103 protein-coding genes and 1 pseudogene (1 of these 104 running past the window's edge) are annotated in these 115,343 nt (G+C 67.7%); 69 read left to right on the top strand and 35 right to left on the bottom strand.

What is annotated here, in order from left to right; genetic code table 11:
• Nucleotides 1–143: 143 nt before the first annotated feature.
• The 5 genes from E3T61_RS07840 to E3T61_RS07860 all read right to left on the bottom strand — a co-directional run bounded on the left by E3T61_RS07840 (nt 144) and on the right by E3T61_RS07860 (nt 5,489).
• Nucleotides 144–1,223: a glycoside hydrolase family 130 protein gene (locus E3T61_RS07840; protein ID WP_134640313.1), complete on the bottom strand. Its 1,080-nt coding sequence runs from the start codon at nt 1,221–1,223 to the stop codon at nt 144–146.
• A gap of 2 nt (nt 1,224–1,225) precedes the next feature.
• Nucleotides 1,226–2,101: a carbohydrate ABC transporter permease gene (locus E3T61_RS07845; RefSeq protein WP_134640314.1), complete on the bottom strand. Its 876-nt coding sequence runs from the start codon at nt 2,099–2,101 to the stop codon at nt 1,226–1,228.
• Complete coding sequence (locus E3T61_RS07850) at nt 2,098–2,967, bottom strand: carbohydrate ABC transporter permease (RefSeq protein ID WP_134640315.1); 870 nt, start codon at nt 2,965–2,967, stop codon at nt 2,098–2,100. Before E3T61_RS07850 ends, E3T61_RS07845 begins: the two co-directional genes overlap by 4 nt.
• Before the next feature lie 70 nt (nt 2,968–3,037).
• Nucleotides 3,038–4,357: an ABC transporter substrate-binding protein gene (locus tag E3T61_RS07855; protein WP_134640316.1), complete on the bottom strand. Its 1,320-nt coding sequence runs from the start codon at nt 4,355–4,357 to the stop codon at nt 3,038–3,040.
• A 94-nt stretch (nt 4,358–4,451) separates the two neighbouring features.
• A complete protein-coding gene (locus E3T61_RS07860; RefSeq protein ID WP_134640317.1) occupies nt 4,452–5,489 on the bottom strand; it encodes a LacI family DNA-binding transcriptional regulator in 1,038 nt (345 codons plus the stop codon).
• A 190-nt stretch (nt 5,490–5,679) separates the two neighbouring features.
• Here E3T61_RS07860 and E3T61_RS07865 point away from each other — a divergent pair, with 190 nt between their 5' ends.
• Nucleotides 5,680–7,137 carry a lipase maturation factor family protein gene (locus E3T61_RS07865; protein ID WP_134640318.1) on the top strand — a complete coding sequence of 486 codons (1,458 nt, stop codon included), beginning with the start codon at nt 5,680–5,682 and terminating at the stop codon, nt 7,135–7,137.
• A 47-nt stretch (nt 7,138–7,184) separates the two neighbouring features.
• Here E3T61_RS07865 and E3T61_RS07870 read toward each other — a convergent pair whose 3' ends face one another.
• The 8 genes from E3T61_RS07870 to idi are packed head-to-tail and all read right to left on the bottom strand — an operon-like array spanning nt 7,185 to nt 13,395.
• A complete protein-coding gene (locus E3T61_RS07870) occupies nt 7,185–7,553 on the bottom strand; it encodes an RNA-binding S4 domain-containing protein (RefSeq protein ID WP_134640319.1) in 369 nt (122 codons plus the stop codon).
• A 47-nt stretch (nt 7,554–7,600) separates the two neighbouring features.
• Nucleotides 7,601–8,509 (bottom strand): prenyltransferase, encoded by a 909-nt coding sequence (locus tag E3T61_RS07875; protein ID WP_134640320.1) that lies wholly within the window; start codon nt 8,507–8,509, stop codon nt 7,601–7,603.
• Entirely contained in the window at nt 8,506–8,880 is a 375-nt protein-coding gene (locus tag E3T61_RS07880; RefSeq protein ID WP_134640321.1) for a lycopene cyclase domain-containing protein, read from the bottom strand. Before E3T61_RS07880 ends, E3T61_RS07875 begins: the two co-directional genes overlap by 4 nt.
• Entirely contained in the window at nt 8,877–9,203 is a 327-nt protein-coding gene (locus E3T61_RS07885) for a lycopene cyclase domain-containing protein (protein ID WP_420898474.1), read from the bottom strand. Before E3T61_RS07885 ends, E3T61_RS07880 begins: the two co-directional genes overlap by 4 nt.
• Before the next feature lie 38 nt (nt 9,204–9,241).
• Nucleotides 9,242–10,828, bottom strand: coding sequence for a phytoene desaturase family protein (gene crtI, locus E3T61_RS07890; RefSeq protein WP_134640322.1), 1,587 nt, complete (start codon nt 10,826–10,828; stop codon nt 9,242–9,244).
• A gap of 35 nt (nt 10,829–10,863) precedes the next feature.
• On the bottom strand, nt 10,864–11,772 hold the full coding sequence (locus E3T61_RS07895; RefSeq protein ID WP_134640323.1) for a phytoene/squalene synthase family protein: 909 nt from the start codon (nt 11,770–11,772) through the stop codon (nt 10,864–10,866).
• Complete coding sequence (locus E3T61_RS07900; RefSeq protein ID WP_166793183.1) at nt 11,769–12,815, bottom strand: polyprenyl synthetase family protein; 1,047 nt, start codon at nt 12,813–12,815, stop codon at nt 11,769–11,771. Before E3T61_RS07900 ends, E3T61_RS07895 begins: the two co-directional genes overlap by 4 nt.
• Entirely contained in the window at nt 12,808–13,395 is a 588-nt protein-coding gene (gene idi, locus E3T61_RS07905; RefSeq protein ID WP_241992451.1) for an isopentenyl-diphosphate Delta-isomerase, read from the bottom strand. The genes E3T61_RS07900 and idi overlap by 8 nt, the downstream gene beginning before the upstream one ends.
• 247 nt (nt 13,396–13,642) lie before the next feature.
• Here idi and E3T61_RS21880 point away from each other — a divergent pair, with 247 nt between their 5' ends.
• Both E3T61_RS21880 and E3T61_RS07915 read left to right on the top strand, forming a co-directional pair.
• Nucleotides 13,643–14,119, top strand: a complete 477-nt coding sequence (locus E3T61_RS21880) for a MarR family winged helix-turn-helix transcriptional regulator (protein WP_166793184.1) — start codon at nt 13,643–13,645, stop codon at nt 14,117–14,119.
• Nucleotides 14,120–14,173: 54 nt separating this feature from the next.
• A complete protein-coding gene (locus E3T61_RS07915) occupies nt 14,174–14,701 on the top strand; it encodes an adenine phosphoribosyltransferase (protein ID WP_134640327.1) in 528 nt (175 codons plus the stop codon).
• A gap of 113 nt (nt 14,702–14,814) precedes the next feature.
• On the opposite strand, the gene deoC is transcribed toward E3T61_RS07915, so the two are convergent.
• Complete coding sequence (gene deoC / locus E3T61_RS07920) at nt 14,815–15,528, bottom strand: deoxyribose-phosphate aldolase (protein ID WP_134640328.1); 714 nt, start codon at nt 15,526–15,528, stop codon at nt 14,815–14,817.
• Nucleotides 15,529–15,731: 203 nt separating this feature from the next.
• On the opposite strand from deoC, the gene E3T61_RS07925 reads away from it, so the two are divergent.
• Nucleotides 15,732–16,193, top strand: a complete 462-nt coding sequence (locus E3T61_RS07925) for an NUDIX domain-containing protein (protein ID WP_338145519.1) — start codon at nt 15,732–15,734, stop codon at nt 16,191–16,193.
• Here E3T61_RS07925 and E3T61_RS07930 read toward each other — a convergent pair.
• Nucleotides 16,174–17,049 (bottom strand): DUF1295 domain-containing protein, encoded by an 876-nt coding sequence (locus E3T61_RS07930; RefSeq protein WP_134640330.1) that lies wholly within the window; start codon nt 17,047–17,049, stop codon nt 16,174–16,176. The two genes, E3T61_RS07925 and E3T61_RS07930, sit on opposite strands and share 20 nt — an antisense overlap.
• Nucleotides 17,046–19,610, bottom strand: coding sequence for an ATP-dependent DNA ligase (locus E3T61_RS07935; protein ID WP_134640331.1), 2,565 nt, complete (start codon nt 19,608–19,610; stop codon nt 17,046–17,048). The genes E3T61_RS07930 and E3T61_RS07935 overlap by 4 nt, the downstream gene beginning before the upstream one ends.
• 82 nt (nt 19,611–19,692) lie before the next feature.
• On the opposite strand from E3T61_RS07935, the gene ku reads away from it, so the two are divergent.
• From ku to E3T61_RS07960, 5 genes are all read left to right on the top strand, one after another.
• The gene (ku, locus tag E3T61_RS07940) at nt 19,693–20,622 is read left to right on the top strand and encodes a non-homologous end joining protein Ku (RefSeq protein ID WP_134640332.1); all 930 of its coding nucleotides are present in this window, start codon (nt 19,693–19,695) and stop codon (nt 20,620–20,622) included.
• Between the two features lie 34 nt (nt 20,623–20,656).
• Nucleotides 20,657–21,241: a CDP-alcohol phosphatidyltransferase family protein gene (locus tag E3T61_RS07945; RefSeq protein WP_241992452.1), complete on the top strand. Its 585-nt coding sequence runs from the start codon at nt 20,657–20,659 to the stop codon at nt 21,239–21,241.
• Between the two features lie 121 nt (nt 21,242–21,362).
• Entirely contained in the window at nt 21,363–21,776 is a 414-nt protein-coding gene (locus E3T61_RS07950) for an FHA domain-containing protein (protein WP_134640454.1), read from the top strand.
• Nucleotides 21,776–22,474: a transcriptional regulator FtsR gene (gene ftsR, locus E3T61_RS07955; protein ID WP_134640333.1), complete on the top strand. Its 699-nt coding sequence runs from the start codon at nt 21,776–21,778 to the stop codon at nt 22,472–22,474. Before E3T61_RS07950 ends, ftsR begins: the two co-directional genes overlap by 1 nt.
• A 147-nt stretch (nt 22,475–22,621) precedes the next feature.
• Nucleotides 22,622–23,173: a MerR family transcriptional regulator gene (locus tag E3T61_RS07960; protein WP_104164635.1), complete on the top strand. Its 552-nt coding sequence runs from the start codon at nt 22,622–22,624 to the stop codon at nt 23,171–23,173.
• A 116-nt stretch (nt 23,174–23,289) separates the two neighbouring features.
• On the opposite strand, the gene E3T61_RS07965 is transcribed toward E3T61_RS07960, so the two are convergent.
• The gene (locus E3T61_RS07965; protein WP_134640334.1) at nt 23,290–24,102 is read right to left on the bottom strand and encodes a ParA family protein; all 813 of its coding nucleotides are present in this window, start codon (nt 24,100–24,102) and stop codon (nt 23,290–23,292) included.
• Between the two features lie 77 nt (nt 24,103–24,179).
• Here E3T61_RS07965 and E3T61_RS07970 point away from each other — a divergent pair, with 77 nt between their 5' ends.
• The 3 genes from E3T61_RS07970 (at nt 24,180) to E3T61_RS07980 (ending at nt 29,623) form a co-directional block, all read left to right on the top strand.
• Nucleotides 24,180–27,584 (top strand): pyruvate carboxylase, encoded by a 3,405-nt coding sequence (locus E3T61_RS07970; RefSeq protein ID WP_134640335.1) that lies wholly within the window; start codon nt 24,180–24,182, stop codon nt 27,582–27,584.
• Between the two features lie 56 nt (nt 27,585–27,640).
• Nucleotides 27,641–29,044: a MinD/ParA family ATP-binding protein gene (locus E3T61_RS07975; RefSeq protein ID WP_241992453.1), complete on the top strand. Its 1,404-nt coding sequence runs from the start codon at nt 27,641–27,643 to the stop codon at nt 29,042–29,044.
• Nucleotides 29,045–29,131: 87 nt separating this feature from the next.
• Nucleotides 29,132–29,623 carry a peptide deformylase gene (locus E3T61_RS07980; protein WP_134640336.1) on the top strand — a complete coding sequence of 164 codons (492 nt, stop codon included), beginning with the start codon at nt 29,132–29,134 and terminating at the stop codon, nt 29,621–29,623.
• A 77-nt stretch (nt 29,624–29,700) separates the two neighbouring features.
• Here E3T61_RS07980 and E3T61_RS07985 read toward each other — a convergent pair whose 3' ends face one another.
• Nucleotides 29,701–31,545, bottom strand: a complete 1,845-nt coding sequence (locus E3T61_RS07985; RefSeq protein WP_134640337.1) for an AMP-dependent synthetase/ligase — start codon at nt 31,543–31,545, stop codon at nt 29,701–29,703.
• Between the two features lie 202 nt (nt 31,546–31,747).
• Here E3T61_RS07985 and E3T61_RS07990 point away from each other — a divergent pair, with 202 nt between their 5' ends.
• The 3 genes from E3T61_RS07990 (at nt 31,748) to E3T61_RS08000 (ending at nt 34,890) form a co-directional block, all read left to right on the top strand.
• Nucleotides 31,748–32,695 (top strand): ROK family glucokinase, encoded by a 948-nt coding sequence (locus E3T61_RS07990; RefSeq protein WP_134640338.1) that lies wholly within the window; start codon nt 31,748–31,750, stop codon nt 32,693–32,695.
• A gap of 66 nt (nt 32,696–32,761) precedes the next feature.
• Nucleotides 32,762–33,451 (top strand): lysophospholipid acyltransferase family protein, encoded by a 690-nt coding sequence (locus E3T61_RS07995; protein ID WP_130179244.1) that lies wholly within the window; start codon nt 32,762–32,764, stop codon nt 33,449–33,451.
• Nucleotides 33,452–33,546: 95 nt separating this feature from the next.
• Nucleotides 33,547–34,890, top strand: a complete 1,344-nt coding sequence (locus E3T61_RS08000; protein WP_134640339.1) for a class II 3-deoxy-7-phosphoheptulonate synthase — start codon at nt 33,547–33,549, stop codon at nt 34,888–34,890.
• 107 nt (nt 34,891–34,997) lie between these two features.
• Here E3T61_RS08000 and pknB read toward each other — a convergent pair whose 3' ends face one another.
• Together pknB and E3T61_RS08010 are read right to left on the bottom strand one after the other, a co-directional pair.
• Nucleotides 34,998–36,944: a Stk1 family PASTA domain-containing Ser/Thr kinase gene (pknB, locus tag E3T61_RS08005; RefSeq protein ID WP_134640340.1), complete on the bottom strand. Its 1,947-nt coding sequence runs from the start codon at nt 36,942–36,944 to the stop codon at nt 34,998–35,000.
• 91 nt (nt 36,945–37,035) lie between these two features.
• Nucleotides 37,036–38,289, bottom strand: coding sequence for a LysM peptidoglycan-binding domain-containing protein (locus tag E3T61_RS08010; RefSeq protein ID WP_134640456.1), 1,254 nt, complete (start codon nt 38,287–38,289; stop codon nt 37,036–37,038).
• On the opposite strand from E3T61_RS08010, the gene E3T61_RS21885 reads away from it, so the two are divergent.
• Entirely contained in the window at nt 38,237–38,497 is a 261-nt protein-coding gene (locus E3T61_RS21885) for a hypothetical protein (RefSeq protein ID WP_166793182.1), read from the top strand. The genes E3T61_RS08010 and E3T61_RS21885 overlap by 53 nt on opposite strands.
• Before the next feature lie 184 nt (nt 38,498–38,681).
• Complete coding sequence (locus tag E3T61_RS08015) at nt 38,682–39,050, top strand: Rv2175c family DNA-binding protein (RefSeq protein WP_166793185.1); 369 nt, start codon at nt 38,682–38,684, stop codon at nt 39,048–39,050.
• A gap of 52 nt (nt 39,051–39,102) precedes the next feature.
• Here E3T61_RS08015 and E3T61_RS08020 read toward each other — a convergent pair whose 3' ends face one another.
• Nucleotides 39,103–40,248: a polyprenyl synthetase family protein gene (locus tag E3T61_RS08020; RefSeq protein ID WP_134640341.1), complete on the bottom strand. Its 1,146-nt coding sequence runs from the start codon at nt 40,246–40,248 to the stop codon at nt 39,103–39,105.
• Between the two features lie 73 nt (nt 40,249–40,321).
• On the opposite strand from E3T61_RS08020, the gene E3T61_RS08025 reads away from it, so the two are divergent.
• The 21 genes from E3T61_RS08025 (at nt 40,322) to dnaE (ending at nt 64,729) form a co-directional block, all read left to right on the top strand.
• A complete protein-coding gene (locus E3T61_RS08025) occupies nt 40,322–40,702 on the top strand; it encodes a DUF3040 domain-containing protein (RefSeq protein ID WP_134640342.1) in 381 nt (126 codons plus the stop codon).
• A gap of 412 nt (nt 40,703–41,114) precedes the next feature.
• Entirely contained in the window at nt 41,115–41,546 is a 432-nt protein-coding gene (mraZ, locus tag E3T61_RS08030; protein ID WP_134453347.1) for a division/cell wall cluster transcriptional repressor MraZ, read from the top strand.
• Nucleotides 41,547–41,694: 148 nt separating this feature from the next.
• The gene (gene rsmH, locus E3T61_RS08035; RefSeq protein WP_134640458.1) at nt 41,695–42,687 is read left to right on the top strand and encodes a 16S rRNA (cytosine(1402)-N(4))-methyltransferase RsmH; all 993 of its coding nucleotides are present in this window, start codon (nt 41,695–41,697) and stop codon (nt 42,685–42,687) included.
• On the top strand, nt 42,684–43,271 hold the full coding sequence (ftsL, locus tag E3T61_RS08040; protein ID WP_134640343.1) for a cell division protein FtsL: 588 nt from the start codon (nt 42,684–42,686) through the stop codon (nt 43,269–43,271). The genes rsmH and ftsL overlap by 4 nt, the downstream gene beginning before the upstream one ends.
• A 49-nt stretch (nt 43,272–43,320) precedes the next feature.
• Entirely contained in the window at nt 43,321–45,084 is a 1,764-nt protein-coding gene (locus E3T61_RS08045) for a peptidoglycan D,D-transpeptidase FtsI family protein (RefSeq protein WP_134640344.1), read from the top strand.
• Nucleotides 45,085–45,097: 13 nt separating this feature from the next.
• On the top strand, nt 45,098–46,672 hold the full coding sequence (locus tag E3T61_RS08050) for a Mur ligase family protein (protein WP_134640345.1): 1,575 nt from the start codon (nt 45,098–45,100) through the stop codon (nt 46,670–46,672).
• Complete coding sequence (locus tag E3T61_RS08055; RefSeq protein ID WP_134640459.1) at nt 46,672–48,111, top strand: UDP-N-acetylmuramoyl-tripeptide--D-alanyl-D-alanine ligase; 1,440 nt, start codon at nt 46,672–46,674, stop codon at nt 48,109–48,111. The genes E3T61_RS08050 and E3T61_RS08055 overlap by 1 nt, the downstream gene beginning before the upstream one ends.
• Nucleotides 48,108–49,202: a phospho-N-acetylmuramoyl-pentapeptide-transferase gene (gene mraY / locus E3T61_RS08060; RefSeq protein ID WP_134640346.1), complete on the top strand. Its 1,095-nt coding sequence runs from the start codon at nt 48,108–48,110 to the stop codon at nt 49,200–49,202. The genes E3T61_RS08055 and mraY overlap by 4 nt, the downstream gene beginning before the upstream one ends.
• A complete protein-coding gene (murD, locus tag E3T61_RS08065; RefSeq protein WP_134640347.1) occupies nt 49,202–50,758 on the top strand; it encodes a UDP-N-acetylmuramoyl-L-alanine--D-glutamate ligase in 1,557 nt (518 codons plus the stop codon). The genes mraY and murD overlap by 1 nt, the downstream gene beginning before the upstream one ends.
• A complete protein-coding gene (gene ftsW, locus E3T61_RS08070) occupies nt 50,727–52,049 on the top strand; it encodes a putative lipid II flippase FtsW (RefSeq protein WP_134640348.1) in 1,323 nt (440 codons plus the stop codon). Before murD ends, ftsW begins: the two co-directional genes overlap by 32 nt.
• The gene (locus tag E3T61_RS08075) at nt 52,046–53,137 is read left to right on the top strand and encodes a UDP-N-acetylglucosamine--N-acetylmuramyl-(pentapeptide) pyrophosphoryl-undecaprenol N-acetylglucosamine transferase (RefSeq protein ID WP_134640349.1); all 1,092 of its coding nucleotides are present in this window, start codon (nt 52,046–52,048) and stop codon (nt 53,135–53,137) included. Before ftsW ends, E3T61_RS08075 begins: the two co-directional genes overlap by 4 nt.
• Nucleotides 53,138–53,226: 89 nt before the next feature.
• A complete protein-coding gene (gene murC, locus E3T61_RS08080) occupies nt 53,227–54,639 on the top strand; it encodes a UDP-N-acetylmuramate--L-alanine ligase (protein ID WP_134640350.1) in 1,413 nt (470 codons plus the stop codon).
• Between the two features lie 22 nt (nt 54,640–54,661).
• A complete protein-coding gene (locus E3T61_RS08085; RefSeq protein ID WP_134640351.1) occupies nt 54,662–55,858 on the top strand; it encodes a cell division protein FtsQ/DivIB in 1,197 nt (398 codons plus the stop codon).
• A 140-nt stretch (nt 55,859–55,998) separates the two neighbouring features.
• Complete coding sequence (ftsZ, locus tag E3T61_RS08090; protein ID WP_134640352.1) at nt 55,999–57,186, top strand: cell division protein FtsZ; 1,188 nt, start codon at nt 55,999–56,001, stop codon at nt 57,184–57,186.
• Nucleotides 57,186–57,932 carry a YggS family pyridoxal phosphate-dependent enzyme gene (locus tag E3T61_RS08095; protein ID WP_134640353.1) on the top strand — a complete coding sequence of 249 codons (747 nt, stop codon included), beginning with the start codon at nt 57,186–57,188 and terminating at the stop codon, nt 57,930–57,932. The genes ftsZ and E3T61_RS08095 overlap by 1 nt, the downstream gene beginning before the upstream one ends.
• A 19-nt stretch (nt 57,933–57,951) precedes the next feature.
• Nucleotides 57,952–58,458, top strand: a complete 507-nt coding sequence (locus E3T61_RS08100) for a cell division protein SepF (RefSeq protein WP_130176606.1) — start codon at nt 57,952–57,954, stop codon at nt 58,456–58,458.
• A gap of 6 nt (nt 58,459–58,464) precedes the next feature.
• Complete coding sequence (locus E3T61_RS08105) at nt 58,465–58,761, top strand: YggT family protein (protein ID WP_134640354.1); 297 nt, start codon at nt 58,465–58,467, stop codon at nt 58,759–58,761.
• 148 nt (nt 58,762–58,909) lie between these two features.
• Entirely contained in the window at nt 58,910–59,596 is a 687-nt protein-coding gene (locus tag E3T61_RS08110) for a DivIVA domain-containing protein (RefSeq protein WP_134640355.1), read from the top strand.
• Nucleotides 59,586–60,179, top strand: a complete 594-nt coding sequence (gene lspA, locus E3T61_RS08115) for a signal peptidase II (protein ID WP_134640356.1) — start codon at nt 59,586–59,588, stop codon at nt 60,177–60,179. The genes E3T61_RS08110 and lspA overlap by 11 nt, the downstream gene beginning before the upstream one ends.
• A gap of 8 nt (nt 60,180–60,187) precedes the next feature.
• Nucleotides 60,188–61,108, top strand: a complete 921-nt coding sequence (locus tag E3T61_RS08120) for an RluA family pseudouridine synthase (RefSeq protein WP_134640357.1) — start codon at nt 60,188–60,190, stop codon at nt 61,106–61,108.
• A 153-nt stretch (nt 61,109–61,261) separates the two neighbouring features.
• Nucleotides 61,262–64,729 carry a DNA polymerase III subunit alpha gene (gene dnaE / locus E3T61_RS08125; protein ID WP_134640460.1) on the top strand — a complete coding sequence of 1,156 codons (3,468 nt, stop codon included), beginning with the start codon at nt 61,262–61,264 and terminating at the stop codon, nt 64,727–64,729.
• A gap of 148 nt (nt 64,730–64,877) precedes the next feature.
• On the opposite strand, the gene E3T61_RS08130 is transcribed toward dnaE, so the two are convergent.
• Both E3T61_RS08130 and E3T61_RS08135 read right to left on the bottom strand, forming a co-directional pair.
• Nucleotides 64,878–66,674 carry a hypothetical protein gene (locus tag E3T61_RS08130; protein ID WP_134640358.1) on the bottom strand — a complete coding sequence of 599 codons (1,797 nt, stop codon included), beginning with the start codon at nt 66,672–66,674 and terminating at the stop codon, nt 64,878–64,880.
• A gap of 144 nt (nt 66,675–66,818) precedes the next feature.
• Entirely contained in the window at nt 66,819–67,364 is a 546-nt protein-coding gene (locus E3T61_RS08135; protein ID WP_134640359.1) for a hypothetical protein, read from the bottom strand.
• A 119-nt stretch (nt 67,365–67,483) separates the two neighbouring features.
• Here E3T61_RS08135 and E3T61_RS08140 point away from each other — a divergent pair, with 119 nt between their 5' ends.
• Complete coding sequence (locus E3T61_RS08140) at nt 67,484–68,269, top strand: lysophospholipid acyltransferase family protein (RefSeq protein ID WP_134640360.1); 786 nt, start codon at nt 67,484–67,486, stop codon at nt 68,267–68,269.
• Between the two features lie 47 nt (nt 68,270–68,316).
• Here the strand turns inward: E3T61_RS08140 and E3T61_RS08145 are convergent, their stop codons facing one another.
• Nucleotides 68,317–68,868, bottom strand: coding sequence for a flavin reductase family protein (locus E3T61_RS08145; protein WP_134640361.1), 552 nt, complete (start codon nt 68,866–68,868; stop codon nt 68,317–68,319).
• Between the two features lie 71 nt (nt 68,869–68,939).
• Here E3T61_RS08145 and hisD point away from each other — a divergent pair, with 71 nt between their 5' ends.
• Genes hisD through E3T61_RS08160 form a run of 3 tightly spaced genes read left to right on the top strand, consistent with a single transcriptional unit; the run spans nt 68,940 to nt 71,816 of the window.
• The gene (hisD, locus tag E3T61_RS08150; protein WP_134640362.1) at nt 68,940–70,259 is read left to right on the top strand and encodes a histidinol dehydrogenase; all 1,320 of its coding nucleotides are present in this window, start codon (nt 68,940–68,942) and stop codon (nt 70,257–70,259) included.
• A gap of 13 nt (nt 70,260–70,272) precedes the next feature.
• Entirely contained in the window at nt 70,273–70,758 is a 486-nt protein-coding gene (nrdR, locus tag E3T61_RS08155; RefSeq protein WP_134640363.1) for a transcriptional regulator NrdR, read from the top strand.
• A 2-nt stretch (nt 70,759–70,760) separates the two neighbouring features.
• Complete coding sequence (locus E3T61_RS08160; protein WP_134640364.1) at nt 70,761–71,816, top strand: quinone-dependent dihydroorotate dehydrogenase; 1,056 nt, start codon at nt 70,761–70,763, stop codon at nt 71,814–71,816.
• Nucleotides 71,817–71,896: 80 nt separating this feature from the next.
• Here E3T61_RS08160 and E3T61_RS08165 read toward each other — a convergent pair whose 3' ends face one another.
• Nucleotides 71,897–72,970: an App1 family protein gene (locus E3T61_RS08165; protein WP_241992468.1), complete on the bottom strand. Its 1,074-nt coding sequence runs from the start codon at nt 72,968–72,970 to the stop codon at nt 71,897–71,899.
• A gap of 206 nt (nt 72,971–73,176) precedes the next feature.
• Here E3T61_RS08165 and E3T61_RS08170 point away from each other — a divergent pair, with 206 nt between their 5' ends.
• From E3T61_RS08170 to E3T61_RS08190, 5 genes are all read left to right on the top strand, one after another.
• Nucleotides 73,177–73,833 carry a TetR/AcrR family transcriptional regulator gene (locus E3T61_RS08170; RefSeq protein ID WP_241992456.1) on the top strand — a complete coding sequence of 219 codons (657 nt, stop codon included), beginning with the start codon at nt 73,177–73,179 and terminating at the stop codon, nt 73,831–73,833.
• A gap of 160 nt (nt 73,834–73,993) precedes the next feature.
• Nucleotides 73,994–74,818: an ABC transporter ATP-binding protein gene (locus E3T61_RS08175; RefSeq protein ID WP_134640366.1), complete on the top strand. Its 825-nt coding sequence runs from the start codon at nt 73,994–73,996 to the stop codon at nt 74,816–74,818.
• Nucleotides 74,815–75,492 carry an ABC transporter permease gene (locus E3T61_RS08180; RefSeq protein WP_134640367.1) on the top strand — a complete coding sequence of 226 codons (678 nt, stop codon included), beginning with the start codon at nt 74,815–74,817 and terminating at the stop codon, nt 75,490–75,492. The genes E3T61_RS08175 and E3T61_RS08180 overlap by 4 nt, the downstream gene beginning before the upstream one ends.
• On the top strand, nt 75,489–76,202 hold the full coding sequence (locus E3T61_RS08185) for an ABC transporter permease (protein ID WP_134640368.1): 714 nt from the start codon (nt 75,489–75,491) through the stop codon (nt 76,200–76,202). The genes E3T61_RS08180 and E3T61_RS08185 overlap by 4 nt, the downstream gene beginning before the upstream one ends.
• Nucleotides 76,203–76,243: 41 nt before the next feature.
• Complete coding sequence (locus tag E3T61_RS08190; protein ID WP_134640369.1) at nt 76,244–77,167, top strand: ABC transporter substrate-binding protein; 924 nt, start codon at nt 76,244–76,246, stop codon at nt 77,165–77,167.
• Between the two features lie 91 nt (nt 77,168–77,258).
• Here the strand turns inward: E3T61_RS08190 and E3T61_RS08195 are convergent, their stop codons facing one another.
• Nucleotides 77,259–79,592: a hypothetical protein gene (locus E3T61_RS08195; protein ID WP_134640370.1), complete on the bottom strand. Its 2,334-nt coding sequence runs from the start codon at nt 79,590–79,592 to the stop codon at nt 77,259–77,261.
• 446 nt (nt 79,593–80,038) lie between these two features.
• On the opposite strand from E3T61_RS08195, the pseudogene E3T61_RS22575 reads away from it, so the two are divergent.
• The 4 genes and pseudogenes from E3T61_RS22575 to E3T61_RS08215 form a co-directional block, all read left to right on the top strand.
• Nucleotides 80,039–80,383, top strand: a pseudogene (locus tag E3T61_RS22575) (glycosyltransferase family 2 protein); the annotation flags it as partial.
• A 594-nt stretch (nt 80,384–80,977) separates the two neighbouring features.
• Nucleotides 80,978–81,706, top strand: a complete 729-nt coding sequence (locus E3T61_RS08205) for a glycosyltransferase family 2 protein (RefSeq protein ID WP_134640462.1) — start codon at nt 80,978–80,980, stop codon at nt 81,704–81,706.
• A 5-nt stretch (nt 81,707–81,711) separates the two neighbouring features.
• A complete protein-coding gene (locus E3T61_RS08210) occupies nt 81,712–82,146 on the top strand; it encodes a DUF2304 domain-containing protein (protein ID WP_134640371.1) in 435 nt (144 codons plus the stop codon).
• A 149-nt stretch (nt 82,147–82,295) separates the two neighbouring features.
• Entirely contained in the window at nt 82,296–83,870 is a 1,575-nt protein-coding gene (locus E3T61_RS08215; protein ID WP_134640372.1) for a DUF2142 domain-containing protein, read from the top strand.
• A gap of 34 nt (nt 83,871–83,904) precedes the next feature.
• On the opposite strand, the gene E3T61_RS08220 is transcribed toward E3T61_RS08215, so the two are convergent.
• Nucleotides 83,905–84,858, bottom strand: coding sequence for a M56 family metallopeptidase (locus E3T61_RS08220; protein ID WP_241992457.1), 954 nt, complete (start codon nt 84,856–84,858; stop codon nt 83,905–83,907).
• A gap of 64 nt (nt 84,859–84,922) precedes the next feature.
• Nucleotides 84,923–85,303: a BlaI/MecI/CopY family transcriptional regulator gene (locus E3T61_RS08225; RefSeq protein ID WP_134640373.1), complete on the bottom strand. Its 381-nt coding sequence runs from the start codon at nt 85,301–85,303 to the stop codon at nt 84,923–84,925.
• 93 nt (nt 85,304–85,396) lie between these two features.
• On the opposite strand from E3T61_RS08225, the gene E3T61_RS08230 reads away from it, so the two are divergent.
• From E3T61_RS08230 to cydC, 4 genes are read left to right on the top strand one after another with little or no spacing between them, the layout of a single operon-like run.
• The gene (locus E3T61_RS08230) at nt 85,397–86,806 is read left to right on the top strand and encodes a cytochrome ubiquinol oxidase subunit I (protein WP_134640374.1); all 1,410 of its coding nucleotides are present in this window, start codon (nt 85,397–85,399) and stop codon (nt 86,804–86,806) included.
• A 9-nt stretch (nt 86,807–86,815) separates the two neighbouring features.
• Entirely contained in the window at nt 86,816–87,820 is a 1,005-nt protein-coding gene (cydB, locus tag E3T61_RS08235; protein WP_134640375.1) for a cytochrome d ubiquinol oxidase subunit II, read from the top strand.
• 20 nt (nt 87,821–87,840) lie between these two features.
• Nucleotides 87,841–89,496 carry a thiol reductant ABC exporter subunit CydD gene (gene cydD / locus E3T61_RS08240; RefSeq protein ID WP_134640376.1) on the top strand — a complete coding sequence of 552 codons (1,656 nt, stop codon included), beginning with the start codon at nt 87,841–87,843 and terminating at the stop codon, nt 89,494–89,496.
• Nucleotides 89,489–91,240: a thiol reductant ABC exporter subunit CydC gene (gene cydC, locus E3T61_RS08245; RefSeq protein ID WP_134640377.1), complete on the top strand. Its 1,752-nt coding sequence runs from the start codon at nt 89,489–89,491 to the stop codon at nt 91,238–91,240. Before cydD ends, cydC begins: the two co-directional genes overlap by 8 nt.
• Here the strand turns inward: cydC and E3T61_RS08250 are convergent.
• A complete protein-coding gene (locus E3T61_RS08250) occupies nt 91,212–91,865 on the bottom strand; it encodes a DedA family protein (protein WP_134640378.1) in 654 nt (217 codons plus the stop codon). The genes cydC and E3T61_RS08250 overlap by 29 nt on opposite strands.
• A 109-nt stretch (nt 91,866–91,974) precedes the next feature.
• Between E3T61_RS08250 and E3T61_RS08255 the strand changes: the two genes are divergently transcribed.
• The 4 genes from E3T61_RS08255 to E3T61_RS08270 all read left to right on the top strand — a co-directional run bounded on the left by E3T61_RS08255 (nt 91,975) and on the right by E3T61_RS08270 (nt 97,566).
• Nucleotides 91,975–92,346 (top strand): hypothetical protein, encoded by a 372-nt coding sequence (locus tag E3T61_RS08255; protein WP_134640379.1) that lies wholly within the window; start codon nt 91,975–91,977, stop codon nt 92,344–92,346.
• 47 nt (nt 92,347–92,393) lie between these two features.
• Nucleotides 92,394–93,959, top strand: a complete 1,566-nt coding sequence (locus tag E3T61_RS08260; protein WP_241992458.1) for an anthranilate synthase component I family protein — start codon at nt 92,394–92,396, stop codon at nt 93,957–93,959.
• Nucleotides 93,960–94,052: 93 nt separating this feature from the next.
• The gene (gene leuS / locus E3T61_RS08265) at nt 94,053–96,623 is read left to right on the top strand and encodes a leucine--tRNA ligase (protein WP_134640465.1); all 2,571 of its coding nucleotides are present in this window, start codon (nt 94,053–94,055) and stop codon (nt 96,621–96,623) included.
• Nucleotides 96,624–96,753: 130 nt separating this feature from the next.
• Complete coding sequence (locus tag E3T61_RS08270) at nt 96,754–97,566, top strand: ComEA family DNA-binding protein (RefSeq protein WP_241992459.1); 813 nt, start codon at nt 96,754–96,756, stop codon at nt 97,564–97,566.
• A 16-nt stretch (nt 97,567–97,582) separates the two neighbouring features.
• On the opposite strand, the gene E3T61_RS08275 is transcribed toward E3T61_RS08270, so the two are convergent.
• Entirely contained in the window at nt 97,583–98,527 is a 945-nt protein-coding gene (locus tag E3T61_RS08275; RefSeq protein WP_134640380.1) for a helix-turn-helix domain-containing protein, read from the bottom strand.
• A 91-nt stretch (nt 98,528–98,618) separates the two neighbouring features.
• Here E3T61_RS08275 and melA point away from each other — a divergent pair, with 91 nt between their 5' ends.
• The 7 genes from melA to holA all read left to right on the top strand — a co-directional run bounded on the left by melA (nt 98,619) and on the right by holA (nt 108,625).
• Entirely contained in the window at nt 98,619–100,028 is a 1,410-nt protein-coding gene (gene melA / locus E3T61_RS08280) for an alpha-galactosidase (RefSeq protein ID WP_134640381.1), read from the top strand.
• A 112-nt stretch (nt 100,029–100,140) separates the two neighbouring features.
• Nucleotides 100,141–101,076 (top strand): carbohydrate ABC transporter permease, encoded by a 936-nt coding sequence (locus E3T61_RS08285; RefSeq protein WP_166793186.1) that lies wholly within the window; start codon nt 100,141–100,143, stop codon nt 101,074–101,076.
• 74 nt (nt 101,077–101,150) lie between these two features.
• Nucleotides 101,151–102,068 carry a carbohydrate ABC transporter permease gene (locus tag E3T61_RS08290; protein ID WP_241992469.1) on the top strand — a complete coding sequence of 306 codons (918 nt, stop codon included), beginning with the start codon at nt 101,151–101,153 and terminating at the stop codon, nt 102,066–102,068.
• 11 nt (nt 102,069–102,079) lie between these two features.
• Nucleotides 102,080–103,462, top strand: coding sequence for an ABC transporter substrate-binding protein (locus E3T61_RS08295; RefSeq protein WP_134640382.1), 1,383 nt, complete (start codon nt 102,080–102,082; stop codon nt 103,460–103,462).
• Between the two features lie 59 nt (nt 103,463–103,521).
• Nucleotides 103,522–104,763 carry a Gfo/Idh/MocA family protein gene (locus E3T61_RS08300; RefSeq protein ID WP_134640383.1) on the top strand — a complete coding sequence of 414 codons (1,242 nt, stop codon included), beginning with the start codon at nt 103,522–103,524 and terminating at the stop codon, nt 104,761–104,763.
• Between the two features lie 293 nt (nt 104,764–105,056).
• Nucleotides 105,057–107,555, top strand: coding sequence for a ComEC/Rec2 family competence protein (locus E3T61_RS08305; protein ID WP_134640384.1), 2,499 nt, complete (start codon nt 105,057–105,059; stop codon nt 107,553–107,555).
• A 26-nt stretch (nt 107,556–107,581) separates the two neighbouring features.
• A complete protein-coding gene (holA, locus tag E3T61_RS08310) occupies nt 107,582–108,625 on the top strand; it encodes a DNA polymerase III subunit delta (protein WP_134640385.1) in 1,044 nt (347 codons plus the stop codon).
• A gap of 48 nt (nt 108,626–108,673) precedes the next feature.
• Here holA and E3T61_RS08315 read toward each other — a convergent pair whose 3' ends face one another.
• The 5 genes from E3T61_RS08315 to E3T61_RS08335 form a co-directional block, all read right to left on the bottom strand.
• Nucleotides 108,674–109,420, bottom strand: coding sequence for a hypothetical protein (locus tag E3T61_RS08315; protein ID WP_134640386.1), 747 nt, complete (start codon nt 109,418–109,420; stop codon nt 108,674–108,676).
• A gap of 170 nt (nt 109,421–109,590) precedes the next feature.
• Nucleotides 109,591–109,851, bottom strand: coding sequence for a 30S ribosomal protein S20 (rpsT, locus tag E3T61_RS08320; protein ID WP_130179349.1), 261 nt, complete (start codon nt 109,849–109,851; stop codon nt 109,591–109,593).
• Between the two features lie 119 nt (nt 109,852–109,970).
• Nucleotides 109,971–110,738 carry an alpha/beta fold hydrolase gene (locus E3T61_RS08325; protein ID WP_134640387.1) on the bottom strand — a complete coding sequence of 256 codons (768 nt, stop codon included), beginning with the start codon at nt 110,736–110,738 and terminating at the stop codon, nt 109,971–109,973.
• Nucleotides 110,738–111,379, bottom strand: a complete 642-nt coding sequence (locus E3T61_RS08330; RefSeq protein ID WP_134640388.1) for a response regulator — start codon at nt 111,377–111,379, stop codon at nt 110,738–110,740. Before E3T61_RS08330 ends, E3T61_RS08325 begins: the two co-directional genes overlap by 1 nt.
• Complete coding sequence (locus E3T61_RS08335; RefSeq protein WP_338145520.1) at nt 111,376–112,653, bottom strand: sensor histidine kinase; 1,278 nt, start codon at nt 112,651–112,653, stop codon at nt 111,376–111,378. Before E3T61_RS08335 ends, E3T61_RS08330 begins: the two co-directional genes overlap by 4 nt.
• A gap of 114 nt (nt 112,654–112,767) precedes the next feature.
• Between E3T61_RS08335 and lepA the strand changes: the two genes are divergently transcribed.
• The 3 genes in view from lepA to hemW are tightly spaced (at most 5 nt apart) and all read left to right on the top strand, a layout consistent with a single transcriptional unit that may run on beyond the window.
• Nucleotides 112,768–114,621: a translation elongation factor 4 gene (gene lepA, locus E3T61_RS08340; protein WP_134640389.1), complete on the top strand. Its 1,854-nt coding sequence runs from the start codon at nt 112,768–112,770 to the stop codon at nt 114,619–114,621.
• A gap of 5 nt (nt 114,622–114,626) precedes the next feature.
• Nucleotides 114,627–115,274 carry a DUF1990 family protein gene (locus E3T61_RS08345; protein ID WP_134640390.1) on the top strand — a complete coding sequence of 216 codons (648 nt, stop codon included), beginning with the start codon at nt 114,627–114,629 and terminating at the stop codon, nt 115,272–115,274.
• A protein-coding gene (gene hemW, locus E3T61_RS08350; protein ID WP_134640391.1) for a radical SAM family heme chaperone HemW crosses the window boundary here: on the top strand, nt 115,274–115,343 show its beginning. Its footprint extends 1,157 nt past the window's final position; 70 of the gene's 1,227 nt are visible here — the first part of the coding sequence; the start codon lies at nt 115,274–115,276; the stop codon falls past the right edge of the window. Before E3T61_RS08345 ends, hemW begins: the two co-directional genes overlap by 1 nt.

Here is a 115,343-nt window from a genome sequence, read left to right on the forward strand (position 1 = left end):
ACCCAAGCCCCCGGCCCTACCGGGCCGGGCCTGCATCAACGACCCCCGCAAGAAACCCAAACCCAACCTGTCTCAAACAGGTTGACAAATACCGCGTACCGGGCGCAAATGTCCGAACGGGCAACAGTTGCGGCCCGTGGTGCCTACTCGGCGACGCGGCGATCGAGCCGGGCCACGCCGATCTTCGAGTCGGCCATGCCGTAGAACACGTAGAGCTGGCCCTCGATCTCCTCGATGGCGGTGGGGAACACCACGTTCGGCACGATGCCGCTGGTCTCATCGGCGGTCTCGGCCTTCAGCAGCGGCTCGCTGGTGCGGCTGAGCACGATCGTGGGGTCGTCGGCGTCCAGGATCATGCCGCCCGCGGCGTAGTTCACCTTCTGCTGCTGGTCGAATGCGCGGGCGAGGATGCCCGTCACGCCGTGGTGCAGCAGCAGCCAGCCCTCCGGAACGCGCAGCGGTGCCGGGCCGCCGCCGATCTTGAGTTCCTCGAACGCGAACTCGGGGCCGGCCAGAAACCGGTGCCCGCGCCAGAAGGTGAGCGCGGAGACATCCGCCAGCGCGTCGGCGACCGGCACGTAGCTGATCCAGATGCTCTGACGCTGGTCGGTGACCCCGGCCGGCACCCGGATGCCTTCGCCGGGCTTGGTCTCCTCCAGATCCCACATCGGCCGGTGCAGCACCGCGAAGCTCTCCACCCCGTCCGGTGCGGTGACCGGCTCGGGGAAGAACACGGTGTCCTTGTTGTGGAACAGGTTGAGGTCCATGTCCAGGGACTCGTCGTAGGCGAACAGGGCCGGCCCCAGCCGACGCCACTCGCGCAGGTCATCGGAGACCGCCACGGCGGTGCGGGGGCCGAGCGGCCCGTAGGCGACATAGGTCATCACGTGCAGCCCGAGACGCGGGATGAAGGTCACCCGCGGGTCCTCGACGCCGGCGTTGTTCGCGCCGCGCTCCCAGCCCCGGTCCGGTGCGAGAACCACGCCCTCACGCTCGACGCCGGTGGGCACCCCGTCCTCGATGATCACCCGGGCCAGCCCCACCCTGGAGACGTTGCCGGTGGCGACAAGGCGGGGGAGCAGGTACAGGGTGCCGTCCGGCGTGTGCCCGGTGCCCGGGTTGAGCACGCCCTCGGCTTCGAGGGCGTTGCCGTCCTCCGGCGACATGATGACGCCCATCCTGGTGAGGGTGTACGGGAATGTGGTGGTGGTGGTGGAACTCATGACTAACCTTTCACGCCCGAGCCGATGTCGCTCGAGACGAAGTGCCGTTGGAACAGGATGAAGAGCACGACCGCGGGGGCGGCCAGCACGCAGGCGCCGGCCAGGATCGCGCCGAACGGATTCGCCGCGGTGGCCGCGACGTTGGTGAGGTAATTCGCCAGCGAGACCGCGAGCGGTTGCAGCGAGGCCTCCTTGGTGATCAGGAACGGCCAGAGGAACTCGTTCCACGGGCCGATGAAGGTGAGCAGCACAACTGTCAGCAGGGCCGGCCGCACGAGCGGTAACGCGATGCTCCAGAGGATCTTGAGCTCGCCGGCGCCGTCGATCCTGGCCGCGTCGAAGAGTGCCCGGGGAACCTGCAGGAAGTACTGCCGGAAGATGAGCACCGCCGTCGAGTTGATCGCGAACGGCAGGATCATGCCCAGGTAGTTGTCGGCCAGGCCGTAGTCCCTGGCGATCATCACGTAGAGCGGGATCATCAGCAGCTGGAACGGCACCACCTGCACGAGCAGCACGAGAGCGAAGGTGATGCCGCGGCCGCGCCACTGCAGCTGCGCCAGGGCGTAGCCCACCAGCACACCGAACACGACGGTGCAGAGGATGACACCGCCGGCGAAGATGCCGGAATTCGCCAGGCCCTGCAACAGGTCGATGCGGCTGTTGATGGCGGCGTAGTTCTCGCCGGTGATGTTCGCCGGGTTCGGGAAGGCCCCGGCCACCGTCGAGTCCGGTTCGGTCTGCAGCGAACCGATCACCATGTAGTAGAACGGGAACAGGAACACCAGGGCGCCCGCGAACAGCACGACGTAGCGCAGGATGTTCTGGCCACGGCTCAAGCCGTCGACCTTGCGGGTCCTGGAGCGTGCGACGGTACTCATGATTCGTCCCCTCCGGCCAGCTTGCGTTGAATGAACGCCAGGATGAGCACACCGATCACGAGGATGACCCCGATCGCGGCGGCGATGTCTGGCGCGCCCTGTTCGATGCCGCGCTGATACATCAGCAGCACGGGCGACGACGAGGCGCCGTTCGGGCCGCCACCGCCGGTGAGTAGGTACGGCTCGGTGAACAGGTTCGCGCCGGTCACGGTGGCCAGCAGGAGCACCAGCACTGTCGCGGGCCGCACGCCGGGCACGGTGATCGAGAAGAACATGCGGATCTTGCCGGCACCGTCGGTCGCCGCGGCCTCGTAGAGCTCCTCGGAGACGTTCTGCAGGGCGGCCAGGTAGAGCAGGATGAAGAAGCCCATGCCCTTCCAGGTGACGAAGATGGCGATGGTGGGCATCGCCCACTGCTCGTTGATCAGCCAGGCCGGGTCGGGGGCCAGTGGGCCGAGGATCTGATTGACCAGGCCGTTGCCGCTGAACAGGAAGATCCAGACTCCGACCACGGCCACGCTGGCCGTGACGTACGGCACGTAGAAGGCCACCCGCAGGAAGGTGCGGGCATGGACGACCTTGTTCAGGGCCGTCGCGAGCACGAGCGAGAGCACCACAGTGAGCGGCACGTTGATCAGCAGGAAGATGCCGACGTTGCCGAACGACCGGATGATCGCGGGATCGGAGAGCACCTCCTGGAAGTTCGCCAGTCCCACGAACGGTCGGTCCACCACGGCGCCGGGGGCGGCGAAGAAGTAGTCGTGGAACGACATGTAGAACGCGAAGACCAAGGGATACGCGAAGACCAGCAGCACGAAGACCAGGTATGGAGCGCTGAGCACGAGCCCGAGCGGGTTCTTGCCCAGCCACTGGCGTCTGCGGCCCCGGCGGGGTTCGGGGTGACGCTCTCGGGTGAGACTGTCGTGGACATGAGCGTTACGGCTGCGCGATCAGTTCGTTGACCTTGTCGGCGGCAGCGTCGAAGGCGTCGGCGACGTCGCCCTCGCCGGTGATGACGTGCTTCGTCCACGCGTCCCTGAATGCCTGCCAGGCGGCGACGGAGTTGGCTACCTGGGGTACCTCGACCGTGCGCGACGCCTGGTCACCGAACTGCTCGTAGGCCGGGTTGGCCGCGAAGTACTCGGGGTAGGCGCTGGTGAGGTCGGCCCGCAGCGGCATCTGGCCGGTCAGCTCGAGGAGCTGTCCGTCCTGCTCCTCGCTGGTGGCGAACTTCAGCACGTCCCAGGCCGTGGCCTGGTTCTCGCAGGCCGTGAACATTCCCACGTTCTTCGCATCGCTGAAGGTGTACGCCTCCTCGGCCGGGGTGCCGGCGCTGGTGGGGAAGGTCACCGCTCCCCAGTTCACCGCATCCTTGTAGACCGAAACGGCCCAGGGGCCTGCGCTCGACATGGCGGCCTTGCCGTCGGCGAACGAGTCGCCCTGGTACTGCTCCTTGCCCGCAAGACCCTCGGCGTACAGGGTCTTCCAGAACTCGCCGACCGCGACGCCCTCGTCCGAGTTGAAGGTGGATTCGCCGTCCTCAATGAGGAGGCTGCCATCGGTCTCGGCCGCGTAGGTCGGGTAGAAGTCGAACCAGCTCTGGAAGAACTGGCTCGTGGGCGAGGGGTAGATCGCGTACTCCGCCGCGCCGCTGGAGACCAGGGTGCGTGCGGTGGCGGTGAACTCCTCGTAGGTGCCCAGCGCGGGGTTCTCCGGGTCGAGCCCTGCCGCGGCGAAGAGGTCCTTGTTGTAGAACAGCATCACCGGGTTGGATTTCCACGGCATCTGGTAGAACTTGCCGTCGTCGCTCTGGTACTGGTCGGCGAGGTCGCCGGTGCGCTCTTCGATGTAGGCGTCGCCGTCCTCAAAACTGCTGAGGTCCACCAGCCCGCCCTGCTTCTGGAACTGCGGCACCGCTACCGGGGCGGTGTTGAAGACCAGGCAGGGGGCGTTGCCGGCGGTGATGGCGGCGCCGATGACTTCTTCGCTGCTCTTGCCGGCCGGGATCTCCTGGGCCTTGACCTGCTCGTCGGGGTGGTCGGCGTTCCAGGCCTCGACCATCTGCTTGCCCCAGAGCACCTCGTTCTCGTTGTTCGAATACCAGATGGTGATGTCACCCCTGGAGTCGGCGCCACCCGAACTGCCGCCGCTGGAGCAGGCGCCGAGGGCGACGACCATGGCTGCGGACGTGACGGCGGCGGCCACGAGTCGCCTGCCGTTTCGGGGAGTGGTGTGCGGGCGGATGTTGTGGTGCATGTCGTTCTCCATTCATGATTCCGCAGCAGCTCTGCTGCGGCATGTTTTGTGCCGGCGGTACGTGTGAGTGAGGCGGGTCTCGGCGGGACCCGAATCAGTGGGATGTCGGCGCTGCCGCCGAACCTCGGATGATGAGGCGGGCGGCGGGAAGCTCGATGTCGTCGGCGGACCCGGTTCGGATGAGCCCAAGCAGGGTGGTCGCGGCCGCCCGGCCCCAGACCATCGGGGTCGCGCCCACCGTGGTGAGCGCGGGGTAGACGTACCGGGCGAATTCGATGTCGTCGAACCCGGTGATCGAGAGGTCGTCAGGTACGCTCACCCCGAGTTCCTGGGCGACGCCGATGCCGGCGATGGCCATCGGGTCGTTGGCGAAGACGATGGCAGTGGGCGGCTGGTCCTGACGGAGCAGCCGGCGCGTGGCATCCGCCCCTGCCGAGATCGAGAAGTCGGTCTCGACGACCTGCCCGTCGCCCAATCCGGCGTCGCGCATGGCGGCGGTGAAGGCGGCCCTGCGCCGGTTGCCGTGCAGCATCGCGGGGCTGCCGGCCACATGGGCGATCCGCCGGTGCCCGAGAGCGGCCAGGTGCCGCACCGATTCTCTGATCCCATTGGTGTCGTCGATCGACACCGACGGGAACGGGCTGAGCTGGTCGGGGCGACCGAGGGTCACGGCCGGCAGTCCGAGTTCGGACAGGTACGGGATGCGCACGTCGTCCTGCCGCAGGTCGCTGAGAAAAACGCCGTCGACCCTGCCGTCGGTCACGAGGGTCCGATAGGTGGCCAGTTCGGTCGACGCGTCCGGAACCACGCTGAGCACCAGGGCGAGGCCCTCCGGCGCGAGGACGGTCTCGACGCCGGCGATGAACGAGGTGAAGAACGGGTCGGAACCGAGCACCTCGGGGTCTCTGGCGATGACGAAGCCGAGGGCGAATGACCGCTTGGACGACAGTGACCTGGCCCGCAGTGACGGGGTCCAGCCGAGAGTCCCGGCGACCTGCAGGATGCGCGCACGCGTTTCGGCTGACACGCCGGGCCGGTCGTTGAGCGCGAACGAGACGAGGCCCTTGCTGACCCCGGCTTCCCTGGCCACGTCGGCGATCGTCACCTTGCTGGAATCCTGGGCGGGATCCATGGGGCCTCCTCGTTGATGGCGGGTCCGGGTCCGGCGCATGAGCGCCTTAACCGGTTTAGGCTAAATCTATACCGGTTTAGAAGTGCCGTCAAGCAGTTTCTGCCAGCCAACGGGCGCCCGCACTGAGTCAGCCGCCTTGAGGCGCGTGGCCTTGAGGCGGTGGCTGTGCGGGCCTAGGGTGATCTGCACCATGGACTGGTTCGCTACGGGGGACTACACCCTCGCGCGAGAGATCCTGCAGCGGGGTATCGCGGCAATCTTCCTGATCGCATTCGTATCCGCCCACAACCAGTTCCCGGCGCTGCTCGGCGACACCGGCCTGCTCCCCGTCCGGCGGTTCACTGCCGTAGTCCCGTTCCGGCGGGCGCCCAGCCTGTTCCACTGGCGCTACTCCGACCGCATGCTCCGCGCCCTCACCTGGGCCGGTTCAACCCTGGCCGCCACCGTGGTGCTGGGCCTGGCCCAGCTCGGCCCCGCCTGGCTCCCGATGCTCGTCTTCCTGCTGCTCTTCGCCGGCTACCTCTCGATCGTGAACGTCGGGCAGACCTTCTATTCGTTCGGCTGGGAAAGCCTGCTGGTCGAGGCCGGGTTCATCGTCGCGTTCCTCGGCTCCAACGCCGTCGCCACCCCGCTTCCGGTGCTCCTGTTCCTGCGCTGGCTGGTATTCCGCCTGGAATTCGGCGCCGGCCTCATCAAACTGCGGGGCGGCCGCGAATGGCGTGACCTCACCGCGCTGTTCTACCACCACGAGACCCAGCCGATGCCCAACCCGGTGAGCTGGTTCGTGCACCACTTGCCCCGCTGGTTCCACCGGGGTGAGGTGCTCGCCAACCACGCCGTGCAGCTCGGTCTGCCTCTCCTGCTCTTCGCCCCGCAGCCGGTGGCGTCGATCGCGGCGGGCCTGATCGTGCTCAGCCAACTGTGGCTGGTGGTCACCGGTAACTTCGCCTGGCTCAACTGGATCACCATCGTGCTGGCGTTCGCGGCCGTCGACGACGCGTCCTTCCGCTGGCTGGGCGGCCTGATCCTGCCCGGTCTGCGGGCGGCGCCGCCCGGCGGGAGCACGGTGCCGGGGGAGCAGCCGCTCTGGTTCGTGGTGGTGGTGCTCGCGGTGGTCGTTCTGCTGTTGGTGCTGAGCTACTGGCCGGCCCGCAACCTGTTCCGGCGCCGCCAGCTGATGAACGCGAGCTTCAATCCGTTCCACCTGGTCAACGCCTACGGTGCGTTCGGCACCGTCACCAAGGAGCGGTTCGAGGTGATCGTCGAGGGCGGCGCCTCCGCGGACCCGCAGGACGCCACGGCCTGGCGGGCATACGAATTCCGCGGCAAGCCCGGCGACCCGGCCCGGCTGCCCGGGCAGTTCGCCCCCTATCACCTGCGCCTGGACTGGCTCATGTGGTTCCTGGCGCTCGGCTCCCGCGACACGGCCTGGTTCGAGGCGTTCCTGGCCCGGTTGTTGCAGGCGGACCCGGCCACCCTGCGGCTGCTCGCGCACGATCCGTTCGCCGGGCAGCCGCCCCGGTTCGTGCGCGCCCGGGTGTTCCGCTATAGGTTCAGCACGCCCGCCGAGCGGCGGGCCGAGCAGGTGTGGTGGGTCCGCACCGAGGTGGGTACCCTGGTGCCGCCGGTGACCCTGCCGCCTGAGTAGTCCGTCAGCCGAACGCTAGAGCCGGACAGGGCGGGCAGCCGGACTGCTCAGTGTCCGCGCAGCTCTTCGATCTCGCGACGCTCGCGCTTGGTGGGCCGGCCGGCCCCACGGTCGCGCATGGGCACCAGGGCCACCTCTTCGCGTGGGGGCGGGGGCGGCGTGTTGTCCACGAAGCATTCGGCGGCCACACTCGGGCCCACCCGTTTCACGATGATTCGCGAGACCACGAGAACCCGATCAAAGCCGTTGGCCCGGATCCGCACCTCGTCGCCCGGCTTGATGGCCTGGGCCGACTTGGCCCGTTCGCCGTTCACCCGCACGTGCCCGGCCCGGCAGGCCGCTGTGGCCTGCGAACGGGTCTTGTACATTCGCACCGCCCACGCCCAGCTGTCCACTCGTGCGCTCAGCAATTCCATGCCTCGACTCTACGCGGGCGCCGGCAGGTCGTCAGCGCAGCGCCTGGTCAGCGCAGCACGACCCAGAGGATGAGCAGCATGGTCACCAGGAACCCGGTGAAGAAGTTCAGGCGCAGGAATCGCTTCCAGCCGTTGTTGGCCCGTTCGGACTCGGCGTCGCTGATCGACCGGTAGGGCCAGGCGGCGAGAATGTACGGGATTACCAGAAAGGCGGCAAGCGGCCCGGGCCAGTCGGTGACGAGCATCAGCAGCCCGGCGAGCAGCCAGAAACCGATCGCCAGGCGCACGGTCTGAGCGGCGCCGAACGCCGTGGCGATGGAGCTGATACCGCCTTGCCGGTCGGGTTCGACATCCTGCACGGCGCCGAAGGCGTGACTGGCGATGCCCCAGAAGAAGAACGCCGCCAGCAGCGCCACCAGGTCGGGCGTGACCAGGGCTCCGGCCACGGCGAGGCCGTAGACCGCCGGGCTGACGAAGTGCACGCTCGAGGTGACCGAGTCCATCACCGGCCGCTCCTTGAAGCGCAAGCCAGGCGCCGAGTAGGCGACCACGGCGAACAGGCTGATCGCGAGCACCACCCACGACCAGGGGTTGGCACCGGCCAGGACGAGCATCAGCAGCAGCACCGGCAGCGCCGTCGCCACGCCGGAGATCAGCACCGTGCGGTGCATGCCCGGATCGAGCATGGCGCCCTCGACGCCGCCCTTGCGGGGGTTGCGCAGGTCGGACTCGTAGTCGAAGACGTCGTTGATGCCGTACATCAGCAGGTTGTACGGGATCAGGAAGAACAGGGTGCCCACCACCAGGAGCGCATCGACCCGGCCCGTCGTCACGACATACGCAGCGGCGAACGGGAAGGCCGTATTGATCCAGCTGAGCGGACGAGAGGACAGCAGCACCTGTCGGACGGTGTGGCCGAGTCCGGTGGGGCCGGTGGGGTGAATCGCCTCGGTCATGCGTCCTGTCCTTCTGCGGGTGGTGCTGCGGGTAATGCCGTGTGTTCGGCGCGTCCGGCCGTCGGACGCCGGGCATCGCCGCCGAGCAGCGACCAGACGGCGGGCAGCAGCAGGGCCGCGGCCACGGGATACGCGAAGTCCTCCACGGGCGCGATCCCCACGAACACTCCGGAGATCAGAGCCGGGTCGTACGCGACGAGCCCCACCCCGATCATGATGTTATCGAAGACCGCGGTGAGCACGAGCACAGCGACCAGCGCGAGCCCGGATGCGACGTAGAGCCGTCTCGAAGCCGGCCGCCGCCACAGCGCCACGGCGGCCACGAGCGCCGCGAGACCAAGGAACACGGCGTTCAGTCCGAGGTAGCTCACGAGGCGTGCCCCCGCTCCAGCAGCACCCGGGCGCCCTGCAGGGCATTCATGAACAGATAGCAGAGGAAGGTGAGGAAGAAGACCTCTTCGATAGGCAGCTCCGGCGCCACCTGCAGCCCGGTCATGAACGCGGTTTCACCGCGGTAGAAGATGCCGGCGGAGATGCCGACCAGGTCCCAGGCCAAGAAGAACAGCACCCCCGCCGCGAGCACGACGGCCGCGGCGCGGGGGGCCCGCCAGAAGAACAGGCCGAAACGGCGGTCGAGGACCACCATCCCGGTCAGCGACACCAGCAGGGCGAGCAGATACGCGAAACCCAGCATCGCTCAGGCCACCATCCGTCCGGTCAACATCCGTCCAGTCAACGCAGAACGGCGGGCCGGGGCTCGGGCAGCGGGCCGAGGCTCACGTCCCCGCGAATCCGCTTGAGCAAGATTTCGGCGCTGATCAGGCACATCGGCAGGCCGATGCCGGGAATCGTTGTGCCCCCGGCGTAGTACAGGCCGTCGATGTGCTTGGACACATTGGTGCCGCGGAAGAACGCGCTCTGTTTGAGAGTGTGTGCCGGTCCGAGCGCCCCGCCCTTCCAGGAATTGAGGTTGTCGGCGAAGTCGGCCGGTCCGATCGTTCGCCGCACCAGGATGCGCTCGGCAAGGTCGGGGATTCCTGCCCACTCGGCCAGCTGGCCGATCGCGGCATCCGCGATGCCTTCGACCGTGGCCGAACCGGCCCCGTCGATACCGCCGTGGCCGATGCCGGTGTCGGCGGGCACCGGGATGAGCAGAAACATGTTGCTGGCGCCGTCGGGGGCCACGCCGGGATCTGTCGCACTGGGCAGGCAGGCGTAGAACGATGCCGGGTTGGGCACCGAGGTCTCTTTCCCGAAGATGCGGTCGAAGTTGTCGGCCCAGTCCTCGGTGAAGAACAGGGTGTGGTGGGCGAGCTTGGGCAGTTCGCCGCTGACACCCAGCAACACCAGCACGGCGCCGGGGCCGGAGGTGCGCTTTCGCCACCAGCTTTCCGGGTAGGTCTGCTTGGCCGGCTCGACCAGTTCGGTTTCGGTGTGGTGCAGGTCTGCGGCCGAGATGACCAGGTCGGCATCCAGTCGCACGGTCTCACCGGCCGCGTTTGTATAGGTGACGCCCTCGACCGCGGCCTTGGCACGCCGGCCCGCCGGCGTGGGACCTGAGCGGATCGCCTGCACCGTGGCCCCGGTCTCGATGGTGACGCCGGCCTCGCGGGCCAGGTCGACGATGCTCTCGATCAGTCGGGTGAAGCCGCCCTGCGGGTAGAGCACGCCGTCGGCCAGGTCGAGGTGGCTCATCAGGTGGTACATCGACGGGGTGCGGTCGGGGGAGGAACCGAGGAACACCGCGGGGTAGCCGAGGATCTGGCGGATCCGGGGATCGCGGAAGTAGCCGGCCACGAATTTGTCCAGCGGCTGCAGCAACAGCCGGCCAAGCCGACCCATCCGGGAGAGCACGTCGCGCACCAGCAGCGGCTTGAACGAGGCGAAACTCGTGTAGAGGAACCTGGCCACGGCCATATCGTAGGTTTCTTTCGCGCTGGCCAGGTACTTCTCCAGTTTTTTACCGCCGCCGGGTTCGAGGGTGTCGAACAGGCGGATGTTGTCGGCCCGTTCGGCGCGCACGTCCACGGGCTCTGAGTCCGATTCGAAGAACACCCGGTAGCCGGGGTCCAGCCTGGTCAGCTGCAGCTGTTCGGCCGCGCTGGTGCCCATCAGCCTGTAGAAGTGCTCGAACACCTCGGGCATGAGGTACCAGGACGGTCCGGTTTCGAAGCGGAAGCCGTCGGCCTCCCAGAAACCGGCGCGGCCGCCGAGGGTGTCGTGGGCCTCCAGCAGGGTGACCTGGTGACCCTCCTTGGCCAGAAGTGCCGCGCTGGCCAGGCCGGCGATACCGCCGCCGATCACGACAGTGCGGGTCAAGGGGGTTGTGGTCTGGGTGCGTCCGGCCGGGCCGCTCACCGTCGCCACGCCTGCGGGCCGAGCGAGGACGAGAGGGCGATCATCAGTTTCTCCGGATCCGGCACCCGCACGCGGGTGCTCATCAAAGCGTGGGCGGGGGTCTCCCGCAGTTTCGCAGACAACCGGGCGAACAGCCGGTGGGCGGCAGTGACGGCGCGTCGGCTGCTCGTCGGCAGCATCGGCAGCACGCGTTCGGCGGCCTCGAGGTCTGCATCCATATCGTCGAGCAGCAGCTGCTTCTGCGGTTCGGTGAGCCGGGTGAGGTCGACGCCCGGGAAGTAGTTGCGGCCGAGCGCATCCCGGTCGGCGGCCAGATCGCGCAGGAAATTGACCTTCTGGAACGCGGCGCCGAGGCTGCGCGCGCCGTGTTCGAGAATTTCCTGGTCCTCCGGTGACCGCGGGGAGTCCCGCAGGAAGCTGCGCAGGCACATCAGCCCGACGACCTCGGCCGAGCCGTAGATGTACTCGGCCACACTGGCCGCCGTGAACGGGGCCGGGTCGAGATCCCGCCGCATCGAAGCGTAGAACGGCCGGGTGAGGGCCGGTTCGATGCCCACCCGTCGTGCGGTGACGGCGAAGGCGTGCACCACGAGGTTGGTGCTGAAGCCGCGCGCCATCGCGCGCTCGGTTTCCTGTTCGAGGTCGTCGAGCAGCTCGCGCTGACCGGCCAGGTCGATGCCGGCTCCGCTGGCGGCGCCGTCCACGATTTCGTCGGCGATGCGCACGAGCGCGTAGATGCTGCGCACCTCCTCGCGCACACCGGGGGCCAGGAGTCGCGCGGCCAGCCCGAACGATGTGGAGTACTGCCCGATCACCGTGGTGGCGCTGGCCAGGGCCGCCGCGTTGTAGTTGGCCAGACCGGTGGACGGGGCTCCGACGGCCGGCCCGAGCGTGTCGCGGCTCATTTCTGCCGCGTCACAGCGCTCAGCGCCAACTGGGTGAGGGTGGTGCGCAGGGTGTCGGGCATCAGCGGTCCCTGCAGGGCATCCACCGCGCGGCTGGCGTACTCGCGAGCGAGGGCATCCGCGGTCTCCGGCGCGCCACAGTCCCGCAGATGGCCGCGCACCAGGTCCGCCTCGGCATCGGTGAGGTCGCTCTTGCCCAGAAAGGGTGCGATGAGGGGCCACCTGTCGGTGGCGCCGGCGTGCGCGATGAGCGCGGTCTGCTTGCCCTCGCGGAGGTCCGCGATGACGCTCTTACCAGTGCTGTCCGGGTCGCCGAAAACGCCCAGCAGGTCATCGGTGAGCTGGAAGGCGACGCCGATCAGGCGGCCGAACCGGCCGAGGGCGTCGATGGCCTCCTCTGGTGCCCCGGCGAGCACGGCACCGGCCTGCAGGGGAGCCTCGAAGGAGTAGATCGCCGTCTTGTGTTCGAGCGTCGTGATGACCTGGTCGATCGTGAGGGGGTCCCGGCTGACCGTGTTGGTCACATCCGCCAGCTCGCCCGCGGCCGAGACGAACACGGCCCGGTCAAGCAGGTCGAGCAGCCGGCCGCGCAGTTCGGCGGACACCGGCAGCAGGGCGAGCGCGCGATGGGCCTCGCTCAGTGCGAGGTCGCCGGCGAGGATGGCTGCCGTCGCGGCCCAGGCCTCAGCCTGGGCGCTCTGGGCCCCGTGCGCGATGGCGCGTTCGGTGAACCGGCCGGCGATGTTGGCCTTCCCGCGGCGTGACAGGTCGCGGTCGATCACGTCGTCGTGGATCAGGAACGCCGTGTGCAGCAGCTCGAAGCTCACCGCGACCGGGGTGGACAGGGTGTGGTCGGTGCCGCCGAAAGCGTCATAGGCGGCGAGCACCAGGGCGGGCCGCACGCGCTTGCCGCCGCGGCTGGCCTGGTCGAGGGAATCCCACAGAGCGACGTAATGGTCTCCGTAGTCGCTGGCGCGCAGCCGGGCCGCGGCAAAAAACCGGTGCAGCTCTGTTTCGACGCCGAGCGTCTGGATCTCATGCACGGAAGGTCTCCAGTTCCCGCATCTGCAGCACCATCCAGGGGCTGAAGGCGAATGGGCTGGCCAGCACGGAGCCACGCAGGGTCTCCGGGTCGGTCCAGGTGAACTCCATCACCTCGTCGGGGTTGGGCACCGGGTCGCCCGTCGCCACGGCCAGGTACACCGGGCAGACCTCGTTCTCGACGATGCCGCTGCTGTCGGTCGCGCGGTAGCGAAACAGGGGCAAGGCCAGGTCGATACCGGTCACCGCCAGGCCAAGCTCGAAGTCTGCGCGGCGCCGCACGGCATCGGGCAGTGTCTCGGCCGGGGCCGGGTGGCCGCAGAACGAATTGGTCCACACGCCCGGCCAGGTCTTCTTGGTCAGGGCCCTTCGGGTGATCAGGACCTCGCCGCGGTCGTTGAACACGTAGCAGGAGAACGCCAGGTGCAGGGAGGTGTCGGCGCCGTGGACGCTGCTCTTGGGAGCCGTACCGATCTCGCGGCCGTTCTGGTCGAGGAGGACGACCAGATCGTCCACAAACCCGCTGCCGCCGGTCTGCTGGTCACCGGCACGCTCGATGGTGGATTCTGCTGTGTGCATCACGGGACTCCCTCTTGTGCAGCCAAGATACCCGAAAAAGTACCTAACCGAGTTAGCGATAATTGAGGCTAGCATGGTCTCTATGCCCGCCGACGTCGAACCCGCCGCCGAGCTGAGACGACCCCGATCGCGGGGCTACTGGTACCCGAAGTCCGCCGCCGGCGTAGCCACATCTGGGGGTACCGTGCCTGCCACTTCCGCGCCTGCCAGCACCGTGCCTCCAGCTTCAGCGCCTGCCAGCACCGCGCCCGTGAGCGCCGTGGATGTCCTGCGGGCTGTGCGCCGCTTCCGTGCGGCCGACGTGGCCATGCGCATCAAGGCGCGCTCCGACATGGAGATGAACGATTCCGACCTGGTCGCTCTGCGCCACCTGATCGCGGCCGAGGAGCGTTCGGAGTCGATCGGCCCGAAAGACCTGAGCGTCTTCCTGGGCATCTCCTCCGCCGCCACGGCCAAGCTGCTCTCCCGTCTTGAGGCCGCCGGCCGGCTCCACCGCGAACCGCACCCGAGCGACCGGCGGGCGCAGGTGCTGCACGCCACCCGACGCGCCCACGACGAGATCCGGCGCGCACTGGGGGCGGCGCACCAGCGCATGCTCGCCGCTGCCGAGAGGCTCACTGCGCCGGAGCAGCGCGCCGTGGTGAGCTTCCTCGACGAGCTCAGCGGCGCGATGGACGAGCCGACTGAGTCGCCTTCACCCGCAGAACCGGCCCGATCCACAGAGTAAGCCGGCCCCGACTGAGGCCTGAGGGCGGCGAGGCCGCGCGGTACCCTTGAGCACGTGATTGTTCCCGCCGCCCAGCACGTGCACACCCTCCTCGCCTCGTACCCGGACTTCCCGCTCCCCGGGATCCTGTTCCGCGACCTCAACCCGGTGTTCGCCGACGCCGTGGCGTTCCGGGCCATCATCGACGACCTGAGCGACCGGTACAGCGGCCAGTTCGATGCCGTGGCGGGCATTGAGGCGCGCGGATTCCTGCTCGCGGCCGGCATCGGCTACGCCGCCGAGTGTGCGGTGCTCGCTGTGCGGAAGGGTGGCAAGCTGCCCGGCATCGTACTCACCGAGGAATACGACCTGGAGTACGGATCCGCGCGACTCGAAGTGGAGGTCGGGCAATTGCCCGCCGGCTCCCGGGTGCTCATCGTCGATGACGTGCTCGCCACCGGCGGCACCGTCGCGGCGACCGCCCGGCTCATCGAACGGGCCGGCTATGTGACGATCGGCGTCGGTGTTGTGCTCGAGCTGGCCGAACTCGACGGGCGCAGCCGCATCGGCGGCGTTCCCGTGCACACGATCGTTTCGGTCTAGGCCGAACGCACCTGGTCACCGTGCGGACAATTGCGTCCGGTGTGCCGGGCGCACATGGCCGCTGCGGCAGCAGATGCGCCCGCCCTGTCCGGCGCCTGTGCAGCGGGTGGGTACTAGTAGGCGGCGGGGTTGGCCGAGGGCTCGACCGGTGCACCGGAGAGCACGGCCCTGCTTCCCGACACGCCGAGGCGGCTGGCGCCGGCGTCGATCATGGCGAGGGCGTCGGCGTGGCTGCGTACTCCGCCGGAGGCCTTGACGCGCGCCGCGCCGGCCACGGTTGCCGCCATGAGGCGAACAGCGTGCACGGTAGCACCGCCGGCCGGGTGGAACCCGGTCGAGGTCTTGACGAAGTCGGCTCCGGCGGCCACGGCGGCCCGGCAGGCGCCCACGATCTCGTCGTCGGTGAGGGCGGCGGATTCGATGATCACCTTGAGGATCAGCGGAGCGGGGATCTCGGCGCGCACGGCGCTGATGTCGGCCTCGACCAGGTCGAACCGGCCGGCCTTGGCCGCTCCGATGTCGATGACCATGTCGACCTCATCGGTACCCTGTGACACGGCCAGGGCGGCCTCGGCGGCCTTGATCGAGCTGGCGTGTTTGCCACTGGGGAAACCGCAGACGACGGCGACCTTGAGGTCGGCATCCACGGGGATGGTCAGGGGCAGCATCGACGGTGACACGCAGACCGAGTAGACGCCCAGCTCAACGGCCTCGGCGATGAGGGCGGCGACGTCGGCCTGGGTGGCCTCGGGCTTGAGCAGGGTGTGGTCGATGTACCGGGCCAGGTCGGCGACGGTCAGTGCGGAGGCAGGTGTGGAAGTCGTCATGCTCGTAAGTCCTTTGGGAGGGGCGGTGGGGTGTCCGCCTGGCTCGATCTTACCCGGGGTGCGGCTGCTGTTCCCTGGCGGGTGCGGCATGCTTAAGGAATGAGCGGCGGTGTTCGATGAGCGGCAGCAACAATGGGCGGCAGCAACATATGAGCGGCAGTGGGAGTAGCGAAAGCGGTGGCGGCAGCAGCAGTCGCGGCAGGTTGAGCGGCACATCGAGCGGCAGTGGTGATGCATGGGTCTACGGGCCTGACGGTGCCAGGTTCTGGGGCGTCTACGGGGCGGCCGGCCTCCTGGTGCACCATCCCGACCGTGGAGTCCTCCTGCAACACCGCGCCATCTGGAGCCATCAGGGTGGCACCTGGGGCGTGCCCGGTGGGGCCAGGCACGAGAACGAGAGCGCCTTCGACGCCGCGGTCCGGGAGGCCGGCGAGGAGGCCGGTGTGCCCGCCCATCTGCTCAGGCTGAACTTCAGCTCGGTGGTCGACCTCGGTTTCTGGTCGTACACGACGGTGGTTGTGCGGGCCATCGAGCCCTTCGAGCCGGTGATCAGCGATACCGAGAGCATCGCGCTGCGCTGGGTGCCACCGGCGGAGGTGGAGCTGCTGCCGCTGCATCCGGGCTTCGCCGCCAGCTGGCCGGCGCTCAGGGGCCGCCTCGCCTGACCGGATCGTCGCCGGCGGATGCGCTCACCGCGCCGGTCGCCGCTCGGTGCGGCGGCCACGGCACCAGCACAGAGACCCGGCGTTGATAGGCGGGATACCCGGTGTGCCGCGAGACCGAGATGCTCTCGGTGAAGGCGATCGACCCCACGAACAGCACGGTCAGAAGCACCGCGCCCAGGGAGCCCGCCTGCAGCCAGGTTCCCGCGGCGATGGCGCCGAAGCCGGCCATCACCCACCACTGGGCGATCTCGCAGAAGTAGTTGGGGTGCCGGGAGTACCTGAACAGGCCGGTCCGCAGGAATCCGGGATCGGTGCCGCCGCTAGCGCGGAGGACCGAGCGCGAGCGCTGGAAGTCCCATTGCTGCTGGTCGGCCACGCTCTCCCCGACGAGGAAGACCAGGAACAGGCCGGCGGCGACCAGATCGGCTGCACCGAAGGGTGTCCGCGGGTTCGCCAGGGCGACCCAGGCCGGCAGCGTGATGAGCAGTAACAGCAGATTCTGGTAGCCGGAGATGAAGACCGCGTTGAACAGCGCGAAGCGGCGCCGGCGCATCCGGTGGCGGAGCGCCGCCCACCGGTAGTCTTCGCCGCCGGGCCGGTAGCCGCCCTTGCGGGCGAAGTTGAAGGTCAGCCGCAGACCCCAGAGGGTCCCGAGCACCGCCATCAGCACCAGCCGCGGGTCGGTCAACCCGCCGGCGCCGGCGAACACCCACAGGTACACCGGGGGCAACAGCGACCACGACCGGTCGACCCAGGAGTACTCCCTGGTGAGCACCGACACGAGCCAGGTCGTGGCGATGGCGGCCGCACACAGTGTCAGGCACACCAGCAGGGCGGATGCGGCGGTGGTGGTCATGGTGGCGCCGTCCCCTCACGCACCACATCGAGGGGTGTCTTGTCGGGGCGCAGGCCCCTCCAGCTGGGGTGCCGCAGCCGGCCCGACGGTGTCCACTCGGCGAACTCCGCCTCGCCCACCAGAGCCGGCTGCACCCAGACGGCGTCGGCCGCATCCTCAGGGGGCACGTCGTCGAACGGGTTGGCCGTCGCCGGGAGCTCGTCGAGCCGGCGGCGCAGGATCGTGAGGTCACGGTCGCGAAAGCCCGTACCGATCCGCCCGGCGTAGCGCAGCCGGCCGGCCGGGTCCTCGCCGGGTCGGCCCGGCTCGGGAATGCCCACCAGCAGCGAGCCGAAGGTGCTGCCGCGGTGCCCGTTCCCGGGGCGCCAGCCGCCGATCACGACCTCCTGCGCCTTGACGTGTTTGATCTTCACCCAGTGGTCGGATCGCCGTCCGCTGGAATAGGTGCTGCCGGTCGCCTTCGCGATGAGCCCCTCCAGGCCGAGCTGCAGACTGGTGGCGAGCACGGTCTGGGCGTCGCCGCTGAACGACGGCGGCACCTGCACGGTACTGGTGGGCACTGTGCTGGCGGGCACTGTGCTTGTGGCCACGGCGCCGGTCGCCGTCACGAGTTCCTCCAGCGCGATGCGGCGTGCCGAGTACGGTTGGTCGGCGAGCGGCGTGCCGTCCCGCTCGAGCAGGTCGAACACGAAGTAGTGCACGGGGGCCAGCCGCCGGGCCTCCTGCACGGCTCGCGCGTCGGTGACGCCGAGCCGGGTCTGCAGCCGCGAGAAGTCGGGCCGGTTCTTCGAGTCCAGGGCCACGACCTCGCCGTCCAGCACCGCGCCGCCCGGACCCCCGCCCGTATCTGCTGCCACCCGCAGGTCGTCGACGAGCTCGGGAAACGACGCCGTCACATCGTTGCCGTTGCGGGTGAGCAAGCGCACCTGCCCGGAGGCGCCGGGCTCGACGTACGCCAGGGCGCGGATGCCATCCCACTTCATCTCGTACGTCCAGTCGATCTCGGCCGACAGGTCTCGCAGGCTGCCCGGCCGGGCGAGCATGGGGGAGTAGGTGCGGTCGGAGGTGGAAAGCTGTGTGGGTGCCCGCGCGCCGGCCGGGCCCGGTCGTTTCGGTTTCATCAGGTGGATCAGCCAGTTGCGTGATGTGGCCTCGCCGGTGCGGATGAGCGCGAATTCCCGGTCGATGCCGGCCAGAGGGCCATCCGGCCGCCCGTGCAGGATCACGATGACCTCGTCGTCCCGCCACTTCTGCAAGGAATAGCTGCCGGAATCCCAGATCGACATGGAACCGGCACCGTATTCTCCAGCCGGAATGTCACCCTCGAACTCGAGGTACTCCAACGGGTGGTCCTCGGTCCGCACCGCCAGGTGGTTGTGGGTGGGGTCGACCGGCATCCCCTTGGGCAGCGCCCACGAGGCCAGGACGCCGTCGTGCTCGAGGCGCAGGTCGAAGTGCAGGGCCCTGGCATGGTGTTCCTGGATCACGAACGCTGCCTGGCCGCTACCCGAGTCCGGCGCCGGTGTCGTGGCGGGGACGGGCTCCGGGGTCCGCCGGGCGTCACGTTTGCTGCGGTACTGCTGCAGACGGTCGGTTCGTTCGACCGTCCCGCCGCCGCCGGCGTCGATGGCGTCCGCCACTGGGCCCAGCAGGTCCGGGCTCCGTTCCAGCCGTCTGAGCACCTGCCGGTAGTCGAGTTGTTCAAGCCCCGGCGACTCCAGCTCCCGCCACGACCTGGGCGCCGCTACCAGGGGGCGCATCAGTCCGCGCAGGCTGTACGGCGCGATGGTGGTCTTGCTCGCATTGTTCTGGCTCCAGTCCACGAAGACCTTGCCGGCCCGCAGCGACCGGGTCATGGTGCTGAGCACCTCGCCGGGATGGTCGGCCTCGAGCGCCTTGGCCAGCTCGTGCGCCACCTGGCCCACCTGCTCGGAGGTGTGGCTGCCGTCCAACGCCGAATAGAGGTGGATGCCCTTGCTCCCGCTGGTCACCGGCAGGGTGTCCAGCCCCATGTCCAACAGCAGTGCGCGTGCCCACCGGGCCACCTCCGCGCACTCGGCGAGGCCGACCCCCTCGCCGGGATCCAGGTCCAGCACCAGCCGGTCGGGTCGGGCGGGGGCGCCAGCCGTATCGAAGCGCCACTGTGGAACGTGAATCTCCAGAGTGCCGATCTGGGCGAGCCAGGCGAGGGTGGCCACGTCGTTGACCAGGGGGTACACGGTCACGCGTGCCGTATGCGCCAGTTCCCGACGCGCGACCCAGGCCGGCGTGCCGTCGCCCAGGTTCTTCTGGAAGAACACCTGCCCGGGCTCCTGGGGCGTGCCCACACCGTGCACCCAGCGCTTGCGGGTCGCCGGCCGGTCCCGTGCGTGCCGGATGAGGGCATCCGCGACCGCCGCGTAATAACCGAGGATGTCGGCCTTGGTGGTCCCGGTCTCCGGGTACATGACCTTGTCCAGGTGGGTGAGTGTGAGCCGGCGGCCGCCCACCAGCACGACCTCCCGGTGGGCGCTGTCCGCGCCCCCGGCTGACCTGCCTGCTGCCCCCGCGCCAGTTGCCATGTGCCCAGCTTGCTCCCGGCCGGGCCGTGGGTCTAGCCTCCGGCCCTCGGACGGGTGTGTACTGGGGTCGGGAGGACGAACGATGAGATCGATCTGGAAGGGCGCCATCACCTTCGGCCTGGTCAACGTGCCGGTCAAGGTCTACAGCGCGACCGAGGACCACGACGTCGAACTGCACCAGGTGCACGACGAGGATGGCGGGCGCATCCGCTACCAGCGCCGCTGCGAGGTCTGCGGCAAGATCGTCGACTACGCGCACATCGACAAGGCATTCACCGACGGCGACAAGACCGTGGTCATCACGGATGCCGACCTCAAGGCGCTGCCGGAGGAACGCAGCCGCGAGATCGACGTGGTCGAATTCGTGCCGAGCGACCAGTTGGACCCGATCATGTTCGACCGCAGCTACTTCCTCGAGCCCGACGGCTCGTCGCCCAAGGCCTACGTGTTGCTGCTGCGCACCCTGGAGCAGACCGATCGCACCGCCATCGTGCACTTCGCATTGCGGCAGAAGACCAGGCTCGCCGCCCTCCGGGTGCGCGGCGGCGTTCTCATGCTGCAGACCCTGCTCTGGGACGACGAGGTGCGCGTGGCCGAGTTCCCTGCCCTGGAGCAGACCGTGAAGATCTCCGACCGGGAACTGGACCTGTCCGCGGCGCTCGTGGACTCTTTCGCCGACGACTTCACCCCTGGCGACTACACCGATGAGTACCAGGCCCAATTGCGTCGACTCATCGAGGAGAAACTCGCCAAGGGCGACGCGATCGACACCGAGGCCACCTTCGGCCACGCCGAGGAGGAGGCCGGCGGGGGAGAGGTGCTCGACCTGATGGAGGCCCTGCGACGCAGCGTCGACCGCAGCCGGACCAGCGGCGCTAATACCACGCCCGCCGCAGCCAAGACCAGGAAGAAGCCGGCACAGAAGGCCGATGCGGCACCGGCAAAGAAGAAGGCGAAGAAGACAGCCACAGACCCCGGCGATCAGGGCCCGGAGATCCGCCGTCAAGCCTGAGCCGGTCCCGACGGCTCCTCGGTAGACTCGAGTCGTGACCGGGCCCGTTCCAACCGACCTCAGCTCCAGGGTGCTGACGGTGCCGAATCTGCTCAGTTTCCTCCGCCTGGCGCTGGTTCCGGTGTTTCTCGGCCTGTTGGTCAGTGGCGAGGACGCGTGGGCGCTCCTGGTCCTGGCTGTTGCCAGCCTCACCGACTTCCTCGATGGCGCCATCGCCCGCGCGTTCAAGCAGATCACCAGGTTGGGCCAGCTGCTCGATCCCGCCGCGGACCGGCTGTACATCTTCGCCGCCCTGATCGGTCTGGCTTGGCGCGATCTGGTGCCGTGGTGGATCGTCGCCGTCGTCGTCGGCCGTGATGTCTTCCTGCTCGGTCTGGGAGTTGTGCTGGCCAACCACGGTTTTGGTCCGCTTCCTGTGCATCAGCTGGGCAAGGTGGCGACTTTCTGCCTTTTTTACGCACTGCCGATGATCATGCTCGGCCAGGCGTTCCCCGAGCTGTCCTGGTGGTCCCAGCCCGTCGGGTGGGCCTTCGGCCTGTGGGGCGCGTACCTGTACTGGTGGGCCGGGGTGATCTACGCGATCGAAACCGTTCGGGTGATTCGCCTGCCGCGCGCTTGAAGGCCCCTTCCATCCGATACGATTTACCCGTAGGAGGTGCACGGTGGTCGATTCCGACGAGAAGAAAGAACCCGAGCGTAGGGTGGCGCCCGAGAATGCCACGGGGAATGTCGATACGACGATGACGTTCAGCCAGGAGTTTGCGGCGTCATTGGCCGCACTCGACGCGAATGTCACCGTCGAGGAACAGGAAGCCATTGCGGCCCTGCCCTCTGGATCCGCCCTCCTGGTGGTGCGCCGCGGCCCGAACTCCGGTGCCCGTTTCCTCCTGGACGGCGATCTCACCACGGTGGGACGACACCCCAACGCCGACATCTTCCTCGATGACGTCACGGTGTCCCGCCGGCACGCTGAATTCCTGCGCAACGGCCGGGTGTTCCAGGTGAAAGACCTGGGGTCGCTCAACGGCACCTACTTCGACGGCGAACGCATCGACCTGGCCGTCCTCACCGACGGTTCCGAAGTGCAGGTCGGCAAGTTCCGTCTCACGTTCTACGCCTCGCGGCTCGACCTCGTACACCTGGCGAGCGACTAGTGCCGGCGTCCTCCGCCCAGACCAGACTGCCGGGCGCGACGTCACTCTTGAGTATCGGCCAGGTCCTGGCTCGGTTGACACCTGAATTCCCGGACCTGACCCCCTCCAAACTGCGTTTCCTCGAGGAACAGGGACTTGTCTCCCCAGCGCGCACGGAATCCGGCTACCGCAAGTTCGACAGTGGCGACCTGGATCGGCTGCGCCTGATCCTGTCTATGCAGCGCGACCACTACCTACCCCTGAAGGTCATCCGCGCCTACCTGGACGACCTCGATTCCGGTCTGTCGCCCGTGCTTCCCGGCGGCGGCGCCCCGGGTCCGAGCATCCTCGTCATCGCCAGGCGTTACACCCGCGACGACCTGCTGCGTGAGTCGGGCGCCTCCTCCACGCTTTTGCACGACGCCGTCACCGCCTCGATCATCGTGCCCGCCGAATACTACGGCGACGATGCCCTCAAGGTGCTCCGTGCCCTGGTCGACCTGCAACGCAGCGGGATCGAGCCCCGGCATCTCCGCGGCTTCCGCGGGGCCGCCGAACGCGAGCTCGGCCTGATCGAGAGCGCCCTGGTTCCCCTGGCGCGTCGGAAGGACGCCTCGAGTCGCGCCAAGGCCGCCGAAATGGCCGTGGAGATCGCGGGCCAGCTCGAGGTGATCCGGGGCAGTCTCATCCGCTCGGCCCTGGGCCGCCTGACCAAATAAGTCGTACACTGAAAGTTCAGCTCAGCGAATCTTCCGGGTTCTTTCGACACGCCGAGACGTTCGGACGGATGTCATCGGTTGGGGCCCCCGGCCTCGCTAACGTTGAAGTGCGGCCTGAAGGTTCGCATCCACCCCCGAGAGGCGCGTATGAGTGAGCTCAATCCCCGAGACGATTCGTCTCGGTACGGTCAGGGACTGCTCTTCACCGACGGCATGCCTGAACTCGATGAGAACTCCGGTTACCGGGGCGCCGTCGCTGCCCGCGCTGCGGGCATCAGCTACCGCCAGCTCGACTACTGGGCCCGCACCGAACTCGTGGAGCCCACAGTTCGCGGTGCCGCCGGTTCCGGCTCGCAGCGTCTGTACGGCTTCCGCGACATCCTGGTGCTCAAGCTTGTCAAGCGTCTGCTCGACACCGGCATCTCCCTGCAGCAGATCCGCACCGCGGTCAACCAGCTGCGCGAGTCCGGTGTCAACGACCTGGCCCAGACCACCCTGATGAGCGACGGCGCCAGCGTCTACCTCTGCACCTCCAACGACGAGGTCATCGACCTGGTCAGCCGCGGCCAGGGCGTCTTCGGCATCGCCGTGGGCAAGGTCCTGCGCGAGGTGGAGACCACTCTGGTCGAACTCGACACCCAGTCCAGCGACCCCTCCGACGAGCTGGCCGCCCGACGGGTCTCCCGCAAGGTCTCGTAGCCCCGCGAACTGAGAGAAAAGCCCCGAAAACGCACGCGTTTCGGGGCTTTTCTCACAGTTCGCGAGAGCGCGAGGCGCTAGCGCGAGGCGCTAGCGCGAGGCGCTAGCGCGAGGCGCTAGCGCGTGGGGACTTCCGCGTACTCGCCGATGCGGGCGGTGCGCAGCACCCGGTCCAGGAGCTGGTCGAAGTAGTGCGCCATCTCCTGGGCACTGTCGCCGGGCCAGGTGTGCAACGGCTTGGCCGCGCCCTGGGCCTGCTGCAGGCTGGTGCGCTCGGGCAGCTGGGGGCTGAGTACCAGCGGGCCGAACATGTCCCGAAGTTCCTTGATCCGGAACTGGTGCTCCAACGACGCCGTGCGGGCACGGTTGACGATGATGCCCAGCGGCTGCAAGCGCGGGCTGAGGCCACGACGGATTTCCTCGATCGCGCGCAGGGCCCGGTCAGCGGCGGCGACCGAGAACAGGCCGGGTTCGGTGACGACGGCGACCCGGTCGCTCGCGGCCCACGCGGTGCGGGTGAGCGCGTTCAGCGACGGGGCGCAATCGATCAGCACGAGGTCATAGTCCTTCTCCACGGTGGAGAGGGCTTCCTCGAGCTTCCAGATGTCGCGGATGCTGGGGTGGGGTCCGTCGAAATTGATGGCGGAGGGGCTGCCGATCATGACGTCGATCGTGCCGGGACGGCCGCGGGTCCAGCCGCTGGGCGCAATGGCTGCGCGCACGACTTTCTCCTTCGGCGAAGCCAGAACGTCGGCGACATTGAGGTGGCCGGCGAGCTGGATGTCGAGCCCGGTAGAGACATCTGATTGCGGATCGAGGTCGACCACGAGGGTCCGAACACCGCGGGCGAAGGCGGCAGAAGCCAGACCAAGGGTTACCGTGGTCTTGCCTACCCCTCCCTTGAGGGAGCTAACGCTAAGTACGTGCACAAGTAGATACGTTACCTTCACTAGTCTTAGAGAACCTAACCGTCAGCTGTGTGCCGCTCCCGGATCGAAAGGTCTCAATGTTCACCAAAATCCTCGTCGCCAACCGTGGAGAGATAGCAATCCGCGCCTTTCGCGCCGCCTATGAATTGGGAGCGAAAACCGTCGCGGTCTTCCCGTTCGAAGATCGTAATTCGCTGCACCGGCTGAAGGCCGACGAGGCCTACGAGATCGGCGAGGCGGGGCACCCGGTGCGCGCCTACCTCGATGTGTCCGAGATCATCCGGGTCGCCAAGGAAAGTGGCGCAGACGCCATCTACCCCGGCTACGGCTTCCTCTCCGAGAACCCCGAGCTCGCCGAAGCGGCGAAGGCCGCCGGCATCACCTTCATCGGCCCGGGCTCGCATGTGCTCGAAATGGCCGGTAACAAGGTCACCGCCAAGGAGCACGCCATCGCCGCCGGTGTTCCGGTCCTCAAGTCCAGCGCACCGTCGCGCGACGTCGAGGAACTCATCGCGGCCGCCGAGGAGATCGGCTTCCCCATCTTCGCCAAGGCCGTCGCCGGCGGCGGCGGACGCGGCATGCGCCGCGTCGCCACCATGGCCGACCTGCGTGGTTCGCTCGAAGAGGCCATGCGTGAGGCCAACAGCGCGTTCGGCGACCCCACCATGTTCCTCGAGCAGGCGGTCCTCCGCCCCCGCCACATCGAGGTGCAGATCCTCGCGGATGCCACCGGCGAGACCGTGCACCTGTTCGAGCGGGACTGCTCTGTGCAGCGCCGCCACCAGAAGGTCATCGAGATCGCGCCGGCCCCGAACCTGCCCGAAGAGATCCGCCAGCGCCTACACAAGGACGCCGTGGCCTTCGCCAGGTCGATCGGCTACGTCAACGCGGGCACCGTCGAGTTCCTGCTCGACACCGTGGGCGAGCGCGCCGGCCAGCACGTGTTCATCGAGATGAACCCGCGCATCCAGGTCGAGCACACCGTCACCGAAGAGGTCACCGACGTCGACCTCGTGCAGTCCCAGATCCGCATCGCAGCGGGGGAGACCCTCGCCGACCTGGGCCTCAGCCAGGACTCGATCAAGCTGCGCGGTTTCGCCCTGCAGTGCCGGATCACCACGGAAGACCCCACCAGCGGGTTCCGCCCCGACACCGGCAAGATCACCACCTACCGTTCGCCCGGCGGCGCCGGCATCCGCCTGGACGGCGGCACCATCAACCCGGGCGCCCAGATCAGCCCGCACTTCGACTCGATGCTCGCCAAGCTCACCTGCCGAGGCCGCGACTACGCCTCGGCGGTCACCCGCTCCAAGCGTGCCTTGGCTGAGTTCCGCATCCGCGGCGTCTCCACGAACATCTCGTTCCTGCAGGCCGTGCTCGAGGACCCCGACTTCGCCAACGGTGACCTGAGCACGTCGTTCATCGACGAGCGCCCGCAACTGTTGCGGGGACGCGCGTCGAAGGACCGCGGTACGAAGATCCTCAACTGGCTGGCCGACGTCACCGTCAACCAGCCCAACGGGGTGCCGATCACGCTGATGAACCCGGCCGAGAAGCTCCCGAAGATCGACCTCTCCGTGCCGGCCCCCGAGGGCTCCCGGCAGAAGCTGCAGCTGCTCGGCCCTGTCGGCTTTGCCAGTGCCCTGCGCAACCAGACCGCCCTGGCCGTCACCGACACCACGTTCCGTGACGCCCACCAGTCGCTGCTGGCCACCCGGGTGCGCACCAAGGACCTCGTCGCCGTCGCCCCGTACGTCGCCAGGCTCACCCCCGAGCTGCTCTCGGTCGAGGCCTGGGGCGGTGCCACCTACGACGTCGCACTGCGCTTCCTCGGCGAAGACCCGTGGGAGCGCCTCGGCGCCCTGCGGGAGGCCCTGCCCAACATCAACATCCAGATGCTGCTGCGCGGCCGCAACACGGTGGGCTACACCCCGTACCCCACCGAGGTGACGGATGCCTTCGTCCGCGAGGCCAGCGACTCCGGTGTCGACATCTTCCGCATCTTCGACGCCCTCAACGACGTCAACCAGATGCGCCCGGCCATCGAAGCGGTGCTGAACACCGGCACCAGCGTCGCCGAGGTAGCTGTCTGCTACACCGGCGACCTGCTCGACCCGGCCGAGGACCTCTACACCCTGGACTACTACCTGCGCCTGGCCGACCAGATCGTGGCGTCCGGCGCTCACATCCTGGCCATCAAGGACATGGCCGGGCTGTTGCGTCCGGCAGCGGCCGAGAAGCTGGTCACGGCGTTCCGCGAACGCTTCGACCTGCCGGTACACGTGCACACCCACGACACCCCCGGCGGCCAGCTGGCGACGCTGCTCGCGGCGTCCCGCGCAGGCGCCGACGCCGTCGACGTGGCCAGCGCACCGATGGGCGGCACGACCAGCCAGCCCTCAGCGTCGTCCCTCGTGGCCGCACTCGTGCACACCGAGCGCGACACGGGCATCTCGCTGCAGAACGTGTGCGACCTCGAGCCCTACTGGGAAGACGTGCGCCGGGTCTACCACCCCTTCGAATCGGGTCTGCGTGCCCCGACGGGCCGCGTGTACAAGCACGAGATCCCCGGCGGTCAGCTGTCCAACCTGCGCACCCAGGCCGTGGCGCTGGGCCTGGCCGACGACTTCGAACTCATCGAGGACATGTACGCCGCGGCGAACAGCATCCTGGGCCGCGTACCCAAGGTGACCCCGTCGTCCAAGGTCGTCGGTGACCTGGCCCTGTACCTCGCCGCCGTCAACGCCGACCCGGCCGACTTCGAGGCCAACCCGGCCAAATACGATGTGCCCGACTCCGTGGTCGGATTCATGGCCGGCGAACTGGGCGACCTGCCCGGCGGCTGGCCGGAGCCCTTCCGCACCAAGGTGCTCGAAGGACGTAACATCCGGGTCAGCACCACCGAGCTGACCGAGGAAGAGCGAAGCGCGCTGGACGGCGACAGCCCCACCCGCCGCGGCATGCTCAACCAGTTGCTCTTCCCCGCCCCCACCCGGCACTTCCAGCAGATCCGCGAGCTCTTCGGCGACCTGTCCGTTGTGGACACCGTCGACTACCTTTACGGCCTGCGCCAGGGCACGGAGCACTCGGTCGAGATCGACAAGGGCGTGCGACTCTACGTGGGCCTTGAGGCGATCGGCGAGGCCGACGACAAGGGCATGCGCACGGTTATGACCATCCTCAACGGCCAGCTGCGTCCGGTCTTCGTGCGGGACCGCAGCATCGCCGTGGTCACCAAGGCGGCCGAGAAGGCCGACGCCAACCAGCCCGGCCAGGTTGCCGCGCCGTTCTCCGGTGTGGTCACCCTGCAGGTCGCCGAGGGCGACGTCGTCGTGGCCGGCCAGAGCGTCGCATCCATCGAGGCCATGAAGATGGAGGCGGCGATCACCTCGCCCATCGCCGGCGTCGTCGAACGGGTCGCGATCCCCGCGACCCAGCAGGTCGACGCTGGAGACCTGCTCGTGGTGGTGCGGCCACGCTAGGCTGAGGCCTGATTTGGGCCTCAATCTCAGGCCCGTAGAAGAACGAGGAGTCTGCTGTGACAGATCGACGGACAGACGATGCCCAACCGCACGACGAGGGTGACGGCCAGCTGGCCCCGGCAGAGACCGGGGCCGGCGCCGCGGCCACAGCGCCGCGACCCGGTGACGAGTACCACAGCGAGCTGCCGCCGCACACCTTCGACAACCTGGCCGCGGCGCTGCCGGACAGCCTCGGCGCCCCCCTCGGGGGCTCCGGCCTGCCCCGATCCGCCGTGCTGCGCACCTCGGCGGCCGGCGCCTCTGACCGCGGGGACACCCGTTCGGCCGTCTCCGCACCGGGCACCTCCCACCCGGGCACCCACACCATCGAGATCGTCACGCCGCAGCGCGCCCGCGACGTCGCGGCTCCGCTCGGCGCGAGCGGCACAGCGGCGGCGGCCCTGTCGCTGATTACCGGCCCGACGAACGCCGCCACGGCCAGCAGACGCGACCGCAGCCGAACGGATGCCCTCGCGCCGGAGTCCGCATCGATGCTCACGTCCGACCGCCTGCTCGAGGTCAACCGCAAGACCCGGCGGCCGCCGAACGGCAGCTGGAACCGGTTCGTCTACAGGGCCTCCTTCCACCTCATCAACCTCGGCGACTCGGCCGCCGTACGTGCCCACCAGGCCATGGACGAGCGCATCCGCAAGCAGTTCGAGGGTGGTGCGAGGTTCGTGCCGATCCTCACCCGCAAGGGCGGTGTGGGCAAGACCACCGTCACGGCCCTGCTCGGCATGGCCATGGCCGACGCCAGGGAAGACCGGATCATCGCCGTCGACGCCAACCCCGACCGGGGCACCCTCTCCGAACGGGTCTCCAAGCAGACCAGGTCGACGGTGCGCGACGTCGTCACGAAGGCCGCCTCCATCGGCGGCTTCACCGACTTCTCGGCGCTGGTATCCAGGGACGAGACCCGGCTGGACATCCTGGCCAGCGACACCGACCCGCTCCTGAGCGAGGCATTCGACGAGAACGACTACAACGTCGTCGCCGACCTCGCCGCCCGGTTCTACTCGATCGTCCTGACCGACTGCGGAACCGGCATCGTGCACTCGGTCATGCGGGCCACCCTGCAGCGCGCGGACTCCATCGTGATCGTGTCCGGCGGCAGCGTGGACGAGGCCCGGCTGGCCTCCGAAACCCTCACCTGGCTCGAGGCCAACGGCTACGGCGAACTCGTGCGCAACGCGATCGTCGCTCTCAACACGGCGACCCAGGGCACCAACCTCGTCAAGCTCGAGGAGATCGAGTCGCACTTCCGCTCCCGGGTGCGCGAGATCGTGCGGATCCCGTACGACCCGCAACTGGCCGCGGGCAGTGTGGTCTCCTTCAAGGACCTCAAGCCGATCACGCGGCTGGCCGCGCGCACCCTTGCCGCCCTCGTCGTCGAGGGGCTCCCGGCCGAACGCCGCGTCTGAGCCTCGCCCCGCACGACCTGTCCCACCGTCTGACCAACACCGTCCCACCAACGCCGTACCCGCCGCTCCATCCGAAGAGAGTCTCCCGTGCCCGAACGCCAGATCCGCCTACTGGGCGACCCAGTCCTCAAAACCCGCTCGGAGCCGATCGGCAGCATTGACGCCCGGGTGCGGAGCCTCGTCGAAGACCTTGTCGACAGCGTGAAGCTCCCCGGCCGGGCGGGGGTGGCCGCCGCCCAGATCGGCGTCAATCTGCGCGCGTTCAGCTACAACATCGACGGCCACATCGGCTACATCCTCAACCCGGTCCTGGTGGAACTGGCGGGGGAGCCGGAGCTGGTCGACGAGGGCTGCCTCTCGGTACCCGGGCTGTGGTACCCGACCAAGCGGTATCCGTTCGCCAGGGTCACCGGCATCGACCTCGACGGCAATCCCGTCGCGGTCGCCGGCGAGGGACTGATGGCCCAGGCGCTTCAGCACGAGACCGACCACCTGGACGGGTTGCTCTACTTGGACCGGCTGGACAAGGAGAACCGTCGGGCCGCGATGAAGGAAGTGCGCGAGTCCGACTGGTTCTGAGCCCCGGATGCGAGAACGAGCCGCCCCGCCGAAGCGGGACAGCTCGTTTTCGGCACAGCTCAATGCTGCGGGACTGTCTAGTCCTGTACTCTGTCGCGCACCGGCACGGCCGCCGTCGTCGGGTTGGCGCCGTAGAGGTTCTGGATCTCGGCCGCGAAGTCGCGCAGGATCAGGTCGCGCTTGATGCTCATCTTCGGGGTGAGGTAACCCGCCGCCTCGGTGAGCTCGATCGGCAGCACCACGAACTTCCGGATGGACTCCGCCCGTGACACCGACTCGTTGGCGTGGTCGATGGCCCGCTGCACCTCGGCGAGGACCTTCGGGTGCACCGACGCGTCGATGAGCGACATCGCGGCGTCCTCGTGGTTGTTGTTCAACCAGACCGGGAGCATCTCAGGGTCGAGGGTGACCAGAGCGGCGATGAACGGCTTCTGGTCGCCGACAACGACCACCTGGCCGACCAGCGGGTTGGACCGGATCGGGTCCTCGAGGGCCGCCGGGGCGACGTTCTTGCCGCCGGCGGTGACGATGATCTCCTTCTTGCGCCCCGTGATGGAGAGGAAGCCGTCGTCGTCGAGAGCGCCGATGTCACCGGTCTTCAACCAGCCGTCGTCGAACACGGCCGCGGTGGCTTCGGGGTTCTTCCAGTACTCGGTGAAGACGTTGACCCCCTTCACCTCGATCTCCCCGTCGTCCATGACGCGCACGGAGACGCCGGGCAGGGCCGGGCCGACACTGCCGATCTTCGACTTGGTGGCCAGGTTCACCGTCGCGGGGGCTGTGGTCTCGGTCAGGCCGTAGCCCTCGAGGATCACGATGCCCAGGCTGTGGAAGAAGTGACCTAGGTGGGCGCCGAGCGGAGCGGAGCCGGACACGGCGAACTTGACGTTGCCGCCCATCGCGGCGCGCAGCTTGCTGTAGACGAGCCTGTCGAACAGGGCGAACTTGATCTTCATGCCCAGCGGGATCCGTTCGCCGGCCTCGACCAGCTTGGAGTGTGCGACGGCGACATCGGAGGCGGCCAGGAAGATCTTGCCCTTGCCGCCGGCCTCGGCCTTCTGCTCGGCGGAGTTGTAGACCTTTTCGAAGACCCGGGGGACCGCGAGCAGGAACGTCGGCTTGAAACTGCCCAGCGACGGGAGCAGCTGTCGGGTGTCCGGCTGATGACCCACCCGGACGCCGCCGTGCACGCACAGCACCGCGATGAAGCGGGCGAAGACGTGGGCGGTCGTGATGAACAGCAGGGTGGATGCGCCGTTCTCGTCGGTGAGAACGGGCTTGAGTGCGATCCCGGCGTTCCGGCTGGTCTCGACGAAGTTGCCGTGGCTGAGCACACAGCCCTTGGGCCGGCCGGTGGAGCCCGACGTGTAGATCAGGGTGGCGATGTCGGAGGCCACAGCCAGGCGACGGCGGCGATCGATCTCGGCATCCGGAACATCGACGCCCCTGGCGGCGAGCTTGTCCAGGTCGCCGAGGTCGATCTGCCAGACCGTCTCGACGTCCGGCAGCTCCGGATGCACCTCGTCGAAGCGGGCGAAGTGGTCCGCGGTCTCCACGATCAGCGCCGTGGCGCCGGAGTCGCTGAGAATCCACTGCACCTGACTGGGCGAGCTCGTCTCGTAGACGGGCACGAGCACGGCGCCCGCGAACCAGACGGCGAAGTCGATCAGGGTCCACTCGTATCGGGTCTTGCAGGTCAAGCCGATCTTGTCGCCGGGCTGCACGCCGGCAGCGACGAATCCCTTGGCCAGCGCGATGACCTCCGCGTGGAACTCGGCTGTGGTGACGGGCAGCCAACCGCCGTTGTCCGGGCGGGAGAACAGCACCAGGTTGGGCGTCAGCGCAAGACGGTCGACCAGCAGGTCGGTGACGTTCGCGTTCGGGTCGGCGGGGACGACGGCGGGCTCATCGAACTGTTTCACGGTAACTCCTTTGGCACCGGACGGGTAAGTGCGTTCACTCTAGCCGCTGATTCGGGGTGAACCTGCGATTCTCCCGGCGGCATGCTCATTTACTACACTCTAGGGGGTGCCTTGCGTGGTCGATCAGGTCGCTGCGTGCCCCGTGCCGTTTGAGAGCCGACCTGAAGAACACACTGTTGCCCTACCTACGAAAGGTGCGCTCGTGCACGCCATTGGGATTGACATCGGCGGGACCAAGATCGCCGGTGCCCTCGTCGACGAATTCGGAACCATCATCAGGTCGGACCGCCGGCCCACAAACGCCGGGGACCCCGGCGAGATCGAGAACGCGGTCGTCGAGATGATCGAGGGGCTGTCAGAGGGTGAGGATGTCGTGGCCGCCGGAGTGGCCGCCGCGGGGTTCATCGACGCGGCCCAGTCCACCGTCTACTACGCGCCCAACATCAACTGGCGGAACGAGCCGTTGCGAGAGAAACTCGAGTCGCGCCTGGCCATCCCCATCATCATCGAGAACGACGCCAATGCGGCTGGATGGGCCGAGTTCTGCTTCGGTGCCGGCCGGTTGTACAGCGACATGGTCACGCTCACCATCGGTACCGGCGTCGGCGGGGCCATCGTGTCCAACGACAAGCTCTTCCGCGGCGGCTTCGGCGTGGGAGCCGAGCTCGGGCACATGCGCGTGGTGCCCGACGGGCTGCCCTGCGGCTGCGGCGCGCACGGCTGCATCGAGCAGTACGGGTCTGGCCGGGCGCTGCTGCGTATCGCGAACGAATTCGCGGACGCCGGCGGCATCGGACTGGGGCTGGCGGCAGCGCGCTCCAAGCGCGGCAAGCTGACCGGCAAGGATGTCGGCCGGTTCATCCAGGACGGCGACCCTGGTGCCCTCGCAGCGCTCCGTCAGCTGGGCGCGTCGCTCGGCCAGGCCTGCTCGAGCCTCGCCGCGGTGCTGGACCCCCAGGTGTTCGTGTTCGGTGGCGGGGTCGCTGCGGCTGGCGAACTGCTCCTCGAGCCGATCCGCACCGCATATCTCGACAACCTCCCGGCCCGTGGCTACCACCCCGAGGCCGAGTTCGCGATCGCAGAGCTGGTCAACGATGCCGGCGTCGTCGGCGCCGCAGACCTCGCCCGCCGACACGTCACCGGTGAGTAGGCTGTTCGTGCTGCAAACGACGGTGCGGCACGCTGCCGACCGGCCCCCGCTCACTTAAGGACACCGATGTTCTACTGGTTCATGAAGAATATTGTGGCCGGCCCGATCCTTTTGGGCCTGTTCCGGCCCTGGGTGATCGGGCTCGACAACATCCCCAAAGAGGGCGGCGTGGTTCTCGCGAGCAACCACCTGTCGTTCATCGACTCGGTGTTCCTGCCGCTGGTCGTGCCACGTCGGGTGGTGTTCCTGGCCAAGAGCGAGTACTTCACCGGTACCGGCCTCAAGGGCTGGGCGACCCGGCAGTTCTTCAAGGCCACAGGCCAGTTGCCCATCGACCGCTCAGGCGGGAAGGCGTCGGAGGACTCCCTGAACACCGGCCTGGCCGTGCTGAACGGCGGGGGAGCGCTCGGCATCTATCCGGAGGGCACCCGCAGCCCGGACGCGCGCATGTACCGCGGCCGCACCGGTGTGGCCCGGATGGTGCTCGAGGCGGGGGTTCCCGTGGTCCCAGTGGCCATGATCGACACCGAGAAGGCGATGCCCACCGGAACCCGCATCCCCAAGGTGCGCAGGATCGGCATCGTCATCGGCGAGCCGCTCGACTTCAGCCGCTTCGAGGGAATGGAGGGTGACCGGTTCGTGTTGCGCTCCGTGACAGACGAGTTGATGTACGAACTGCGCCGCCTCAGCACGCAGGAGTACGTCGACGTCTACGCCACCAGTGTCAAAGAAAAGCGCGCCAGCCTTTCACGCTAGGCTCGATTATCGTTCACCCCAGGCCCGCCGTCGCGCGGGCCGAAGAAGAGAAAAACAGGCTCAGTCCCGTGGTAGACCCCACCGAACCGGTTGTAATGGCAGACGAATCTGTAATCAACGGGCTGGACTATTGGCGCACGCTTCCCATCAAGCAGCAGCCGGCCTGGCCGGATGCGGATGCCGTCGCGGCCGCATCCGCCGAGCTGGCCACCCAGCCGCCGCTGGTCTTCGCCGGCGAGGTCGACATCCTGCGCGACCGCCTGGCCCAGGCCGCCCGCGGCGAGGCCTTCCTGCTGCAGGGCGGTGACTGCGCCGAGACCTTCAGCGGTGCCACCGCCGAGCAGATCCGCAACCGAGTGAAGACCGTTTTGCAGATGGCCGTTGTGCTCACCTATGGCGCCTCGATGCCCGTCGTGAAGATGGGCCGGATGGCGGGGCAGTTCGCCAAGCCGCGCTCCAGCGACTTCGAGACCCGCGGCGACGTCACTCTGCCGGCCTACCGCGGTGACATCGTCAACGGCTACGACTTCACCCCGGAGTCCCGCGAAGCGGACCCCGACCGGCTGGTGAAGGCGTACCACACGAGCGCATCCACCCTCAATCTCATTCGCGCCTTCACCCAGGGCGGCTTCGCCGACCTCCGCCAGGTGCACAGCTGGAACCAGGGTTTCGCCAAGAACCCGGCCAACCAGCGCTACGAGGGCCTGGCCAAGGACATCGACCGCGCGATCAAGTTCATGATCGCTTGCGGAGCCGACTTCGAGGCCATGCGCCGCACGGAGTTCTACACAAGCCACGAGGGCCTGCTGATGGACTACGAGCGCCCCATGACGCGCATCGACTCCCGCACCGGCACGCCGTACAACACCTCGGCGCACTTCGTCTGGATCGGCGAACGCACTAGGGAGATCGACGGCGCGCACGTGGACTTCCTGTCCAGGGTGCGCAACCCGATCGGCGTCAAGCTCGGCCCGAGCACCTCGATCGACGACATGCTGCGCCTGATCGACAAGCTCGACCCCAACCGCGAGCCCGGCCGGCTCACCTTCATCACCCGGATGGGCGCCGGCAAGATCCGCGACGCCCTGCCGCCGCTGCTCGAGGCGATCAAGGCCAGCGACGCCATGCCGCTATGGGTCACCGACCCGATGCACGGTAACGGCGTCACCACGCCCACCGGGTACAAGACGCGTCGTTTCGACGACGTCGTCGACGAGGTCAAGGGCTTCTTCGAGGCGCACCGCTCCGTGGGGACCCACCCCGGCGGCATCCACGTGGAACTCACCGGCGACGACGTCACCGAGTGCCTGGGCGGCTCGGAGCACATCGACGAGGCCGCCCTGGCGACCCGCTACGAGTCGCTCTGCGACCCGCGCCTGAACCACATGCAGTCCCTCGAGCTCGCGTTCCTCGTGGCCGAGGAGCTCGCAGCCCGCTAGGCAGCGCGCGCCGTCCCGCACCACCCGGTTGCCCCGTTCCGGACCAGCTGCTCCCGTACACCGGAGCAGCTCGTCCGCAGCGGGGCATCTCGCGTCTGACGTACCCGCTAGCCGAAGGGGTTGGTGGGCGTCAGCGTGATCGAGCTGCCCTTGGCCGCGAGGGTTCCCGCTGCCGGATCCGTTGACTTGATGCTGATGATCGCCGCGATGGCGTCTGCGGCCAGGTTGTAGTTCAGTTTGAAACCGAGGTCGGTGAGCACCTGCTTGCCCTCGCTCCAGGACATGCCAACGACATTGGGGATCTCCACCGGCTCCGGGCCGCGGGAGACCGTGAGGAGGAGGGTGGAGCCGGCCCTGATCGGGCCCTCCTCCGCAGCGGCGACCGAGATGACGTCGCCCTCGGCGATGGTGTCGCTGTAGGTCTCCTCGCCCGAGGTGGCGATGAGGTTCTTGTCTTCGAGGATGCTGATGGCGTCGTCCACAGACTCGCCCGTGACATCGGGGATGCCGCCGAGCGACACCGTGAGGTTGACGTTGAGCCCCTCGAAGTAGTCGCCGCCCTGGGAGACGTCGCCGCCGTCGCTCTCGCGGCTGGCCGAGATCACGAGGCCCTCATCGACATCGCCGTTGAACACCTCGTCGATGGTTCCCGGAACTGCCTTGGCCTCGGCGATCGCCAGTGACGCGGCATCCGCGCTGAGGCCGGCCAGCACCGGAAGCGTGATGGGTGCGGGACCCTGCGACACGTTGAGCGTCACCGTGCTGCCCTTGGGCACCCTGGAGCCGTCGCCGGGATCGGTGCTGACGATCAGTCCGGCCGCGATGTCGGTGCTGTACTCGGTTCCCTGCGCGGCGACGAGACCGAGCTCCTCGAGCTGAGCCGCGGCATCCTCGGGGGTCGCCGATACCAGCGAAGGTACCTGGATCTCCGATCCCGGGCCGACACCGAAGTACCAGCCAGCTCCGCCGGCTACTGCCGCGAGGAACACGATCAGGGCGAACCACCAGTAGCCCCGGCGGCGTCGTTTGGTGGCCGTGCCCGCGAGTCTGGCGGTGTTGTCGGGTTCGTCCTCGTCGTCAGCGGGCGGGACGGCGATGGCGGCTGCGGTCAGCGGCCCCCGGCCGAGAATCTGGGTTTCGGCGTCGGCGGATGCGGCGGCGACGCCCCGGGGCAGCACCATCGTTGCCTGCATGGCCGTGTCCTCGCGCGGCCGAACCAGCTTCTCGACGTCGAGAAGCTGGTCGAGCATGACCCTCGCGTCGCGCGGGCGCTCCTCGGGGTCACGGGCGGTGGCCCAGAGCACGAGTTCGTCGAGTTCGCTGGGCACGCCGGGCGCGACCAGGCTGGGCATCGGCACGGTGTCGTTGGCGTGCTGGTAGGCCACCTGCATGGGCGCCTCGCCCACGTACGGCTGTTCGCCGGTGAGCATCTCATAGGTCATGATGCCCAGCGCGTAGATATCGCTGCGGGCGTCGGCGACGCCGCGGGTGACGAGTTCGGGGGAGAGATATGCCACGGTGCCGAGCAGCGCCTGGCCGGTGGCCGTGTTGTTGTTCACGGCGCGCGCCAGGCCGAAGTCACCGATCTTGATGCGGCCGTCGTCGGCGAGCAGCACATTCTCCGGCTTCACGTCGCGGTGCACGATCCCGGCCTTGTGCGCGGCGGCAAGACCGGAGAGCACAGCTTCGAGGATGTCCATGGTCTGCTCCGGCGTGAGCCGGCCGTAATCCTTGAGCAGGTCGCGCAGCGTGATGCCGGGCAGGTGTTCCATCACCAGGTAGGCGATGTCAGCATCCTGGCCCTGGTCGAACACGTTCACCACGTTGGGGTGGGCGAGCCGGGCCGCAGAGCGGGCCTCCTGGATGAAGCGGCTGCGGAAGGCGTTGTCGTCGGCCAGGTGGCCATGCATGATCTTGATCGCCACCCGGCGCTCGAGGCGCAGGTCGGTGGCGAGGTACACGGTGGCCATACCGCCGCGGGCGATCCGGGAGCGCACCTGATAGCGACCGTCGATGAGACGGCCGATCATGGGGTCTGAGGGGCTTTCGGTCACCCGTCGAGTCTACGGAAAACTCGGGCGTTCCTCTGGACGGCCCGCAGCGCGGCGGGACACGATTCGGTCACCGGCGCCCCAATTGCCAGATTCAGCCCAGGTCGGCGAGCCAACTCCGGGCGGATGCCTCCCACTTGGCGTACAGGTCGGGGTGTCCGGAGATCTGCACGGCCTGGGCCGCCTGGGTGACCGTCATGGCTTCCCAGCCCGGAATGTCAAGCAGGCCGCGGGTAACGCCGGGGTTCGGGTTCACAGCTCCGCCGAAGAAGGCCCTGGTGGAACGTTCGGCGTCCATGACCTGGGCCTCGTTGCCCCAGCCGGAACTGGGGCGCTGCTGGAAGATGCCGAGCGAATCCCGGTCGCCGTAGTCGATATTGCGCAAACCCGACTCCTGCGCGGCGGCGGCGAGGGCCACGACAAGCGCGGCGTCGTTGGCACCGGCCTGCCGGCCGACGGCGATGATGAGCTTGACGTTCGCGGCCATCTCAGCGGTGAGCGGAGTCACCGATCCCTGTGCCGGGGCAGGTGTCGGGGTGATGACGACGGCAGGGGCGGCATCCAGGACCGGCGCCGAACTGGCGGACGCGGTGCCGGCAGGCGCGGCGCTCGGAAGCGCGAGGACCTGGCCGGGGTAGATGATGCTTGAGTAGCCCAGGCCGTTGGCCTCGAGCACCGACTGCACCGAGACGCCGGCGCCGGTGGCGACCTTGTCCACGGTGTCGCCGGCCACCACGGTGTGGCTGCCGGGTGTCGATGTCGTGATGGCCGTCGCCGCAACGGCGGCCGGGGCGGTGGTGGCCGGGGCAGTGGCGGAGCCCGCGGCGGGCAGCACGATGACCTGGCCGGGGAAGATGATGCTGTTGCGGCCGAGACCGTTCACGCTGAACAATGCGTCGGTCGGCACGCCGTGCGCGGCGGCGACGCCGCTGAGGGTGTCGCCGGACTGGATGGTGTACCTGGTGAGTTCGGTTGCGACAGAGGCCGGGGTGGCGGCGACGGCGAGCGGGGTCGTCGACAGGGTGAGTACCTGGCCGGGGAAGATCACGGCGGACCAGCCGAGGCCGTTCAGGGCCAGGACCGACGCCGTCGACAGGCCGAACTTGCCGGCAATGGCGCTGATGGTGTCACCGTCGACAACTGTGTACTGGCTGGGCGCTGGTGTCGACGTGGCCGGTTGCACAACCTGCACAGGCTTGACCGCCACCTGCGGCAGCGTGGTGCGGCTCTTCAACGGCTTCTTCAGCGCCGTGGCGGCCTGAGCCGGTGACGCCAGGTTGAGTACGATCGCAATCGTGCTCACCACAACAAGGGGGATGCTGGCAAAGGCTCCGATGGAGCGCCGCATTCCGGTCGTGGCCGGGCGGTGCCTGGCCGAACTGGACGTTGCGGGGCTCGCAGGACTGGCGCTCGAGGTGGCGGCGCTCGAGGTGGCGGGCAAGCCTGTCGTCTCGACGGGGGAGTCCTGTCGGACCGTCCTCGTTTCGATCTTGCTGGCTCTTACCGACATGACGCTCCGCTCGTTGACTGCTCGTCGCCAACCACCTGTGCCGTAGCTGACGTGTTCTCAACGCTGACACAGATGGTATGCCGAGTCAATTAACCACGCGGGTACGAAGCCGGATGTCTGGCGAATAGGTCTGAATCCGCCAAAATGGCCGCTCAGGCCGGACAGTCGGCCGGGGAGAGAGGTCGCGTCGGGGGTTTGTTGGCAATGCCGAATCATGGGAGGCTTGATGCGTGACCGATTCGTCTTCAGCTCAACCGCACTCCGTCCCCTCGACCGAAACAGCGTGGCTCGACATTCCCGACCTCGTCGAGGTTCTCGGGCTCAGCCACAGCCGGGTTCGGCAGCTCATTGAGGACAAGCACCTGCTCGCCGTCCGCCGTGACGGCAAGATCAGTGTGCCGGCGTCCTTCATCCGCGATGGCTCGCCGCTCGGCGAGCTTCGAGGCACCCTGATCGTGCTCGCCGACGACGGATTCACCGACGAGCAGGCCATGGAGTGGCTGCTCGAGGTGGATGACAGCCTCGGTGTTCCGCCAATCGATGCGCTCCTGGCCGGTCGTAAGGCCGAGGTGCGCCGCGTCGCGCAGGCGCTGGCCTAGCCGCACCCAGCCACACCTGGTTGTATCTAGGCAGGCTGCACTCGGCGCGTCGCTAGAAGACGCGTCGTGTGACGGTGCCGGCGAATTCGGTCAGTTCCGCCCCGACTCCGGCCGCCACATCCGACCCGTCCAACACCGCGAGGGCCTGGCCGACGTTCTGCTGGATGAGCGTCTCCACCCGGTCGACGGCTCCGCTGTCGACGATGATCTGCTGCAGCGACGAGATCTCGTCCGCGCTCAGGTCGGCGCGTCCCAGCAGTCTGTCCACGGTCTGCCGCGCGGGCTGGTCCATGCGTTCCCGGGCCAGGGCGATCAGGACCGTACGTTTGCCCTCCCGTAGGTCGTCCCCGCTGGGCTTGCCGGTCACTGCCGCGTCCCCGAACACGCCGAGAAGGTCGTCCCTGAGCTGGTAGGCGATGCCGAGCGGCAGGCCGAAGGCGCGCAGGGTGTCGAGCTGGTCGTCGGTTGCTCCGGCCAGGGCGGCACCGATCACCAGCGGCGCCTGAACGCTGTACTTGGCCGACTTGTACACAATGACCCGAACTGCCCGATCGAGCAGCTCGGCCTCCGGCTGCACGAGCCAGGCACGTTCCTCGAGGATATCGAGGTACTGGCCGGCCGTGACCTCGGTGCGCATGAGGTTGAATTCCCTGCGTGCCCGTCGGGCACTGGCCCGGTCCGCGGCGTCGTCGAGTCCGTCATCCAGCAACTCATCGCTCCAGCCCAACAGAAGGTCGCCGAGCAGGATCGCCGAGGCCCGGCCGAAGTCGCCCGGGCTTCCGGCCCAGCCCTGGGCGGCGTGCAGGCTCTCGAAGCGGCGGTGCGCGGATGGGGCGCCCCTGCGGGTGTCGGAGTTGTCGATGATGTCGTCGTGAACGAGCGCAGCGGCGTGGAAGACCTCCAGCGCAGAGGCGACGGACACGATGCCCGCAGGGTTGCCGAGAGTCCTGCCGGGAGCGTCGCCCGGCCCGGCCGCGAGAGGACCCGCTGCGTGCGGTTCGGCAGGGGCCGGAACGCTCTGCCAGCCGAGGTGTGCGAACTGGGCCCGGAAGCGTTTCCCGCCGCTGAGAAACTGCCGTGAGAAGTCCACCAGCACAGTGAGGTCAGGGCTGATGGTCGTCACAATTGATTCACGCGTATTGATGAATTCGTCGATGCGAGAATGAACCAGATCGACCAGTCGAGTGCTTTGAGCCACGTGCCTAGCCTAGCCATCTCGGCGGGACTAGAATTAGGGTCTAATCCGCTCGATCCCCAATTGGAGGAATGAGATGCCGCTTTCAGAACAAGAGCAGCGACTCCTCGAAGAGATGGAGCGCAGTCTCTATCACAACGATGCCGAATTCGTGGCGAGCGTCGGAGGTACCCGCCTCCGCCCCAATTACCGTTCCATCGTGCTGGGGGTGCTCGCCGGCGTCGTCGGGATAGCGACTCTTGTCGCCGGTGTTGCGGTGCAGCAACTCTGGCTGGGCATCCTCGGATTCATCATCATGTTCGGGGGAGTGTTGCTGGCTGTCACTCCCGGCCGCACCGCCCGGGCCACGAGGCCGTCGGCCAACCAGTCCCGCCGCCCCGCGCAGGCTCGCAGCCAGCAGGGTTTCATGGACAAGCTCAACGACCGCTGGGACCGTCGCCAGGACGGCCAGCAGTAACGAGCAGCACAACACGCAGCGGTAACGCTCAGCGGTAACGCTCAGCGGTAACGCTTGGCGCTATCGCCCAGCAGCAGTCAGAAACGCCCGCCGTCATCGAGACGGCGGGCGTTCTGCTTTCAGCCCTCCCCCCACCGCGCCCACCGCACCGCGCCCACCACCCCACGCCCCTCCCTTTTCGCCCACTTCGTCACAGCCCGCAGGACCGGCCACCATGCCGGTCCTTTTTTGTGCCCAAAACCGTGCCAATTGCGTCGAAAACGTGGGATTTTCCTCCACCCGGTGATTCACAGAGTTTCCGGGGAATAATTGGGCACTTTCGCAGCAATATCGCGCGTTTTCCAGACATCGTGGTTGATAGTGGAGTAAAGTGGAGCAACACCTGACCTTGGCCGGAAGAGAGGGGTGATGAATGTTCCTCGGGACCTATGCCCCCAAGCTCGACGAAAAAGGACGCGTCATCCTGCCGGCCAAGTTCCGCGAGGACCTCTCGACCGGCATCGTCATGACGCGCGGCCAGGAGCGCTGCCTCTACGTCTTCACCTCGCGTGATTTCGACGAGGTGCACGAGAAGATCCGCCAGGCGCCCATCACCAGCAAGGAAGGCCGCGACTTCTTCCGCGTCTTCCTGTCCGGCGCCAGCGCCGAGACTCCCGACAAACAGAATCGGGTCACCATCCCCGCCAACCTCAGGGCCTATGCGGGCCTGGGTCGCGACCTCACGGTCATCGGCGTGGGCAACCGCGTGGAGATCTGGGACACCGAGGTCTGGGACGCCTACCTCATCGAGCAGGAAGCCTCGTTCGCCAACATCACGGAGGAGGTGATTCCGGGACTCTTCTAGCTCCTGGTGCCCGACTCCCAGCCGTTGCCCTCCTGACACACTTCCCCGGTGCCAGGCGGAACGGATGGGGATCAGGCCCCAGGATCCAGCCCCGGTAGCTATGAACAACAACGCAGACGACACCACGAACAACAACACGAACCACGAGATGAACAGCAACAACACCCCCGAACATCCGGCCGCGAAGCCGCAGCTCAACGAGATCCACACCCCGGTGCTGCTCGAGCGCAGCATCGAACTCCTCGGCCCGGCCATCGAGAAGCCCGGAGCGGTCCTCGTCGACGCCACGCTGGGCATGGGCGGCCACGCCGAGGCCATGCTGACCCGGTTCCCGGGGCTGACGCTGGTGGGACTGGACCGCGACCTCGACGCCCTCGCCGTCGCCGAGGAACGCCTCAAGCCCTTCCAGGGCCGCATCCACCTCGTGCACACCGTCTATGATGGGATCCTCGACGCCCTCGCCGGCCTCGGCATCAGCGAGGTCCAGGGCATCCTCTTCGACCTCGGCGTCTCCAGCATGCAACTCGACCAAGTCGAGCGCGGCTTCTCCTACTCCAAGGACGCCCCGCTGGACATGCGCATGGACAGCACCTCTCCGCTCACCGCCGAGCGGATCCTCGCCGACTACAGCGAGGCCGACCTTCGCCGCATCTTCCAGGAGTACGGCGAAGAGAAGCTCGCCGGCCGCTACGCCAAGGCGATCGTCGAAGCGCGGACAACGACTCCCTTCGTCAGGTCCGCGCAACTCGTCGAGGTCATCACCAAGGTCACCCCGGTCGCCGTTCAGCGCATGGGCCACCCCGCCAAGAGGGTCTTCCAGGCGCTCCGCATCGAGGTCAACCAGGAGCTCGCCGTCCTCGAACGCGCCATCCCGGCCGCGATGGAAGCCGTCGCCGTCGGCGGCCGAATCGTCTCGATGGCCTACCAGTCACTCGAAGACCGCATCGTCAAGCGGATGTTCGCCGCCGCGTCGACGTCGAGCGCACCGGCTGGACTGCCTGTGGAGCTCCCGGAACACAAACCGCTGTTCACCCTGCTGATCCGGGGCGCCGAACTGGCATCCGACGAAGAAAAAGCAATCAACCCCCGTGCAACATCGGTTCGCCTGCGTGCCGCCGAACGACTGAGGAGAGCCGAATGAGCGACAACCTGGCCCGGGTGCTGACAGCTGACGCACGGCCCCAATTCACCGAACGCCCTGGCGCCGACGAACGCCGTCACATCGAGATCGTCAGCCCGAGCACGCACAAGCGTCCCCGCGTCGTCTACGCGCTCTCGGCCGTCGCCTGTGTCGGCGCCATCGTCATCGCCCAGCTGCTGCTGAGCGTGGGGATCTCCCAGGGGGCCTACGAGATCTCGGCCCTGCGCGCCAGCCAGGTGGAACTGGGCCGCACCGCCGACAGCGTGAGCGAAGACCTGATCCGGGTGTCCTCTCCGCAGAGCCTGGCCGCCAACGCCGAGGCGCTCGGCATGGTCAGCAACTCCACACCGGCCTACCTGCGGCTCTCCGACGGCGCCGTCCTCGGCGCTCCCACCTCCGCCAGCGGCAGCCAGGCCGGTGCCGCCAGCCTGGTCCCGAACTCCCTGCTCACCGGCGTGCCGCTGGTCACCCAGGTACCCGCAGGCGGCCAGGGGGCCAGCGTCGCCTCCGGCGCGCCTGCCGCCGGAACCGCCCCTGTGGCAGTTACGGTAGCCGACGGCCTGCCGTCGCCGACTACTCGATAGACGCCGGTACAGTCCGATACAGGAGGACCACCACGTGGCGAAAACAAACATGTCCAGCAAACGCAGGGTCGCGGCCACGGTCGTCGTGCTCTTCGCCATCATCGGCCTGTTCGTGGTGCGCCTCGTCGACATCCAGGTTGTGCGGGCCGAGACCCTCAGCGCCGACTCGCTCGGCAACCGATCGGTCGAGCGCACCGTCTACGGATCGCGCGGCGAAATCCTCGACGCCAACGGCGTCGTGCTGGCCGGAACCGTGATGCGGTACGACGTGGCCCTCTCGCCCAAGAACGCCTCGCCGTTCACCCGCACCGTCGACGGGGTCGAGACGTCGGTTCCCCTGGCCCAGTCCGTCGCGGAAATCGGCGCTGTTGTCGGCCTGTCCGCCGATCAGGTCCAGGCCCTGATCACCGACTCCCTCGCCGACAACCCCAAGTCCGACTACGCCCTCGTGGCCAAGAAGGTCGGCGTTGACGCGTTCAGGGAGCTGTATGCGCTCGAGATCCCCTGGCTGACCTTCACGCAGAACCCCGGCCGGGTCTACCCCAACGGTGCCGTCGCAGGCAATATCGTCGGCTTCGTCTCGTCAGAGGGCGAGGCGCAGGCCGGACTCGAGGCCGGCGAAGACTCCTGCCTCGCCAGCAACAACGGCATCGAAACCTACGAGCGCGGTGCCGACGGCGTGCGGCTGCCGGAAAGCACCGTTGCCACGGAGCCCGCCGCCGACGGCAGCGACGTGATCACCACCATCGACTCCGACCTGCAGTTCTTCGTGCAGCAGGTGCTCGCCGAACAGGCCCAGAAGACCGGAGCGGCGTGGGGCAATGTCGTCGTACAAGAGGTCAAGACCGGCAAGCTGGTCGCAGTGGCCGACTATCCGAGTGTCGACCCGAACGACGTCAGCGCCACCACCAACCCCGAAGATCGCGGCTCACGCGCCTTCACGGCTTCCTACGAGCCTGGCTCGACGTTCAAGGCCCTCACCGCAGCCTCCGTCCTCGACGCCGGTCTGGCGACGCCGGACTCGCAGGTTGTTGCGCCGTACCGCTACCTGCCTGAGAACGGCGCCAATATCAACGACAGCTCGGTGCACGGCGACCTGCGCCTCACCCTCACCGGCGTCCTGATCGAATCGTCCAACACCGGCATGTCGTTGTTCGGTGAGCGTCTGAACGACCAGCAGCGTTACGACTACATGACCAAGTTCGGCGTCGGCACCGAAACCGAGAGCGGCTTCCCCGGTGAAGACCCCGGCATCCTGCACCCGGCCGAAAACTGGGACAACCAGACCGAATACGCCACGATGTTCGGTCAGGGCCTGACCACGACTGCCCTGCAGGTCTCCAGCATCTACCAGACCATCGCCAACGGTGGCGTGCGGATGCCCGTGCAGCTGGTGTCAGGCTGCCGCGCCGCAGACGGCACGCTGACCGAGGTTCCCGCGGCCGAGGGCACCCAGGTCGTCTCGGCCTCCGCGGCCCGCGACACGGCGGACATGCTCGAAATGGTCTACCAGCAGGGCTGGCTGGCCGACGCCTGGAACATCCCGGGCTACCGGGCGGCCGCTAAGACCGGCACAGCGCAGATGCCCGACGGCAACGGCGGGTACTCCAAGGGGTACCTGGTGTCGGTGTCCGGGTTCGCCCCGGCCGACGATCCCCAGTACGTCGTTTCGGTGAGTCTGGCCGATCCTGTTAACATGAATTCGTCAGCAGCGTCCGCTCCGGTCTTCCAAGAGGTCATGAGTCAGGCACTGAAAAAGTACCGGGCAGTTCCCTCGGGCGCCACCGCGCCTGATCTCTCCGGTACCTGGTAAGAAAGTGAGCCTCGTGACCGATTTGGCACCGTCGGCTCTCCGTCCTCAACATCCGGTCCCGCGATCGTTGTCCGGACTGGTCGATGAATTTGAGCTAGACACCCGCGGCGACACCGCGACCCGTGAACTGACCGGCGTGAGCCTCAGCTCGCGCACCGTACAACCCGGCGACCTGTTCGTCGGGGTGCCCGGCCGGATGAGCCACGGGGCAGCATATGCCCAGGCCGCCCGCGAAGCCGGTGCCGTCGCCGTGCTGACCGACGAGGCCGGCGCGCTGCTGGCCGCCGACTGCGGCCTTCCCATCCTGATCACCGCCGATGTGCGTGCCGCGTTGGGCACCGTCGCCGGTTGGATCCATCGGACTGCCGAGAACCCGGCGGACCTCTTCGCCGTCACCGGCACCAATGGCAAGACCAGCGTCGTCTACCTGCTTTTCGCCATCCTCACCCAGCTCGGTGTCGTCGCCGGGCTCACCTCAACGGCCGAACGCCGGATCGGCGACATCGCCGTGACGAGTTCGCTGACCACCCCGGAGGCCAGCGAGCTGCACGCCCTCCTGGCCCGGATGCGTGAAGCCGAGGTGCGCGCCGTCGGCATCGAGGTGTCGGCCCAGGCGATCAGCAGGCACCGGGTCGACGGCCTCATCTTCGACATCGCCGGCTTCACCAATCTGTCCCACGACCACCTCGACGACTACGCGTCGATGGAGGAATACTTCCAGTCCAAGCTGGAACTCTTCCAGCCTGACCGCTCCCGCCGCGGCGTGGTCACCGTCGACTCGGAATGGGGCCGCCGCATCGCGGCGGAGAGCCGGATCCCGGTCACGACCCTCGCCAACAACCCCGTGGTCGGCTCGGCCGACGCCGACCGCCGTCCGGCCGAAGCTGACTGGCGCATGAACGTTGTACAGGCCGGTGCCCGCTTCACCGAATTCACCCTCGACGGACCTGACGGCCGACGGCTGCAGACGCGGGTGCCGCTGCTCGGCTGGTACATGGCCGCCAACGCGGCCCTGGCCATCGTCATGCTGGTGGAGAGCGGCTTCGACCTGGCCGCCATCGAGCATGCCCTCACCCGCGACGGCGGCATCAACGCCTACATCCCTGGACGCGCCGAGTTGATCTCCGGAGACCGGGGCCCATTGGTCTACATCGACTACGGCCACAGCCCGGATGCCTTCCTCAACACGCTCGGTGCGATCCGCGACTCCACCGCCGGGCGCATCATCATGGTCTTCGGCGCCGACGGCGACCGGGACAAGACCAAGCGCGCCGCCATGGGCGCCATCGCCGCTCGCGGCGCGGACGCCGTCGTCATCACCGACTTCCATCCGCGATTCGAAGACCCGGCCACCATCAGGGCCACCCTGCTCGCCGCGGCCCGCGAGGCAGTGCCGGCGGGGGAACTCTACGAGGTCCCCGATCCCGCCACAGCCTTCCGCCGCGCCCTGTCGTTGGCCGCGGAGGGCGATGTCGTGCTCTACGCGGGGCCCGGCCACGAGAACTACCAGGAGGTAGCCGGCGTGAAACTCCCGTACTCAGCCAGGGATGACGCCCGACTCGCCCTGCAGGAAGCCGGGTGGCTGTAATGATCGCCCTGACCCTGGCCGAGATCGCCGCCGCCACGAACGGCACCCTTCACCTGTACACCGGGCACCTCGTCGACCCGTCCGCCCCTGACGCCCTGACTGCCGAGTCCGTGGTCGGCGGAGCCGTGCACACGGACTCCCGTGAGGTCACCGCCGGTGACATCTTCGTCGCCAAGCCCGGGGAAGAGACCGACGGTCACCTCTTCGCGCCGGCCGCCGTCACTGGCGGCGCCGTCGTGATCATCGTCGAACGGGTGCTGGACCTGCCCGTCGCCCAGGTGCTGGTGCCCGACGCCGTCGTCGCCCTCGGCGACCTCGCCACCGCGGTGATCACTCGGGTCCGCGCCGCTGGCCGGCTCCAGGTCGTCGGGATCACGGGTTCCAACGGCAAGACCACCACCAAGAACCTCCTGCGCGCCATCCTCGAACGTGTCGGACCCACCGTCGCCGCCCGCGCCTCGTTCAACAACGAGGTCGGCGCCCCCTTGACCATGCTCGAAGTCACGGCAGACACCCAGTTCCTCGTTGCCGAGATGGGCGCAAGCGCCGAGGGCGAGATCCGCCGCCTGGTCCGGATGGCCCGGCCCGACATCGGCATCGTGCTCAAGGTGGGACTTGCCCACGCCGGCGGGTTCGGCGGTATCGAAGCCACCGTGCGCACCAAATCCGAGATGGTCACCGACCTCGGCCCTACCGACATCGCGATCCTGAACATCGACGACGACCGGGTGGCCGGCATGGCCGCCGTCACCGCCGCCCGCGTGGTGTGGTTCGGTGAGAGCGACGGCGCAACCGTGCGGGCCTCCGCGATCCACGGCAGCCGCACCGGAACCAGCTTCACCCTGCACCTGCCGGACGGCGCCAGCCGTCCCGTGTCCTTCAGGGTCCTCGGCGAGCACCACGTGATGAACGCCCTGGCGGCCGCGGCCGCCGCCGACGCCCTCGGGGTGCCCATCGACGACATCGTCAGTGCGCTCGAGTCCGTCAGCATCGCCGAACGCTGGCGCATGGAGGTCCTCGGTGGTCGGGATGACGTCACCGTCATCAACGACGCCTACAACGCCAGTCCAGATTCGATGACCGCAGCGCTCAAGACCCTGGCCCAGATTCGGAAGCCCGACGGGCGCAGCATTGCCGTGCTCGGCGAAATGAGCGAACTGGGGGAGCTGTCCGGCGAGGAACACGACAGGATCGGCCTCCTCGCGGTGCGCCTGAACATCTCCCAACTCATCGTGGTCGGCCGCGCCGCCCGGCGCATGCACATCAGCACCATCAACGAGGGCTCCTGGGACGGGGAATCGGCGTACGTTGACACCGCGGACGAGGCCTTCGACCTGCTCCGCGACACCATCAAGCCTGGCGACACCGTGCTCGTCAAATCATCAAATTCAGCTGGACTCCGATTCCTCGGCGACCGACTGGGAAAGTTGTACTCGTGATTGCCCTCCTGCTGGCCGGAGCGATGTCCCTCGTCTTCACCCTGACGCTGACCCCGCTGTTCATCAGGCTGTTCCACAAGCTGGGCTGGGGCCAGTTCATCCGCGACGACGGACCCAAGAGCCACCACGCCAAGCGGGGCACCGCCACCATGGGCGGCATCATCATCATCGTGGGCGTCCTGATCAGCTACTTCCTGGCGATGTGGGTGCAACAGCGACCGCTCACGGCGTCACCGTTGCTGGTGCTGTTCATGATGGTGGGCCTGGGCATGGTCGGGTTCCTCGACGACTACCTCAAGACCCGCAACCAGCGCAGCCTCGGTCTCGGCGGCTGGCAGAAGATCGCCGGGCAGGTCGTCGTCGCCGGCGCCTTCGGTTGGATGGCGCTGCAGTTCCCGGACAAGTACGGCCAGACTCCGGCGTCCACGCACATCTCCTTCATCAGGGACCTGCCGCTTGACTTCATGAAGCTCGGCACGTTCATCGGGATCGCAGCGTTCATCATCTGGATCTGCTTGATCGTGGCCGCCGCCTCAAACGGGGTCAACGTCACCGACGGCCTCGACGGCCTCGCCACCGGATCACTGGTGTTCGCGATCGGTTCGTACATCATCATCGGGTTCTGGCAGTCCAACCAGTCCTGCAACCCCGGCGGATCCGATATCGCGGACATGTACAAGTGTTACGCAGGGCCCGAAGCCTTCGACCTGGCCATCGTGGCCGCGGCGATCGTCGGCGGCCTCATCGGCTTCCTCTGGTGGAACACGTCGCCGGCGAAAATCTTCCTCGGCGACACCGGCTCGCTCGGCCTGGGCGGCGCGCTGGCCGCGCTGGCGATCCTCAGCCGCACCGAACTGCTGTTGGTGCTCATCGGCGGCCTCTTCGTGATCGAGGCGGGTTCGGTCATCGTGCAGCGTGCGTACTTCAAGGTCACCAGGGGCAAACGGATCTTCCTGATGAGCCCGATCCATCACCACTTCGAACTCAAAGGCTGGGCAGAGGTCACCGTCGTGGTGCGATTCTGGATCATCGGCGGTCTGCTCGTGGCCGCCGGCGTCGGAACGTTCTACCTCGAGTGGCTGGCCCGCTGATGGGCGCCCATTCCTTCGACCCACCCCGCCAGGCCCCGGACCGGCACGGCCGGCTCGACACCCTGACAAGCTGGCACTCGGACTGGACCGGTCTGCGCGTGGCCGTCCTCGGTCTGGGCATGACGGGATTCGCCGCGGCAGACACCCTGTCCGAACTCGGCGCCGATGTGCTCGTTGTGGCCGGCCGGGCCCCCGACGACAGGGCCCGACTGCTCCAGGTGCTCGGTGTACCCCTGGTCACCGCCGATCTGGACGCGGCGCCTGACACGCTGGTCTCCCATGACCCCGAGCTGATCATCGTCTCTCCGGGCTTCCATCCCGACCACCCGCTGCTCCAGTGGGCCGCCAGTGCGGCCATCCCGGTCTGGGGCGACATCGAGCTTGCCTGGCGGTTGCGCGACAAGGTGGGACCCGCCGCTCCCTGGATCCTGGTGACGGGCACCAACGGCAAGACCACGACAGTGCAGCTCGCCGCGACGATGATCGCCGCGGGCGGCCACCGCGTCGCACCGTGCGGGAACATCGGTGTTCCCGTCCTCGACGCGATCCGCGACCCGCAGGGCTGGGATGTTCTCGTCGTCGAGCTCTCCAGCTATCAGCTGCACCACCTGCCGCTGAGCGGTCCCGGCGCCCTGGTGCCGCTCTCCAGCGTCTGCCTCAACATCGCCGACGACCACATCGACTGGCACGGTTCCGCGCTCGCGTATCGCGACGCGAAGGCCAAGGTCTACGCCAACACCACTGTCGCCTGCGTCTACAACAAGGCCGACCTCGCCACGATGCGTATGGTCGAGGACGCCGACGTCAGCGATGGCGCCAGGGCAATCGGTTTCGGCCTTGGCGTCCCAGGGCCCAGCGACCTGGGTATCGTCGACGGGATCCTCTGCGATCGCGCGTTCCTCGAGGACCGCTTCGACAGCGCCATCGAACTCACCACTGTCGCCGACCTCGTCGCCGTCGGCCTCGCCGCACCGCACGTTGTCGCCAACATCCTCGCCGCCGCCGCATTGGCCAGGTCCTTCGACGTGCCGCCGGACGCCATCCGCGCGGCCCTGGCCACCTTCAGGCTGGACGCGCACCGGATCGAGGTCATCGCGACCCACGACGGCATCAGCTGGATCGACGATTCCAAGGCCACCAACCCGCATGCTGCCGACGCGTCGCTTGCTGCGTACGACTCCGTGGTCTGGCTGGTGGGCGGTCTGCTCAAGGGAGTGGACATCGGCGAGCTCGTCGCCCGGCACGCCGGTCGGCTGCGCGGTGCCGTGGTGATCGGCGTCGAGCGGGCGGAAGTCCTTGCCGCATTCCGGCGACACGCCCCTGCCCTGCGCGTGTTCGAGATCGACTCGGATGACACTGGACAGGTCATGCCGTCCGCTGTGGATATGGCCGCATCCCTGGCCGAGGCCGGTGACGTGGTCCTGCTTGCTCCTGCGGCGGCGTCCATGGACCAGTTCGCGAGTTATGCGGAACGCGGGGCGAAGTTCGCCCAGGCCGTACACGATTATTTGGGAGGTGGGTCGCATGAAGATCCGTCCTCGTACCCGGGTGCCTGAGCGCGACGAAAACCAGCGCGGCGATACCCAGCGCGGCAGCAGCCTGACCAGGATCAACCTCGGCAGGGTCTTCCGGGCCGAATCGACGAACTACCTGCTCCTTCTGGGCACCACTCTCTTCCTGGTGCTCTTCGGCCTGGTCATGGTGTTGTCGTCCTCGTCGGTGGACTCTTACCTGGAGGACGCCGGTTTCTACGGCGGCTTGTTCCGGCAAGGCATCTTTGCGGTACTCGGCATCCCGCTGATGCTGGTGATCAGCCGGCTGCCCGTGGCCTTTTGGAAGCGCGTCGCCTGGCCGGCCCTGGCCGTGGCCTGCTTCTTCCAATGTCTGGTGATTTTCACCCCGCTCGGCGTCACCGTCGCTGGGAACACCAACTGGCTCTCCATCGGCGGGGTGCAGTTCCAGCCCTCTGAGGCCATCAAGGTCGCCCTGGTGATCTGGCTCGGCGTGATCCTTGCACAGAAGCAGGACAAGCTCGACGACTGGCGCCACGTGTACATCCCGGTGTTCGGCGTCGGCGGCGGCTCGGTCATGCTGGTGATGATCGGCGGTGACCTCGGGACCGTGATCATCATGGCCGGGATCCTCTTCGGAGCGCTGTTCTTCGCCGGTGTGCGGCTGCGGATGCTCGCCCTGCCGCTGGGTATCGGCGTCGTCGCCGGCGGCCTGCTGGCGATCAGCAGCGAAAACCGGATGACCCGCATCCTGAGCTTCGCCGTCGACGGCTGCGATGAGCTGAACGGCACCATCTCGGCCGCCTGCTGGCAACCCCTGCACGGCACCTGGGCCTTGGCCAACGGGGGAGTGTTCGGCGCGGGCCTGGGCAACTCCAAGGCCAAATGGTCGTGGTTGCCGGCCGCGGACAACGACTACATCTTCGCCATCATCGGTGAAGAGCTCGGCCTGATCGGCGCCGTCGTTGTGCTGCTGATGTTCGTCCTGCTGGCATTCGCGTTCATCCGTATCATGCGCGGCACCACCAACATGCAGATCAGGGTGACCACCTCGGCCGTCATGGTCTGGATCATCGGCCAGGCCCTGGTCAACATCGGTGTGGTGCTCGGCGTGCTCCCGGTGCTCGGCGTGCCGCTCCCATTGATCTCTGCCGGTGGCACGGCTCTGCTCACGACCCTCGGCGCGATCGGTGTCGTGCTGTCCTTCGCCCGAAGCGACCACAACCTGGCCGAAGGGTCCACGATCCGCGCCGCTGCGCCTGCACGTCCGGCTCCGGCCGTCCCCACCCGCCTGGCTCCGGTGCCGGGCGGTCCGAAACGAGGAAGCACCCGATGACGACGTACCTGCTGGCAGGAGGCGGCACCGCCGGCCATGTCAATCCACTGCTCGCCGTCGCCGATGCGCTCAGACTCCGTGACCCGGACGCGACGGTGCTCGTGCTCGGCACCGCGGAGGGACTGGAATCCAGGCTGGTTCCCGAGCGCGGCTACGAACTGCTGATAGTTCCGCGGCTGCCCTTCCCGCGGCGGCCGAACCGGGCCGCCCTCGGCTTCCTGCCCAAGTTCAATCGCGCCATCAACGACGTCGCCGCCATTCTGCGCCACCGTCGGGTTGACGTCGTCGTCGGCTTCGGCGGCTACGTCGCCACCCCGGCGTACCTGGCCGCGCGGCGTGCCGGCGTGCCGATCGCCATCCACGAAGCCAACGCCAAGCCCGGGCTGGCCAACCGGGTCGGCGCCGCACTGACCCGGTCGGTCGGGGTGGCCTTCGCCGGCACGCGCCTTCGTCACGCCCGCGTGGTCGGCATGCCGCTGCGGCGGGAGATCGAGACGCTCGACAGGGCCGGCTCCCGGCCGGCCGGCCTGGAGTTCTTCGGCCTCGACCCCGAGCGGCCGACCCTGCTGGTCACCGGCGGCTCACTCGGCGCCCGTCGGATCAACCGCACCATCGTGGATTCCGCGACGGTCCTCACCGAGGCCGGCTGGCAGGTGCTCCACATCACCGGTAACGCCGCGGAGGTCGATGACCCCCGGCTTCCCGGTTACCGGATGATCGCCTATTGCGACCGGATGGACCTGGCGCTCTCCGTCGCCGACTTCGCCGTCTCCCGCGCCGGAGCCGCAACGGTCAGCGAACTCAGCGCCCTCGGGATTCCCGCCGTGTTCGTGCCCTACCCGGTCGGCAACGGCGAGCAGCGGTTCAACGCCGCCGACGTCGTGACTGCCGGCGGCGGCATCCTCGTCGACGACGCCGACTTCCTGCCCGGCTGGATCCGGGCCGAGCTCCTGCCGGTACTGGCCGAACCCCGGCGTATTCACGACATGAGCGCCGCCGCCCTCTCCGCCGGGGTGCTGGACGGCACTGCGCGTACGCTCGAGCTCGTCGATGAGGCGTGCGGTGCAACGGCACCGCACTCCGCGTAACGTTAACGCCAGGCCCGCAGCACCCGCACGACCCGCACGACCAGCACCAACCGCTTCACCCGCGCACCGCCAGCCAGAAAGACGCTCACGTGATCAAGCCAGACCTGACCCTGATAGTTCCCGAAGACCTCGGTACTGTGCACTTCGTGGGTATCGGCGGCTCCGGGATGAGCGGCATTGCCCGTCTGTTCCTCGCCGCCGGCCACACCGTGACCGGTTCCGACTCGCGCGACTCCGACAACGTGCAGGCCCTGCGCGCCCTGGGGGCGACCATCGCCATCGGCCACGACGCGGCCAACGTGGGCGACGCCGACAGTCTGGTCGTCACTGGCGCCCTTTGGCAGGACAACCCCGAATACGTGCTCGCCACCGAACGCGGTCTTCCGGTGCTGCACAGGTCCCAGGCCCTCGCCTGGCTGATCCGCTCGCACCGGCTCGTCTCGGTCGCCGGCGCGCACGGCAAGACCACCTCCACGGGAATGATCGTCACCGGGCTCCTCGGCCTCGGCCAGGACCCCAGCTTCGTCAACGGCGGCGTGATCGAATCCCTCGGCGTCAGTGCCGGCAGCGGATCCGACGATCTCTTCGTGGTTGAGGCCGACGAATCCGACGGCTCATTCCTGCTCTACAACACCGGCATCGCGCTGATCACCAACGTGGACCCGGACCACCTCGACCACTACGGCTCGCTTGAGGCCTTTGAGGCGGCCTTCGTCGAATTCGCGCAGAACGCCGACGAATTCGTCGTGGTCTCCTCCGACGACCCCGGAGCTGTCCACGTCACCGAACGGCTCACCGACAAGCGCATCATCACCTTCGGCGAAGCGGCGGGCGCCACAGCCCGGGTGCACTCCATCGGCACCGCAGGCCCGGTGAGCTTCACCGTGAACTGGGACGGGGTCGACTACTCGGCCACCCTGCGCATCCCCGGCCGCCACAATGCGATCAATGCCGCCGGCGCCTTCGCCGTGCTCGTGGGACTCGGATTCGACCCGGCCTCCTCCCTCGAGGCGATCGCGGCGTTCGGCGGAACCGAGCGCCGGTTCGAACTACACGGCACCGTGCGCGGAGTGAGCGTCTACGACGACTACGCCCACCACCCCACCGAAGTGGCGGCAGCGCTGTCCGCCGCCCGCACAGTCGTCGGCTCCGGCCGGATCATCGCCGTGCACCAGCCGCACCTCTACAGCCGCACCCGGCTGTTCGCTCAGGAATTCGCTGACACGCTCGAGAAGTACGCCGACGAGACCATCGTGCTCGCGGTCTACGGAGCCCGCGAGGACCCCGAACCCGGGGTGACAGGTGCGCTTGTCTCCGAACGCTTCCAGGACCCGGCCCACGTCGCCTACATCCCTGAATGGCAGGATGCCGCTGACTACCTCGGCAGCATAGCCAGGGACGGCGACTTCGTCGTGACGCTCGGGTGTGGAGACGTCTACCGCATCGTGCCGCAGCTGCTCGAATCGCTCGCCGAGGAGTCCTCGGCGGGGACGCGCGGATGACGTACCTCCCTGGCGCCCGGGCATGAAGCGTCCCGCAGGGCCCCCGGCGGCGCCGGCGGCAGCACAGCCCTCCGGGCCGCAGCCGCCCGCCGCACCGCAGCCGCGCCAGAAACCCGCGCGCGGTTCAAACCGGGCTCCAGCGGGAAACGCTGCCGCCCGCAAGGGCGCGGCCTCCCGTGCCGAGCCTGAGGCCGTCACCGAGCCGATAACGCTGCCGCCCTCCGCCACCTCCGCCGCAGCAGGGGACCGGCCGCAGGCCCGGAAGGCGACGAAGCCCCCGCAGCCGACGACGAACCTCACGACGGCGGACCTCCCGCCGACGAATGCCCTGCCGACGAACGCCCTGCCGACAAGTGCCCCGAAATCGAAGGCTCGGAAACCTAAGGCCCAGAACACGACGGCCCGGCGGTCTGACCCCCAGGAGACAGCCGAGGCGTCGGACGCTCCGCTGACCGCGCGCGCGGCTCGCGGCCGGCTGCGCACTGCGCGCCGCGCCCGCAAGCAGTACGAACGCAGCGAGGTACGACGCTTCACCTCGAGGTCCCGGCATCGCCGCAACCTGTGGATCGCCGCGGCAGGCACAGTGGTCGCCCTCGTGGCCTTCGTCCTCGTCGGTGTCTTCTCGCCGCTGATGGCCTTGCGCACGATCGAGATCACCGGCACCAACCGGATCCCCGCGGCCGACGTGGCCCAGGCCCTCGACGGACAGCTGGGCACCCCGTTGCCGTTGCTGGACCTGACCGAGGTGAAGGACCAACTGAGCGAGTTCAGCCTCATCCGCAGCTACGTCACCGAGAGCAGGCCTCCGGACACCCTCGTGGTGCGCATCGTCGAACGCGAACCCATTGGCGCGATAACCTCCACCGCCGGCTTCGACCTTGTCGACGCCGCCGGCGTGGTCATCCAGAGCGGGCCAGACCGCCCGGAGGGCTATCCCCGCATCGATTCCGCCGGCGGCGCGAGCGGTGCCGGCTTCCAGGCCGCCATCGCCGTCGTCCGGGCGTTGCCGGAAGGCATCCGCGGTCAGCTGGACACCGTCACCGCCGCCACGAAGGACGACGTCACCCTCACCCTGGGCGGGGGAGCGCGTGTGGTCTGGGGCAACGCGGAACGAAGCGAATACAAGGCCGTCGTGCTGGCCGCGCTGCTCGTGAGCCACCCCGTCGGAAGCGTGACCGAATACGACGTCTCCTCGCCGGACAGCGCCGTCGTGCGCTGAGATCCGACTGGGTATTTCCGACACGCGGGCGCGCCTCCCCAAGCCACCCCCGGTGGCACCTAACTTCGAATTTAGGAATTGCATACTCAGCATAACTTTAAGCCTCGACTAGAGGTTTAGGGTTCCACCGGAGGCCGGACGTGTCAACTAATCAGAACTACCTAGCAGTCATCAAGGTTGTTGGAATTGGCGGCGGCGGCGTGAACGCCGTCAACCGCATGATCGAGCTCGGCCTCCGAGGGGTCGAATTCATCGCCATCAATACGGATGCCCAGGCACTCCTGATGAGCGATGCAGACGTCAAGCTCGACGTCGGCCGCGACCTCACCCGAGGTCTCGGCGCCGGAGCAGACCCCGAGGTCGGCCGTCGTGCCGCCGAGGACCACGCCGAGGAAATCGAAGAGGCCCTCGCCGGAGCCGACATGGTCTTCGTCACCGCAGGTGAGGGTGGTGGAACCGGCACCGGCGGTGCTCCCGTCGTGGCCAGGATCGCCAAGTCCATCGGCGCCTTGACCATCGGTGTTGTCACGAAGCCGTTCGGCTTCGAGGGCAAGCGCCGCCAGGCCCAGGCGGAGACCGGCGTCGCCTCGCTCAAGAACGAGGTCGACACCCTCATCGTCGTGCCGAACGACCGCCTGCTGGAGATCAGCGACCGTGGCATCAGCATGCTCGAGGCGTTCGCCACCGCAGACCAGGTGCTCCTCGCCGGTGTGCAGGGCATCACCGACCTGATCACCACCCCCGGCCTGATCAACCTCGACTTCGCCGACGTCAAGTCGGTCATGCAGGGTGCAGGTTCCGCCCTGATGGGTATCGGTTCCTCCCGGGGAGCTGACCGTGCCATCAAGGCCGCCGAACTCGCCGTGGCGTCCCCGCTGCTCGAAGCGTCCATCGACGGCGCCCACGGCGTCCTGCTCTCCATCCAGGGTGGCTCCAACCTCGGCATCTTCGAGATCAACGACGCGGCCCGTCTGGTGCAGGAAGCCGTTCACCCCGAAGCCAACATCATCTTCGGTGCCGTCATCGACGACACCCTGGGTGACGAGGTGCGAGTCACCGTCATCGCCGCAGGATTCGACGGCGGTGAGCCCGGCGCCAAGGTGGCCGAGGTTCGTCGCTCCGACCTCGTCGCCGCCGGTGTGGCCGCCGGGGTCTCCGGGGGAGCCGCAGGCGCCATCGCAGGCGCCGCAGCCGCATCCGACAGCGCCCCGATCGCCGAGCCTGCCGGTTCGGTCTGGTCGAGCGACCCCGCGGCGAGCACTCCGGCTGCCGACCCGGCCTTCGAGGACGATTCGGACGACCTGGACATCCCCGATTTCCTGAAGTAATGACCGATCCGCTTCTCTCCCAACGGCTGGCGGACGTGCGTGGCGGCATCATTGACGCCGCACGGCTCGCCGGCCGGTCTGTGGATGACATCACCACGGTCGTGGTGACCAAATTCCAGCCGGTCTCGCTGGTGAGTGAGCTCATCGAGCTCGGCGTGCGCGATTTCGGTGAGAGCCGGCACCAGGAGGCGCAGGCCAAGGCCACAGAACTGGCCGGATCCGGCATCCGGTGGCATTTCGTCGGCCAGGTGCAGGGCAAGAAGGCCCGGCAGATTCGTTCGTACGCCTCGGTCATCCACTCCGTGGACCGCGACTCGCTCGTGACCGGCCTGGCCAGCCCGGTGCCGGATGCCTCAGTGCCGGGTGCCTCGGTGCCGGATGGGTCAGTGCCGGATACCTCAGTGCTGGACTGCTTCGTGCAGGTCAACCTCACCGAAGACCCGGCCAGGGGTGGGGTGTCCATCCCGGACCTCGCGCCGCTGGTGGAACGGGTCATCGCGGCCCCGGGTCTCAGGCTGCTCGGACTGATGGCCGTCGCACCCCTCGGCGCGGATCCGAAGCGCTCATTCGCCCTGGTCAGCGAGCTGGGGTCCCAGATGCGCGGCATCGCCCCCGACGCCCGATATCTGTCAATGGGCATGTCACAGGACTACGCGGCCGCCATCGCCGAAGGCGCGACACACCTGCGAATTGGCACCGCAATCACCGGGAATCGCCCGGCAGCGGTTAATCTGAAAACGTCGTAATACCAACACGGAGGTCGAGATGTCCAACCCGCTCAAGAAAACCATGGTCTACCTGGGTCTGGCAGACGAAGAGCTGGAATATGAGGCGCCCGCAGCGGCTCCCGTCTCCACTCTCCCCACCCAGTCAGCCCATGCCGCGTCGTCCCACGCCACCCCGGCGAACGGATCGCACACGTCCGGCCGCGCACCGGTCACGCCGTTGCACAAGACCTCCACCCCCAAGAATGTTGTCGTGTCTGAAATGAACGAGATCCTCACCGTCCACCCGCGTCAGTACCGCGACGCCCAGGTGATCGCCGAGTCCTTCCGTGAGGGCATCCCGGTCATCATCAACCTGTCCCAGATGAGTGATGCAGACGCTCGCCGTCTCATCGACTTCGCCAGCGGCCTGTCCCAGGGCCTCTACGGCAAGATCGAGCGCGTCACGGCCAAGGTGTTCCTGCTGTCGCCGTCGCACGTCGTGATCTCCGGCGACAACGCCGCTGAGGAGGGGGACACCGATTCCTCCTTCTTCGCCCAGTCCTAACCCGACGTGTCCGTAGTCAACCTGGTCCTCGGGATCGCCTACTACTGCCTGCTTCTCTACTTCTTCGTGATGTGGGGCCGATTCATCGTCGACCTCGTGCGGGGGATCAACAGGTCATGGCGACCGCAAGGGTTCGTCCTCGTGCTCATCGAACTCGTCTACACGCTCACCGACCCGCCGATCAACTTCTTTCGTCGCATCTTCCCGCCGCTGCGCGTCGGCCCGATCGCGTTCGACTTCGGCTGGAGCCTGACGATGCTTTGCTGCATCATCGGCATGTGGATTACGGCGATTCGGTTCTGACTCGCAGCCTCATCAGGGGCTCGGCATGTATTCTTGATCGATGACGGCCAACCGGCCCGGTACAACACCGCGAGCCAGTTGGTCGCATGCACGTGTTCGCACAATCGTTTGTACAACTGTTCGCAATTAAGTTTTGAGGTGGAAAGCCATGGCGCTAACTCCGGAAGATGTAGTCAACAAGAGGTTCCAGTCGACCAAGTTCCGCGAGGGATATGACCAGGACGAGGTTGACGACTTCCTCGACGAGGTCGTTGTCGAGCTGCGACGCCTGACGCAGGAGAACGAGGAGCTCAAGGCTCGTCTCTCCGGCGGCGAGGGCGCGCCTGCCGGTGCCGCTCCGGTCAGTGCGGCTCCTGCCAAGGTCGCGGAGCCCGTCAACACCCCCGAGCCCGTCGCTGAGCCCGTCGCCGCCGTTGTGCCCGAGCCCGTTGCCGCAGCGCCCGTCGCCGCAGCCCCGGCCGCCGAGCCGATCGACGAGACCGCCGGCACGACCAACCTGCTGCAGCTGGCTCGCCGCCTGCACGAGGAGCACGTCAAGGAAGGCGCCGAGAAGCGCGATGCCCTGATCGCCGAGGGCCACGCCACGGCAGCCCGCGTGATCGCGGAGTCCGAAGCCAAGCAGCGCGCTCAGATCAACATTCTCGACAAGGAGCGTTCGGTCCTCGAGAACAAGATCGAAGAGCTGCGCACCTTCGAGCGCGAGTACCGCCAGAAGCTGAAGAGCTACATCGAGGGTCAGCTTCGCGACCTCGACTCCGCGTCGCCCGTCGGCGCCGGTGCGGGCAAGGACTCGGGCAACTCGCCGAAGGCGAGCTTCCAGGGCTTTGGCGCGTAACAACCCGACGAAGGTCAGTTACCGCGCCCTACTCGTCCTGGCCCTCGTGGCCGTGGGCGGGTACGCGCTCGATCAGATCAGCAAGGCCCTCGTCGTCTCTACGATGACCGAGGGCGAGACCGCCCGGGTTCTGGGTGACGTGCTTCAACTGCACTTCATCCGGAACCCCGGCGCGGCGTTCTCCTTCGCCACCGGCCTCACCTGGGTGTTCTCACTCATAGCGGCCGGTGTCGTCGTGTTTGTCGTGTGGTTCGCCCCACGCATCCGTTCAAGCCTCTGGGCGATCGTTTTCGGTCTCCTTCTCGGCGGCGTGCTCGGCAACCTGACCGACCGACTGTTCCGGGAGCCGAGCTTCGGCCTGGGACACGTCGTCGACTTCATCTACACCCCCTGGATGATGCCGGCCATCTACAACATCGCAGACTCCTGCATCGTGGTGAGCATGGTTCTGTTCATGTTCCTCACACTGCGCGGTATCGGCCTCGACGGCCGTCGCACCCCGGCACCTTCTCGGGATGCCCCCGAGCCCGCCGCTGGGACCGACGCCGCTGACGGCCCCGCTCCTCTCGTCACCCCCAACTGAACGGCATCATGGAAAACCGAGCCCTTCCCCTGCCCGACGGCCTGGACGGTGTCCGCGTCGACGCGGGCATCGCCAAGCTGTTCGGCTTTTCACGCAGCTTCGCAGCCGAAATCGCCGAGTCCGACGGCGTCACCCAGGACGGTGTTGTCGTCGGCAAATCGGACAAGCTGCGCGCTGGGGCCTGGCTCGACGTGAGTTGGGCCCCCAAACAGGACCTCGTGATCGTGCCCATCGCGGTACCCGACCTCACCATCGTGCATGACGACGACGACATCGTCGTGGTGAACAAGCCCTCCGGCGTCGCCGCACACCCCAGCGTCGGCTGGACCGGTCCGACGGTACTCGGCGCCCTGGCCGCCGCCGGCTACCGGATCGCCACGTCCGGGGCCTCTGAGCGCGCCGGCATCGTGCACCGCCTCGACGTGGGCACCAGCGGCCTGATGGTCGTCGCCAAGTCCGAGAACGCTTACACGCACCTCAAGCGGGCATTCCACGACCGGGAGGTCGACAAGATCTACCACGCCGTCGTGCAGGGCCACCCAGACCCGTCCAGCGGCACCATTGACGCACCGATCGGACGCCACCCGCGCTCGGACTGGAAGTTCGCCGTGATCGCAGGAGGCAAGGACTCCGTCACGCATTACGAGACGCTCGAAGCATTTCCGTCGGCGTCCCTGCTCGAGGTGCACCTCGAAACCGGCCGCACCCACCAGATCCGGGTGCACATGGCCGCCCAGCGGCATCCGTGTGTGGGTGACGCCATGTACGGCGCCGATGCGAAGATCACCGCAAGGCTGGGACTGACCCGCCAGTGGCTGGTCGCCAAGCAGCTCTCGTTCGAGCACCCGTCCAGCCGCGAGTGGGTCACCTTCAACGCCGAGTACCCGGACGACCTGGCCAACGCCCTGCGCATTCTGCGTGGCGATTAGGCCGCGTTGATCAGAGCAGGGTCGTCTCCTGGCGCTTAGGCTGGAACACCAGCACCCCTCCTTCTTCATCAGATAAACCCCAGAGCAGCTGGAGCAGTAGTGTCGTCGCAGAATGATTCGTTCGTCCACCTTCACGTGCACAGCGAGTACTCCATGCTCGATGGTGCCGCGCGGGTGAAACCCCTGATCGCGGCGGCCGCCGAACAGAAGATGCCGGCCATCGCGGTCACCGACCACGGCAACGTGTTCGGGGCATTCGACTTCTGGAAGACGGCTACCGACGCCGGAATCAAGCCCATCATCGGCACCGAGGCGTACATCACGCCCGGCACCGACCGCCGGGACAAGACCAGGGTCAAGTGGGGGACCAACGCGCAGAACCGCGACGACGTCGGTGGCAGCGGCGCGTACACGCACATGACGCTGCTCTCGGAGAACACCGAGGGCATGCACAACCTGTTCAGGCTGTCTTCGCTCGCGTCGCTCGAGGGCTACTACTTCAAGCCCCGGATGGACCGCGAGCTGCTCAGCACCTACTCGAAGGGCCTGATCGGCACGACAGGGTGCGTCGGTGGCGAGGTGCAGACCCGGCTGCGGCTCGGCCAGTACGACGAGGCCAGGCAGGCCGCGGGGGAGCTCCGCGACATCTTCGGCAAGGACAACTTCTTCTGCGAGATCATGGACCACGGCATCGACATCGAGCGCCGCACCATGACCGACCTGCTCAAGCTCGCCAAGGAACTCGATCTCCCGCTGGTGGCGACCAACGACCTGCACTACACCCACGCGCACGACGCCACGGCGCACGCAGCCCTGCTCTGCGTGCAGTCCGCCTCCACTCTGGATGACCCCAACCGGTTCAAGTTCGACTCGAACGAGTTCTACCTCAAGACCGCCGCCGAAATGCGCCACCTGTTCAGGGACAACCCCGAGGCCTGCGACAACACGCTGCTCATCGCCGAGCGCTGCGACGTCAAGTTCAACACCCAGGCCAACTACATGCCCCGGTTCCCCACCCCCGAGGGGGAGAACGAGGAGAGCTGGTTCATCAAGGAGACCGAGCTCGGCCTGATCCGCCGGTACCCGAACGGCATCACAGCGGCCGTGCGCAAGCAGGCCGACTACGAGGTCGGCGTCATCACCCAGATGGGCTTCCCCGGCTACTTCCTGGTCGTGGCCGACTTCATCAACTGGTCCAAGGACAACGGCATCCGGGTCGGCCCCGGCCGTGGTTCGGGCGCCGGTTCGATGGTCGCCTACGCGATGGGCATCACCGACCTCGACCCGCTGGTGCACGGCCTGATCTTCGAGCGTTTCCTGAACCCCGACCGCGTCTCCATGCCCGACTTCGACGTCGACTTCGACGATCGTCGCCGCGGCGAGGTCATCCACTACGTCACCGAGAAGTACGGCTCGGAGCGCGTTGCTCAGATCGTCACCTATGGCACCATCAAGGCCAAGCAGGCCCTGAAGGACTCCAGCCGGGTGCTCGGCTTCCCGTTCGGCATGGGCGACAAGCTCACCAAGGCCATGCCGCAGCCCATCATGGGCAAGGACATGCCGCTGACCGGAATGTTCGACAAGGACCACCCGCGGTACCGTGAGGCCGGCGACTTCAGGGCCGTCATCGAGACGGATGCTGAAGCCCGCACGGTCTTCGACACCGCGCTGGGCATCGAGAACCTCAAGCGCCAGTGGGGCGTGCACGCGGCCGGCGTTATTATGTCGTCCGACCCTCTGATCGACATCATCCCGATCATGCGCCGCGAGGCCGACGGCCAGATCGTCACGCAGTTCGACTACCCGGCCTGCGAGAGCCTGGGCCTGATCAAGATGGACTTCCTCGGGCTGCGCAACCTCACCATCATCGATGACACCCTCGACAACATCGAGGCCAACCGCGGGCATCGCCCGGTGCTCGAAGACCTCGGCCTTGACGACCCACTCGCCTACGAACTGCTCGCCCGTGGCGACACCCTCGGAGTGTTCCAGCTCGACGGCGGCCCGATGCGCGCGCTGCTGCGCAGCATGAAGCCCGACAACTTCGAAGACATCTCGGCCGTCATCGCGCTGTACCGGCCCGGCCCCATGGGGGCGAACTCGCACACCAACTACGCCCTGCGCAAGACCGGCCAGCAGGAGATCATCCCGATTCACAAGGAGCTCGAAGAGCCGCTCAAGGACATAATCGGCGGTACCTACGGACTCATCGTCTACCAGGAGCAGGTGATGTCGATCGCGCAGAAGCTGGCCGGCTTCACCCTCGGCCAGGCCGACCTCCTACGCCGCGCGATGGGTAAGAAGAAAAAGTCCGAACTGGACAAGCAGTTCGAGGGCTTCTCCGGCGGAATGATGGCCAACGGCTACTCGATGGAAGCCGTTACCACCGTGTGGAACATCCTTCTACCGTTCTCCGACTACGCCTTCAACAAGGCCCACTCGGCCGCGTACGGCGTGCTGAGTTACTGGACCGCCTATCTCAAAGCGCATTACCCCGCCGAGTACATGGCGGCGCTGCTGACCAGTGTCGGTGACGCCAGGGACAAGCTGGCGCTCTACCTCAACGAGTGCCGTCGCATGGGCATCCAGGTGCTGCCGCCGGACGTCAACGAGTCGATCGGCTTCTTCGCCGCCGTCGGCACAGACATCCGGTTCGGCCTGGGCGCCGTGCGCAACGTCGGCTTCAACGTGGTCGAGTCGATCAGGGCCGCGCGCACCGAGAAGGGTGACTTCGAGTCCTTCCACGACTTCCTGCGCAAGGTTCCGCTGCAGGTCACGAACAAGCGCACGGTGGAATCGCTGATCAAGTCCGGCGCCTTCGACTCCCTGGGCTCGACCCGCCGGGCCATGTTCGAAATCCATGAAGGCGCTGTCGACTCCGCGGTCAAGATCAAGCGTGACGAGTCCCACGGCATGGTCGGCTTCGACTTCGACAGCCTGTTCGACGACCCTCAGGAGACCGAGCAGGTACCGGAACGGCCGGAGTGGAGCAAGAAGGAGAAGCTGGCGCTCGAGCGTGACATGCTCGGTCTCTACGTCTCCGACCACCCGTTGGCGGGTCTCGAAATCCCCCTGGCGAAGCATGCCAGCACCACCATCACCGACCTGATCAGCTCCGAGCACACCCAGGATGCCGACACGGTCACCGTGGCCGGGCTCATCACCAATGTGCAACACCGGATCGCCAAGAAGTCCGGCAACCAGTACGGCATCATCTCGGTCGAGGACTTCGGCGGTGAAATCGATGTCATGTTCATGGGCAAGGCGTACCAGGAGTTCTCCCTGGACCTCGTCAGCGACTCCGTCGTGGTTGTCCGGGGCCGGGTGAGCCTCCGCGACGACGGCATGAACCTGCACGCGTACAGCATCTTCGCTCCCGAACTCGGGCAGGCGTCCGACCACGGCACCCTCTCGATCACGCTGTTCGAGGCCCGCGCCACAACGGACACCGTGACCCAGCTGGGCGAGGTGCTCAAGCGGCACGGCGGAACCTCGGAGGTGCGCCTCAAGCTGATCAAGGGCGACACCGCCCGCGTCTTCGAGCTGCCGAGCCGGGTGACGGTGACCGCCGACCTCTTCGGCGAGCTGAAGAGCCTCCTGGGTCCCTACTGCCTCACCTAGACCGCCTCACCTAGACCGCCTCACCTAGACCGCCTCACCTAGACCGCCTCACCTAATCCGCCCAGCAGGGTCATCGGCCTCGGTCGATTTTGTTGACCCGTGCTGAGCACGTCGAAGCGGACCTCGTGGGCCGACGGGTCGGCGTGGGCTAGAACGGCGGGTTTTCGGGGACCGGTGGTGTCGGTGTCCGGGTCTGCCGGTGTCGGGGCATCAGGTAGCTCTCTTCCGCGGGTCGTTTCCGGTTTTTCGGTCCCACCACCTGTGGGAGTGGTCGGGGTGGTCCCATGGGGTTGGCTGGGTCGGTGCGGTAGCTGCGTTTCCCGGGGGAGGTCCAGAGCAGGATTCCGCCCGGTTCCTGGGTGACTCGCCACTGCGAGAGGTGTTTGAGTCTGTGGTGGGGTTCGCAGAGATGGGCGAGGTTGTGGCAGTCGGTCTTGCCGCCGCCGGCCCAGTCTTCGGTGTGGTCGACGTCGCTCGTGACGGCGGGCCGGGAGCAGCCGGGGAATCGGCAGGTTTCGTCGCGTACCCGCAGCCACTTTTTCATGGCTTTGGTGTTCTTGTGCTGGGTTTTGCCCAGCGAGAGCACGACCCCGGTTTCGGGGTGGGTGAGCAGCCGGGTGAAGCTGGGTGCGTGTCCGGCGATCTGCCGGGCGATCTCGGGGGAGATCGGCCCGTAGCCTTCGAGGGTGGCGGGTTCCTCGTCCAGGCCGAGGAGTGTGAGCACGGGCACGGTGATCATCACGGTGCCGCGGATCCCGGCGCCCATCCCGTCCGGGGTGATGCCGTCCAGCAGCAGGGCCCGGGTGATGTCGGCGCGGAGCTGGTCGAGGGTGCGCTTCTTCTCCGCCGCGTCCTCAGCCCGGCGCGAGTCGGCGCCCGCACCCGCTGCGGCCGGGTCGCTCACGCCGTCGCCATCTGCCCGAGCGCCGGCTTCCCCGGCGTCAGCGTCAGGGCCGGCCTGGGTGGGGTCGCCGGCCTTCTTCAGGCTCACCGCCATGGTGTTGATCCGGTCGTAGGCGGCTTTGGTGTCGTGGGCGGTGCCGTACCAGTGCAACCACCCCATCCCATCCGGGGCGGCCTCCCACCGGCTGTGCCGGTCGGCGAGGGCATTGGTGGTGCGGGTCACGATGGATTCCGGGTGCAGTCTCTCTCGGAGTCGGCGGGCCCTGTCCGTGAACCGGGCGACCGGGAGTCGTTTCGCGTCCGGCAGGACTTTCTCTTCGAAGGCTTCCTGGTCTTCGGCGGGCAGGGTGCGCATCTGGTCGATGAGCACGGTGGCGTGCCGGTAGCTGATCTCCCCGCTGGAGAGCGCCTCGAACGTCGCCGGGGCCGACAGGAGCCAGAGCGACTGCTCCATCAGGTGTTCCACCGTGCGTTCGTGCATCCGCAGCAGGCACGCGGTCTCGCTCACGATGGTGCGCCGGGCCACCTCCCGGTCCTCCCACCGACCATACGCGGCCGCGCGGGCCTGATCCTCGGTCAGGGTCGCCGCGTTCACGTCGGCCAACCGGATGCTCTCCGGGTTGCCGTGCAGCCGGGAAGACACCTGCGGGTCCTCGCTCCAGCACTGCAGCTCCACGAGGAACTCCGCCTGCCGGGCCTGCGCGTGCGCGATGGCCCGGGCCTCGGCCGCGATCAGTGCGGTGCGGCGGGCCAGCTCCGTGCAGACCAACTCGTCCAGGGCCGGATCGGGGACATAGGGCTCAAGCCCGATCGGTTCGGGCCCGGCCTGTTCGGGCCCGGCCTGTTCGGGCCCGACCTGTTCCGGCCCGGCCTGTTCGGGCCCGACCGCGGTGGGCTCGAGTGCCGGTTCGGCCGCGGTGGACTCCGCCGACCCAGCGTGCGCCGGGTCGACAGGAGTGGGGGTGTTGCCAGGTGGAGCGGACTCCGGAGAGCAATGGTCATCATCCGGAGCGGGCGGTGTTGCCTGGTCGGGGTTACTCATAATGAGATCGTCTCACCTACCACCGACACTGCCGCCGCCCGCTCCCACACCCCACCCGACCCATCCGCGAACCGTGAGAAAAGCCCCAAAAATCGTGAAAACATGGGGCTTAACTCACAGTTCGCGAGGGGGAGCGAGGGCGGGCTAACGGAGGATCTCGACCATGAGGACCCAGGCGTCGAGCATCGAGCCGACCACGGTCAGCACTACTCCGGCCGCCAGGCAGTAGAGACCGGCACTGGACATAACCGCACTGGAGAGGCCCGCACTGGTCACTCCCGCACTGGAGAGTCCCGGACCGATGCCGGCAAGGACCAGGAGCAGGGCGCCCACAACCACGGGGAGCAGCTGCAGGGCCGCCAGCGCCACGTAGAGCACCAAGGGACGCCCCGGGCCCTCACCCTCACGCCTCCGAAGGCGCAGGGACACAGCGTGCAGCACGATCACGGGCACGACGGCGACAAGGGCCTCGGCGCCGAGCAACACCGCGGGCTGCCCGGGCACCAGGATCAGGGCTGCCGTCACCACGACCAGCACAAGGGACCCGACCGCTGCCGCCGCCCGGGCCGTGAGCCCGGGATACGCCAGGATCTCCTTGATATTGACCGAGATCGCCACCATCACGAGACCAGCCAGCGCCGCCGCCGCACCCGCCATCGCCACGGCGAAGTCACCCCAGCCAGTCGTCACCGTGCCGTCCATATACCCCTCGCCCACAGCCACCTTCGCTCAGCTGCCCACACGATAGCGCGACAGCCACACGTGTCAGCCACCAGCACGTTGACAGCCTCTGGTCCTACGCTGGTCTCATGAGAACGCGCAGCGGAGAACCCATCTACAGCACGGCGATCACGGCGGGGCGCGCAATTTTCGGAGCCTTCAGATTGAGGCCATCTGTGACCGGCCTCACCAACCTGCCGGATGCCGGCGGAGCGGTGCTCGCCATCACCCACTTCGGCTACGCGGATTTCGCCCTGGTCGAATGGATGACCTGGCGGAAGAACCGCCGACACATCCGCTTCATGGCGAAAAAGGGCGCGTTCGACAAGCCCGTCGTCGGATGGCTCCTGCGCGGAATGCGGCACATCAACGTCGACATGACGGCCGGAGCCCAGGCCTACGCCGATGCCGTGCGGGCGCTCGGAGCCGGCGAACTCGTGGGGGTGTTCCCCGAGGGGGGTGTGAACGCCTCGTTCACCGTGCGCGACCTCAAGACCGGGGCAGCACGGATGGCCAAGGAAGCCAGGGTGCCCATCGTTCCGATCGCCGTCTGGGGCGGCCACCGGCTGCTCACGAAGAACCACAAACCGTCACTGGGGGAGGCCTACCGCACACCGGTCTCCTTCGCGGTCGGCACTCCGATCACGGTAGGTGCCGACGACGACCCGCAGAAGGTCACCGATCGGCTGCACGGGGTGCTGCAGGGGCTCGTCGACGGCCTGCAGGCCCGGTACCCGGACCCGGGAGCTGGCCGTTGGTGGCAACCTGCCCACCTCGGCGGAACAGCGCCCACACCGGCGGAGGCCGCCGCAACGGAAGCCGAACGGCAACGGCGCAAAGCCGCTGCCCGGGCGGCCGCGACGCCGACGGCCTAAGCCCGCCTGCCTGCAGTCACGGCACGAGCGTCCCAGCGCCCGGGTGACTAGACGGTCTCGCCCAGAGCCCGGTAGCGGCGCTCGTGATAGATCAGCGCCTCGTCGTCCTCGCCCAGGCCGCCGCCTTCGATCTGGACCACGACAACGGCGGCGTTGTGCACGCTCACGCGCTCCACGATGCGGCCGACCATCCACGACGTGACGTCATTGAGCACCGGCAGCCCATACGGCCCCACCCGCCAATGATCACCGACGAATCGCTCGGTGTTGGGACCGGCCAGGCGCTCGGCCAGCGAGCGGTTGCGCAACCCGAGCAGGTGGATGACAACGCGTTCGGTCTCCACGATGGCCGGCCAGGAACTGGCCGACTTCGCCATGTTGAAAGTCGCCAGGGGAGGTACCGCCGACATCGAGGCCAGGGAGGTCGCGGTGAATCCGACCGGGTGGCCCAGGGCATCCAGTGCCGTCACCACCGCGACTCCGGCCGCGTGACGGCGGAACGCGTTCTTGAATGCGGCCAGATCACCCGGGGCGTTCGGGTCGGTGTCGAGGGCCGGGGCGCGGGGGAGCCCGGCCGGTTCCGTGGTGCGATCGCTCATAGTGGGTGCCAATCGTTTCACCGACCAGCCTATTCCCGTGCGCCGGGCGTTCTTGGATAAGCTGGAGGAACATGATCCAGACGATTGACCTTCGAGGAACGCGGCCTGCTCCGGCCGAACTTTTGGCCTCGGTGCCCCGGGCCCTCACCAGCGTCACCGTCGCCAGTGACGTCGCAGCCGAACTGATCGACGACGTGCGCGCGCGCGGCGTTGACGCACTGCTCGACCAGGCCGAACGCCTCGACCGGGTGCGCCCCGAGCATGTGCGGGTGCCGGCCTCCCACGTCGAAGAAGCCCTCGCCGCCCTCGACCCGGATGTCCGGACCGCGATCGAGGAGACCATCCGTCGGGTGCGACTCGCCAGCGCCGCGCAGGTTCCGCCGCTGGTCACAACAACCATCGCCGATGGCGCCGAAATTGTGCAGCGCTGGCGCCCCGTACAGCGGGTCGGTCTCTACGTGCCGGGCGGCAAGGCCGTATACCCGTCCAGCGTCGTGATGAACGTGGTCCCCGCCCAGGTGGCCGGCGTCACCTCCATCGCCCTCGCCTCCCCGCCGCAGAGCCACTTCGATGGGCGGGTGCACCCCACCATCCTCGCCGTGGCCGGCCTGCTCGGCGTCGACGAGATCTACGCCATGGGCGGCGCCGGCGCTGTCGGTGCCTTCGCCTACGGCGTTCCCGGTCTGGGACTCGACCCCGTGCAGCTTGTCACCGGCCCCGGCAACGTCTACGTGGCCGCCGCAAAGCGTCTGGTGCGCGGCGTCACCGGGATCGACTCTGAAGCCGGCCCGACCGACATCCTGGTGATCGCCGATGCCGAAGCCGACCCCGCTTTCGTCGCCGCTGACCTGGTCAGTCAGGCCGAGCACGACGAGCTCGCGGCCGCCGTGCTGGTCACGGATTCCGCCCAGCTCGCGACCGCCGTCGAGGCTCTGCTGACCGATCTGGCCGACAGCACGACGCACAGCGAACGGGTGACGGCGTCGCTGGGAGGCAGCCAGTCGGCCATCGTGCTGGTCGACGACCTCGAGCAAGCCGCCGCGTTCAGCAACGCGTTCGGCCCGGAGCACCTCGAGATTCAGACCGTCGACCCCGATGCCGTGCTCGCCCTGATCGACAACGCCGGCGCCATCTTCCTCGGCCCGTACGCACCGGTCAGCCTCGGCGACTACGCGGCCGGGTCCAACCACGTACTGCCCACCGGGGGACAAGCTCGATTCTCCGCGGCCCTCGGCGCGTACACTTTCCTGCGCCCGCAGCAGGTGGTGCGGTACACCCGCGAGGGCCTGTCGGGCGTCGCCGAGCACATCCTGGCCCTGTCCGCCGCAGAGGCATTGCCCGCGCACGGCGACGCCGTCAGCGCGCGATTCACCAAACCCTCGGAACGGTAGGCTCGTAAGCACAATGTATTGCCCGTTCTGTCGCCACCCCGATTCCCGCGTCATCGACTCGCGCACCAGCGATGACGGGCTCTCGATCCGCCGCCGCCGACAGTGCCCTGAGTGCGGTCGCCGGTTCAGCACCACCGAAACGGCCAGCCTCAACATCATCAAGCGCAGCGGCGTCGTCGAACCGTTCAGCCGCGAGAAGATCGTCTCCGGCGTGCGCAAGGCCTGCCAGGGCCGCCCGGTCACCGACTCGGACCTGGCCATGCTTGCGCAGAAGGTCGAGGAGACCATCCGCCAGACCGGAGCGTCCCAGATCGAGGCCAACGACATCGGCCTGGCTATCCTCGCCCCGCTGCGAGACCTTGATGAAGTGGCCTACCTGCGCTTCGCCAGCGTCTACCAGGCGTTCGACTCGCTGGACGACTTCGAGAGCGCGATCGCCCAGCTGCGCACCGAACACGCCGCCGCCACGATGGACTCCGACCCCGACCCGGAACGGTAGACGTGTACCCGACTCTTTTCAAGCTGGTTCTCACCCGGCTCGACCCCGAGCAGGCGCATCACCTGGCCTTCGAGGTAATCCGATGGCTCCCGCGAGTCGGTCTCGGCCCGCTCGTGCACCGATTCACCCGCCCGCGCACCGATATCGGGGTGGACGCCCTCGGTCTGCACTTCGACTCGCCGTTCGGCGTTGCCGCCGGTTTTGACAAGGACGGCCACGCCGTGATCGGTCTGGGCCGCCTGGGTTTCGGGCATGTCGAGGTCGGCACGCTCACCGCAATCGCCCAGCCCGGCAACCCCAAACCCCGGCTGTTCCGGCTGATCGCCGACCGCGCCGTCATCAACCGGATGGGCTTCAACAACGGCGGAGCCGAGGCGGCCGTCGCACGCCTGCGCCAGGTGCGAGCGACCCGCAGCCGCCCCGTCCTTGGCATCAATATCGGCAAGAGCCGGGTCACCGCCGTCGAGGATGCCACGGCCGACTACCTGGTCAGCACCATCGCCCTGGCTCCGCTCGCGGACTACCTCGTGGTCAACGTCAGCTCACCGAACACACCGGGACTGCGCGGCCTGCAGGAACTCGACCAGTTGGCCCCGCTGCTGACGGCAGTTCAGGACCGGGCCGGCGACACCCCGCTGCTGGTCAAGATCGCCCCCGACCTCACCGATGACGAAGTCACCCGCATTGCCGGCCTGACCGTGGAGCTCGGCCTGGCCGGCATCATCGCCACCAACACCACCATCAGCAGGGAGAACTTGTTGACCGACCCGGGAGTTGTGGCCGCCTCCGGAGCGGGCGGGCTTTCCGGCGCGCCCCTGAACGACCGGTCTCTGGCGGTGCTGCGCCTGATTCGGGCCAGTGTGCCGGCGGACCTGTGCGTGATCTCGGTCGGTGGAGTCGAGACCGCGCAGCAGGTCGTCGAACGTCTCGACGCCGGGGCCACCCTGGTGCAGGGCTACACGGGCTTCCTCTACCGCGGCCCGCTCTGGGCCCGGCAGATCAACCGCGGACTCGACCGGCTGCTCGCGGGGCGTCGCGCCGCCCCAGTCCTCTCCTGACCGGCCGTTCCCAACCTGCCTCGTCTGACTGACGGGCTGGCCGCCGCCAGGCGTTCAAGCCCTGCCCGCCGCGAACCGTCTCAGTCGCTCGGGCCGGGCGCGCTGGGATCTTCGATGAGTCCGAGGTCCGCCAGTTGCGACGCCAGGCTCGCGCCGTCAGGCCCGTAGACCCAGAGCGCGTCAGGCTTGGCCCCGGCCGCATCCTTGGCCCGGCGGCCGGCCAGTACGGCCTCGCTCGGCGACAGCCGGCGGATGGCGACCGCGGCGACACTCTGAGGGAAGTCCTGCTGGAATTCGCTGTAGATGGCCTCGTCGTGCTGGCCGTCGTCGCCGATCAGGATCCACTTCATCTCGGGGAATTCCTGCGCCAGACGACGCAGGTTGTCCCTCTTGTGATCGCGACCGCTGCGGAACAACCTGTCGTGGGTCGGGCCCCAATCGGTCAGCAGCAAGGCCCCGGGCGGGTACAGGTTGCGGGAAAGAAAGCGGCTGAGGGTTGGCGCTACATTCCAGGCGCCGGTCGAGAGATAGATCACGGGGGCGCCCGGTGTCGCGTCGGCGAGACGGTCGAGCAGAACGGCCATGCCCGGCGTGGGAACGCGGGCGTGCTCGTCCAGGACGAAGGTGTTCCACGCCGCCAGCAACGGCCGGGGCAGGGTGGTGACCATGACGGTGTCGTCGACGTCGGAGATGACACCGGTTCGCACGTCAGGGGCGACCACGAAGACCGGCGCCTCGACGCTCTCTGAGGCGTGGGTGTGCAGCGTGGCGGTGTGCCAGCCCGGCGCCAGATTGACCTCCATCACAGTGTCGACGACACCACCGCGGTCTGCCTGCACCCGATGGGCCTTGCCGCCGATGTCGATGGTGACCGTGACGTCGTTGACAGGCACGCTCGTGAAGCTGCGCCAGCCCCGGATGCTCGCATCGCGTCCGTCATTGCGACGCTTCCTTCGGGTGCTGCGGCCAGCCTTCACAGGCTTGGACAGCAGAACGCGGCACAGGATTCGCACGCGCTCCGTGGTGCCGTAGCCGGAGTACGGGATGACGATCGGCAGATGTCCGCGCCGGCGGGCGAACTTCTCACGCTTGTCATGCAGCCAATCCTCGATCCGGGCCGCTCGGTGCATGAGGCGCGCAGGGTCCAGGGGCATGGCGGGCGTGGCGGGGGACTTTGACACACCTCAGTCTCTCATGCGCCGCAGCGTCCCTTTCGCCCGCCAGCGCTACCGGCCAGGCTCACCCGCAGTCCAAAACGACGGGCCCGGGCACCTCGCTCCCGCTCCGTTTGGGGGGTATGTCATGTGCCTCGCGCACAGCCGGTGGCCCTAAGATTGTGACGTATATTCAAGGAGGCCACGTGGCGCTGATCGACCTATTCGGTGAAGACTCTGTCGCACAAGGGCGGCAGATTCGCACCGAGCCCATCCAACAGCGCAGTGCCGCCAGGTTGACCGCACTCCTCGATGCCGCCGCAGAGGTCGTCGACGAGGTGGGTTTCGACCGCATCACCACAGCCATGGTCGCGGAGCGCGCCGGTGCCTCCATCGGTACCGTGTACCGCTACTACCCCGACCGCGTCGCAGTCCTCGAAGGCCTTCGCGAACGCGCCGTGCAGCGCTTCCGGCAGCGCGTCGCCGACACCCTCAAGGAGACCCAGCCGAGTACCTGGTGGGAAGCCGTGGACTGCGGGATTTCGGCGTTCGTCGACCTGTACCGTGCCGAACCCGGCTTCCGGATCCTGCACTTCGCCGATCGCGACCGCGCACAGTCCAGCGTGCCGGACGAACTGGACTCCGGGTTCTTCGCCAACCAGATCGCCGGCGTGCTGTCGGATGAATTCGGCCTGTCCGGCGGACCCGACCTGATCTTCAGGCTCGAGGTTGCCGTGGAGATGGCCGATTCCCTGCTGTCCCGTGCCTTCACCTGGAACAGCCAGGGCGACGAGCGGTTCATCGCCGAGTGCCGCCGCATCATGCACGACTACCTCGTCGGCTATTACGGTCCGGACGCCTGATTCGAAGACTTTCGCCACTGGCGAATTTGACGCCTGCGGCAATCCGCTTTGGATCGTGCTCCGAAGAATGATTGGCTAGTCTTTCCGTACCTGCCCGTTCGTCGTCCCCGAAACCCGGGAGCGAGGAATGTCAAGCCCGCTTCGAGGATTGAGCCCAGCCATGATCGAGTTCCGTTCCGTGAGCAAGCGCTTCCCTGACGGTACCCTTGCCGTCGAGGACTTCAGCCTGGTCCTGCCCTCCCACAAGACCACCGTGCTGGTCGGCTCCTCCGGCTCGGGCAAGACCACCCTGCTGCGGATGATCAACCGGATGGTCGACCCGACCAGCGGGTCTGTCGAGATCGACGGCGAGGACATCGCCACCCTGCCGCCGGTGAAGCTGCGCCGTGGCATCGGTTACGTCATGCAGAACTCCGGACTGCTGCCGCACCGCACCGTCGTCGACAACGTCGCGACCGTTCCGCTGCTGCGGGGTACACCCAAACGCCAGGCCAGAGCGGATGCCTTGGCGATGCTCGACACCGTCGGCTTGGACCGCTCGCTGGCCGACCGGTATCCGAGCCAGCTGTCCGGTGGCCAACAGCAACGCGTCGGCGTGGCCAGGGGACTGGCGGTCGACCCGAACATCCTGCTGATGGACGAGCCGTTCGGAGCCGTGGACCCGATCGTGCGCGCTGAGCTGCAGCAGGAACTGGTGCGCCTGCAAAAGGAACTGGACAAGACAGTGGTCTTCGTCACCCATGACATCGAGGAGGCCTTCCTTCTCGGCGACCAGATCGTGATCCTGAGCGAGGGCGGCCGTATTGCCCAGGTCGGCTCGCCCGCTGAGCTGCTCGCCAACCCCGCCGATGACTTCGTGGCCAGCTTCGTCGGCGCCGATCGCGGCCGGCGCGCGCTACACGTGGAGCGGCACGGGAACGAAGACGTCGTCGTTGACAGCGACGGACGCCTGGCCGGCGTGCTGAGGAGCGAAGGCGTCCGATGACCTGGGTACTGGCCAATCTGGGCCTGATCTGGGCCCGCACGCTCGACCACGTGGTGCTGAGCCTGCCGCCTATCGTGCTCTGCTTCGTCGTCGCTGTCCCACTGGGCTGGTTGGCGCGACGATACCGGTTGAGCCGCGGCATCATCCTCACCGGCGCCGGACTGCTCTACGCTGTGCCGTCGCTTCCCTTGATTTTTGTGCTGCCGGCCGTGATCGGCACCAGTCTGCTCTCTCCGGTGAACGTGATCATCGCCCTCACCCTGTACGGCATCGCGCTTATGGTGCGTGTGGTGTCTGACGGTCTCGACTCGGTGGATGCCGATGTCCGCCAGTCCGCATCGGCGATGGGTTACTCCACCTGGTCACGGTTCTGGCAGGTGGAGCTGCCTTTGGCCGGACCGGTGCTCCTGGCCGGCATGCGGGTGGTCGCCGTCAGCACCGTCAGCCTCGTGACCGTCGGAGCGGTCATCGGTGTGCAGAGCCTCGGCAGTCTCTTCACCGACGGATTCCAACGTGGGATCCAGGCCGAGATCATCGCCGGGCTCGTCGCCACGGTCGGCCTGGCTCTGCTCTTCGACGGTGCTCTCGTGCTCGCCGGGCGGGTGCTGATGCCGTGGACCCGGCGGATCACTGCGGCCAAGCCGAGTGCGCCTGTCGAGGTGAGCGCAGCATGAACCTCTTCGCCAGCGCCATCGACTGGATTCTCGACCCGGCCAACTATGTCGGTCTGAACGCGATCCCGCTGCGGATCGGGCAGCACCTGGTCTTCTCTCTCGTGACCGTGCTGATAGCGTCGGCGATCGCCATCCCGCTGGGCTACCTCATCGGCCACACCGGCCGCGGCCGCGGCCTCGCGGTGACGACCTCGGGGGGCCTGCGGGCCATCCCGACCCTCGGCCTGCTCACCCTGGTGGCGCTGTGGGTGGGTATCGGCGTCGTGGCCCCGTATGTGGCGCTCACGGTGCTCGCCATCCCGCCGATCCTGGCCGGGGCCTACACCGGATTCGAGGCAATCGACCGACGCACAGTGGACGCGGCCAGGGCGGTCGGAATGTCCGAACTCCAGATCGTGCGAAAGGTCGAGGTTCCCCTTGGCCTTCCCCTGCTCATCGGCGGCCTGCGCTCCGCCACCCTTCAGGTCATCGCCACCGCCACGCTCGCGGCCTACGTGGCCGATCTCGGTCTGGGACGATACCTCTTCTCGGGGTTGAAAACCCGCGACTATGCCGAGATGCTAGGCGGGTCGATACTCGTCATTCTGCTGGCTTTGGCGCTGGAGGGAATCTTCGCGCTGATCCAACGGTTTGTTGTACCGCGGGGTGTCTCCGGGCGCCTCGACACAGCTCCAACGCTTCGCACCGGCAGCCCCACAGCCGCACGGTGACACATCTACCGAAACATCGGTACCTGAGGAAGGAACACAGCATGTTCACAATCACACGAGGCCGGCTCGCGCTTGTCAGCGCGGTCGCGGTTGGGGCTGTCGTAGCCCTTGCAGGGTGCGCGTCCGGAGACCCACTGGACGAGGGGAACAGTTCCGCGGACTCCGAGACGCTCGTTGTCGGATCGCAGGACTACTACTCCAACGAGATCATCGCGGAGATCTACGCCCAAGCCCTGGAAAACGGCGGGTTCACGGTCGACCGCCAGTTCCGCATCGGACAGCGCGAGGCTTATCTCCCCGAGATCGAGTCAGGCTCGATCGACGTCTTCCCCGAGTACTCCGGCAGCCTGCTGCAGGCCCTCGAGGCCGACGCCGCCGGCGGCAGCCCCGACGAGGTCTACACGGCCCTCGAAGCCGCCCTCCCCGACGGCTTGACTGTGCTCGACCAGGCAGATGCGGCCGACCAGAACTCCTGGACCGTCACCCAGGCGTTCGCGGACACCTACGGCCTCACCGACATCGCCTCACTCACCGAGGTGACTGAACCGATCACCGTCGGCGGCAACTCAGAGCTGGAAACCCGTCCATACGGGCCGACAGCTCTCAAGGAGAAGTACGGCATCGAGATCGCCGGCTTCACCCCTGTGGAAGACAGCGGCGGACCCCTGACCGTCAAGGCCCTCGTCGATAACAAGATCCAGCTGGCCAACATCTACACGGCGGATCCCAACATCGAGTCGAACAACCTCGTCGCCCTCGATGACCCCGACAACCTGTTCTTTCCGGACAACGTCGTGCCGCTCGTCTCCGACAAGGTCGACGCCTCGGCCGCAGAGATCCTCAACGCGGTCAGCGCCGCCCTGGATACCGACACCCTCGTGGCCCTGAATGCCCAGAGCGTGAACGACCAGGCCGCCGCCGACACCATCGCGACGGAGTGGCTGACCGCAGAGGGCCTGATCTAGGCTCCCGGTACACAAGACACCCCGGTACACAAGAACGGCCCCGTGATCTTCACGGGGCCGTTCCTGTGTCTCTGGTGTTCGCTCGGTAGACCTAGATAGCCGGACCGACCGGGATGTCATTGAGCGTTCCGGGGCCGTCGACCAGGATGACCGGCGGCTTGCCACCGCTGATCGTCATGATCTGGTTCCACGAACCGATCGGACGTCGTGTGCCCGACTCGATCACGTAGACCGTGTTGTTGTCGGAGGTCTTGACGAAGACATGCTCCAGGGGTGCTCCGCCGCCCTGGGGGAGCACCGCACAGGTTCCACCGGTCAGCTCGGTCACGGCCATTCCATGGGTGACCCCGCCGGCAATCGGATAGATTCGATCGCCCGCGGCGAAATAATCGGTGGAACCGCAGCGCACGACGCGAGTCAGGCTCCCGGTGGCCGCGGTGTAGGTGGCCAATGACGCATCGGTCGCGTAGGCCCACGAGTCAATCCCGAACGCCGACGTCGTCGTGAACGAGCCCACGGGAATCTTGCGAGTTGCACCGTCGACGAAGTAGATCGTGGCGTCCCCCGGGCTGCGCACGAGCGACGCGCCAGGCAGATACGGCGACGCGAGCGGGATGGCGGATCGCGCATCCTGCGAGATCCACACGATCTGAGGCGCGGACCCGTCGTTCAGGGCCAGCAGCGTGGTCCAGGTCGGCACGCCACGAGCCGTGCCGGCCTTGACCCCGTAGACGGTCGGGCTGTCCGGCGAGATCACAAACAGTGCGCCGGTAATCGTCTCGCCCCGCGGGAGCCGGGCACAGGAGTCGGCCGAGAGATCGGTGACCGGCAGACCTGACGCATCCGCGCCCTGCGCCAACTCGCGCAGGGACCCGGCGGCCGCGAAGTAGGCCTTGCCGTCGCACCGTACCGTCTGCGTCAATGCCGGACCCGTGGTGTACGAATCGAGCTGGGACTGCGGCACGGTTTTGAAACCGCTCGCACCGAACTCGCCGGCCAGACCGAATGAGGCGATCGGGAGTTTGCGGTTGAGCCCGTCGATGAAGAACACGGTTGCCGAACTGGACGACTTGGCCAGGCTCATCGGGGCCAGCACGGCCTGGACGATCGGAAGCGCCGCCGCCGCCTGGGCGCTCATAGTGGCGATGTGGGGGACCGTACCTCCGTTGAGGCTGATGACGGTCTCCCACGCGGTGATCGCGGTACGACCGCCCGGTGACAGCATGTAGACGGTTCCATCGTTGACCGTGAAGAATTTGGTCATCTCTCCACCCGCCGGCAACTTGCCCAGCTGGGCCGGAGAGAGATTGATGGCCGCTCCACAGGCGAATCCGTAGGAGGACACCAGCTCACACGAGGTGAAGCGATGCCGCGCGCCGGCCTGGACGAGGGAGATGTCGCCTGTTCCCGCGTCACGCACGAGGGTGCTGGCGAGGAGGGGCGAGGTCGAGAAACTGTCGAGGTAGCTCTGCGAAACGATCCGGAACGGGCCGAGGTTGCCGAGGCCGTTCAGGACGTCCATCGACGGAACGGCGTACTTCGTCGTTCCGGAGAGCAGGTAGATCGTGCTGTTCGATTCGGTGCGTGCGAAGTCGCCACCGCCCTGGGTATTGCCGAACCAGTCCGTGAAGATGCGGAAGAAGTTACGGTTGCCATAGGTGGAGCAGCCATCACCGGTGCCGTACATGTTGCCCAATGCGGCACTGTTCGGCCGGTACGGCGTGTAGTTGTACAGGCCGGCTGTCGCCTGGTTCTCGATGTACACCTGTGACGTTCCGCAGCCGGCATTGGGGTGCCACTGGATGGTGTTGGTCCGTCCGGCCTGAAAGTTTCGTCCGCTCGGTGTGGCTTGGTACTTCTTGTACTGGTACGCAGCGTTGTACACCTGATTGAAGAATCCGTAATACACGGCGTCGCAGTCGGCGGTGTCCGGGCAACCGAACCCTGTCGCCTTGCGGTAGATCCCGGCCGTCGGGGAGGTGGAACTCACCAATCCCTGCTCTTTTTCGAGCAAGACCAGCATGACCTGCGGGTTGATGCCGCAGAGAGAGGACACCAGCCAGATGATCTCCGCCGCGCTCTGGTTGGCCGGGCCCGGGTATGCGGCGCAGCCGGCCGCCCGTACGGGCTGATAGGACGAGTCGGCGCGATAGTCCTTGAGGCAGACGTAGCCGGAGCGGCAGGTGGGGACCTTGGAATTGAGGAACGCCTGCACCTGGGCGACGCTCATTGCGTTCGAATTGTAGAACTGGGCGTCAGAGATGATGTTGCCGGGGTTGAAATCGGCGGACGAGGCAGCCTCTGCGGGAGACGGCGCCGTGACGACCGCAAGAACCGGGGCAACGAGCACAACGGCGAGGATCGCCGCCAGGAATCCCAACCGGCGCCGAGCGCTCACCCGTAACACATTCGGCAGACGGATCATGAGGGTTCCCTACGTTGGCCAGCGCAATCAGAAGACAGATCCGGGTGGCCGCCCACAGGCATTCGCGTGCTCCCCCCAGCAACTGAACGTGTGAAAACGCTCAGTACTTTCTGTACTCTATTGCACCGCGTCGTCTCCACCGATCGATGACACACCGACGATGACCCCCAACGCTGGCCCGCCCCGAAGTGGGGCAGCTCGGCTCGTTGGATTCACGTCGTTAGACTGAATCGTGAACATCACGGTGGCATGACCTCGGGCCGCCGGAGATCCGATCGACAGTCATCAGAGAGCCCAATCACAATGCAACGCACATCTCCGCTGGATCACCCGGTTCGACGCGATGACGACGTCGCTGGTGCTTCGCCCGTAGCCAGCGCAGATATCCACCGGTGATGACGTCGCCAAACGCCCGGGAGGTCCAGGCCGTTTCCATCGACCTCATGATGCCCTTCTACGGCGATCCGGCCCTGTTCCGGCTCGCGGTGGACAGCGTTCTGGCGCAGTCGGACCCTGACTGGCGACTTGTTGTCATCGATGATCAGTACCCTGATCCCGCCCCGGGAGAATGGGTATCCGGTCTGGACGACTCACGTATCGTCTACCTTCGGAACGACGTCAATCTGGGCGTGAGCGGCAACTTCAAGAAGTGCGCAGACCTGGCCGACGCGGATTTCACCACCATCGTCGGATGCGACGACATCCTCCTTCCCAACTACGTGGCCCGGATCCGCCAGTTGGTCGGGCAATTCCCCGAAGCGGACTTCATCCAGCCTGGAGTCCAGGTCATGGATGCGACAGGGCAGGATGTCCTGCCCCTCGCCGATCGGGTCAAGGGCTGGTATCGGCCACGCGTGGCCGGGGCAACGCAGATCTCCGGCGAGAAACTGGCCTCGAGCCTCCTCGCGGGTGCCTGGACCTACTTCCCGTCCATCGCGTGGCGCACCTCACGCCTGCACCAGCATGGCTTCCGGGACGACCTCGATGTCGCCCTCGACCTCGCCCTGCTCATCGACATCGTGGTGGCCGGCGGCACGCTCGTGCTCGACGACCAGCCTAGTTTTCGGTATCGACGCCACTCCGGCAGCGTGTCCTCGTGGAAGGCCGATGACGGGTCACGCTTCGTCGAAGAACAGCGCTACTTCGCGGAGACCTCGGAGCGGATGACCGCACTGGGGTGGAAGCGTGCAGCGCGCGTCGCCTCGAGGCACTATTCCTCCCGGCTCAATGCGGTGACCCGCATTCCGGCGTCCATCACGGCCAGGGACCGGCAGGGCACCCGCGCACTTCTTCGCCACGCCCTGGCGATCACCCGAAGAGACAACTCCACCGGGAGCGTCCAGTTTCCTCTGGGCGGAGACGATCCGGCGAGGCTCGCCCAGCACATGTCGTCGGTCCTCGCACGGACGCTGATCGTCATGCCCGCGTTCAACGAGGAAGAGTCGGTCGGGGACGTTGTGGCCGAAGTCTTCTCCGCGCTGCCCGGGGTGCATTGCCTGGTGGTCAATGACGGGTCGGCCGACCGGACAACGGCCTTCGCGCGTCGCGCCGGCGCCATCGTTGCAGAGCTCCCCGTCAACCTCGGGGTCGGCGGTGCCATGCGATTGGGCTTCAAATACGCCATCGCCCACGACTTCGACAATGTCGTGCAGATTGATTCCGACGGCCAGCACGACCCGGCCAACGTGCTGGCGTTGCTCGAGCGTCTCGATCACGCCGACCTGGTCATCGGGGCGCGCTTCGCCGGAGTGGGCGACTACGAGGCCCGCGGGCCTCGCCGGTGGGCGATGCGGGTGCTCTCCGTCATCCTCAGCCGGACTGCGCGGACCACCCTGACCGATACCACATCAGGGTTCAAGGCATCCGGGCCCCGTGCGGTGGCACTTTTCGCATCGCACTATCCTGCTGAATACCTGGGCGACACCATCGAGGCCCTCGTCATCGCTTCCCGCGCAGGCTGCCGCATCGAACAGGTGCCCGTCGTCATGCGGGTGCGTGCGGGGGGTCAGCCGTCGCACAACCCGATTCGAGCCGCCGCCTACCTCGGCCGCGCGTTCGTCGCCCTGTGTTTCGCACTCATCCGTCCGTCGCTGCCCCTTCGACCTAAGGCCTGACCGCCATGAGCCTTTCCACCTATATCATCGGCATCCTCGCCGCCCTCGCAACCCTGGGCGTCGTCATCGAGATGCTGCGCAGACGCCGTCTTCGCGAACGCCATGCCTTGTGGTGGGTCATCGCCGGACTGCTCGCGCTCATCATCAGCGTCTTCCCTGACACCTTGATCTGGGCGGCAGCGCGCTTCGGAGTGGACGTACCGACCAACCTCGTTTTCTTCGTGAGCATCGCCGTCTTGTTTCTCGTCTGTATCCAGCACAGCGCCGAATTGACCGATCTGGAAAGCAAGACGCGTACTCTCGTGGAGATGTCCGCGCTGCAGGATCTCCGTCTGCGTGAGCTGGAAAGCCGCGTGGACACCGACGTCCCGCACGGTGCCGTGGTCGGCCACGGAAACCGACTGGCTGATGCCACGAGCCTTGATGCCCAGAGACACTGAGGCCAGGCGCACGCTGTGATTGCCCAGGACGGCGCAGAGAGCGACTGCCGACACTGTATGGTCGGCACAGTATCGTCGGCACGGCATGATCGGCACGGTATGGGCGGCACCCCGCCGAACGGTTCAAGAGATGCGGACACAGCAGCGGCATGAACACAGCAACAACCAGCGACACGTCATCGGCACCATTCGATCGGACCGGCCGACGATGGCGGGTCTTCCTCACCAGTTTTGTGGTCATCCTGGCCCCCATGCTGCTGTGGGCCTTGGCCTCGCCGATGATGTCGGCACCCGATGAGGCGTCGCACGCCATTCGCGCTACCGCCGTCGCTCACGGGCAGGTCGCCAGTGTGCCCTGGGACCAGGACCCCTCGCTGGCCCGTGCGGAAGTTCCGCGGTACGTTGCCCACGCTCACGAGCTCAGCTGCTACAAGTTCCGACCAGACATCTCCGCAGGGTGCGTTCGTCCAGTCCAGGGCAATCCGACCGACATCGTGGTCGCCGGAACCTCCGCGGGGCTGAACAGCCCCGCCTATTACGCAATCGTCGGGCTCCCGACGCTGGTGATGGACGGCACGCCGGCGCTGTACGCGATGCGCGCTTTCAGCGCAGTACTGGCCGCCGCCGCCCTGGCCGTGATGTTCATGCAGTTGATGCAGTTGCCCCGGTCCCGCTGGGTCATCGTCGCTGCCGCGGTCGCTGTGACGCCGATGGTGCTGTACCTCGGCGGGTCGATCAACCCCAACGGCGTCGAAGTGGCATCAGCGGGGGCCCTGTTCGCCACCCTGGTCCTCACCTTGCAGACACCGGCCTCCCGGCGGCTCCTGTGGGAACGCGCCGCGCTTGTCGTCGTCTCAGCAACGGCGCTTCTGAGCACGCGAAGCATCTCGCTGCTCTGGGTGCTCATCATCGTCGGAGCGGCACTTGCTTTCGCCAACTGGCGTGTCGCGGCGGGTCTGCTTCGCCAACCGGCTGCCTGGGTGGCGATCGGAGCATGCGCCCTTGTCAGCGGGTTGACGGTGGCGTGGTACCTCGGCCTGGCCACCTTCGCTGAGCACCCCACGGCCAATACCGGCAGCAGTCCGACCATCGAATTCTTCACAATGGTGCTGCGCACGTTCGATTTCAGCGATGGACTCATCGGGTTCTTCGGCTGGACCGACACCCCGTCGCCCAGCTTCAGCATCATCGTATTCAGCTTCGGCATCGTGACAGTTCTGGTGGCCGCGCTGGCCTGGGGATCGCGGCGGGGCAAGTTCGCCGTTCTCGGCCTGGCCCTGGTCATGGTGTTGGTGCCGGCGGTTACCCAGGCCATTCTGATCAGTTCGATCGGCAGCATCTGGCAGGGCCGCTACATGCTCGCGATGATGATGTGCCTCCTGGTTGCCTCCGGCCTGGCCATCGACGACTCCGATCAGAGGCCACGGCCTTCTGCGGGGGTCAAGCGCTTCGTGATCACCCTGCTTGTGCTTCTGTCGATCGGGCAGGTGTTCTCCTTCGTCTCCACCCTTCGGCGGTATATGGTCACGGTCAACGGTGGCATCGAGGCCATGTTCCTTTCACCCGAGTGGCAGCCCCCGGTGGGGTGGCTGGTGCTGACGGCCCTTCTCGCCGCCGCCGTGACGGTGGCCGCGGTGCTCGTCTACCGGGCGGCATTCCGCGAAGCCAGTACGCCGGTGGGCCCGCTCGAGTCCGTCAGTCCTGATTCGATGCGGGCGCCTTAGCCTCGCGGCGTTCCGGGGGACAACCCGGTACGGGTCAGGTCGTCAGCAGCAGCACGAGGGGTAGGCCGACCAGGACGACGGTGGCGAAGAGCACCAGGGTGCGCGCTGCCGGGCTCAGCCCGGGGACGTCGCTGAGCAGGCGGTTCACGCGCGCTCCGACCAGGTCGGCCGAGGAGGCGTCATCGAAGCCGCCCGCGGCGGCCAGCGGCGACGGCGTCCCGGATGCGTCCGCCAGGTGGGCAGTGCCCACGAGCGCGATCGCCCGAGCCAATGTGCGGTCATCGACCGCCAGCCTGGCCTGATCGTCGGCCATCATCTCCACCAGGAGAGCCACCGCGTTCTCTGCACGGTTGGCGATGGGGAACCAGGGCAAAGCGCTGTGCCAGGACTTGAACGCCAGTAACACCACGTGATGCTGCTGGCGCAGGTGCGCCCGCTCGTGTGCCACGACGCCACGAAGCTGGTCCGCATCCAGCAGCCGAAGCAGGCCCCTGGACAACACCGTGGCCGACCGGGTGCCCCCCGGCAGACAGTAGGCGATCGGCGCGGCATGGTCGATGACTCTGGTGCCCTCGGTATCAAAGGGCAAGGGGTCGCTGAGCAGGCCGATCAGAGTGTGATGGCGGCGGCGCTCCCGCTCGGCGCGGATGAACGTGGCACTGAGGTTGAGGAGAAGATGCGTGGCCAGGATCAACGCCAGGCAGAGCGCCATAACGCCCGCCAATGTGGCCCCGGCGGGCAGGGTGCCCGCCATGACGTGCCCGGCGACGGCGCCGAGGGCGGACACGGGGGTCGCCCCGAACGGGATCAGGCCGAAGACCAGCAACGAGCCGATCATCGAGACACCGCCGGCCAGGGCGATCGATTGCCACAGGGCTAGGGCAAGGCCCGGCGCACGCGGGGGCCAGGCAGCCCCGGCGAGGAGGATCGGGACGGGCCAGGCCAGGACGACGGCCAGCACCATCAGGGCCAGTGCGGTGGTGAGCACCTGACCTACCGGTCCAGGGCGTGCGCGGGGGGCAGGGCTCTGGGAGCTCCTGTGCGTGGTCGCGTCACTCCGACGACGGTCCGACGCTCTCGAGCAGGGCGCGCAGGGTCTGGGCCTCCTGCGGGCTGACGTTGCCGATGAAGCGGGCCAGAGTGGCGGTGCGATCGGTGGTGGTGCCCAGGACCTCATGCATGAGTTCGGCAGTGTGCTGCGCTCGTGAGCTCACGGCCATGTATCCGTGCGGACGGCTGTCGCGGTCGCGGGTGACGAAACCCTTGTTCTCCAGGCGGGACAACACCGTGAGCACCGTCGTCGTCGCGAGCGGCTTCGCCCCGGTGGCCTCAGGGTTCAGCAGGGCGTCACGCAACTCGTTGGCGGTCAGTGGAGTGTCGGCCGACCACAGCAGGTCCATCAACATTCTCTCGAGCACACCCAGACTTCCCATGCCGACTAGTTTATCAACGAGAAAATTGATTTCTACTGGCCGTAGAATAGTAGTCTTCTACGACACGTAGAAAACTCACGTCCCGGAGGACAAATGAACGAGTGGCTTGATCCGTTACTCCTGTCGAGGTGGCAGTTCGGTCTCACGACGATCTACCACTTCCTGTTCGTGCCACTCACCATCGGCCTGGTCACGACCGTGGCGATCTTCCAGACCGCCTGGTACCGCACCAACAAGGCCAAGTACCTCCAACTCACCCATTTCTTCGGCAAGATCTTCCTGATCAACTTCGCCATGGGCGTTGTGACCGGCATCGTGCAGGAATTCCAGTTCGGTATGAACTGGTCGGACTACTCCAGGTTCGTCGGCGACGTCTTCGGCGCCCCGCTGGCCTTCGAGGGCATCACGGCGTTCTTCCTTGAGGCCACCTTCATCGGTCTGTGGATCTTCGGCTGGGACAAACTGCCCAAGGGGCTGCACCTGGCCACCATCTGGCTCACCACCGTGGGCAGCATCGCGTCGGCGTACTTCATCATCGCCGCGAACGCATTCATGCAGAACCCCGTCGCCTACCAGATCAACGAGGTCAAGGGTCGGGCGGAACTGACCAGCATCGGCGAGTTGCTCACCAACCCGATCGCCCTCGCGGCCTTCCCGCACACGATCTTCGCCTGCTTCATGGTCTCCGCCGGCCTGATCATCTCGGTGGCGGCCTGGCATCTCTCGCGCAACCAGCACCTGGAGACCATGCGTCCTGCGCTCAAGTTCGGGCTGTGGATGATGGTCATCGCCGGCGCGCTCACCACCCTGATGGGCGACCAGCTGAGCCTGGCGATGGTTCAGGCCCAGCCGATGAAGATGGCTGCGGCCGAGGCCATGTACCACACGGCCACCGGCGCCAATGCGTCGTTCTCGGTCTTCACCCTCGGCACCCCGGACGGCGTCAGCGAACTGTTCTCCATTCGCATCCCGTACCTGCTGTCGTTCCTGTCCACGCACACCTTCGACGGCACCGTGGAGGGCATCAACAACCTGCAGGAGCAGTACGTGCAGCTGTACGGGCCCGGCGACTACGCACCGATCATCTGGGTGACCTACTGGTCCTTCCGCTGGATGATCGGACTCGGCCTCGCGCACATCATGGTCGCCGTCGCCGGCCTCTGGTTCACCCGCAAGGGCAAGAGCCCCCGGACCTGGATGTGGAAGATCGCCATCTGGTCGTTCCCGATGTCGCTGCTGGCCATGAGCGTCGGCTGGGTCTTCACCGAGATGGGCCGGCAACCGTGGCTGGTCTTCGGGCTGCTCAAAACCGCAGACGGTGTCTCGCCGAACGTCAGCGGGCTCGAGATCCTCATTTCCCTCATCGCGTTCACCCTGCTCTACGGCGCTCTCGCCGTGGTGGAGTTCCGCCTGATCCTCAAGGCTGTCCAGAAGGGACCGGACGACGCTCCGGTACCCGACCCGGTGTCCGGCGAAATCAAGCAAACGACCACGGTCTACTAGGAGCTCACGATGGAACTCAATATCCTGTGGTTCTGGATCATCGCCGCGATGTTCATCGGCTACTTCGTCCTGGACGGATTCGACTTCGGTGTGGGCATGTCCCTCCCGTTCCTCGGTAAGGACGACACCGACCGGCGCGTCCTCATCAACACCATCGGCCCCGTCTGGGACCTCAATGAGACCTGGGTCATCGTCGCGGGAGCGTCGCTGTTCGCAGCGTTCCCGGAGTGGTACGCAACCATGTTCAGCGGGTTCTACCTGGCGCTGTTGCTGATTCTGCTGGCCTTGATCGCCCGCGGTGTCTCATTCGAGTACCGGCACCAGCGGCCGGAGCTGAAGTGGAAGAAGTCGTTCGACGCCATGATCGTCGTCGGGTCCGCCGTTCCGGCCCTGCTCTGGGGCGTCGCGTTCGGCAACGTCGTGCGCGGTGTGCCGCTGGACGCTGATTTCAACTACATCGGCAGCTTCTTCGACCTGCTGAACCCCTACGCATTGCTGGCCGGACTCACCACGATGCTGCTCTTCTTCACCCACGGTGTGATCTTCGTCTCCACCAAGACCGAGGGAGACATCCGGGTGCGTGCCCGCTCGCTCGCCATCAAGTCGGGACTGGTGACCATCGTCGTCGCGGCCTCGTTCCTGGTCTGGACGACGCTGGCCTACGGCACTCTCGCCTCCGGCATCCTCGCCGCGGTCGCGGCCGTGACCCTGATCGCCGGCTACCTGGCGAACCTGCGCGGAAACGAGCGCACGGCATTCGGCCTGATGGCTGTGACCATCGGATTCGCCGTGCTCACCCTGTTCGCCTCGCTGTTCCCCGACGTGATGCCGGCAAGCAACGATGTGGCCAACAGCCTCACCATCGAGAACGCCTCGTCGACGCCATACACGCTGCAGGTGATGAGTTGGACCGCCCTGATCGCGGCTCCAGTGATCATCGGCTACCAGGGGTGGACGTACTGGGTGTTCCGCAAGCGAATCAGCCGGTCCCACATCGAAGCCGCAGCACACTAGGCCGCCGTACACTAAAACGGATGCGTCCCCTCGATCCGCGACTTCTCACCCACGCCTCCGCAGCGCGGTGGTTCCTTCTCGTCGGTGCGGTTCTGGGCCTTGCCCAGACCCTCACCGTCGTGGCCTTCGCCTGGTTCCTCAGCCAGAGCATCACCCTGGCGGTCGGGGGCTCCTCCCTGGAATCGCTCGCCACCACCGTGGCCGCACTGGCCGCGGTGGTGATCCTGCGTGCCGTCCTGGTCTGGTTGCTGGAAGTCGCCGCCAATCGCGGGGCAGCAGCCGTGAAGAGCCAGCTCCGCACAGCGGTGCTTGCCCGGCTGGCCGAGCGTGGCCCCGACTGGCTGGCCGGTCAGCAGTCCGCCCGGGTGGCGACCGTGGTCACGAGCGGTCTGGACGCGCTCGACAACTACTTCGCGAGGTACCTGCCGCAGCTGCTGCTGACGGCGATCGCCACCCCGATCCTGGTTCTGGTGATGCTCTGGCAGGACCCCGCCAGCGGCATCACCGTGATTATCGTGCTGCCGCTCATCCCCGTGTTCATGATCCTGATCGGGCAGGCCACCCAGGTCGTGCAACGACAGCAGTGGGATGCCCTGCAGCGTCTGTCGGCCGGTTTCCTCGACGTTGTCGGCGGCCTGGCCACCCTCAAGATCTTCGGCAGGGACCGCCGCCAGACGGCGCGCCTGGCCAGCCTCACCGACGAGTACCGGGGCCGCACCATGAAGGTGTTGCGGGTATCGTTCCTCAGCGGGTTCGCTCTGGAACTCGCCGGTAGCCTCTCGGTCGCCCTGATCGCCGTGTCCATCGGCCTGCGCCTCGTCGACGGCTCGCTGCTGCTCGGCGTCGGACTGTTCGTGCTGCTCCTGGCACCGGAGGCGTTCCTGCCGATACGCCAGGTCGGCGCTCAATTCCACGCCGCGGCCGATGGCCTCGCCGCGGCCGAGGAGGTGTTCGCCATTCTCGACGATGACGAACAGCCAGACCAGCACCTGTCGGTCGGTCGCGGTGACCGGAGCGACGCCGCGGCTCCCACCGGGCCCCCGACCACACTCAGTCTCCAGGCGGTTAGCGTCAGGCGCGGCGACGCCGCAATCATCGACCGCCTCAGTGCCGATTTCGCCGCCGGCCAGCTCAGCGTGCTGCGCGGACCCAGCGGAGCGGGAAAATCCACCCTGATCGGCGCCATCCAGGGTTTCGTCCCCTACGACGGCAGGGTTCTGCTCGGAACCATGCCCGTGACTGAGGACGACGACCGGGATTGGCTGGCCTGGGCCGGACAACGCCCCGGCCTGTTCTCAGGCACTGTCTCGAGCAACGTCGCCCTGGGCGCGCGTGTCACAGACGACGCCCTGGTCAGAACCTCACTCGCCTGGGCAGGTGCCGGCGACCTGGATCCCGCGCTCCGCCTGGGCGTGAACGGGGCCGGACTGTCCGGCGGTCAATCCCAGAGGGTCGCCGCGGCCAGGGCGATCTACCGCTGCGTCGCCACGGACTGTCCGGTCCTCGTGCTCGACGAGCCGAGTTCAGCCCTCGACACCGATGCGGAGAACGCACTCATCGACGGTCTCCGCACGCTGGCCGGCCAGGGCCGCGTTGTCATCGTCGTCAGTCATCGACCGGCCTTCGTCGCCGCCGCCGACTACGTCGTCCACCTGAACGAGGTCGCCCATGTCTGATCGCCGTCCTCTCTTCACACTCGGTGTGTCGACGGCCACCCGCTCGGTACTCAGGCTCGCCCAACCGCCCGCGCGCCGCAGCCTTCCCGGCCTCGCTGCAGGAGTGGCCAGCGCCGCCAGCGCCGTGGCCCTTCTCGCCTGCTCGGCCTGGTTGATCACCCGGGCCGCAGAGATGCCGCCGATCCTGTTCCTCGGCTTGGCCGTCGTCGGCGTGCGCGCCTTCGCCCTCTCCCGTGCGGCGTTCCGCTACCTGGAGCGACTGCTCAGCCACGATGCGGCATTCCGCCAACTCGGCGCCCTCCGGCTGGGCATCTTCGCCCGCCTGCTGCCCCTGGCCCCCGCCGGGCTCTCCGGCACCCGCAGGGGAGACCTGCTCACCCGACTGGTGCGGGATGTCGACGATCTGCAGGACCTTCCGCTGCGTGTCGTCCAGCCCCTGGCAACCTCCGGCCTGGTGGCCGTGCTCAGCGTGATCGGGGTCTGGTGGGTTCTACCGGCAGCGGGGCTGACCCTGGCGCTCTGCCTGATTGTCGCCGGTGTCGTCGGCACCCTCGCAACGGCCGCGCTGTCTGCCCGCTCCGAGCGCGCCCTGGCGCCGCTTCGGGGTGCCCTCGCCGACGAGGTGCTGGAGGTGGTCGAAAACCTCGACGTGCTCACGGCCTTCGGCGCCCTCGAGGCGAGGCTGAACGCCCTCGCCGTGGTGGAGGACAGACTCCGCAGGGCTTCGCTCCGCAGCTCCACGGGAGCCGGAGTGCAGGCCGCCGTGATCTCACTGTGCGCCGGCGCCGCGACCGTCCTCGCGCTCATCGCGGCAATCCCGGCCCTGGGCACCGGCGGCTTCTCCGGCCCTGCTCTTGCCGTCGTCGTGCTGATTCCGATGGCCGTGTTCGAAGTCTTCGCGATGATCCCACCGGCCATCAGCGCCTGGCGCCAGGCCCGATCCAGCGCCGAACGGGTCGCGACAGCAGTGCCCGAGCAGATTCCCGCGGAGATCCCGGCGGCGGATGCCGTGCCGCGCGAGGATTCGCGGCCGGCTGTTCCCCAGCCCGGCAGAGCGCTCATCGAATTGACCGGGCTGGGCGCCAGCTGGCCGGGAGCGGATCGGCCCGCGCTGGCCGGGGTGACCCTGCGGCTGGACGCGGGGGACCGCGTGCACCTGGCCGGGGCCAGCGGCGCCGGCAAGACCACCCTCGCGCAGACCCTGGTGCGCTTCCTCGACTACACGGGGTCATACCGCGTCAACGGTGTGGAAGCCAGAGACCTGGCGCCGTCCGACCTCCGGCGGGTCGTGGGCCTGTGTGAGCAGCGGCCCTGGCTGTTCGACGACACCGTGCGGCAGAACCTGCTCTTCGCGCGCGACACCGCCACGGACAATGACCTGCTCGATGTGCTCGCACGCGTCGGGCTGGCGGACTGGGTCATCCAGCGCGGCGGCCTGGATGCCCGGGTCGGCGAACGTGGGGCGCTCGTCTCCGGCGGTCAGGCCCAGCGGATAGCCCTGGCCAGGGCGCTGCTCGCCGACTTCCCGGTTCTCATCGTCGATGAACCGACGGCCAACGTGGATACCGGTCTCGGCGACACGCTCGTGCGCGACATCCTGTCGGCCTCGGCCGATGCGGGACGTGCCGTGCTTCTCATCTCGCACACCCCGGTTCCGGCCGGGCTGATCACCAGCACCTACACCCTCACCGCCGGGTCGGGGCTGCAGCGCGACCCTACTCCGGGGGAAGCTCTCGTTCCATGAACCTGGCCTCGCGACGCTTGAGCCACCGCTTGACCAGGACCACGAGCACGCCGAACGCTGCGATCGCGCCGACGAAGAGATAGCCGGCGAAGTGCAGCCGGTCTGAAATGCTGCGATACCCCTCGGCCGCGGCGGCGCCGACACTCACGTAGGCCAGGGTCCACAGCACGCAAGCGGGCACCGTCCAGGTCAGGAAGGTGCGGTAGCGCATGGTGCTCATGCCGACGGTGAGCGGGATGACCGAGTGCAACACCGGCAGGAACCGCGACAGGAAGACGGCGATGCCGCCGCGCCTGGCGAGATAGCGCTCCGCGGCCGCCCAGTTCTTCTCACCGATCCGCCGGCCCAACCAGCTTCGGCGGATCCACGGGCCGAACCGGTGGCCCAGGTAGAAGCCGATGCTCTCACCGACCAGGGCGCCCAGGATGACCGCCAGCACGAGGGCGACGTATTCGACGGGGCCCTCCACCGCGGTGCTGGCGACGATCACGATGGTGTCGCCGGGGACGACCAGCCCGATCAGCACGGACGTCTCCAGGAGTATGCCCAGTCCGGCCAGCAGGGTGCGCACCACGGGGTCGACGGCGCTCACGGCGTCCAGGATCCAGTTGAGTACGTCGTTCACCTCGCCAGCCTAGAGCGTGTCTGCGACCTCGTGTTGTGCGCTGGGTCGGCGGTGCCGGCCCGTGTTCGGGGCACTGGTGGCCACCGGCTACGCAACGCCACACTCAAGGGTGGCCAATTCCGGAAATTCCGCCCGGTCCCGGTACGTGACCAACGGGTTCCAACGGCGCCAGGCACTGCACCTCCTGTGGGCCGTTCCCGTGGCCATCCTCGTGTGCATCCCGGCAGCCGTCCTCGCTGGAATATCGTGGTGCGGGATCAGTGGATGCAGCGGCGGCGGCTGGGGAGTCGACACCACGGATGCGGTCTGGGCGATCCGCGCCTGCATCTTCGCCGGCCTCGCCATGGCCGTGCCCTTGGCCCTCATTCCCTGGCTGAAGCCACGCACCGTCAGGATCGTGCTCGCCCTCCCGATCGGCAGCTGCTGGGGCCTCCTCGTGGCCGTTGTCACCCACGGCCCCTTCCCGTGGCAGATCGGCTGACCCGCCCATCCCGCGGGCAGGAGCCTGCCTAGCCCTAGGCTGGTGAGGTGCCACCGAACCCCAGCCTCCCCGACCGGGGCCTCCCGGTATGCGAAACGGCGCCGCGCTCGGTTCGGTTGCCGCAGTGGCTCGACCCGGCCGATGTCTTCGACCTGTTGCACGCGGAGTCACCGTACGCCGTCTGGCTCGACGCCGGCGCCGGCGCGCACACCGGGATCAGCTACCTCGCTGCCGCGCACCACGGCTCGCGCGTGGTCACAGCATCGGCCCGCACCAACGCCGTGACCTGCTCACGGCCAATGGACCCCTCCGCTGCGCCCGTCACGGTGGCGGGCACCATCTTCGACTTTCTCCGATCGGAATCGGGCAGCAGCACAGTGGCCGGGATCGGCGCCGGGGACGACTCCGAAGCCGAGATCGGTGATGAGATCGGCTTCAGGCTCGGCTGGGTGGGCTGGTTCGGATACGGCATGGCCAGGGTGGGGGAGCCGTCCGACAGCCGTCCGGACGGTGCTGCTCCGGACGGTGCTGCTGCTCCTGACGCGGCGCTGCTTCTCGTGGACCGCGCCATCGCCTTCGACCATGCCGCCCGCACCGTCACTCTGCTCGCCCGCGCCGCGGCGGGGGAACGGGGGAACGACGTCGACGACTGGCTGCTCGACACCGCGGAACGGCTCGACGCCCGACGGCTTGCCGAGCACACCGCAGCCGCCCCGCCGGCCCGGCCACAGGCATCCGCCGTGCCGCTTGAGGTGCGCTGGCGGCACGACGCGACGCAGTACGCCCGACTCATCGCCGCGTGCCAGCGCCGCATCGCCGCCGGTGACGCCTACCAGCTGTGCCTCACCAACGAGGTCACCGTCGCCGGCAGCTTCGACCCCCTCACGGTGTACCGGAAGCTGCGCGAGGGCAGCCCGAGCCACCACGGCGGCCTGCTCAGGTTCGGCGCACACGCGCTGCTGAGCGCCTCGCCGGAGGAATTCCTCTCCGTGAGCCCACGGGGGCGGTTGCGCACCCGTCCTATCAAGGGCACCAGGCCCAGGTCGGCCGACCAGGCGACCGACCGGATGCTCGCCGTGGAACTGCTCGCCAGCGACAAGGAGCGCGCGGAGAACCTGATGATCGTCGACCTGATGCGTAACGACCTGGGCCGGGTCGCAGCCCTCGGCTCCGTCACCGTGACGTCCCTGCTGCAGGTCGAGAGCTACCCCCATGTGCACCAGTTGGTCAGCACGGTCGAGGCACGTCTCGCGCCGGGCCTGACCGGTATCGATGCCATCGAGGCCGCCTTCCCGGCCGGGTCGATGACCGGCGCGCCGAAGGCCAGCGCCATGGCGATCCTGGCCGAACTCGAAGGCGGCGACCGCGGCATCTACGCGGGAGCCTTCGGCTACCTCGGCAGCGACGGCGCCGTCGACCTGGCCATGGTCATCCGCAGCATCGTGCTTGGACCGGCGGGCGCCTCGATCGGCACCGGCGGAGGCATCACCGCCCTCTCGGTGCCCGCCGAGGAAATCGACGAGACCCGGATCAAGGCCAGGGCCCTGATCAGCGCCATTCTGGCCTCCACCGGGGTACCGGCCCCGGCAGGCGGCCGAGGTTTAGTAACCTAGGAGCTTGGGCGTCGCCAGCGGGATCACTTCGTTGCGCGTTAACGCCACCTCACCACAATGAATGAGAGTCACGTGGCACACGAGCACGACACCATGTCCAACGGCCCCGAGGACGAAGACGGCTACGACTTCGCCGCCATCCAGGCGAAGTGGGCGCCGATCTGGGACGAGCTCGAGCCGTTCCGCACGAGCGACCCCGATGACAAACGTCCGCGGAAGTACGTGCTGGACATGTTCCCGTATCCGTCCGGTGACCTGCACATGGGCCACGCCGAGGTGTACGCGCTCGGCGACATCGTGGCCCGCTACTGGCGCCAGCAGGGTTTCAACGTTCTGCACCCGATCGGCTGGGACTCCTTCGGCCTGCCCGCCGAGAACGCCGCCATCAAACGCGGCATCGACCCGCGCGGCTGGACCTACGACAACATCGCGCAGCAGAAGAAGAGCATGAAGCTCTACGCGGCCTCCTTCGACTGGTCCCGCGAACTGCACACCAGCGACCCCGAGTACTACAAGTGGAACCAGTGGCTGTTCCTGCAGCTCTACAAGAAGGGCCTGGCCTACCGCAAGGACAGCTGGGTCAACTGGGACCCGGTGGACCAGACCGTGCTCGCGAACGAGCAGGTCCTCGCCGACGGCACCAGCGAACGCAGCGGCGCCGTCGTGGTGAAGAAGAAGCTCACCCAGTGGTACTTCAAGATCACCGACTACGCCGACCGGCTGCTCGACGACCTCAACCAACTCGAGGGCACCTGGCCGGCCAAGGTACTCAACATGCAGCGCAACTGGATCGGCCGGTCCATCGGCGCCGACGTCGACTTCGCCATCGAGGGCCGCGAGGAGCGGGTCAGCGTCTTCACGACCCGCCCGGACACCCTCTTCGGCGCCACCTTCATGGTTGTCGCCCCGGATGCCGACCTGGCCGCCGAGCTCGTCGCCGACGCATCTGACGAGGTGCGCGAGCGCTTCGCCTCGTACCTGGTTCAGGTGCAGAACAGCACCGAGATCGAACGCCAGGCCACCGACCGGGAGAAGACCGGCGTCTTCCTCGAGCGCTACGCCATCAACCCGGCCAACGGCGAACGCCTGCCGATCTGGGCCGCGGACTACGTGCTGGCCGACTACGGCCACGGCGCCGTGATGGCCGTGCCGGCCCACGATCAGCGCGACCTGGACTTCGCCCTGCGCTTCGACCTGCCCGTGCGCGTCGTCGTCGACACCACAGCACCGGTCACCGGGGTCATCCCGGTGATCACCCCCGGCATGCTGGACGGCTCCGAAGAGCTGCCGTCCCTCGACTCCGACGCGCTCGACCCCGCCCAGAGCGGCGTCGCCCTCACCGGCGCGGGCCGCCTGGTCAACTCCGGCACGCTGAACGGCCTCACCAAGGCTCACGCCATCAAGCGGATGATCGACCAGCTCGCCGCCGACGGCACCGGGCGCGCGGCCAAGAACTACCGGCTGCGCGACTGGCTGATCTCCCGCCAGCGCTACTGGGGCACCCCGATCCCGATCATCCACGGCGCAGACGGCACCGAGATCCCGGTGCCCGAGGACCAGCTGCCGGTGCTTCTGCCGCCGACCGACGGCCTGGACCTCAAGCCCAAGGGAACCTCGCCGCTCGGCGGGGCAACCGACTGGGTGAACGTGGTCAACCCGATCGACGGCACGCCGGCCAAGCGTGACGCCGACACCATGGACACCTTCGTGGACAGCTCCTGGTACTTCCTGCGCTTCCTCAACCCGACGGACGACACCAAGGCCTTCGACCCTAAGGAAGCCGACAAGTGGGCTCCCGTCGACCAGTACGTCGGCGGTGTCGAGCACGCCATCCTGCACCTGCTCTACGCCCGCTTCATCACCAAGGTGCTCTTCGACCTGGGCTACGTCACCTTCACCGAACCGTTCACGGCACTGCTCAACCAGGGCATGGTCATCCTGGACGGCGCCAAGATGAGCAAGAGCAAGGGCAACCTGGTCTACTTCACCGAGGAGGTCGACAAGTTCGGCGTCGACGCCGTGCGCCTGACCATGGCGTTCGCCGGCCCGCCCGAGGACGACATCGACTGGGCCGATGTGTCCCCGGTCGGCTCGGCGAAGTTCCTGGCCCGCGCCTGGCGGGTCGCCAGGGACGTCACCAGCGCCCCGGACGTGGAATGGAAGACCGGCGACGTGGCGCTGCGCCGGGTCACCCACCGATTCCTCGCCGACGCCCCATCGCTCATCGAGGCGTTCAAGTTCAACGTTGTCGTGGCGCGCATGATGGAACTGGTAAACGCCACCCGAAAGGTCATCGACACCGGCGCGGGCGCCGGCGATGCCGCCGTGCGTGAGGCGGCAGAGGTGACCGCCATGGCTCTGAACCTGTTCGCCCCGTACACCGCAGAGGACATGTGGGAACGCCTGGGCTACGAGCCCTGTGTCGCGCTCGCTCAGTGGCGCAAGGCCGATCGCAGTCTGCTCGTGGCCGAATCCGTCACCGCCGTGGTGCAGGTCGACGGCAAGGTGCGCGACCGTCTGGAGATCTCCCCGAAGATCTCCACCGCAGACCTCGAGGCTGTGGCCCGGGCCTCGGCCGCGGTGATCCGTTCCATCGGCGATCGCGAGATCGTCAAGGTGATCGTGCGGGCACCGCGCATGGTGAGCATCGTCACCAAGCCGTAGCGGCACTCGGCCGTCACCGGCAGCAGCGCCCCACGCCGACCCCGCCTCCACAGGCAGGGTCGGCGTGGCGTTCTCCCCAGGCTCAGCCCCGGAGGTCCCGGGCTCGCGTCCCGACTCATAACCTGCCGGTATGGACCTCGACCCTTTCGACAGCCTGCCGCCCGCGTCGCGACCCGGGCCCCTAGGCTGGCGCGCCCGCATCCGCGAGCCTGGCCGCGCCCGAATGCGCATCGGCGTTGGCGCCGCCCTCGTGCTCCTCCTCGTCGCCCTGGGCATCGCTGTCACCGTGACCGCCGTGGGCCAAGTGGGTCACAACGTGGAGGTCGCCGCGAACTCAGGCTCAACCGACACAGCCTTAACCGACACAGGCTCATCCGACACAGGCTCAACTGACACCGGCACGTCCGCACCGTCGCCGGACACGGCGGGGGCGTCTGGAGAAGCAGCGGGCGCCGCTGAGGTCGACGCTGCGGGGGCCGGCGGGACGGGAACTTCGGCGGTCTTCGTGCACGTGCTCGGTGCGGTGGCGCATCCCGGCCTGTTCGAGGTGCGCCAGGGCGCCCGAGTGGTCGACGTGGTCGCGGCCGCAGGGGGCCTGCTCGCGACGGCCGACCAGGCCGGGGTCAACCTGGCCCGGCTCGTCTCCGACGGCGAGCAGATCTACGTACCGGAGTTGGGGGAGGTCGTGGCGGGACCGGCCGCGGCGGGCGCAGGCGCGGGCGCCAGCGGCGGCGGCGCGGAAGGTGCCGCCGCCAGGATCAACCTCAACACGGCCACGATCGCCGACCTTGACACGCTGCCGCGCATCGGAGCGACCATGGCGCAGCGCATCGTGGATTACCGCGACGCGCAGGGTCGGTTCACAAGCATCGAGGACCTCCGCAATGTGACGGGAATCGGCGACAAGACCTTTGCCGCGCTCCAGGACTTGATCACGGTGTGAGCGTGAATGCGCGGTGTCAGCGGTGTAGCGACCGGTATTCCGCGGGGGATACCCCGCACATCCGGGAGAAGTGCGCGTAGAAGCTGCTCTGTGAGCCGAATCCCGACGCGTGGGCGATCCCGCTGGCACCCATCGTGGTGGTGATCAGTAGTCGTCGGGCCTCGGCGACGCGGCAGCGGGTGAGGTAGTCGCCGACGGTCGTGCCGATCGTGTTGCGGAACAGCGACATCGCGTAATTCGAATTCAGGTGTGCGGCGTCGGTGACGTCGGCCGGCCCGACGGGGTCGCGGAAATGCGCGGCGATGTACCGAGCCATCTGCATCACCCTGTCCATAGAGTGGGGGGCGCAGACCGCGGCGCTGGGCGGGAGCCGCTCGTTTGCCACGGTCGGCGCCGCGCGGTGCGACGTCATCAGCCGCCGCACGAGGGCATGGGCCTCCAACAGGGTGACCGTCTCTGTGGATTCCCGCCCGGCGTCGTCCGCCCACGAGGCGAACATCTCTTCGATGTCGCGTGCCGCCGCCCGCACCGGCACGATGATCGGGCGGTTGGAGAGCAGATCGTTGAGGTCCCCGGCGGGCAGGCGCCAGCCGAATACTGTGGTCAGGGGAATGTGCACCCAGCAGCTGTCGCTTCGGTGTCCGCCCTCGGGCTCGACGAGAAGGTGTGCCGTGGCACCCCAGAACATCGCGACTTCGCCGGCTTCGACACTCAGCCGGGTGCCGCCGAACAGGTAGTCGAGCCGCCCTCGCAGCACGAAGTTCAGTTCCAGGTCGTCGTGGCGGTGTGGCCGGGTCATCGGGGCGGCCACGCCGCGGTAAACCCAGAGCGCGGCATCCTGCGTTTCGACAGATTCGTCGGTGACCTGGATTGCGGCGCGGGTGCCGGACGGAGCGCGCGCGGCGATCCGGCGGGGCCGGGGAGACGACGACGGGGGAGCGGTATGCACATCAGCGGACATTCCCCGAGCCTAACCGTGCATCTGAGGATGCTGGAGGATGTGTCGCTCTAAGCGGAGGTGAGGGTGGAATCCTCAGCTTTAGCCTGAGGCAATGGATACCTCACCCCGACCCCCCAAAATCACGATCATCGGCGCCGGTGGCTTCGTTTTCCCGTTTCGCCTGATCGGTGACCTCGTCAGCTTCCCCGCCCTACGATCCAGCACGCTTCACCTGATGGATCTCGACGCCGAGCGTGTGCACCGCACCGCGACGGCCGCGCGCGCCCTCGTTGCCCACCACGCGTTCGACACTGAGATCATCGAGACCACGAACCTCCGCGAGGCGCTCCGCGACGCGGACTTCGTCATCATCACCTTCCAGGTGGGGGGCATCGCCTCCTACCGGCACGACGTGGAGATTCCCCGCACCTACGGCGTCGACCAGACCGTCGGCGACACGGTGGGCCCCGGCGGCGTGTTCAGGTTCCTTCGCTCCGTTCAGGCGTACGAGGCGATCGTTGCTGACGCGCGTGAGCTCTGCCCGAACGCGCAGTTCATCAACTACGCGAACCCGATGGCCATGGCCACAGGGTTCCTCAATGCGAAGGGGATCAAGACGATCGGGCTGTGCCACAGCGTGCAGGGAACCACCCGGATGCTGGCGCGTACCCTCGATGTTCCCTACGACGAGGTGGCCTACGTCAGCGCCGGTATCAATCATCAGGCGTGGCTGCTCAGCTTCACGCGCGGTGACGAAGACCTCTACCCTCGCCTCAAGGAGATCATGGCCTCCCGGCACGTGCGCGGGGCGGCGGCGGGAGGCCTCAGCCAGGACGACGGGGACCACAGCGAGGCCGCGGAGGTGTCCAGCAACTACGAGGGTGGGAACGAACAGGTCCGCACCGCGATCATGGACGCGTTCGGCTACTTCCAAACCGAATCGAGCCACCACGCCTCCGAGTACCTTCCGTACTTCCGCAAGGATGCAGAGACCATCCTGGAGTTCATCCCCGAGCGCTGGGACTATTACGAAATCTGCCTCGCCCACAACGAGCAAGGTGACATCGACGACCAGCTGGATCGGCTCAAGAACTCCCTTGAGCCCTCGGTCGAGTACGGCGCCAGTATCATCAACTCCGTCGTCACCGGGGTGCCGAGCGTCGTCTACGGCAACGTGCCCAACAACGGGCTCATCGCCAATCTCCCGCCGGAAGCCACCGTCGAAGTCCCGTGCCTCATCGACAGGAACGGTGTGCAGCCCGTCGCAATCGGCGACCTCCCGCCGCAGCTGGCCGCACTCAACCGCACCAACATCGGCGTGCAGGTTCTCGCCGTGCAGGCCGCACTGACCGGAAACCGCGACAACGTCTTCCACGCGGTCGCCCTCGACCCGCTCACGGCGGCGAAGCTGACGCTCGACGAGATCCGCTCGATGACGAACGAGTTGCTCGTTGCCCACTCCGCGCTGCTGCCCGAGTCGCTTCGGCCCGTGAACGAGGGCGTCCCTGCTGGTGCTCCCTGAGCTCCCGGCGGTGGACTGACCGACCAAACCCGTCGTAGCACCACCACCCGAGCAGTCCCAAGACCCAGGCACCGGATGCTTGAGTCGAACAACGGTAGACAAAGGAGTCACTGTGGCGATCATCACCGCACAACCGGCACAACACGGAACCGGAAGCCCCCGCACCATAGCCAGGAAGAAACGTCCAGACGACACGAGGTTGGCCGTGTTGCTCATCCTTCCCGCCACCCTTGGGCTGGTGACGTTCTACTTCTGGCCGCTGCTGCGCGGGATCTGGCTGAGCTTCACCTCGTGGGATCTGCTCTCCGCGGCCCAGTTCGTCGGCGGCGAGAACTATGTGCGTATGGTGCAGGATCCCGTCTTCTGGAACGCCATCGGCGTCACGCTGCACTTCGTCGTGCTGAACATCGGCGTCCAAACCGTCGTCGCGCTGATGATCGCGGTGCTCATGCAGCGGCTCACCGGCTCGATCCTGGTGCGCTCGCTCATCCTCGCCCCCTACCTCGTCTCGAACGTCGTCGCAGCCCTTGTCTTCTTCTGGATCCTGGACTTCCAGCTGGGCATCGGCAACCAGGTCCTCCACTGGCTCGGCCTTGACCGCGTCGGATTCTTCACCTCAGAAACCTGGGCGATTCCCACGGCCGCACTCGTGAACGTGTGGCGCCACATGGGCTACACGGCGCTGCTGATCTTCGCGGGCCTGCAGGCGATTCCGGCCGGCCTGTACGAGGCAGCGCGCGTCGATGGGGCGGGCGAAGGCCGGATGTTCCGCTCCATCACCCTGCCGCTGCTGCGCCCGATCCTCGGCCTCGTATTGATCATCTCGGTCATCGGGTCCTTCCAGGTCTTCGACACCGTCTCGGTGACCACGGGCGGCGGGCCCGTCAATGCCACCCGGGTCCTTCAGGTCTACATCTACGAGAACGCCTTCGCGCAGTTCGACTTCGGTTACGCGTCGGCGCTGAGCGTTGCGATGCTCGCCATCCTCATGATCGTCACCTTCATCCAGTACCGCATCACGCGGGCCGGCCAGACCGACCTCAACTAAGGGGACACGACATGACTCGACTCTCCACCGCCCCGACCCGAATTCAGACCGCCCGGGAGGACGGCGCCACCTCGATGATGAATGGTGCCGGCGCTACGCCGCCGGTTCGTCGCAGGAAGAAGATCCACCCCGGCCGCATCGTCGCCTGGATCGTGATGGTCGTCATCCTCGTGATCACGATCTTCCCGTTCTACTGGATGCTGCGCACCGCGCTCTCGACCAACAGCGCCCTCTACGCCAACGGCACATCGTTGTTGCCTGTCGACTTCAGCTGGGGCGGCTTCCTGCGCGTTTTCGGCCTCCAGCCCATCGACGAAGCCATCGCCGACGGCGGATCCGGCGCCCAGCTCGACTTCTGGCGCTACCTGCTGAACTCCGTGGTCGTCGCCACCGGCATCACGGTGTGCCAGGTGTTCTTCTCGGCCCTGGCCGCTTACGCCTTCTCCAGGCTGACGTGGCGCTTCCGCAACGTCGCGTTCGCCGTCTTCCTCACGTCGCTGATGGTGCCCGTCATCTTCACCCTGCTGCCGAACTTCCTGCTCGTCAAACAGCTGGGACTGATCGACACACTGCTGGGCATCATGCTGCCGTCACTGTTCATGGCGCCGTTCGCGATCTTCTTCCTCCGGCAGTTCTTCCTCAACGTGCCCATCGAGGTCGAGGAAGCCGCCCTGGTCGACGGGGCGAGCAAGATCCGCGTTTTCTTCAGCGTGATCGTGCCTATGTCCGCCGCCCCCATCGCCACCATCTCGATCCTCACCTACATAACGGCCTGGAACGACTATTTCTGGCCCCTGATGGTGTCCTACACCGACGACTCCCGTGTGATGACCGTCGCCCTCGGCGCCTTCAAGTCGCAGAGCCCTCAGGGCGGCCCCGATTGGGCCGGACTGATGGCCGCGACTCTCGTGGCCGCCACCCCCATGATCATCCTCTTCGTGCTGTTCGCGAAACGGATCGTCAACTCCATAGGTTTCACCGGAATCAAGTGAGGCGCCTCGCCATGACGACACCATCCACTCTTCGCTCTCGCAGCAGTCGGCTGCTGGGCACGGTCCTCTGTGCCGCAGTGGCCAGCGTTGTCGGCCTAGTCGGCTGCGCCGCCACACCCAGCGCAGACAGCGGCGAGGTCACCCTCGACTACTGGCTCTGGGAGTCGTTGCAGGTGCCCGGATACCAGAAGTGCGCCGCCGGCTTCGAGGCGGAGAACCCCGGCATCAACGTGCGGGTCACCCAGTACGGCTGGGCCGACTACTGGCAGAAGCTCACCGCGGGCCTCGTCGCCGGCGCAGGCCCCGACGTCTTCGCCGACCACCTCACCAAGTACCCCGAGTTCGTCAGCCGGGGTGTGCTGCTGCCCCTGAACACGCTGGAGGCGACCAAGGACTTCGACGGCAGCGTCTTCCAGGACGGGTTGGCCGACCTCTGGGTCGGCCAAGACGGCCAGCAGTACGGGATGCCGAAAGACTTCGACACCATCGCCATGTTCTACAACAACGATGTGCTGGAGGAGGCCGGCATGACCGCGGCCGACCTCGACAACCTGCAGTGGAACCCCGAAGACGGCGGAACGTTCGAGAAGGTCATCGCCCGCCTCTCGATCGACACGAACGGCGTGCGCGGCGACGAGGACGGCTTCGACCCGGCGAACGTCGCCACCTACGGGCTCGCCTCGGGCGGCTCCGGGGACACGAACGGCCAGACCCAATGGGCGTGGCTCGCGGCGGCCACCGGCTGGGAGTTCACGAACGCGCCGGTCTGGGGTGACCACTACAACTACGACGACCCTCGCTTCCAGGCATCCATCGCGTGGCTGTTCGGCCTCGTCGACAAGGGATTCATGCCGTCCTTCGAAAGCGTGGGAACGGCGCCCGACCCAGTGCAGCAGCTCGGCTCCGGCTCAGCGGCCATCTCACCGAACGGGTCGTGGACGATCAGCTCCTACGGCCGGCTGGAAGGGGTGGACCTCGGCATCGCCAAGATCCCGTCCGGACCGATCGGGCACCCCGTGTCGATGTACAACGGGCTCGGCGACTCCATCAGTGCCCAGACCGACCACCCTGAGGAAGCGGCGGAGTTGGTGCAGTACCTGGGGTCCGACGCCTGCCAGATCGTTATCGGCAAGGAGGGCGTCGTATTCCCCGCCCGCCCCGCCGGAACTGCTGCGGCAACGGCCGCATTCGAGGCGAAGGGGTTCGACGTTTCACCGTTCACCGACCTGGTGGCCGACAAGTACACGGTGCTGTTCCCGGTGACCACCAACGGCGCGGAGATCCTCTCCATCATGAAGCCCGTGATGGACGGCATCTACATCGGCAGCCAGGACGTCTCCAGCCTCACCACCGTGAACACGAAGATCAACGACCTGTTCACGACGAATCCGTAGTACCCGGCCGACAACGGCAGCCACCACCACACACACGCAAGACCTACGAAAGGTTCCCCATGACTTTCTCACTCGGAATCGTCGGCGCCGGCCAGTTCTCCGGCCAGTTCGCTTCCCTCTTCGCGCTGCACCCCGGCGTCAGCCGGGTGACCATCACCGACGTGCTGCCCGGACGGGCTGAACAGGTGAACGAACAACTCGGGCTCGACGGCGTCGCCGAGGATTTCGAGGCGATGCTCGCGGACCCGGCCATTGACGCGATAGCCCTGTTCACTCAGCGCTGGACCCACGGGCCCCTGGCCATCAGGGCGCTGGCCGCGGGAAAGCACGTGTACTCGGCAGTGCCGATGGCGACAAGCGAGGATGACATCGCCGCGATCATCCAGGCCGTGCGCAACACCGGGTTGATCTACATGATGGGCGAGACGAGTTTTTACAATCCGGCCGCGGTGTATGCGCGCAATCAGGTCGCGGCAGGCAAGTTCGGGCGCATCTTCTACGCAGAGGGCGACTACGTGCACGACATGGACCTCGGCTTCTACTCCGCGTATCAGTACAGCGGGGGAGAAAATTGGAAGGCCACTGCAAGCTACCCGCCCATGCTCTATCCCACCCACTCCATCGGCGGCGTGCTCGGCGTTGTCCCCACCCACGCGACCAGCGTCAGCTGCATCGGGGTACGGGACGACCGTGGCGATGGAGTTTTCGACAAGGAGGTGAGCATGTTCGACAACGACTTCTCGAACGCCACCGCCCTGTTCGAGCTCGCCGGCGGCGGTGCCATGCGCATCAACGAGATGCGCCGGGTCGGCTACCCGTCCCACATCCGCGAGAGCCGCTTCCGCTACTTCGGCACAGAGGGGAGCTTCGAACAGCTGGCCACCGTCAGCGTCTGGCAGGACAAGAGCGGGGTCACCGACGTCTCGGCATTGCTCGCGACGGCCGCCACGGCCGATGCCGGCGACCTGTCGCTGGCGAACGTCGACCCGGCGCTGCGCGACGCGTTCGTGTCTGGCCATTCCGCGGTGCACGAGACGGGCCGGCTGCCCGCGGAGTTCCACGGCGTGCACAACGGCCACGAGGGCAGCCACCACTTCCTTGTCGACGACTTCGTCACCGCCGTGAACACCTCGACCCTCCCTCCGGTGAACGCGTGGACGGCGGCGCGATTCACCCTGCCGGGCATCATCGCCCACCAGTCGGCCCTCGCCGACGGGGCCCGGCTGCAGATCACCGACTACGGCGACGCGCCGGTGCGCGTCCCCACGGGGTCCGCCGATATCCCGGCATCCGAGGTCTGACGGCACCGGAGTCTGACGGCACCGGGGTCTGACGGCACCGCCTTCGAAACTCCCCGGCGAACGCCGGCCCCTTCTCCACAGGCGGGGCCGGTGTCGGCCTCTCCCCAGGGTGAGGGCCGGTGGATGTGGGCCCGGTGTGAGTTTCTACCCTGTCGGTATGGACCTCGATCCGTTTGACAGCCTGGCACCACTCCTCCAGTCCGCTTCCAGTCCCCGGAGCCGACTCGCCCCCGTCCGGGCGCACGTCCGGGCGCTGATGCGCACCGCCGTGATTCCGGTGTGAGCGCCCCGCCATGAGCGGCACGATGGCACCGTCCCGCCACGGCGGGCATCCTCTCGATCTGCGTCTGGTGCTTCCCGCCGTGGCCTGTTGGGTCTCGGCCGGCGTGCTGGTGGGCCAGCCACGGCTCGCGGCCACCGCGGCAGGCGTCATAGGCGCCGTGAGTGCCGCCCTCCTCTGCGCGGCCATGGTGAGAACCCGCGGTCGGTTCGTCGGTCGGCCACGGCCCGGCCGGCTGCTGGGGACCCTCTCGGTCTGTTGCGCGGCTGCCGCGCTGGCCGGGGCCGTCGTGTCGGTGCAGTCACCGGCCCGGCTTCCGGACGGCGTGCGCGCAGCCATCACGGCGCACGAGGAGGTCACGACCCGGCTCACGGTGTCGTCGTCTCCGGTTCCCGGTCCGCGGGCGGCCTTCGGGGGCGCGCCGCAGGTGCGGTTCCGTGCCACCCTGACCGATCTGGAGGGCACCGTTGAACGCCGGTCGGCCTCCGCGGCGGCGATCCCGGGAGACCCCGGCCGCACCGGGGTGGCCGTTCCCATCGTGGTTTTCGCCAGGGTGTCCGGGGCGCAGCCGATGATCGGCGAGGAGATCAGGCTGGCCGGAACTCTCGTGGCCACCGACCCCGGTGATGCTGCCGCCGCCCTGCTGTTCGGGCGTGACGCGGCCGAGGTGTTGCGTCCGGCGCCCTGGTGGCTGGCCTGGGCCAACGAGCTGCGTTCGGGCTTCTCCGCGGTGTCGGGAGGACTGCCCGGCGACGGTGCCGGGCTGCTGCCGGGGCTGGCCATCGGCGACACCTCTGCGGTGGGTGACGATCTCGACAGCGCAATGAAGGTCAGCTCGCTCAGCCATCTCACGGCCGTGTCCGGCGCGAACTGCGCGATTGTGCTCGCGCTGGCGCTCATCTGCGGTGCCGCGCTCGGCCTCGGCCGACTGGCGCGGATCGTCGCCGGCCTGCTCGTGCTGGCCGGCTTCGTGGTTCTGGTGACACCCGAACCCAGCGTGGTGCGCGCAGCGGGGATGGCCACCGCCGTGCTCGTCTCCGGATCACTGGGAAGGCCGGGCCGGGGCCTGCCCGCCCTGGCCCTGGCCGCCCTGTGCCTGCTCGTGGCGGATCCCTGGCTGTCGCGCAGCTACGGTTTCGCTTTGTCGGTGTTGGCGACGCTCGGCCTGTTGGTGCTTGCGGGGCCGCTCGGCCGGTACCTGGCACGCTGGGTGCCCAGGCCCCTGGCCGTTGTCCTGGCGATCCCGATCGCCGCTCAGCTGGCTTGTCAGCCGGTCCTGGTGCTGCTGAGCCCCACCCTGCCGGCCTACGGCGTGCCGGCGAACCTGCTCGCGGCCCCCGCCGCGCCCCTGGCCACCATCGTGGGTCTGGCCGGATGCCTGCTGGTGCCGTTTCTTCCGTGGGTCGCAACCGCGTTGGTCTGGCTGGCCTGGCTGCCGGCCACCTGGATAGCCGCTGTCGCTCGCACGACGGCCGGCCTGCCCGGAAGTAGCCTGCCGTGGCTGGGCGGGCCGGCCGGGGTGATCCTCACCGTGGCCTGCACCGCCGCGGTGCTGGGACTCCTGCTGCGCCGTACCCCCGCCGTCCTGCGCATCCTGAGTGCCGGTCTGGTGTGCGTGACGGTGGGCTGCACGCTCGGCGTCTTCCTTGGCACGGGGTTCGGTCGGGCGGCGGTCTTCCCGTCCGAGTGGCAGATCGCTGCCTGCGACATCGGGCAGGGCGATGCCGTGCTCGTGCGCGACGGCGAGCGGGTGGCGCTGGTGGACGTGGGGCCTGACCCGGCGCTTCTGACGCAGTGCCTGGACACCCTGGGGATCGACACCATTGACCTGCTGGTGCTTACGCACTACGACCTGGACCACGTCGGCGGGCTGAACGCCGTGATCGGCCGGGTGGGAACGGCGCTCGTCGGAGCGCCGGAGAACGCCGAGGACGCCGGTCTGCACACCAGGCTGGCCGAGGGCGGGGCGGAGGTGCGCCAGGCTGCGCGGGGAGACAGCGGCACCCTCGGTGGCCTCGCCTGGCGCATCCTCTGGCCCATCCGAGGGTCGCCCGTCATGCAGACGGGCAACCCTGGCAGCGTCACGATCCTCTTCGACGGGGGCGGGATCAGGTCGGTCTTCCTCGGCGATCTGAATGAGGAGGCCCAGGACGCCCTCCTCTCCGCGGGGCCGGTCGGGCATGTGGACGTGGTCAAAGTGGCCCACCACGGCTCCCGCGACCAGAGTGTAGCGCTCTACGCTCAACTGCGGGCCTCGGTGGGACTCGTCTCCGTGGGCGCCGACAATGGCTACGGGCATCCGACCGCGGCACTGCTGGGTGTGCTCGCGTCGGTGGGCACCGCCGTGGTGCGCACCGACCAGGACGGGCTGACCGTTGTGGCTCAGGGACCGGATACCGCGGCCGAATCGGTCGGGGCGGTAGGCGGCGCGGCGTTACAGGTGTGGACCGAACGCATCGGCAGCACCCGCGTGGGCGACACCCGGGTCGGCAGCGTCGGGGACGCCGGTTAGGCTGGAGCGGTAGCGAAGGGAGCCTCGTGGCCGCACGAACAACCGCACAGGCACGAACCGGCAAACCGTCATCCAAGGCCGGTGCCGCGAAGATCCCGCAGCTCGCTTGGCACCAGGTGCGCCCCGCCCCCGTCGTCCTGGTCTCCGGTACCGAGACCTTCCTCGCCGAACGCGCCATTCGGACGCTGCGGGACTTCCTCAAACTCGAAGACCCCAGCCTCGAGGTCAGCGACATCCAGGCCGACAGCTACGCGCCAGGTGAGCTGCTCACCCTGGCCAGCCCGTCGCTGTTCGGTGAACCCCGGCTGATCCGGGTCAGCAATGTGGAGAAGTGCAGCGACACCTTCCTCAGCGAGGCCATCGACTACCTGCAGAACCCTGCCGACGACACCTACGTCGTGCTGCGCCACGGCGGGGGAGTGCGCGGCAAGAAGCTGCTCGACACCATCCGTAGCGGCGTCGGCGGGGCCGTCGAGGTGGTCTGCGCCGAACTCAAGAAGGACTCGGACAAACACGACTTCGCCACCGCCGAATTCCGCGCGGCCGGCAAGCGGGTCACTCCGAGCGCGCTGCGCTCACTGGTGGCCGCGTTCTCCGACGACCTCGCCGAGCTTTCGGCAGCCTGCCAGCAGCTCATCGCCGACACCGGCGCCGAAGTGACCGAGACCACCGTGGACCGCTACTACGGTGGCCGGGTCGAGACCAACGCCTTCAAGGTGGCCGATTCCGCCATCGCCGGCCGTCTCGGCGAGGCTCTTGTCACCCTGCGGCACGCCCTGTCCTCCGGTGCCGACCCGGTGCCGATCGTCGCCGCATTCGCCAGCAAGATCCGCACCATGGCGAAGCTGTTCGGCGTGCGCGGCGGCTCCGCCCAGCTGGCGGCCACCTTCAGCCTCGCCCCGTGGCAGGTCGAGCGCGCCCAACGCGATCTGCGCGGCTGGACCGATGAGGGCCTGGCGCGGTGCATCGTGATGCTCGCGGAGACCGATGCGGCCGTGAAGGGCGCCGGTCGTGACCCGGTGTTCGCCCTCGAGCGCCTCGTCACGGTCATCGCCAAGCGCGGCGAATGAATCGCGAATGAATCTCAGAACTGGTTGAACTTCAGAGCCGGTTGAACCTCAGAGCCGATCGGACACCGTGACGGAAGCCCGGTTCAGGTAGATCCACACCCCGTCGGTGTACTCGGGGTTCCCGCAGGTCTCACCACTGACCTTCACCGGCAGGATGGTCGATGAGCCGGCCAGGTCGGCCTGCGAGGCCGTCGCGGTGAACGACCCGGGCAGGCTCGGGCAATACTCCAGCTGCACCCGACCGTACAGGTCGGTGAACTGCACCTCGATCCGCGCGGTCGGCGCGGGCAACAGAACGGTGAGCACCACGGCCAGGGCAGCCAGCGCCAGACCGACGACGCCCAAGACCGATCCCAGGATGGTCAGCCCGCGTCCGGGCACGACCGGATGCGCAGGGGTCACCGCTGAGTCAGGCGCGGCAGGGCCAGCCGCGGATGCGCCAGCCACGGCGGAGCCAGCCACGGCGGGGTCGGCCGTGTTCCACGGTTGTGCGCCGGGTGGCGGGCCGGGCGGCGGCTGCACCTCGGGCCGCACGGCCGGCGGCGTGGCGGGCAGTGACGCGGCGAAAAGCACGCAGGCGCCGGCCAAGACCAGGATGAACCCGAGCAGGCCCGCGAAAACCCAGGGGCTCAGGCCCGCATAGGCCGTCACCTGGGGAGCGAACCTCAGCCCGACCGCGATCACGGCGGCCGCCACGGCGAACGCGGCACCGAGGAACCTGGCCTGTCGACGCCAGACCGACGGTTTGTCGGCGCCGGTGTGGCCTGGCTGCTGGGGGCCTGTCCGTTCGCTCATCACGCCGACACCATAGCGTCGGCCGGTCGGCACGGAAAGGCCCGGCCGGGCCGGCGGTCAACGCAGAACACCCCCGCCCAGGAGGGCGGGGGTGTGTCTGTCGTATTTACTGCAGCGAGCTTGCCGGCCGCACCGACGTGCGTACAGCGGGCTCGCTCGATCGCGTGTGCTTAGAGCGCGTTGACAGCCTTGGCGATAGCGGACTTCTTGTTCGCTGCCTGGTTCTGGTGGATGACGCCCTTGCTGACGGCCTTGTCGAGCTTCTTGGAAGCAACGGCGAGGCTGGCGACAGCCTTGTCCTTGTCACCGGCGGCGACGGCGAGGCGGGTCGACCGGATGGCGGTCTTGAACTCGCTCTTGACCGCCTTGTTGCGCTCCTGCGACTTCTTGTTCGTGAGGATCCGCTTGATCTGCGACTTGATATTTGCCACGTTTTTTACGCTTTCGTTAGGTTCTTGTTCGGATGGGCCGCCCGGTGATAGAGGGCACCGTGCGGCGAAAATCGTGTGGGGTGGGACCCAACACGCAAGCCAACAGGCAACGATACCAGTTATCGGCCCGGATGGTTGACCGGATCGGGGGAGTCAGGAGCGAGATCCGCCTCGACGTCGGCAATGATGCGCCTGAGCACAGTATCAAACCGGTGCGGCCGGTGCAGGCTCACCAGGTGGCCGGCGCCGGGGACCGTCACCAGGGTGCCGTGCCTGGCCGCCGTGAGGAATCGTCGCTGGTGCAGGCGGAAGTGGTCGTAGGCGCCGTTGACCAGCCACACCCGGCCGGGAAAGGCCCGGAGATCCGCCAGCGGCGACAACCTTCCGGTCGCCGCGAGACCCGCGTCCATGACGTCGAGGGCCACACCGCCGGCGAGCACGTCCTGCACGGCGTTCGGAGGGAGCATCCGCCGCACCATGAAGGTGTGCAACCGGAGGCCGCGGTCGGGCAGGCGGTGGATGAGGCCGGCCAGCCGGCGGTAGGCGGCCAGGCCAGGCCCGCCCGGTTCGAACGACGACCCGGCTGCCACCAGGCCGAGCACCCGGTCCGGGTTCCTGGCCGCATAGGCCATGGCGTAGTACCCACCGAGCGACAGGCCGACCAGCAGCACCGGTCCGCCCAGCCGGTCGACGCCGGCATCGATGGCGGCGAGTGCACCCTCGAGGGTGAACGCCTCGTCCAGGCGCGAACCGTGGCCGGGCAGGTCAATCGCGAGCACCGGATGCCCCGCCGCCGCCAGCCACGCCAGCTGGTGCCGCCACATGCTGGCAGACGTGCGGATCCCGTGCACGAGCAGAACCGGGATTCGCGGGCCGCCGGCACTCATCAGACGCCCCGGATGGTGCCGGACGCGCGGGCGCTGGCCACGGCGGAGGTGCGGGAGCCGACGCCGAGCTTGCCGAAGATGTGCACAAGGTGCGACTTCACCGTGGCCTCGCTGAGGAACAGGTCCTGACCGATCTGCCGGTTGGAGCGGCCGGCCGCCACCAGGCCGAGCACCTCGACCTCCCGGGGGGAGAGCCGGCCCTCCGGGATTCGCGAACGGTCCGCCAGCCGGGTCACGATGGCCGGCGCCAAGGCGCTCTGGCCCGCCGCCGCGGCCCGGACGGCTGCGACGAGTTCGGTCGGCGGGGCGTCCTTGAGCAGATATCCGCTCGCGCCGGCCTCGATGGCCCCGAGGATGTCGGCATCCGTGTCGTAATTTGTCAGGATCAGGACGTGCGGTGCGCCAGGTGCCGCCCGGACCTGGCGGGTGGCCTCGGCGCCCTGCAGGCCGGAAACGGGCTGCGCGCCGCCGAACTGGAGGTCCATCAGCACCACATCGACCCGGCCAGACGCGGCAAGGGCCACGGCGTCTTCCGCGGTGGCCGCCTCCAGTTCCACCACCAGGTCCGGTTCGGCGCCGAGCACGGCGCGCAGGCCCGCCCGCACCACCGGGTGGTCGTCGGCGAGCAGCAGCCGGATCATGCCAGCCCCTCGCGGATCGGGAATCGCACAGCGACCGCGGTGCCCTGGCCCGGCGCCGACTCCAGAACGAAACTGCCGCCGAGCTGTTCGACGCGCTGCCGGATGGCGACGAGCCCGAACGAGTCCGGGCTCTGGGCCGTCGCGGCGGTGAGGGTGAAGCCCCGGCCGTCGTCGACGATGTCGAGGGCGACCTCATCGGTCATGTAGCTCAGGGTGACCTCGGCCCGGTTCGCGCCGGCGTGCTGGGCGACGTTGGCCAGCGAGCCCTGCGCGATCCGCAGCAGGGTCGTCTCCAGTGGCATCGGCAGGGCTATCGGGTCGCCCGTCACGTGCAGGCTGACCCGGGTGGCCCGTTCACTGCCCGCCGCACTGCCCACAGCGGTGCGTTCGGCCGACGCGGCGAGCCTGGTGAGCGCGCCGGGCAGGGTCTGGGTGTCCAGGGCGGGCGGGGTGAGTTCCCGGATGAATCGGCGGGTCTCCTGCAGGTTGGCCGCCGCGGTCTCCCTGGCCAGGCGCAGGTGCTCCAGCGCCGCCGGGTCGGAAACCCGGCCCTCTGCGGCGTGCAGAAGCATCTGGATGCTGGACAGGCCCTGCGCCACGGTGTCGTGGATCTCCCTGGCCAGGCGTTCCCGCTCGGCGAGGGTGCCTGCGTCCCTGGCGGCGGCGGCCAGCTGGGTGCGCGTGGCGAGCAGGTCCTTGATCAGGTTCTGCCGTTCGGCCGCCTCACGCAGGAGGGCCCGGTAGCCCAGCCCTACCGCCACCGCGACCGCCGCCCCCACCAGCGGACCGAGGGTGGCGCCCAGGCTCAGGCCCACATGGAAACTCATCGCCCAGATCGTCAGCACCACGCTCAGCAATACCAGCGGGATTCCCGCCCGGAGGGGCAGGACATGCAATTGCAGGAAGAACAGCGGGAAGACGATGAATGCGGCATCCGGTTCAAGTAGGGTCAGCGCCAGCCATTCCACCAGCAACAGAGTCATCCACACGGGCACAAACCAGACCGACGGCCGGCGTCTGGCCAGCTCGCTGCCACCGATGTAGGTGCCGAGGAACACGGCCGCCAGGACAACGGTGGCACCCGCGCCGGCGGCGGGACCGAGCAGGGCGCGAACCACCACGAGGCCGGTCAACAGCACGATCAGCAGATGCAGGCCGATACGCAGGCCGGAGAACACCGGGGTGAGGGCCGAATGCGGCAACCCGTCACCGATGCTGGCCGGAGGCATGGGATCCCGGCGGGCGGGGTGGGGGCGGAGGGCAATGGTGGACATGATCCGCTCAGCATAATCAGGCCAGCAGAAGGCGTCATCCGTCGAACGGTTGACCGGCAGGTCACCAGGGCAGGTCACACCGGCACTGCGAGGCATGGGAGAATTGGGCCCATCATGTCACCGAGAGCTCTCAAGGCGCTGGAACCGGCCGCAACCGCCCCCGCGTTCATCCGTAACTTCTGCATCATCGCGCACATCGACCACGGCAAGTCCACGCTGGCCGACCGGATGCTGCAGATCACCGGCGTCGTCGACGACCGCTCCATGCGCGCCCAATACCTGGACCGGATGGACATCGAACGCGAACGCGGCATCACCATCAAGAGCCAGGCCGTGCGCATGCCGTGGGAGATGGACGGTCAGACCTACGCACTGAACATGATCGACACCCCCGGCCACGTCGACTTCACCTACGAGGTCTCCCGCAGCCTCGCCGCCTGCGAGGGCGCCATCCTGCTCGTCGACGCCGCGCAGGGCATCGAAGCCCAGACGCTGGCGAACCTGTACCTGGCGCTGGAGAACGACCTCACCATCATCCCGGTGCTCAACAAGATCGACCTGCCGGCGGCCGACCCCGACAAGTACGCCAAGGAGCTCGCCAGCCTCATCGGCGGCAGCCCCGACGACGTGCTGCGGGTCTCCGGCAAGACCGGCGTGGGCGTGTCCGAGCTGCTCGACCGGGCCACCTCGCTGATCCCCGCCCCGGTCGGCGACGCCAACGCGCCGGCCCGCGCGATGATCTTCGACTCGGTCTACGACAGCTACCGCGGCGTCGTCACCTACGTGCGCATGATCGACGGGCACCTCAGCCCGCGCGAGAAGATCCAGATGATGTCGACGCGCGCCACCCACGACATCCTCGAGATCGGCGTCACCAGCCCCGAACCCACGCCGAGCAAGGGCCTGGGCGTCGGCGAGGTGGGCTACCTGATCACCGGTGTGAAGGACGTGCGCCAGTCCAAGGTCGGCGACACCGTCACCACCGCCATGAAGCCGGCCACCGAGGCGCTGCCCGGCTACACCGAGCCGAAGCCGATGGTGTTCTCCGGCCTCTACCCGATCGACGGCAGCGACTACCCGGCGCTGCGCGAAGCGCTCGACAAGCTCAAGCTCTCGGATGCGTCGCTGGTCTACGAACCGGAGACCTCCGTCGCGCTCGGCTTCGGCTTCCGTTGCGGCTTCCTGGGCCTCTTGCACCTCGAGATCATCACCGAGCGCATCGACCGGGAGTTCAATCTCGACCTGATCACCACGGCGCCCAGCGTGATCTACGAGGTCACCACCGACGACAAGAAGACCGTCACGGTCACCAACCCGAGCGAGTTCCCGAACGGCAAGATCGCCGTCGTCGAGGAGCCCATCGTCAAGGCCGCGATCCTCGCGCCCAAGGACTACGTGGGCGTGATCATGGAACTCTGCCAGGGCCGCCGCGGCACCCTGCTCGGCATGGAGTACCTCGGTGAGGACCGGGTCGAGATCCGCTACACGATGCCGCTTGGCGAGATCGTGTTCGACTTCTTCGACCAGCTCAAGAGCAAGACCGCCGGTTACGCGTCGCTGGACTACGAGCCCATCGGCTCGCAGGAGGCCGACCTGGTCAAGGTCGACATCCTGCTCCAGGGCGAACAGGTCGACGCGTTCAGCGCCATCGTGCACCGCGACAAGGCCTACGACTACGGCGTCCTCATGACCGGACGCCTCCGCAAGCTCATTCCGCGCCAGCAGTTCGACGTGCCCATCCAGGCTGCCATCGGCGCCCGCATCATCGCCCGCGAATCGATCAGCGCCATCCGCAAGGACGTGCTCGCCAAGTGCTACGGCGGTGACATCTCCCGCAAGCGCAAGCTGCTCGAAAAGCAGAAGGAGGGCAAGAAGCGCATGAAGATGGTCGGCCGGGTCGAGGTTCCGCAGGAGGCGTTCATCGCGGCGCTCTCGGGCGACGAACCGCCCAAGAAGGAAAAGAAGTAACGATCATGCGCCGCTCGACCTTCACCGACGCCGCCGTGACCTACGCGGCCATCGGCGGCACGCTCGCCCCCGACCTGATGCGCTACCCGCCCAAGGGGCACCACCCGCTCGAGCGCACTGTGCGCCTGGGCAGCGGCGAGGACCGCTTCCGGGTGGCGACGACGGCGCTGATGACCTGGGGCGTGCAGCGCGGCAGCGGCATCGAGGTCACCGACCTCGACGCCGGCACCGGCGTGCAGTACACCGGCATCGTCTTCACCGACGAGGGCACGCCGGCGGCCAACCAGGAGCACCCGGTGAACGAGGCGACCTTCGCCGAGGACGGCACCCCGTTCATCAGTAACGGGATGACCGCCGTCCTGAAGATCCCCAACGGCCCGTTCACCGTCGCCGCGCCGGTGCGGGTGGTCTACGTCATCGATGAGGTCGACAAGATCGGCTTCGGCTACGGCACCATGCGCGGTCATCCGCAGAACGGCGAGGAGTGCTTCATCGTCGACCGGCGCGCCGACGATTCGGTCTGGCTCACCATCCGCTCGTTCTCCCGTCCAAGCACCTGGTACTACCGCCTCGCCTGGCCGGTGCTGCGTTTCCAGCAGGAGCGCTACACCAAGCGGTACCTGCTCGCCCTCCACCCCGTCGGAATGGGCTGATGGCCGGACCGCACCCGGTCGGCGACCCCGCGCCCCTGGACGGACTGATCCCGGCCTCGGCCGCCGTCG

Source organism: Cryobacterium lactosi, assembly GCF_004403945.1.
In the GTDB taxonomy this organism is placed as follows: Bacteria; Actinomycetota; Actinomycetes; order Actinomycetales; family Microbacteriaceae; genus Cryobacterium; species Cryobacterium lactosi.

Bases quoted from the DNA above. Each gene is read 5' to 3' on its own strand.
- E3T61_RS07840 (WP_134640313.1), bottom strand. From the start codon at position 1,223: ATGAGTTCCACCACCACCACCACATTCCCGTACACCCTCACCAGGATG.
- E3T61_RS07845 (WP_134640314.1), bottom strand. From the start codon at position 2,101: ATGAGTACCGTCGCACGCTCCAGGACCCGCAAGGTCGACGGCTTGAGC.
- E3T61_RS07855 (WP_134640316.1), bottom strand. From the start codon at position 4,357: ATGCACCACAACATCCGCCCGCACACCACTCCCCGAAACGGCAGGCGA.
- E3T61_RS07860 (WP_134640317.1), bottom strand. From the start codon at position 5,489: ATGGATCCCGCCCAGGATTCCAGCAAGGTGACGATCGCCGACGTGGCC.
- E3T61_RS07865 (WP_134640318.1), top strand. From the start codon at position 5,680: ATGGACTGGTTCGCTACGGGGGACTACACCCTCGCGCGAGAGATCCTG.
- E3T61_RS07870 (WP_134640319.1), bottom strand. From the start codon at position 7,553: ATGGAATTGCTGAGCGCACGAGTGGACAGCTGGGCGTGGGCGGTGCGA.
- E3T61_RS07875 (WP_134640320.1), bottom strand. From the start codon at position 8,509: ATGACCGAGGCGATTCACCCCACCGGCCCCACCGGACTCGGCCACACC.
- E3T61_RS07885 (WP_420898474.1), bottom strand. From the start codon at position 9,203: ATGCTGGGTTTCGCGTATCTGCTCGCCCTGCTGGTGTCGCTGACCGGG.
- E3T61_RS07895 (WP_134640323.1), bottom strand. From the start codon at position 11,772: ATGAGCCGCGACACGCTCGGGCCGGCCGTCGGAGCCCCGTCCACCGGT.
- deoC (WP_134640328.1), bottom strand. From the start codon at position 15,528: ATGACGACTTCCACACCTGCCTCCGCACTGACCGTCGCCGACCTGGCC.
- E3T61_RS07930 (WP_134640330.1), bottom strand. From the start codon at position 17,049: ATGACCACCACCGCCGCATCCGCCCTGCTGGTGTGCCTGACACTGTGT.
- E3T61_RS07935 (WP_134640331.1), bottom strand. From the start codon at position 19,610: ATGGCAACTGGCGCGGGGGCAGCAGGCAGGTCAGCCGGGGGCGCGGAC.
- ku (WP_134640332.1), top strand. From the start codon at position 19,693: ATGAGATCGATCTGGAAGGGCGCCATCACCTTCGGCCTGGTCAACGTG.
- E3T61_RS07950 (WP_134640454.1), top strand. From the start codon at position 21,363: ATGACGTTCAGCCAGGAGTTTGCGGCGTCATTGGCCGCACTCGACGCG.
- E3T61_RS07960 (WP_104164635.1), top strand. From the start codon at position 22,622: ATGAGTGAGCTCAATCCCCGAGACGATTCGTCTCGGTACGGTCAGGGA.
- E3T61_RS07970 (WP_134640335.1), top strand. From the start codon at position 24,180: ATGTTCACCAAAATCCTCGTCGCCAACCGTGGAGAGATAGCAATCCGC.
- E3T61_RS07995 (WP_130179244.1), top strand. From the start codon at position 32,762: ATGTTCTACTGGTTCATGAAGAATATTGTGGCCGGCCCGATCCTTTTG.
- E3T61_RS08000 (WP_134640339.1), top strand. From the start codon at position 33,547: ATGGCAGACGAATCTGTAATCAACGGGCTGGACTATTGGCGCACGCTT.
- E3T61_RS08010 (WP_134640456.1), bottom strand. From the start codon at position 38,289: ATGCGGCGCTCCATCGGAGCCTTTGCCAGCATCCCCCTTGTTGTGGTG.
- E3T61_RS08025 (WP_134640342.1), top strand. From the start codon at position 40,322: ATGCCGCTTTCAGAACAAGAGCAGCGACTCCTCGAAGAGATGGAGCGC.
- mraZ (WP_134453347.1), top strand. From the start codon at position 41,115: ATGTTCCTCGGGACCTATGCCCCCAAGCTCGACGAAAAAGGACGCGTC.
- rsmH (WP_134640458.1), top strand. From the start codon at position 41,695: ATGAACAGCAACAACACCCCCGAACATCCGGCCGCGAAGCCGCAGCTC.
- ftsL (WP_134640343.1), top strand. From the start codon at position 42,684: ATGAGCGACAACCTGGCCCGGGTGCTGACAGCTGACGCACGGCCCCAA.
- E3T61_RS08045 (WP_134640344.1), top strand. From the start codon at position 43,321: ATGTCCAGCAAACGCAGGGTCGCGGCCACGGTCGTCGTGCTCTTCGCC.
- E3T61_RS08055 (WP_134640459.1), top strand. From the start codon at position 46,672: ATGATCGCCCTGACCCTGGCCGAGATCGCCGCCGCCACGAACGGCACC.
- murD (WP_134640347.1), top strand. From the start codon at position 49,202: ATGGGCGCCCATTCCTTCGACCCACCCCGCCAGGCCCCGGACCGGCAC.
- ftsW (WP_134640348.1), top strand. From the start codon at position 50,727: ATGAAGATCCGTCCTCGTACCCGGGTGCCTGAGCGCGACGAAAACCAG.
- E3T61_RS08075 (WP_134640349.1), top strand. From the start codon at position 52,046: ATGACGACGTACCTGCTGGCAGGAGGCGGCACCGCCGGCCATGTCAAT.
- E3T61_RS08085 (WP_134640351.1), top strand. From the start codon at position 54,662: ATGAAGCGTCCCGCAGGGCCCCCGGCGGCGCCGGCGGCAGCACAGCCC.
- E3T61_RS08095 (WP_134640353.1), top strand. From the start codon at position 57,186: ATGACCGATCCGCTTCTCTCCCAACGGCTGGCGGACGTGCGTGGCGGC.
- E3T61_RS08100 (WP_130176606.1), top strand. From the start codon at position 57,952: ATGTCCAACCCGCTCAAGAAAACCATGGTCTACCTGGGTCTGGCAGAC.
- E3T61_RS08110 (WP_134640355.1), top strand. From the start codon at position 58,910: ATGGCGCTAACTCCGGAAGATGTAGTCAACAAGAGGTTCCAGTCGACC.
- E3T61_RS08120 (WP_134640357.1), top strand. From the start codon at position 60,188: ATGGAAAACCGAGCCCTTCCCCTGCCCGACGGCCTGGACGGTGTCCGC.
- dnaE (WP_134640460.1), top strand. From the start codon at position 61,262: ATGCTCGATGGTGCCGCGCGGGTGAAACCCCTGATCGCGGCGGCCGCC.
- E3T61_RS08130 (WP_134640358.1), bottom strand. From the start codon at position 66,674: ATGAGTAACCCCGACCAGGCAACACCGCCCGCTCCGGATGATGACCAT.
- E3T61_RS08140 (WP_134640360.1), top strand. From the start codon at position 67,484: ATGAGAACGCGCAGCGGAGAACCCATCTACAGCACGGCGATCACGGCG.
- E3T61_RS08145 (WP_134640361.1), bottom strand. From the start codon at position 68,868: ATGAGCGATCGCACCACGGAACCGGCCGGGCTCCCCCGCGCCCCGGCC.
- hisD (WP_134640362.1), top strand. From the start codon at position 68,940: ATGATCCAGACGATTGACCTTCGAGGAACGCGGCCTGCTCCGGCCGAA.
- nrdR (WP_134640363.1), top strand. From the start codon at position 70,273: ATGTATTGCCCGTTCTGTCGCCACCCCGATTCCCGCGTCATCGACTCG.
- E3T61_RS08165 (WP_241992468.1), bottom strand. From the start codon at position 72,970: ATGCCCCTGGACCCTGCGCGCCTCATGCACCGAGCGGCCCGGATCGAG.
- E3T61_RS08175 (WP_134640366.1), top strand. From the start codon at position 73,994: ATGATCGAGTTCCGTTCCGTGAGCAAGCGCTTCCCTGACGGTACCCTT.
- E3T61_RS08180 (WP_134640367.1), top strand. From the start codon at position 74,815: ATGACCTGGGTACTGGCCAATCTGGGCCTGATCTGGGCCCGCACGCTC.
- E3T61_RS08185 (WP_134640368.1), top strand. From the start codon at position 75,489: ATGAACCTCTTCGCCAGCGCCATCGACTGGATTCTCGACCCGGCCAAC.
- E3T61_RS08190 (WP_134640369.1), top strand. From the start codon at position 76,244: ATGTTCACAATCACACGAGGCCGGCTCGCGCTTGTCAGCGCGGTCGCG.
- E3T61_RS08195 (WP_134640370.1), bottom strand. From the start codon at position 79,592: ATGATCCGTCTGCCGAATGTGTTACGGGTGAGCGCTCGGCGCCGGTTG.
- E3T61_RS08205 (WP_134640462.1), top strand. From the start codon at position 80,978: ATGTCGTCGGTCCTCGCACGGACGCTGATCGTCATGCCCGCGTTCAAC.
- E3T61_RS08210 (WP_134640371.1), top strand. From the start codon at position 81,712: ATGAGCCTTTCCACCTATATCATCGGCATCCTCGCCGCCCTCGCAACC.
- E3T61_RS08215 (WP_134640372.1), top strand. From the start codon at position 82,296: ATGAACACAGCAACAACCAGCGACACGTCATCGGCACCATTCGATCGG.
- E3T61_RS08225 (WP_134640373.1), bottom strand. From the start codon at position 85,303: ATGGGAAGTCTGGGTGTGCTCGAGAGAATGTTGATGGACCTGCTGTGG.
- E3T61_RS08230 (WP_134640374.1), top strand. From the start codon at position 85,397: ATGAACGAGTGGCTTGATCCGTTACTCCTGTCGAGGTGGCAGTTCGGT.
- cydB (WP_134640375.1), top strand. From the start codon at position 86,816: ATGGAACTCAATATCCTGTGGTTCTGGATCATCGCCGCGATGTTCATC.
- cydD (WP_134640376.1), top strand. From the start codon at position 87,841: ATGCGTCCCCTCGATCCGCGACTTCTCACCCACGCCTCCGCAGCGCGG.
- cydC (WP_134640377.1), top strand. From the start codon at position 89,489: ATGTCTGATCGCCGTCCTCTCTTCACACTCGGTGTGTCGACGGCCACC.
- leuS (WP_134640465.1), top strand. From the start codon at position 94,053: ATGTCCAACGGCCCCGAGGACGAAGACGGCTACGACTTCGCCGCCATC.
- E3T61_RS08270 (WP_241992459.1), top strand. From the start codon at position 96,754: ATGGACCTCGACCCTTTCGACAGCCTGCCGCCCGCGTCGCGACCCGGG.
- E3T61_RS08275 (WP_134640380.1), bottom strand. From the start codon at position 98,527: ATGTCCGCTGATGTGCATACCGCTCCCCCGTCGTCGTCTCCCCGGCCC.
- melA (WP_134640381.1), top strand. From the start codon at position 98,619: ATGGATACCTCACCCCGACCCCCCAAAATCACGATCATCGGCGCCGGT.
- E3T61_RS08290 (WP_241992469.1), top strand. From the start codon at position 101,151: ATGATGAATGGTGCCGGCGCTACGCCGCCGGTTCGTCGCAGGAAGAAG.
- E3T61_RS08295 (WP_134640382.1), top strand. From the start codon at position 102,080: ATGACGACACCATCCACTCTTCGCTCTCGCAGCAGTCGGCTGCTGGGC.
- E3T61_RS08300 (WP_134640383.1), top strand. From the start codon at position 103,522: ATGACTTTCTCACTCGGAATCGTCGGCGCCGGCCAGTTCTCCGGCCAG.
- E3T61_RS08305 (WP_134640384.1), top strand. From the start codon at position 105,057: ATGAGCGGCACGATGGCACCGTCCCGCCACGGCGGGCATCCTCTCGAT.
- E3T61_RS08315 (WP_134640386.1), bottom strand. From the start codon at position 109,420: ATGAGCGAACGGACAGGCCCCCAGCAGCCAGGCCACACCGGCGCCGAC.
- E3T61_RS08325 (WP_134640387.1), bottom strand. From the start codon at position 110,738: ATGAGTGCCGGCGGCCCGCGAATCCCGGTTCTGCTCGTGCACGGGATC.
- E3T61_RS08330 (WP_134640388.1), bottom strand. From the start codon at position 111,379: ATGATCCGGCTGCTGCTCGCCGACGACCACCCGGTGGTGCGGGCGGGC.
- E3T61_RS08335 (WP_338145520.1), bottom strand. From the start codon at position 112,653: ATGTCCACCATTGCCCTCCGCCCCCACCCCGCCCGCCGGGATCCCATG.
- lepA (WP_134640389.1), top strand. From the start codon at position 112,768: ATGTCACCGAGAGCTCTCAAGGCGCTGGAACCGGCCGCAACCGCCCCC.
- E3T61_RS08345 (WP_134640390.1), top strand. From the start codon at position 114,627: ATGCGCCGCTCGACCTTCACCGACGCCGCCGTGACCTACGCGGCCATC.